The sequence below is a fragment of the Tateyamaria omphalii genome (genome assembly GCF_014651375.1).
Taxonomy (GTDB): Bacteria; Pseudomonadota; Alphaproteobacteria; order Rhodobacterales; family Rhodobacteraceae; genus Tateyamaria; species Tateyamaria omphalii.
Window position 1 is genome coordinate 401,548 of sequence record NZ_BMWT01000001.1, and the last position, 112,914, is coordinate 514,461.

The following is a 112,914-nucleotide window of genomic DNA, read 5'->3' on the forward strand; positions in this document are numbered from 1 at the left end:
ACTCAGCTTTCCGCGTTTGTAACGATCGCCAAATGCTGTGCCTGGTTCAATCGTAAGCTGGTACAAAGACACGTGATCCAACCCCAGGGCTAAAGCTGTCCATAACTCTGATTTCCACTGGGTTAGAGACTGATTTTGGCGCCCGTACATCAGGTCAAGGCTAACTCGATCAAAGGTCGAGCGAGCGATATCAAATGCGGCCAGTCCCTCGGCCGCTGTGTGTAAACGCCCCAATGCAAGCAAATCAGGATCATTCAGCGCCTGGATGCCCATGGATACTCGGTTGATACCGGCAGATCGAAACGCAGTGAACTTGTGTGCCTCAACCGATGTCGGATTCGCTTCGAGCGTGACCTCAACATCATTCGCCATTGGCCACGTTTTTGCGATGGCATCAATGACGGCTTCGATGGTTTTCGGCGCCATCAGGCTGGGTGTGCCCCCACCAAAAAAAACTGACCGTAAAACGCGACCTTTGGTCAGGGTGCCGACACGTTCAACCTCGGATACGAGGGCATTGCGCCAGGCATCGTGATCCACGGATTGAGTTACATGGCTGTTGAAATCGCAATACGGGCACTTGGCCGCACAAAACGGCCAATGAACGTACAGGCCAAAGCCACCCGCTTCCCAATCCTCAGCCAAAGCAGCCTACGATCAACTTCTTGAAGCTGTCCGCCCGATGACTGATGGCATTCTTTTCGTCCGAAGGCATCTCGGCAAAGGTGCGATCATATCCGATGGGCTGGAACATCGGGTCGTACCCATGGCCAAGTTGACCACGCACCGGCCAAACCAGCGTACCTTCAACCGTCCCGGCAAACACTTCCTCGTGCCCATCCGGCCATGCCAGAACAAGGGTAGAGCAGAACCGCGCCGTCCACGGTTGTGCGGCCCCGCGCTCCATCAGCTCGGAATGGGTACGTGTCATGGCCATCATAAAATCACGGCCATTTGGCGTTTCTGCCCAATCTGCCGTGTAGACGCCTGGCGCGCCATCAAGACCATCAACCTGAATGCCGGAATCATCGGCAAGCGCAGGCAAACCAGTCGCCTGTACAGCTGCAACCGTCTTGATCCGCGCATTGCCAACGAACGTGGTTTCCGTTTCCTCGGGTTCAGGAAGCTTCATTTCTGCCGCACCAACAACTGTCACCCCGAAAGGTTGGAACAGCTGTTCCATCTCTTCCAGCTTACCCGCGTTGTGAGTCGCAACCAGAATGCGGTCACCTTCAAACCGTCGAGTCATGCGGTTGCGCTTTGTTGCATGGCCACCAATTCACTGACGCCTTTGTCGGCAAGATCCATCAGCGCATTCATCTGATCGCGGCTAAAGGTGGCGCCCTCAGCACTCATTTGGACTTCGATCAGTTGCTTGTCACCGGTCATGATAAAGTTACCGTCGACGCCCGCTTCGCTGTCTTCCGGGTAATCAAGGTCAAGCACAGGTTGACCAGCATAGATACCGCAGCTGACGGCTGCGACGGGGGATACCAGTGGATCGGTTACCACATCTCCGGCCTTCATCAACTTGTTCACGGCCAAACGCAGCGCCACCCAGCCACCTGTAATGGAGGCGCATCGTGTGCCCCCATCAGCTTGCAGCACGTCACAATCCACGGTGATCTGGCGTTCGCCCAATGCCACGCGATCCACGCCTGCCCGAAGGGATCTGCCGATAAGCCTTTGAATTTCTACGGTTCGGCCACCTTGTTTGCCCGAGGCTGCTTCCCGGCGCATCCGCGTGTTGGTCGCGCGCGGCAGCATGCCGTACTCCGCAGTAACCCAGCCAAGACCGGATCCCTTGATGAACGGAGGAACGCGATCCTCGATTGTCGCAGTGCACAGTACATGCGTGTCGCCCACCTTGATCAGGGCCGACCCTTCGGCGTGTTTTGTAAAGCCAGTTTCGATGGAAACGGACCGCATTTCGCTCAGTTCTCGACCGGAGGGGCGCATGTGATTTCCTTATTTCGTGTGTGAAAGGGGGATAGCCTTGGGTCGTGCCCACTGGCAACCCCGATTGACCTTTGAAACCTGCGCCCTTTAATACCAATCGATGACGGATACACAGAAACTTCTGGACGAAATGAACGATCGCTCGCGCGAAGTGTTTCGTCGCGTGGTCGAAGGATACTTGGATTCCGGTGATCCGGTGGGATCGCGTACTCTTACGCGTGACTTCAGTGAAAAGGTCAGTGCGGCGACCATCCGCAATGTGATGCAAGACCTCGAATTCATGGGTCTGCTAAACAGTCCCCACATCAGCGCCGGTCGGATCCCCACACAGCTGGGTTTGCGCATGTTTGTCGATGGGTTGTTGGAGGTTGGAGTCCCCGACGACTCCGACAAGGAAAAGATTGACGCCACGCTTGGTTCGAACGAGCGTGATGTCAGCGGTTTGCTGGATCGCGTCGGCTCTGCTTTGTCCGGCGTCACCCATGGTGCATCACTGGTTCTGACCCCAAAACACGAAGCGGAAATCAAGCATCTGGATTTCGTGCCATTGGGTCCCGAACAGGCGTTGGTTGTGCTTGTGTTCGCGGATGGGCACGTTGAGAACCGCTTGTTTCAGCCACCGCCCGGACAAACGCCATCTTCGATGCGCGAGGCGGCCAATTTCCTGAATGCAATGATCGAAGGTCGAACGCTGAGTGAAGTGAAGACGATCGTTCAAAACGAGATCAAGGATCGCAGGCAAGAAATCGATGCGCTGTCGCGTGCCCTGGTCGAAAGTGGATGGGCAACCTGGGAGGGGGAGGGTGATACACCGGAACGCTTGATCGTTCGCGGTCGATCTAACCTCCTCGACGAATCGACACAAGCCGAGGACTTGGAGCGTATCCGAACGTTGTTTGACGACCTTGAACGCAAACGGGACATCGCTGAATTTCTGGACTTGACCCAAGACGGCGACGGTGTGCGCATTTTTATTGGCTCAGAGAACAAACTTTTCTCACTTTCGGGTTCCTCTTTGGTGGTTTCCCCATATATGAACGCGGATCGAAAGATTATCGGAGCGGTTGGGGTCATCGGACCCACGCGGCTGAATTATGGCCGGATCGTTCCGATTGTGGATTACACAGCCCAGCTGGTCGGGCGGATGCTGACCGACCGCAATGAAAGGTGAAACATGGCTGAGCCCAAGAACGACGATTTTCTTGACGACATCGATATCGCCGCTGAAGAAGAATATGCCGAAGAGATGGCCGAAATTGATGATGAAGCGCTTGAGCTTGATCAGTTGCGTGCCGAACGGGATGAACTGAAAGATCGGTTCATGCGTGCGCTGGCAGATGCCGAAAATGCGCGCAAACGCTCGGATAAGGATCGGCGCGAGGCCGAGAACTATGGCGGATCGAAACTGGCGCGCGACATGCTGCCCGTCTACGACAACATGAAGCGTGCGCTGGAATCGGCAACCGAAGAGCAGCGTGAAGTGTCTGCGGCGCTGTTGGAAGGCGTAGAGTTGACGATGCGCGAGCTGCTCAATGTGTTCAAGAAGCACGGAATCGAGCGGATTTCGCCCGAGGTTGGCGACACTTTTGATCCTCAGCATCACCAAGCCATGTTCGAAGCACCCGTGCCCGGCACTAAAGCGGGTGAGATCATCCAGGTTTCGGCCGAAGGGTTCATGCTGCATGACCGTCTACTGCGTCCGGCCCAAGTCGGTGTGTCTTCCACGCCCGCAAGCTGACGTTCTAACTCTCTGATAAATGGAAAAGACGCGGTCAGGATTTGGCCGCGTCTTTCAATTTGTAGATGATGTCGAGCGCTTCCCGCGGAGTCAGCTCGTCTGGATGAACACCCTCAAGCATGTCTAACGCGGGCGAATTCACCGTTTTCGCAGGCTGTGGTGCTGGCGTTGCAGAAAACAGAGGTAAATCGTCGATCAGCGTTTTCTGGGTTGCACCACCCTCTCGCTCACCACTTTCCAATGCATCCAGAACGACGCGCGCACGGGCAATCACTGCTGCCGGCAATCCGGCGAGTTGGGCGACCTGAACACCGTAGGATCGATCAGCCGCGCCACGCTTCACTTCGTGCAGGAAAATGACCTCGCCATCCCATTCCTTGACCGAAACAGTCGCGTTTTCAACGCCGTTGAGTTTCCCGGCGAGTGCCGTCATCTCATGATAGTGCGTGGCAAACAGCGCCCGCGACTTGTTCACATCGTGCAGGTGTTCAAGTGTCGCCCAAGCAATCGACAAGCCATCATACGTGGCCGTTCCGCGCCCAATCTCGTCGAGAATAACAAGTGCACGATCATCCGCTTGGTTCAGAATGGCCGCCGTCTCCACCATCTCGACCATGAAGGTTGACCGCCCTCGCGCCAGATCGTCAGATGCGCCTACACGGCTGAAAATCTGACTGACCAGACCGATATGCGCGGATCGAGCAGGGACAAAACTGCCCATCTGGGCAAGGATAGCGATAAGTGCATTCTGCCGGAGGAATGTCGATTTACCCGACATGTTTGGTCCGGTCAGAAGCCAAACAGCGGCACCATCCTCGGCATTCAATTCGCAGTCGTTGGCGATGAAAGGTGACCCACCTTGCTGTGACAGGGCATGTTCGACAACAGGGTGACGTCCTCCATCAATCTCGAATGCCCGCGAGCTATCAAGATTTGGCTTGCACCAGTTTTTTGATGTGGCGAGATCGGCAAGCGCCGTTGCCAAATCGATTTCGGCCAAGGCGCGAGCCGTTTGGCTGATTTGCGCCGCCTGATCCAGAACAAGCGATTTCAGACCTTCGTAGAGACGTTTTTCGATCTCGAGCGCGCGACCGCCGGCGTTCAGGACGCGGGTTTCCAAGTCAGAAAGCTCCACTGTCGTGAAGCGCACTTGATTTGCTGTTGTTTGGCGGTGGATGAACGTCTCGTTGAGTGGGGGAGACATCATCTTGTCCGCATGGGTCGCCGTAACCTCGATGAAGTATCCAAGCACATTGTTGTGCTTGATCTTCAGCGATTGGACGCCGCATTGCGCGGCATAGTCCTGCTGCATTTTTGCGATGACAGACCGTCCTTCATCGCGCAGCTGCCGCGCCTCGTCCAACTCTTCATCGCAGCCGGTTGCGATGAAACCGCCATCGCGGGGGAGGAGCGGTGGATCAGCTACAAGATCGTTTTCCAAGCGACCAATCAGATCTTCATGGCCTGCCAAATCCTTGAATGCACTTGCCAGAAGTGGTGGCAAATCATCGGGTTGTGTATCGAACAAGGTTTGTGCCTGTCCCAAGCCGTTTCGTAGGGCGGCCAGATCACGTGGGCCCCCTCGATCCAAAGACAGCCGCGAGAGCGCGCGATCCATATCCGGTACCCGCTTCAACGAATCCTTGGTTGCTTGGGTGAAACCGCTGTTTTCAACGCTGAATGCTACCGAATCCAGGCGGTCCGAAATTGTCTCCAACACGCGGGAAGGAGAGGCAAGACGTCTTTCCAGCAAGCGCGCGCCAGCCGAGGTGACAGTTTGATCAATGACGGACAGCAATGACCCACTGCGCCCACCGGACAAGGCAGACGTCAGTTCAAGATTGCGACGGGTCGCGGCATCGATCTGCACAGTTCGCGCCTGAACTTCTTGCCGTGGCGGGCGGAGCAGCGGCAACTTACCCTTCTGCGTGATCTCAAGATATTCGACCAACGCGCCCATTGCGCCGACTTCGGCCCGTGCGAAGGTTCCAAACGCATCCAGTGTCTGTACATTGAACAGTCCACCCAAGCGATCCGCTCCGGCTGAGCTGTCAAAGGCTGCACCGCCGAGTGTTGTGACGGAAATGCCGAAGTCCTCGACCAAAGGACGCAATTCGGCTTCCTTCGCATCGGTGACAATCAGTTCAGAAGGGGCTAGACGCGCTAATTCAGGCCCCAACAGGGTTAAATCGAGCGACATGACGGAAAATGCGCCCGTCGAAATATCGACCCAAGCCAGAGCGCCTTGACCTCGCACATCCGCGAAGGCCGCCAAGAAGTTGTGTCGTCGTGCCTCAAGCAACGTATCTTCGGTCAGTGTTCCAGGTGTCACCAGCCGCACGACATCACGTTTCACAACAGACTTGGACCCGCGCTTTTTGGCTTCAGCGGGACTCTCCATTTGTTCGCAGACGGCAACGCGGAACCCCTTGCGGATCAACGTCAGTAGATACCCTTCGGCGGAGTGCACCGGCACGCCGCACATCGGGATGTCTGCACCATCATGCTTGCCACGTTTGGTCAGCGCGATGTCCAACGCCTCGGCCGCTGCGACGGCGTCGTCAAAGAACATCTCGTAAAAATCGCCCATCCGATAAAACAAGAGCGCACCGGGATGCGCTGCCTTGATCTCGAGATATTGCGCCATCATCGGCGTGACTGACATGACATCCCCCTGTTCGTCGCGTGACATTACAAACGGTGTGACCCGAGGAAAAGCCAAAGTCGATTGAGGCGCGCCATCCGGCAGGTTAAGACGCCATGGTGCCACGGGAGGACAGCCGCACATGAGCAAGACAAAGGTCACGCCGGAAGACGCATTGGCGTTCCACATGGAACCCACACCCGGCAAATTCGAGATCCAGGCCACCGTGCCCATGACGACCCAAAGGGATCTGAGCCTTGCTTACAGCCCAGGCGTTGCAGTGCCGTGCGAGGCCATCGCTGAAAATCCGGAGACAGCTTACGACTATACGAACAAGGGCAACCTTGTTGCGGTGATTTCGAACGGCACCGCCGTGTTGGGCCTGGGCAATCTGGGTGCGCTGGGTTCGAAACCGGTGATGGAAGGGAAAGCGGTTCTGTTCAAGCGCTTTGCCGATGTGAATTCCATCGATATCGAACTGGACACAGAAGACCCCGATGCCTTCTGCCAGGCGGTCAAACTGATGGGCCCAACCTTCGGCGGCATCAACCTCGAAGACATCAAGGCGCCGGAATGCTTCATCATCGAACAGCGCCTGAAGGAAGAGATGGATATCCCGGTCTTCCACGATGATCAGCATGGCACAGCGGTGATCTGTGCGGCCGGGTTGATCAATGCACTCCATATCTCGGGTAAGAAGATCGAGGATGTGAAGATTGTTCTGAACGGGGCAGGTGCTGCCGGGATTGCCTGCATTGAGCTGCTGAAATCCATGGGCGCGCGGCACGAGAACTGCATCGTTTGCGACACCAAGGGCGTCATCTACCAAGGTCGGACCGAGGGGATGAACCAATGGAAGTCAGCCCACGCAGTTAAAACTGAGTTGCGCACGCTGGAAAGCGCCATGAATGGCGCAGATGTGTTTCTGGGTGTGTCCGTCAAAGGGGCGGTGACTCCGGCGATGGTTGAAAGCATGGCGGATAATCCGGTCATCTTTGCCATGGCCAATCCCGATCCCGAGATCACGCCGGAAGAGGCGCACGAAGTGCGCATGGATGCCATTGTCGCCACTGGGCGCAGTGACTATCCGAACCAGGTGAACAACGTGCTTGGCTTCCCGTACTTGTTCCGCGGTGCCTTGGACATTAACGCCCGTGCCATCAATGACGAGATGAAGATTGCCTGCGCACATGCTCTGGCCGCTTTGGCGCGGGAGGATGTACCGGACGAAGTTGCGCTTGCGTATGGCAAATCGTTGTCGTTCGGGCGTGACTACATCATCCCGACCCCTTTCGACCCGCGCTTAATCCACCGCATTCCACCTGCTGTTGCCAAAGCTGGGATGGATACAGGTGCGGCTCGCCGTCCGATCATCGACATGGAAGCCTATGAGCTCAGTCTTAAGTCGCGGATGGATCCGACGGCCAGTATTCTGACGGGTATCAACGCTCGGGCGCGTGCGGCACAAGCACGCATGATCTTTGCCGAAGGCGACGATCCAAGGGTGTTGCGCGCTGCGGTCATGTATCAGCGCAATGGATTTGGCAAAGCGCTTGTCGTTGGGCGACAGGATGACGTGAAAGAAAAGCTCGAGAAGGCGGGTCTTGGGGACGCTGTGCGCGAACTGGAAGTGGTGAACGCGGCCAACATCTCCCATCTCGATGCATACAAGTCCCACCTTTATGACCGCTTGAATCGACGTGGGTTTGATCGCCAGGATATTCACCGGCTTGCGGCCCGAGATCGTCACGTGTTTGCAGCCCTGATGCTTGCGCACGGGCATGGGGATGGGATCGTGACCGGTGCGACACGTAAATCTGCGCACGTTCTTGACCGGATCGGTCATGTCTTTGACGTGCACCCAAAGAGCAAAACGGCAGGCATCACGGCGCTCGTCCATAAAGGCCGCATCGTGTTCATTGCGGATACGCTTGTGCACGAATGGCCGGACGAAGAGGATCTGGCCGACATCGCAGAGCAGGCAGCCGTGGTCGCCCGCAACATGGGGCTGGAACCACGTGTTGCTTTCGTCAGCTTCTCGACCTTTGGGTACCCGGTGTCGGAGCGCGCCGAAAAGATGCACAAGGCACCGGTAGTGCTTGATCAGCGCGGTGTGGATTTCGAGTATGAAGGCGAGATGACCGTTGATGTTGCCCTAAATACGCAGGCGCAAGCGGCTTACCCGTTCTCGCGTTTGACCGGACCGGCCAACATTCTTGTCGTTCCGGCGCGCCACTCGGCCAGCATCTCGGTCAAGCTGATGCAGGAAATGGGTGGTGCGACCGTGATTGGCCCGATCCTTGCCGGGGTGGGTGGATCCATCCAGATCTGTTCGTCGGTATCCACGGCCAATGATATTCTGAACATGGCCGTGCTGGCTGCGTGCAAGGTGGGCTGATGGCGGTCTGGAATCTTGGCTCGATCAACATCGACAACGTCTATCGCGTGCCGCACCTGCCCGCACCCGGAGAGACATTGGGTGCGAGTGATTACAGTCAAGGCCTAGGTGGCAAGGGCGCCAACATGTCTGTTGCCATTGCCCGTGCTGCGGCGCGGGTTGCACATATCGGTGCGGTTGGTGTGGATGGGAAATGGGCTGTTGAACGTCTGCTGGAATACGGCGTCGACACGCGCCGGATCGAGGTGCTGAACGATACTTCAACCGGTCATGCAAATATTGCCGTTGCTGACGATGGTGAAAACCAGATCGTGCTGTTTGCAGGCTCTAACAAGGCGATGACAGATGAAGTGATCGGCGGTGCGCTGGCCGAAGCTTCACCCGGCGATATGTTCCTGACCCAGAACGAAACCAATGGCCAGCGCGTTGGGGCAGAGATGGCAAAGCGGTTGGGGTTGAAGGTCGTGTACGCCGCTGCGCCATTTGATGCGCTGGCCGTGCAACAGGTGCTCTCCTTTGTTGATCTGCTTGTGTTGAACGAGGTTGAAGCCGAACAGCTTGAGGCGAACCTGGACAAGCCTCTCACTGCGCTGGGCGTGGACGATATCGTTGTTACTCTGGGCGCGGATGGGTGCAGATGGCTGAATGCGGAAGGTGAAGAAACGCACGTCCCGGCCATTCCTGTGGACCCGATCGACACCACCGGGGCCGGGGACACGTTTACAGGTTACCTGGTGGCTGGTCTGGATCGCGGTATGCCGATCCGGCAAGCACTTGATCTTGCCACGCGGGCGGGCGCCCTCATGGTGACGCGCCTTGGCACCGCCGATGTCATCCCCGATCTGAAAGAGATCGAGGATGCAAAACTCGGTTAGCTTCCAGCGAATGGGGCGGCGTCACCCCACAGCTGCTTGACCTGTGCATCACGGCCGCATGCTTCGCGATAGGCTTTGTAGGCATTTGCCTTGGACTTTGGCCCAAAGCGCGTGAGGATCAGCCCCGACTGTTTGTAGTAGTCCTGATGATAGCCATCTGCCGGGTAGAATTCAGCTGAACCCAAGATCGGCGTTACGATTGTTTGGCCTAGCTCGGCCTGTGCTTCGGCTTTGGCGGCCTCGGCCGCTGCTGTTTGGCCGGGTGTTGCAAAGATGGCGGTCCGATACGTGTCGCCGCGGTCGCAGAACTGCCCACCCGCATCCGTAGGATCAACCGAGCGGAAGAACAGATCGTATAGTGTCGCCGCGGACACTTTGGCTGGGTCATAGGTGATTTGCACTGCTTCGTAGTGGCCGGTGCCACCTTTGACGACCTGTTTGTAGGACGGGTTGGCGACAGTACCGCCGGCAAAACCTGATACGGCTTCCGTGACACCGTTGACCTTCTCAAAATCGGCTTCAACGCACCAGAAACAGCCGCCAGCCACGGTGATCGTTTCCAATTGTTGAGCGTGGCCGCCTTTTGATTGTGCAAGCAACCCGAGCGCAATCATCAGACTAAGAGATACAGTTTTGAACGTGCGAAGCGTTGTCATGGCATGTCTCCTCTTTGGGGATAGACTTACCTCACTGCTTAATACTCTCAACTCACAGGACAGAGAGGTCGCGCAAGCGTGAGGTTGTTTACCAAAAGGTCAAACCGACCTAGCCTTGCGGAATGACGATACGCATTGCCATGTGGTCCGGTCCACGCAACCTGTCGACTGCCATGATGTACAGCTTCGCCGCACGCGGTGATTGCCGGGTGGTGGATGAACCGTTTTATGCCGCATATCTGGATCAGAACGGAGTTGATCACCCGATGCGTGACGCGGTGCTTGCATCACAGGACCGCTGTCCCGCTCAGGTTACAAAAAGGCTGATTTCGCCTGTGTTAGAGCCTGTATTTTATCAAAAGCATATGACTCATCACATGATGTCGGATTGGAATGATGCGTGGATGACAGCCGTTCAACATGTGTTTCTGATCCGCCACCCCGCGCGCGTGGTGGCCAGTTATGCGCGCAAACGCGAGGCACCCGTTCTTGATGATCTGGGGTTCGCTCAGCAGAGCCGAATTTTTGATCAGGTCGGCGGCGGAGTAGTTGTGGATTCAAGCGACATTCGCGCCAATCCAAGCGATATGTTGCCGAAGCTTTGTAACAAGATCGGTGTGCCCTGGACCGAAAACATGCTGTCCTGGCCTGCCGGGGGTCACTCGGCGGACGGCATTTGGGCCGCGCATTGGTACAATGCCGTGCATGCCTCAACCGGATTTGATGGTCCGGAGGGGCCTTTGCCGGTGTTGGACGGTGCCTATGCTGATTTGGTAAACGCGGCGATGCCCCATTACGAGGCGCTCGCCGCGCACAAGATCACTTGAGCCGACGCTCACGTGCGGCCAACAATTTCAGACGCAAGGCGTTCAGTTGGATGAAGCCTGCAGCGTCCTTCTGGTCATATGCGCCTGCATCGTCTTCGAAGGTCACGTGCGCCTCTGAATAGAGCGAGTGATCTGACCACCGTCCAACGGTACGCGCCAGACCTTTATAAAGCTTCAGGCGAACGGTGCCCGTTACATGTTCCTGGCTCTTGTCGATCAGGGCTTGCAGCATTTCACGCTCGGGCGAGAACCAGAAGCCGTTATAGATCAACTCGGCATAGCGTGGCATCAGCTCATCCTTGAGGTGCGCGGCACCCCGATCCAATGTGATCTGTTCGATCCCGCGATGCGCTTCCAGCAGGATTGTGCCGCCGGGTGTCTCGTAAATTCCGCGCGACTTCATGCCCACGAAGCGGCCTTCAACCAGGTCCAGACGACCGATGCCGTGCTTGCCACCCAACTCGTTTAGTTTGGTCAGCACAGTGGCCGGAGACATCATTTCCCCATTGACAGAGACTGCATCGCCCTTCTCGAAGCCTACTTCGATGTATTCGGGCGTGTCCGGCGCATCTTCGGGGTTCACGGTGCGCTGATAGACATAGTCGGGCGCATTCTCTGCCGGATCTTCCAGCACTTTGCCTTCGGACGAGGTGTGCAACAGGTTGGCATCTACGCTGAACGGCGCCTCGCCGCGCTTGTCCTTGGCGATGGGTATCTGGTTCTTTTCGGCGAAGTCGATCAGCTTGGTGCGGCTGGACAGATCCCATTCACGCCACGGGGCAATGACCTTGATGTCGGGGTTCAGGGCATAGGCGGCCAGTTCGAAGCGAACCTGATCATTGCCCTTGCCGGTCGCGCCGTGTGCAACGGCGTCGGCACCTTCGGCAGCAGCAATTTCGACCAGCCGTTTCGAAATCAGCGGACGCGCTATGGATGTGCCCAAAAGGTATAGCCCTTCGTACAGCGCGTTCGCACGGAACATTGGGAAAACGAAGTCGCGCACGAACTCTTCTCGGACATCTTCGATGTAGATGGCCGAAGCACCCATCATTTCTGCCTTAGCGCGGGCAGGTTCCAGTTCCTCGCCCTGACCCAGATCGGCGGTGAAGGTCACAACTTCACAGCCGTATTCGGTCTGCAACCATTTCAGGATGATCGAAGTATCAAGGCCGCCGGAATAGGCCAGCACAACTTTCTTGGGTGCGCTCATCGTCTGTCTTCCCTTGCAAGAGTTGCGTGCCGATAGCTGTTTTGCGGCACAGGGGCAAGATTGACCCGTCCTGTCCACGCCGCTACGTCAGTGAGATTGCGGCAAAGGGGTTAAGACATGAGCTTTCAGGACGATGCACGCGCCAGTGCCGCCGCGATGCGTGCGGTTTTTCCGGCGACGCCCCTGTTGCGGAACGAAGTGCTGTCTGGACGCTTCGGGGCAGATGTTTGGCTGAAGCGCGAAGATCTAAGTCCGGTCCGGTCTTACAAATTGCGTGGCGCATTCAATGCGATGCGAAAGGTGATGCGGGACGACGCCGTCTTTGTCTGTGCAAGCGCCGGCAATCACGCGCAGGGTGTCGCCTTCATGTGCAAGCATTTCGGGGTGCGGGGCGTCATCTTCATGCCTGTTACAACACCCCAGCAGAAAATCATGAAAACTCAGATGTTTGGCGGTGATCATGTCGAAGTGCGCCTGACCGGTGACTACTTTGATGACACACTTGCCTCGGCTCAGGCGTTTTGCCTCAAGGCAGGCGCGCATTTTTTGTCACCCTTCGACGATGAGGACGTCATTGAAGGGCAGGCATCCGTAGCGGTTGAGATTGAGGAACAGCTGGGTCGCGTGCCAGATCACATGATATTGCCCGTAGGAGGCGGCGGATTGTCCGCCGGTACGCGCAGTTTCTTTGAAGATCGCGTTGCTTACACTTTTGTTGAACCTTCTGGTGCGCCATCCTTGGCCAAGGCGCTCGCCATCGGTCATCCGGTCGATGTCTCACCGATAAACAATTTTGTGGACGGGGCAGCAGTTGCGACCATCGGTGTACGTACTTTCGAACGTTTAAAATCTGTGGAAGCTGCAGATGTCATTGATATTCCGGAAGATCGAATTTGCACGACGATTATCGACATGCTGAATGTCGAAGGGATCGTTTTGGAACCGGCCGGAGCTTTGGCTATCGAAGCGCTGGGCGATGTTGCAGACAATATTTCTGGCAAGACCGTGGTTTGCGTGACCTCAGGTGGAAACTTCGACTTTGAGCGCTTGCCCGAAGTAAAGGAACGTGCGCAGCGATACTCGGGCGTCAAGAAGTACTTCATTCTCCGAATGCCGCAGCGTCCCGGTGCGCTGAAAGACTTCTTGAACATATTGGGTCCGGATGACGACATTGCCCGGTTTGAGTATCTCAAGAAATCCGCTCGAAACTTCGGGTCCGTACTGATCGGTATAGAAACAAGACGACCGGAGAATTTTGATCGCTTCTTGGCCGAGCTTGATGCCGGCGGCTTTACCTATACCGACATTACAAATGACGAAACATTAGCTCAATTTGTGATCTAGGCGGTTGGGGGTGATGCCAATCCGTCAGTAAAGGCTGTTTTCGACGCGTCGAAGCTGTCCACGATGGCCGAAACATCCACTTCTGCCGCTTTCCCCCTGGCCGACATTGCCTCACCTTTGTGGCACAAAATCGAAAAGTCAGTGAATCCGAGATTCAATGCGCTGCCTTTGAGCGCGTGCAGGTCATCTTCGAGCCGGGATAAATCGGGCCCGGCGCGCAGACCGTCGATGATTTCGGTCACTTCTTCAATAAAAAGCGGTACAACTTCTTCGAAATCGTCTTCCCCGATTTCAGCACGTAAGGTGGTAACACGGTCCCAATCAATCATGGCTGCCTCCAAGATTAGCCCACGCTTTTGATCATGCAGACCCTTAAGGAAAGGTGACCGTTAAAGGTTTAGGCAATCAGCCGTAGCGCTTCATGGGGTGTTAAGCGGCTCTGATTATCAAGCGGTTATGCAGTTGGAAGAAGCAGCAGATGACCGTTGAGCTGATCCAGCAGGAGGTGCCTCCTGCACCTGAAGATACCGATGCGCCGCGACGGGTGTTGATCGTTGATGACAGCCGTTTGCAACGCAAGATTCTGTCCAGTTCGGTCAAGCGTTGGGGATTCGAAGTTCACGAAGCCGGGTCCGCCGAAGAAGCGATTGAGATTTGTAAGCATACACTGCCCGATCTAGTGCTAAGCGACTGGATGATGCCGGGCATGAATGGGCTGGAATTCTGCGACGCTTTCCGAAGGTTGAGCCAAGACAGATATGGCTACTTCATCCTGTTGACGTCGAAGAGTGAAAAGGCCGAGATCGCAATGGGTCTTGAGGCGGGGGCCGATGACTTTGTCACCAAACCGGTCGATGCAAACGAATTGCGCGCACGCATCGCTGCAGGCGAGCGCATTCTGCATATGCAGCGCGAACTGACCGAAAAAAACCGTCTAATCACCGATACTTTGGACGAGCTGCAGCGTGTGTACGATTCGCTCGACAGCGATTTGCAGGAAGCCAAAAAGCTCCAACAGTCTCTTGTGCGCGAGCGGCACAAGTCATTTGAAACGGGCGACTTGAGCCTGATGTTGCGTTCCAGCGGTCACGTTGGAGGTGATCTGGTAGGGTTCTTCCCCGCACAGGCGGGGCATCTAGGCCTGTTCTCGATAGATGTATCGGGGCATGGTATCAGTTCGGCTTTGATGACCGCCCGGCTCGCAGGTTACTTGTCTGCGGCAGCGCCCGACCAGAATGTAGCGTTGCAGCGGTGTGATGATGGAACATATGAATTCCTGCCCCCGGAAAATGTCATTGAAACGCTAAACGATCTTGTCCTGGATGAGATGGAGACTGAGCATTATTTCACTCTATTACTGGCGGATGTGGATTTGAGCACCGGGCATGTTCGTATGGCACAGGCAGGACATCCACATCCTGCGATCCAACGACGAGACGGTTCCATTGAACAAGACGGCCCAGGTGGATTTCCTGTTGGATTGATGTCGGGAATTTCGTTCACACAATTTGAAGCCAAATTGTTTCCGGGCGACCGCATCCTTCTGTTGTCCGACGGCGTTACGGAGTGTCCGAACCAAAAAGGTGACATGCTGCAAGAATCGGGCTTGGAGGATATGTTGCAAGATCTATCGGACGTAACAGGCCCTGCATTCTTTGAAGCATTGCTTTGGCGGCTAACGGATTTTGCTGGCGAGGCAACGTTCCCGGACGACGTATCCGGAATACTCTTTGAGTATCGTGGCGCAGATCAGCTGAAGTAACGCTTAAGGAACATGCGATCCCCATCGTTGTATACCGCATCGATGGCGGTTTCGGGAGTCATCCAAGCAACCGTGTGATCGGGCTCAACAGGTTCATTTAAGCGTATCACGGGGCGTGCGACGAACACGTGGCAGACTTTTTCAGCCCACAGATCGTACTCGGGCATGAAGGTGAATCGTCGAAATGCGCCCAGCCTGCGAGGTGACGTAATCCGCCACCCGGTTTCCTCATAAACTTCGCGATGCAGGGCCTGTATAGCGCTTTCGCCCGGATCGATGCCGCCACCCGGCAACTGGAATTCTCGTTCTGGGGTGTTCTGCAAAGTCAACAAAAGCGATGCGCCGCGCGGCAGGACGGCATAGGCGCCGGGTCTGATCGTGTACCTGTGCTTCGGGTCGGGCTGCTGGCCAAATCGTCGGATCATGCGCCCCCCTTTCAGTTTTTGCTCGCTGCCTTATATAGTCGCGATATGCCAATGACTGGCGCCAAAGGAAACCCCAATGACACTCGGTTCGCAACTCGCGTGGGACGATACCGTCCTGCCATTCCAACTTGATGCTTCCGACATTCGCGGACGCGTTGCGCGTCTGGACGGAGTGTTGGATGGCATCCTGAAACAACACGATTACCCTGCACAGGTCGAAGCGCTGGTCGCAGAGATGGCTTTGCTGACCGCATTGATCGGCCAGACGATCAAGCTGCGTTGGAAGCTGTCGCTGCAAGTCCAGTCCAAAGGACCGGTTCGCATGATCGCGACCGACTATTATGGGCCCGAGAAAGAAGGCGACATTGCCCGAATCCGTGCCTATGCCAGCTTTGATCGTGACCGTCTGACCGATGGTGCGCCATTTGATCAGGTGGGTGAGGGATACTTTGCGATCATGATCGATCAAGGGACCGGAATGACGCCCTATCAGGGCATTACGCCTCTGGATGGTGCTTCGCTTGCCGCCTGTGCCGAAACGTATTTTGCCCAATCCGAACAGTTGCCAACGCGCTTCCAGTTGAGCTTTGGCAAGTCGACGGAACCGGGTGCGCCTGAACACTGGCGCGCGGGCGGCGTCATGCTGCAGCACATGCCCAAGGCTTCGCCCTTTGCCGCGACGACCGAGGGAAATGGTGATGTACTGCGATCTGATGATCTGCTGGAGGGTGACGAGTCTGAGAACTGGAATCGTGTAAATATCCTTTTGGACACGGTCGAAGAGATGGAGTTGATTGGCCCGCAATTGGCGCCGAACGATCTTCTTCTGCGCCTATTCCACGAGGAAACGCTACGTGTCTTTGACACGCAGCCTGTCCGGTTTGGATGCACTTGCTCTGAGGATCGCGTGCGCCAAAGCCTGTCCATCTACTCGGCCCGAGATATCGAGAAGATGACCACCGATGACGGTCGCGTCACTGCAGACTGCCAATTCTGTGGCGCGCACTACGATCTGGACCCGACCACAGTGGGATTCGAAGCGGAAACCCAGGGCGGTGCCTGATCTTCTAGATCAAACACGTGCGGCGCTTGAGCACTCAGGCGCCGCATCTTCGGATTTCGATCTGAACAAGGGTATCGCATTGCCGCCCGGTCGAAAGTTGCGCCCTGCGGCTGTTCTGGCCCCGATCATTGAAGGGCAAAACGGATACGAGTTGATCCTGACCAAACGGTCTTCGGCCTTGAAACATCATCCGGGGCAGATCGCCTTTCCGGGGGGCAAACGTGACGAAGGTGATCGGGACCTGATTGAAACCGCACTTCGGGAAGCGCGTGAAGAGATTGGGTTGCTGGATCGCAACGTGGATGTGCTTGGAACCTTTGCCCCGCACGAGACGGTGACATCGTTCAACGTGACCCCGGTCGTTGCCCTTGTGAAGGACGAATTCGAGGTCAGACCGGAAGCGGGTGAAGTGTCCGAGGTGTTTCGCGTTCCTCTGGCCCATGTGCTTACGCCTGAAAATTATGTTGTGGAAGCCCGCCATTGGCGCGGTCAAAAGCGCATGTACTACACAGTCCCTTACGGCCCCTATTACATCTGGGGCGCAACCGCGCGTATATTGCGGGCATGGACGGACCTTCTGCCATACAGCTAGACCCAGAAACGGGGTTCCTGAACGACCCGGCGGCACAAGCGCTTTGTGTTGCATTGGAGAACGGTGGCCACCGCGCCTATTTCGTTGGTGGCTGTGTGCGCAATGCGGTGATGGGCGTTCCGATCTCGGACATCGATATCGCAACGGATGCCGTGCCGGATCAGGTTATGGGCCTGTCCAAAGGAGCCGGGTTTCGCGCCGTTCCCACGGGCATCGACCATGGCACAATCACGGTCGTGGTCCAGGATCAGCCATTCGAAGTGACAACTTTTCGACGCGATGTGGAGACAGACGGGCGCCGGGCCGTTATCGCATTCTCGACCGACCTGACAGAAGATGCGCGCCGACGCGATTTTACCATGAATGCGCTATACGCAGATCGCCATGGTCAGATTTCTGACCCGGTGTGTGGTTTGCAGGACGCCTATGATGGGCGTGTTCGGTTCATTGAGAATGCAGCACAGCGCATTCGCGAAGATTATTTGCGCACGCTTCGCTTTTTTCGCTTCAGCGCGCAATACGCCCCCGCAGATGCTGCCTGGGATGCTGACGCGCTGTCAGGCATCGCCGATAACCTGGAGGGCCTCGAGAGCTTGTCGGCTGAACGGGTTGGATCCGAGATGCTGAAACTGCTGGGTGCGCCTGATCCTGCTCCGGCCTTGTCGGTCATGCGGCAAACAGGTGTTCTGGCGCGAATTCTACCGGGGTCTGATCCCACTTTTGTGGGCCCCTTGGTTCATCTGGAGCAGCTGGTGAAAGCCCCGATTGATCCCATTGCACGCCTCGTGGCTTTGGGTGGTTCAGAAGTGCAAGAGCGCCTGCGTTTATCCCGGCGTAATCAACGTCATCTCGATTCGATCCGCGCATTGTCCACCATGACAGGCAGCGCAAAAGTGGTGGGCCATATCGGTGGTTTGGACGCGGGTCGGGGCGCGTTTCTGCTTCGGTCCGCCTATGGAAACGCCTCTGTTACGCCTGCGCAAATCGATGATATTGCAACTGGCGCGGGTACTGTTTTTCCGATTTCCGCCAGTGATTTACCGCATCTCAGCGGTCCTGCGCTGGGCGCTGAACTTAAAGCGTTGAAACGGGTCTGGCTCGATTCTGACTTATCAAAATCAAAACATGACCTGTTGCACCCGTGACAATTCACAGACCGGACGCTATGTCATGTAAGAACCTGATGGAGTGCAAGATGGTACTAGGAACCTGGAACGACGCCTGATCGTCGCTGACTGTCCTTCGTGACGCGCCGGGCCATCGCCCGTGTCACATGCCTATTGCACTAAAATTCTGCGGAACCCGTCATGTTCAAGTTCTTTGAATCGCTCGTCGATCCTTATCTTCCCTACGCTGAAAACGACACGCCGCCGACCAAACTGTGGCCGTTTCTGCGCGAGTATCTGAGGCCATTCCGGGCGGTGATCGCCATCACCTTTGTCTTCAGCACGGTGGTGGCATTCGGGGAAATCCTGCTGATCTGGTATGTGGCACGTATCGTGGACCTGCTCGCACAGGGTACGCCAGAGATGATCATTCCGGAATATGGCCTTGAGTTCACACTTGTCGCCCTGTGGGTTCTCGTGCTGCGCACTGTCATGGGTTTTGTCGATGTGGCGTTGCTGCACAACACGCTTTTGCCCAACCTTGGCACGCTTATCCGTTGGCGGTCACACAGGCACGTGCTGCGCCAGTCGGTCGGCTGGTTTGAGGATGATTTTGCTGGACGCATCGCCAACCGTATCATGCAAACGCCACCTGCGACGGGCGAGGCGATGTTCCAGGTGCTTGATGCCGGGTCATTCTTTGCGGTGTCGGTCATTGGTGCCGTCATCTTGTTGATGAGCTTCGATCTGTGGCTGGCACTGCCGTTGATCTTCTGGATTGTGGGGTATCTGCTTTTACTACGCTGGGTCATCCGCCGTGCAGGCCCCGCAGCCAAGGCCAGTTCGGATGCGCGCAGCGCAATCACCGGTCGGGTTGTCGACAGCTACTCCAACATCCACTCGGTCAAAATGTTCGCCCATCATGATCGCGAGGTCGACTATGCCAAAGACGCTATCGAGAACGCGCGCCAAACGTTCATGAAAGAGATGCGCATTGTCGTGAAAATGGATGTGTGTCTGACCGTCCTGAACGCCGCCATGATCGTGTCCATGGGCGGGCTTGCGATCTGGCTGTGGATTGGTGGATTCACGACCGAGGGGATGGTGGCCGCCGCTCTGACAATTGCGCTGCGGCTCAACAACATGACTTATTGGATCATGTGGGCCATGACATCGCTGGTACAGAACCTTGGTATCATTTCTGAGGGGATGGAAACGATTGCTCAGCCCGTTACCCTTGTGGACGCGCCAAACGCTAAATCGCTGGAGTTGACCCGGGGCGAGATTGCCTTGCACGGTTTGACGCACCACTACGGGCGCGGCAGCGGTGGGTTGCAAGCGGTCTCGACTGTTATTCACCCCGGTGAAAAAGTTGGACTGGTTGGACGATCTGGTGCAGGCAAGTCGACTCTCGTCAAGTTGCTTTTGCGTTTCTACGATGCCGAAGATGGGCATATCACCATCGACGGGCAGGACATCGCCAAGGTGACCCAGGACAGCCTGCGCCTGAACATCGGTATGGTGCAGCAGGACAGTTCGCTTTTGCACCGCTCGGTGCGTGACAACATCCTCTACGGCCGCCCCGACGCGACGGAGGAGGAGATGCTGGAAGCCGCCCGTCAGGCTCAGGCGCACGAATTCATTCTTGATCTTGCCGACCCGGAGGGTCGCACGGGATATGATGCGCAAGTCGGCGAGCGGGGTGTGAAGCTGTCGGGTGGTCAGCGTCAGCGCATCACCTTGGCCCGCATCATCCTCAAGAATGCACCGATCCTAGTGTTGGACGAGGCGACAAGTGCGCTTGATAGCGAGGTTGAGGCAGCCATTCAGGACACCCTCTACCAGATGATGGAAGATAAAACGGTGATCGCGATTGCGCACCGTCTGTCCACCATTGCCGAAATGGATCGCATCCTGGTTCTTGATAATGGTGAAATCGTAGAAGACGGATCACATGACGCGCTTTTGGCTCAGGGTGGCCTATATGCAGATCTCTGGGCACGCCAATCCGGCGGGTTCCTGGCGACCGAGGCAGCAGAGTGAAGATTTCCAATTGGATAGACTCTTTTCGAAGAGCAGAAGGACCACCGCCACAGACGTTGTGGCCCTTCCTGCGCTGGTGCATATCTGGCGCTTGGCCAGCGCTTTGGCTCGCCGCATTCTGTTCAGCAGCCGCAGGCGCGCTGGAGGCGGGCACGGCGTTGATTCTGGGTATGGTGATCGACGCGACGGTTCAGTTAGGCCCTGATGGCTTCTTTTCTGTCTCCAACATCGGTCTTTTGGCAGGTGCATTGGCATTTTTTCTGGTTGCGCGTCCGATCCTGTTCGGGCTCAGCGCGGCCACGAACGCAATCATTGTTCAGCCGAATGTAAACCCGCTCGTTCTGTCGCGTTTGCACCGTTGGACATTGGGTCAGTCCGTCACATTTTTTGATGACGATTTTGCCGGGCGCATTGCGCAAAAGCAGATGCAGGCCGCGCGCGCGGTGACGGATATCGTATCTGAATTCATTAACGTGGTGGCCTTTGCGCTCGCGTCACTGCTGGGGTCCATCCTTTTGCTGCTTGCCATCGACTGGCGGGTTGCGATTGGCTTCGCCATTTGGCTCGTTGCGTATTTCTCGCTCATCCGATGGTATTTGCCGCGAATTCGAAAGCGGTCGGCTGCCCGCGCGTCAGCGCGGGCCATGGTGTCCGGTCAGGTCGTGGACACGATTACCAACATAAAAACAGTCAAGCTGTTCGCCCACGATGATCACGAGGATCAGGCAGCGCTGGGCGCCATGGGGCGGTTCCGCAAAACCTCTGTCGATTTCGGTATATTGTCTGCAGGGTTTCGCTTTGCCTTGATGACTCTCGCGGGTCTGTTGCCCGTCTTCCTGTTGGGCGGCACGATCCTGATGTGGCGACAAGGGATCGCGACACCCGGAGATATCGTTGCATCGGGCGCCATCGCGATCCGTATTGCGCAGATGACCGGATGGGTCAGTTTCACGCTCATGGCGATCTATTCTAACGTGGGCGAGGTCGAGGATGGGATGCGCACCCTGACGCCCCGTACCCGCGTGCAAGATGCGCCGGACGCTCAGCCACTTACTGACGTGCGGGGCGAAATCCGCTTTGATCATCTTGGTTTTTCCTACGGACGGAAAACGGGCGGGATCACTGATATCAACATGCATATTGCCGCCGGTGAAAAGGTCGGAATTGTAGGTGCATCAGGTGCAGGCAAATCCACACTCGTGTCGCTTCTTTTGCGTCTCTACGACGGAGAAGAAGGCAAAGTGCTGATCGATGAGAACGACATCAGCGACGTGACCCAGGACAGCCTGAGGCACAATATCGGCATGGTCACGCAGGAAACGGCCATGTTCAATCGATCCGCGCGTGACAACATTCTGTATGGTCGCCCTGACGCGTCCGAAGATGACATGATCGCCGCCGCCAAGAAGGCAGAGGCGCACGACTTCATCCTTGATTTGCAGGACCACAAGGGACGCACTGGGTATGATGCTCATCTTGGTGAGCGTGGTGTGAAGCTCTCGGGCGGTCAGCGCCAGCGCATCGCCTTGGCTCGGGCCATCCTGAAAGATGCGCCGATCCTGGTGCTGGACGAAGCGACCAGTGCGCTTGACAGCGAGGTTGAGGCGTCGATACAGGCGGCCCTGTCCCGTGTGATGGAAGGCAAGACTGTGCTGGCCATTGCCCACCGTCTGTCAACCTTGACCGAGATGGATCGGATTATCGTCATGGATCAAGGCCGCATCGTTGAAGAAGGACCGCATGACACGCTGCTTGCGAAAGGTGGGCTATATGCCCGTTATTGGCAGCGTCAGTCGGGCGGTTTTATCAGCACGCGTGCTGCGGAATAGGGCTTTTGCAAAGCAACGACACGATTTAGGCCACCGCACATGAAAACGGTAACAATTGAACGACTTGGCCAGCAGGGCGATGGTATCGCGTCAGGCCCGATCTTTGTCCCCCTCGCTCTGCCGGGTGAGGTGGTGACGGGAACATTGGATGGGGCACAGCTGGCCGAGCCTCGGATCGAGACACCATCGCCGGACCGCGTGTCACCGCCCTGCCCTCATTTCCGATCCTGTGGCGGCTGTCAGATGCAGCATGCAAGTGATGGGCTCGTGGCGGATTGGAAGCGTGACATCGTTGTTTCTGCATTGAAAAAACACGGATTAGAGACTGATGTTCGACAAACCGTAACATCCGCTGACCGATCGCGACGCCGTGCAGTCTTTGCGGCGCGTCGGACAAAAAAAGGGGCCATGGCCGGTTTCCATGCTCGTAAATCTGACGCCATCATTCCGGTCCCAAACTGCAGTCTTGTAACGCCCGCGCTCTTGGCTGGGCTGAAGCTGTCTGAAGATTTGGCCGTCGCTGGAGCCAGTCGAAAAGCGGCGCTGGCCGTGACTGTCACCGACAGTCTGGAAGGTTTGGACGCGGCTGTTTCAGGGGGCAAGCCGCTGGATGGCCCACTGCGAAGCGCATTGGCTGCACTTTGTGAACAGTATCGTCTGGCTCGACTGACTTGGGACGACGAATTGATCGGTATGCGCGTCCCCCCTGCGCAAAGGGTGGGAAAAGCGCAGGTTGTTCCGCCGGCGGGCGCATTCCTTCAGGCCACCGAACACGGACAAAGAATACTGACGGATTTGGTTAAAGAAATTGTTGGGCCCGCCAAATCAGTTGCAGACCTTTTTGCCGGATGCGGTACCTTCGCATTGCCCCTCGCAGAAAATGCCGAGGTGCATGCAGTCGAAGGATCGACTGATATGATTGCAGCCCTTGATGCAGGTTGGCGGCAGGCACGAGGGCTCAAGCGGGTCACAACCGAAGCTCGCGACCTGTTTCGCCGTCCTCTTTTACCGGATGAGCTTGCCCGCTGCGATGCAGTTGTGATTGACCCGCCTCGGGCTGGGGCCGTCGCGCAGATCGCTGAGCTGGCGGCCGCGCAAGTGCCCGTGATCGCGCATGTTTCCTGCAACCCTCAGACTTTTGCGCGTGATGCCGAAACTTTGTGCAACGCTGGATATGTGCTGGATCGGGTGCAACCGGTGGACCAGTTCCGCTGGTCTGCCCATGTGGAACTTGTCGGTGCCTTCCGTTTGGCCCATATCGCCGCGTGAAGGAGAGCACAATGGACCGCACCGCCCTCGCTCGTTGGCTGGAAAGCCCGCGTGTTACGAACACCATCATCGCGATCATCATCCTGAACGCCATAACGCTTGGGCTTGAGACATCAGAGACAGCGATGTCGGTCGCGGGCGGATTGATTGTGACCATCGACAAGGCATGTCTGAGCATTTTCACAGCTGAAATCATTGCCAAACTGATTGCGTATCGCGGCCGCTTTTTCCGCAATGGATGGAACGTATTTGATTTCGTCATTGTTGGGATCGCACTGGTGCCAAATGCAGGCGGCCTGTCTGTTTTGCGGGCGCTGCGCATCTTGCGGGTGTTGCGTGTGATTTCGGTCGCGCCCAGCCTGCGGCGTGTGGTCGAAGGGTTTGTGACCGCCCTGCCCGGCATGGGCAGCGTGTTTTTGTTGATGGCGTTGATCTTCTATATCGGCGCAGTCATGGCTACCAAGCTGTTCGCCAGCAGTTTTCCGGATTGGTTTGGTGATCTGGGCCTGAGTGCCTATTCGCTGTTTCAGATCATGACGCTTGAATCATGGTCGATGGGCATCGTCCGTCCGGTGATGGAGGTTTATCCGTATGCCTGGATGTTCTTTGTGCCTTTTATCATGGTTACGACCTTTGCCGTGGTGAACCTGTTGGTGGGTCTGATCGTCAATTCGATGCAGGATGCCCATGCCGAGGAAAGCAATGCGGCGACGGATAGTTATCGGGACGAAGTGCTGAAGCGTCTGGATGCAATTGAAGCCCAGTTGAAAGACAAATGATCACAGTCTGGTGATCTATACGGGCAAAAACCGTCTAGGCGAGCTGGCGCAAACCGTGGTATTTTCACTGCAAACAAAAAACATTCCATTGGGACAGGACTATCATGAAGCGCAGACATCTAATGATGGGTGGGGCCGCAGCTATGTCGCTGGGCGCCTGTTCTTCTCCAAGCAAATTTCGAACATATAGCGGCCCGGACGTCACCTATATCGTGGTGAATAAAGAAGCGCGGCGCATGTACCTTTTGCACGATGACAAAGTCCTGAAGGACTACGTCATAGACCTTGGATTTGCGCCAATCGGCGACAAGTTCTTTGAAGGGGATGGGCGCACGCCCGAAGGCACCTACCTTATTGACCGGCGAAACCCGAACAGTCAGTTCCATCTTTCACTGGGTATTTCGTATCCCAACGAGCGCGACCGCGCAGAAGCCGCGGCACTTGGAAAACCGCCGGGTGGTGACATCTTCATTCACGGCGAATCCAGCCCCTTCAAGCGGCGGCGTAGCGACTGGACATGGGGCTGCATTGCGGTTCCCAACCGCGAGATGGAAGATGTTTACGCCATGGTCCGCAATGGCACGCCAATCCAGATCAACCCCTAGCGGAACTTAGCTCGCAGGTGTTGTGATGATCACAGCACCCTCGTCCGTTTCGCCGATGGCAGTCTCTTCAGGATCAGGTGGCACAAGACGCGAAGCAGACGGGTTCGCCGCCGGGATCAGGGGTGTGTTGGACGGGTTGCCCATCACCATGGTCCACCAGATCTTGCCATTTCTCTCCTGGAACCAGGCGAATCCCATGTCCCGTGCCTGTGGGGACAGGATCGTGCGGCGCGTATCGGGCTGCTCCATCCATGCGGCCAGGGTCTCAAGCTCGGTCTCATAGGTTTCCGAGATGTTTTCGCCGACAAGGCTTCCAGTGTAGCCGACGCGCTGCAGGCGATCGATCGGGGATGAACCATCGGACCCGAAGTGCCACGGACGGTTCTGCAAAGACATATCCCGCGAGTGCGTCGCAGCAGCAGCATTCAATTGAGGATCAAGCTCAACGGCTGCTGCGCCCTGTGCGCTGCGCAATGCGTTGACTGAGTCCAGCATACGGAACTGGAGTTTCGCCGTATCGCCGCTGCGGATACGGTAGAGTTTGGGTGCTGAACGCCCATCATCATCCAGTGTTGGTGCACTTGGCGTTGTACAAGCCGCAAGAGAAAGAAGAGCGACCAGAAGGACCGAGAGAATTCGCATTGTTCCTGCACATCATCTTTGTTGTTTTTAACTCGATAGCGGCTTGAACGTTGCATTACAAACCCACATCGGCGTGATGCTGCGTGATGACATCTGTTTGATTTGCGACTGCGACTTTCAGGCAATATTCTTCCGCCGATTGGCAGGATTACACCACCGGAGAGGCATTCAATGTCCAAGAATTCGTTTAATACACCAAGTCGGCGCGCTTTTTTGGCTGGCTCGGCCGCACTGATCGGCGCGCCTGCGTTGGCCCAGGATATTCCCGCTGGCCAAGCATCGCGCGATCCGAGTCTGTCTGCACGGCGAAACATCTCCAGCTTCCGTTCCCTGGACTGGCGGCCTTACTTCGACAACTTGCGCAATGGTGCGATTCTTGTCGATATCGATAGCCGCGCAGTGCACTACTGGAACGAAGAGCAGACAGTCTACAAGCTCTACCCTTCCAGCGTACCACTGACCGAAGACCTGACCCGTCGCGGCCGTACCCGTGTGATCCTCAAGGATCCCAAGCCGGATTGGCGTCCAACGCCGTCCATGAAAAAACGGAACCCCGAGTGGCCAGACTATATTGGACCGGGTCCTCAAAATCCGTTGGGCACACGTTCATTGCACCTAAGCTGGACGTACTACAGAATCCACGGCACTCATGATACGCGCAAGATTGGTCGCAAATCGTCGAACGGCTGTATCGGTTTGTACAACGAACATATCGAAGAGTTGTACGAAATGGCGAATGTCGGAACGCAAGTGTTGCTAATTTGACGACATTGGAGCGGATCGGCGGCTAAGTCCCTGAAACATGGTTTGCAATCGCCCTGTATTGCTGTTTACAGAGACTCACGAGGTAAGTCTTGGGTGCGTTCCAACGATAATTGTTGGTGCGCGTAACTGGAGGTTAATATGAAAAAACTCGTTCTCGCTGCTGCTTTGACTGCTGCTGCTTCGACCGCATTCGCCGGCGCTCCTGCTGAGCCGATCATCGAAGCACCCGTAATCGTTGAAGAGACGCAAAGCTCCTCAGGCGGGATCATCCTGCCCCTGCTTCTGCTGATCGTCGTAGCGGCTGCTGTTTCCGACTAATTGCCGGACTAACATCATTAAAAAGGCGGCTCGTTCTGAGCCGCCTTTTTTTGTTTGAAGGGAAGCGGACTTAGTCCAGCCAACCTCGCAAGTTTTCCCGGATAACCGTGCTGAGTGCATCAATATGCGCATCATCATCATTTAGACACGGAATATAGGTAAACTCCTCGCCGCCTGCTTCTTCGAAGCTTTCCTTGATCTCTTCATTGATCTCTTCAAGCGTTTCAATGCAATCGGCCGAGAATGCAGGCGCGCATACTGCTATGTTTTTCTTGCCTGTCTCGGCAAGCCGCGCCACCTCTTCGACCGTGTACGGCTTCAGCCACTCTTCCGGACCGAATTTAGACTGGAACGTGGTCGTGATCTCAGTGTCTTGCCAACCCAGCCGCTCTTTCAGCAGACGGGTCGTTTTCTGGCACTGACAGTGATACGGGTCGCCTTCCATCAAATACCGCAGCGGCACCCCATGGTAGCTGCAAACCAGAATGTCCGGGCGCGTATCCAACTCGCCATAAACCCGTTCGATGGACTGGGCCAATGCCTCAATATACTTCGGATGCTCGAAATATGGCTCAACCGTTCGCGTCGTCGGTTGCCACTTTTCCTCCATCAGCGCGCGAAAGAATTGGTCGTTCGCCGTTGCAGACGTTGCACCGGCGTAATGGGGGTACAAAGGGAAGAACAAGATCTTTTGACACCCGGCTTCAACCATCTCACGTACCTTCGATTTGGTTGATGGGTTGCCGTAGCGCATACAAAAATCAACCATAACCTGGTCGCCATATTGCGCGTGCATGGCATCTTTGATCTTGGACGTCTGATCCTTGGTGATGGTCATCAGAGGGCTTTCGCCTGCCTCTTCGTTCCAGATCGACTTGTACGCCGCGCCGGATGAAAACGGGCGTTTGGTCAATATGATCAGCTGCAAAAGCGGCTGCCAAATCCATGGGCTGTAGTCGATGACACGCTTGTCTGACAGGAACTCGCCGAGGTAGCGGCGCATTGACCAGTAGTCGTAGTTGTCCGGTGTCCCAAGGTTGGCAAGCAGGATACCCACGCGGGCGGGGGGAATGGCCGGATGGTCGTCCGCCGCGTGTGTCGGGCGGGTCGCGGTCTTGCTGGTGTCGAGCATCTGGGTCACATCCTAGTCTGCAATGCGCCTCAGATAAACGGTTTTGCCTACAGGTCAATCTGGCAGCGACGTTTCGTCCGTCCGAAGTGCGTCTGCCAGTCGCGCCTGTGCCGATCCAGGACGTAGCGGCTTTTGCTGGCTATCATCGGGCGCCCAGCCAGTCAGAACAATCAATTCGAAGCTTGCCATGATCCCGCCATCTGCCCCTGGAAAGGCGGTTTCATAAATACCTGCAGCGCGTTTCAGAATACCTGCTCGGGTGGAAGACCGTGACCGCGCGGTCAGTGCGTTGGCCTCGCCAATGGCACGCAGGTCATGCATCAAGTGCCACATCGACCGATACTCGGCTCGCAGCGGGACGGTATCTGCAACGGGCAAAGCCAATCCCGCGCGCTGCAGCAGTGCGCCAAGGTCCCGCACTTCGGCCATCGGCGCGACCCGCGGCGACAACCCACCAGTTTCTGCGATCTCGGCCTCGGCAAGACATGTGCGCAACTCATGCAGTGTCTGACCGCCCAAAGCCACGGCCAAAAACAGTCCGTCCGGACGCAGTGCGCGCCGGCACTGAATCAGTTGTCCCACCGGGTCGTTTGCCCAATGCAGACCAAGGCTATGGATCAACAAATCGTGTTCACCCTGTGAGAAGGGAAGAATATCGGACTCCCCCACAACCCGCGCGTTTGCCAGGCGTCCCTGCCACAAATCCGGAAATGCAGCCACGATCCCAGCAGATGAAAAGGATTTGTTAACCATCGCAACTCGATCCTCGACCTCGTCCCGTGCTGCTTCCTGCAAGAACAAGGCTGAGGTGTCTGCACGGGCGCGGTTGCGGATCAACGCCCGTAAGTCGGTCAATGGGGTCGGTTGCGTCATGGCGGGATAGGTAGGACAGGAATGGGGCTTTTACAAACGACGCTGACGGCAATCTATCCTCCGCGCTGTCTGGGGTGCGGAGACATGGTCGACAGCGACTTTGGCCTGTGCGGCGCGTGCTGGGGAAAAACCACATTTGTCGGTGGCACAATGTGCGACTCCTGTAGTGCACCTTTACCCGGTTCGAAGCAGGATGAAGTGGTGTATTGCGACGATTGCTTGCGAGCGCCAAAGCCTTGGAAACATGGGCGCGCCGCCCTGATCTATACCGGCATGGGCCGTAAGCTCGTCTTGCAACTCAAGCACGGAGACCGCCAGGAAATTGCCAAATCTGCTGCCGGATGGATGCGTCCGTCCGTGGTTGAAGTGGCCCCCGAAAACGCATTGATCGCTCCGGTGCCGCTTCATTGGATGCGGTTGGTCAAAAGGCGCTACAATCAGTCTGCCCTCATTGCCGCGCACTTGTCTTCGATGACTGGGCTTGAGCACTGTCCGGATTTGTTAGAACGCCAGCGCCGCACGCCATCCCTTGATGGCAAGACCAAGGGAGAACGGGCGGACATCCTGAACGGCGCAATCTGGGTCTCTGCCCGTCGCCGGCATCGCATCCTAAACCGGCCCGTCATTCTGGTTGATGATGTGATGACAACCGGTGCAACATTGGCCTCTTGCACTGAAGCTTGCCGTGCGGCAGGTGCAACCGAGGTGTGCGTCGCTGTACTGGCACGAGTTGCAAAAGATGCCTAAATACGCCGCAACTCGAAATATGGGCCAAAAGGACCTGCGCCATGAAAGCTGTTGAAATCTATACATCGCCCCTGTGCGGATTCTGCCACGCCGCGAAGCGTCTGCTAAAGGAAAAGGGTGTCGCATTCTCGGAAATCAACGTGCTCGCACAACCCAAGCGCAAGACTGAAATGATTCAGCGGGCTAATGGCGGACGGACCGTGCCGCAGATCTTTATCGGCGATACCCATGTCGGTGGCTGTGACGATCTTTATGCGCTTGAGCGTGAGGGCAAGCTTGACCCGTTGCTCGCTGCATAAATGAAAACGGCGCTGCTGCAGCTGAATGTATCTGACGATCCGGTGGCGAACCTGCCCCGGACTGTTCAGATGGTGCAGCAGGCTGTTGATATGGGTGCAGAGTTCATCCTGACGCCAGAGGTCACGAACTGCGTCAGCACAAGCCGCACGCATCAGCATGATGTTCTGCACCATCAGGATGACGACCCGACCCTTGGTGCCCTACGTGATCTGGCCAAGCAAAACGGTGTACACATTCTAATCGGATCGCTCGGGCTTAAGAGTGGTACGGAAGACAAACGGTTGTTAAACCGTTCTTTCCTGATTTGTCCCCGCGGGGACATAATCGCGCACTACGACAAAATTCATATGTTCGATGTCGCGATCAACAACACAGAGACGTTCCAAGAGTCGGCGGGATACCAACCTGGCACCCGCGCTGTATTGGCCAAAGCGGACTTTGGCGCGGTGGGAATGGCCATTTGCTACGATATGCGCTTTCCCAGATTGGCGGATGCTCTGGTTACGGCGGGGGCACACATTCTGACCTTTCCGGCGGCTTTCTCACCCGTCACTGGTGCGGCCCATTGGCACAGCTTGTTGCGGGCGCGCGCGATCGAAGGCGGGGCTTGGGTGATCGCACCCGCCCAAACAGGCACGCATTCCAGCGCCCTGAACAAAACACGCGACACCTACGGGCATAGCTTGGTGGTCGATCCATGGGGTGAGGTCATACTTGACGCAGGGACCGCCCCCGGCGTTTATGTCTTCGATCTGGACTTGGAAAAGGTGGCCGAGGCCCGCCGCCGTATCCCTTCACGGGAAAACGCGCGTTCGTTCGAGGGCCCCTGATGGCGCATGAGCACGGAAAAACAAGCACTGGCCATTTCGCTGTTCAGCGAGGTGTTGGCGGCAGACCAGATGGTCCGCAACCGCCTGAGCCGCGTGTTGCCCAAGGGGATGGAGATTTCCCACTTTTCCGTACTGAACCACCTGGCCTGGCACGAGGGTGAACGCAGCCCCGCGCAACTGGCCGAGACGTTCAACGTCACGCGCGGTGCGATGACAAACACGCTCAGCCGTCTGGAGTGGGCGGGCTATGTTCATATTCGCCCAGATTGGGACGACGCGCGACGCAAGATGATCGCCATCAGCCCTGCGGGGCGGCGTGCCCGCGATCAGGCGCTGAGCGCAATCGCCCCCATGGTGGGCGACGTGATTGATCAGTTGGGTGAGGACGGCGTGCGCGCCACGCTGCCCATTCTGCGTCAGTTGCGCGAACAGTTGGCCAAGAAACCTAAGCCGGATTAAGGCTGGCCGTAACGTAGTTCACGCTCAGATCGGTATCCGACAATTTCCATCCCCAGGTCAGCGGATTGAAGATGAACCCCTTGCGATCCACAGGGTCGAGGCCCGCGTTCCGCATCAGATCAAACAGTTCGTCGGGGGTAATGAACTTGTTCCACTCATGTGTACCCTTGGGCAGCCAGCGCATAACATGCTCAGCCCCGATGATTGCCATCAGATAGGATTTTGGATTCCGGTTGATGGTCGAGCAGATATGCAGCCCGCCTGGCTTCAAAAGCTGGCGGCACGCGGTCAGATAGCTGAGGGGGTCGGCCACGTGCTCGACCACTTCCATATTCAGAACGACGTCGAACTGTTCACCGGCAGCGGCCATATCCTCGGCTGTGGTGTGGCGATAGTCGATGGTCAAATCCGATTGCTCGGCATGCACCTGTGCCACCGGGATGTTGCGTTCCGCGGCGTCGGCCCCAACAACTTCCGCGCCCAGCCGCGCCATAGGTTCTGACAGCAAACCACCACCACAACCGATATCAAGGATTCGCAAACCTTCGAACGGCTGTGATGATGTCAGATCTCGATCAAACTCTGCTGCGATCTGGGTCGTGATGTAGTCCAACCTGCACGGATTCAGCATGTGCAGCGGCTTGAATTTCCCGTTCGGATCCCACCATTCCGCTGCCATCGCCTCGAATTTTGCGATTTCTGACGGGTCAACGGTGGTTTGATGCGTTTGCATTTGCGTCTCCGTATGCTCATGTGGCTCTCAAGCCCTATGTAGGTCAGTAATGGACAAACACAGCGATCAAAAGCGCGCGGTACAATATCTGTATCCGCCTATGGACCCCTACGACCAACGGATGTTCGAAGTTGGGCAGGGACACCGGATTTATGTCGAGCAATGCGGCAATCCAGATGGTGTGCCCGTCGTCGTTCTGCATGGCGGCCCCGGTGGCGGGTGCAGCCCGGCGATGCGGAGATATTTTGACCCCGAGCACTACCGCGTCATTCTGTTCGATCAACGTGGCTGCGGCCGGTCCCGTCCGCATGCCTCTGTCATGAACAACACGACATGGCATCTCGTCGATGACATCGAAATGATTCGCAAAACGCTGGATATTGACGCCTGGATTGTCTTTGGCGGCAGTTGGGGTGCGACACTCGCCCTGATCTATGCTGAGGCGCACCCGTCACGTGTCCGCAACCTGGTTTTGCGGGGCGTCTTCCTGATGACCCAGGCCGAGCTGGATTGGTTCTATGGAGGCGGGGCAGGCAAGTTCTGGCCGGAGGTGTGGGCGCGGTTCGAAGGTTTAATCCCTGAAGACGAGCGGGGCGATCTGATCGGCGCTTACAACAGGCGCCTGTTTTCGGGGGATGTTGCGTTGGAAACGCGTTTTGCCCGTGCATGGTCTGCATGGGAGAATGCGTTGGCGTCGATCCATTCTTCCGGATCTGGGGGTGAAGCGCCGGGGGACTATGCACGCGCTTTTGCTAGACTTGAGAATCACTATTTCACCAATGCCGGGTTTCTGGACTTTGACGGTCAGATTCTCGCCCATGCGGGGCGGATCAAGCATATTCCGGGCACCATCGTGCAAGGCCGATACGACATGATCTGTCCGCCCGACAGTGCGTATGCGTTGGCGCAGGCATGGCCGATGGGCGAGTTGAAAATGATCCGAAATGCGGGTCATGCCTTGTCTGAACCGGGGATTTCGGCTGAACTGGTGCGCACTATGGACAGGATTGCAGGAAAATGACCCGGATCGACCGCCGCGCGCTTTTTGCTTCCGGTGCTGCCGCCGCTTTGCTGACGGCGACCGGCGCGTCGGCGCTGCCGCAACGGGGTGGGCGTTTGCGGGCGGCTTTGTCGCCTGAATTGTTTGATCAGGCGGTTGCGGCGACGGTCTTTGATAATCTGACAGAGATCGCGGCGGATGGCACATTGCGGGGCGAGTTGGCGACAGAATGGTCGTCTGATGCAGAGGCACGCGTGTGGCAGTTCGGTCTGCGGGAGGGTGTAACATTCCACGATGGCAGCGCGTTTGATGCGTCGGCTATATCAGGATTGATCTGGGAGTCTGAGGTATTGGACCCGCTGACCCTTCAGATCACTTTGGACACGCCCAACCCCAGCTTGCCCTATCTGTTGGCGCAACCGGGGTTCGAGGTGCGCGGTGCCACGGGAACCGGAATGTACCAAGTCCAGAAGCTCGATGACAGCCGTCACTTCATTGGCACCCGCGTGCAAAACCACTGGAAGCAGAACGCAGGTTGGTTCGACAGCGTGGAGTTCGTTCAATTCAGTGCGGACAGTGTACGAGGTGAGGCGCTGCGTGATGGGTTGGTGGATGTGGCCGACGTCATCTTCTTGGATGACTATGCCGACCCGCGCGATTTTCAGACGCTGCCCAACGCTCACTCCCCAACGCATATCGCAAGCCGCTCGGTCACCGTGCCCGTAACAGTCGGAAAATCCTGGCCACTGGACAACCTGCGCATGGCGGAACGATGGTGGATGGCCTGAGCTAAACCGCATGGGGCTTGCAGACTCACCCCCTCATGCGTATATGCCTTTCAACAGCGGCGCGCTGGGGTCCAAACCCAACGCTCCACCGGGAAACATCGACGGGCCGCGCGCCCGTTTTTTTGTGCTTGGACACTATGACCAACGACCTGATCGCCAAAGCAGCCATCGATCGCAGATTGGCCGAGATCATCACTCCGGTGATCGAGGATCTGGGCTATGAGCTGGTGCGCATTCGGCTGATGAGCGGCAAGGAGACGACGCTGCAGATTATGGCGGACAAGCCCGATGGCGGGATCGAGGTCGACGATTGCGGTGCGATCTCTACCGCAGTCAGCGCGACGTTGGATGTCGAGGATCCTATATTGGATGCCTATACACTCGAAGTGTCGTCGCCTGGCATTGACCGTCCGCTGACGCGCCTCAAGGACTTCGACATGTTCGAGGGCTACGAGGCGAAGCTTGAAACCGATGAACTGATTGACGGCCGCCGCCGCTTCAAGGGCGTGCTGGCAGGTGTCGAGGATGATGAGGTGCTGATCAACGTTCCCGGCGGTGGGAACGGCGAAGAGATCACCATCGGCCTCAAGTTCGAGTGGTTGAGTGATGCCAAGCTGGTCCTGACCGACGAGCTGATCAAGGAAATGCTGCGCCAACGCAAAGCCGCGGGCGTGTTGAACGAAGACAATTTTGACGAGATTCAGACCGAAGGGTCAGAGGAGGACCGCTGATGGCCATTACATCTGCAAACCAGCTTGAGCTTCTGCAAACCGCAGAAGCCGTTGCGCGCGAAAAGATGATCGACCCCGGTCTGGTGGTCGAGGCGATGGAAGAATCCCTCGCCCGTGCGGCCAAGTCCCGCTATGGGGCCGAGATGGACATTCGTGTGTCTATCGACCGCAAGACCGGTAAGGCGACCTTTACCCGCGTCCGCACAGTGGTCGAAGAGGAAGAGCTGGAAAACTATCAGGCCGAGTTCACGGTTGAGCAGGCCAAGCAGTACATGGAGAACCCGGCAGTTGGTGACACCTTTGTCGAGGAAGTCCCCCCGGTTGAGATGGGCCGCATTGCTGCTCAGTCCGCCAAGCAGGTGATTCTGCAAAAGGTCCGCGAAGCCGAGCGTGACCGTCAGTACGAAGAGTTCAAGGATCGTGCAGGCACCATCATCAATGCGCTAGTCAAGCGTGAAGAATACGGCAATGTCATCGTCGATGTGGGTGCAGGCGAAGCGATCCTGCGCCGCAACGAAAAGATTGGGCGCGAATCGTATCGCCCGAATGATCGTATTCGCTGCTACATCAAGGATGTGCGCCGCGAGCAACGCGGGCCACAGATTTTCCTGAGCCGCACGGCGCCCGAGTTCATGGCCGAGTTGTTCAAGATGGAAGTGCCAGAGATTTATGACGGCATCATAGAGATCAAAGCCGTTGCACGCGACCCGGGTTCGCGGGCGAAGATCGCCGTGATTTCCTATGACGGTTCTATCGACCCTGTCGGTGCTTGTGTCGGTATGCGCGGCTCTCGCGTTCAGGCGGTTGTGAACGAGCTACAGGGCGAAAAGATCGACATCATTCCGTGGAATGAAGATCAGCCGACTTTCCTTGTGAACGCATTGCAGCCCGCAGAAGTCAGCAAAGTGGTTCTGGACGAGGAAGCCGGCAAGATCGAAGTGGTCGTGCCCGAAGAACAACTGTCTTTGGCCATCGGTCGCCGTGGTCAGAACGTGCGTCTGGCATCTCAGCTGACCAACCTCGATATCGATATCATGACCGAAGCCGAAGAATCGGCGCGTCGTCAGGCCGAATTCGAGCAGCGGACCAAGCTGTTCATGGACACGCTGGATCTGGACGAATTCTTTGCTCAGCTTCTTGTGTCCGAGGGGTTCACCAACCTCGAAGAAGTGGCTTACGTCGAACTGGACGAACTGCTGGTCATCGACGGCGTGGACGAAAGCACGGCGGAAGAACTGCAAGCGCGTGCGCGTGACGTTCTGGAAGCGCAAGCCAAGGCTGCGCTGGACAATGCACGGTCGATGGGCGCCGAGGATAGCCTTATTGAATTCGATGGGCTCACACCCCAAATGGTAGAGGCGCTGGCCAAGGACGACGTCAAAACCCTCGAAGATTTTGCGACTTGCGCGGACTGGGAACTGGCCGGTGGCTGGACAACCGTCGATGGCGAACGTCATAAGGACGATGGTGTTCTGGAGCCTTTCGACGTGTCTCTGGAAGAGGCGCAGCAGTTGGTTATGACGGCACGTATCCTGCTGGGTTGGGTTGATCCCGCCGAATTGGAAGCTGAAGAAGCAGCAGACGAAGACGGCGAAGAAGCAACCGAGGAGGCCGAGGCCTGATCTCAGGCCTCGGGTGGGCCTGATGAGTCGCGGTGGCGCCTCAAAGGATCGGTCGGATGGGCCGGATCGCAAGTGCATTGCCACGGGCGAGGTGCAACCCAAGCATGGGTTGATCCGCTTTGTCGTGGGTCCGGATGCGCAAATCGTGCCGGACATTGCGGGCAAACTGCCCGGGCGTGGTATTTATGTCGCTGCGGACCGGGTGGCTTTGGACCAGGCCGTGAAGAAGAAGTTGTTTGCACGGGGGGCCAAGCAATCCGTGCAGGTGCAAGACGATCTGGTTGATGAGGTTGAACGCCAATTGGCGCGGCGCGTGGTGGACCTGATTGCCTTGTCTCGCAAGGGTGGGCGGGCCGTTGCGGGCTACGAGAAGGTCAAGAACATGCTCCAGATGGAAGAGGCGCAGGTTCTGATTCAAGCAGTCGATGGTTCGGGTAGGGGTAAGTCCAAGCTGAGTACGCCGCATTTTGGGACGTATATCGGCTGTCTGACGGCAGATGAGTTGGGTTTGGCCTTTGGCCGCCAAACTGTGATACATGGGGCGCTCGCCTCTGGTGGACTCACAAAACGTGTTGTAGAGGAAGCCAACCGTTTACGCGGCGTGCGCGAATATGACGGCGGCAAGGGCCGCCGGGAAGGATAGACGAGCTTTATGAGCGATACTGACGGGAAAAAGACTTTGGGTCTGCGCAGCGGCGCGCGTCCGGGCAATGTGAAACAGAGTTTCAGCCACGGGCGGACCAAGAATGTCGTCGTCGAAACCAAACGCAAGCGCGTTGTGGTGCCCAAGCCGGGTGCTGCCAAACCTGCTGGCGCTGGTGGTGGTTCTGCTGGTGATCCAAGCCGTCGCCCGGCGGGTATTTCTGATGCCGAGATGGAGCGTCGCCTGAAGGCCGTGCAAGCTGCCAAGGCACGTGAGGTCGAAGAAGCCGCGAAACGCGAAGCCGAGGAAAAGGCGCGTGAGGCCGAACGCGAGCGTCGCCGTGCCGAAGCCGAAGCCAAAGAGCAGGCTGAGCGTGAACGCGAACAGGCCCTGAAAGTCAAAGAAGAAGAAGAGAAGCGCAAGGCAGCCGAAGCTGCCGCTGCCGCTCAGGCCGCTGCTGCTGCCCCGGCCGAGGCGCCGAAGCCGGCACAGCGTCAGGCGCAACCTGCGTCCACTCCGCGGAAGACGGATCGTGATCGTGAACAACGTCCCAACAACCGGGGCCGTGGCGACGATGGCGGACGCCGGTCGGGCAAGCTGACTCTCAACCAGGCCCTGTCGGGTGATGGTGGTCGCCAGCGGTCCATGGCTGCCATGAAGCGCAAGCAGGAGCGTGCACGGCAAAAGGCCATGGGCGGTTCAGTCGAGCGTGAAAAGGTTGTGCGCGAAGTGCAGCTTCCCGAAGCCATCGTAGTGTCCGAGCTGGCCAACCGTATGGCCGAACGCGTTGGCGATGTTGTGAAATCACTGATGCAGATGGGCATGATGGTTACGCAGAACCAGACCATCGACGCGGACACTGCAGAGCTTATCATCGAAGAGTTCGGTCACAAGGTGCAGCGGGTTTCCGATGCCGATGTGGAAGACGTGATCAAAGAGGTTGAAGACAAGGACGAGGACCTGCAGGGCCGCCCGCCGGTCATCACCATTATGGGCCACGTTGACCATGGTAAAACATCGCTTCTGGATGCCATCCGCGACGCCAAGGTTGTGGCTGGCGAAGCTGGCGGCATCACGCAGCATATTGGTGCCTATCAGGTAAAAACCGATGGCGGTGCAGTGCTGTCCTTCCTCGACACACCGGGCCACGCGGCGTTTACGTCGATGCGGTCGCGCGGTGCTCAGGTAACGGATATTGTTGTTCTGGTTGTCGCAGCAGATGACGCTGTGATGCCGCAGACAGTTGAGGCCATCAATCACGCCAAAGCCGCCGAAGTCCCGATGATCGTAGCGATCAACAAGTGTGATAAGCCCGAGGCGAACCCGGACAAGGTGCGCACCGATTTGCTGCAACACGAGGTCATCGTCGAAAAGATGTCTGGTGAAGTGCAGGACGTCGAAGTGTCGGCGATCACCGGAAAAGGCCTGGACGAACTGTTGGAAGCCATCGCGCTGCAAGCCGAGATTCTGGAACTGAAGGCTAACCCTGATCGTGCTGCCCAAGGTGCAGTGATCGAGGCGCAGCTTGATGTGGGTCGCGGCCCGGTCGCGACCGTTCTGGTTCAGACCGGGACGCTGCGCCAGGGCGATATCTTTGTTGTGGGTGAGCAGTACGGTAAAGTCCGTGCGCTGATCAACGACAAGGGCGATCGCGTAAAAGAAGCTGGCCCGTCGGTTCCAGTCGAGGTTCTGGGCCTGAACGGCACACCCGAAGCGGGTGACGTGCTGAACGTGACAGAGACCGAAGCGCAGGCGCGTGAAATTGCCGAGTACCGCGAGAAAGCGGCCAAGGACAAACGTGCAGCGGCTGGTGCGGCGACAACCCTTGAACAGCTGATGGCGAATGCCAAAGCCGACGAGAATGTCAGCGAGTTGCCAATTCTGGTCAAAGCCGACGTGCAGGGGTCTGCCGAAGCCATCGTTCAAGCGATGGAGAAGATCGGGAACGACGAAGTGCGCGTTCGTGTGCTGCACTCTGGCGTTGGTGCGATCACCGAAACCGACGTTGGTCTTGCCGAAGCGTCCGGTGCGCCGATCATGGGCTTCAACGTGCGTGCAAACGCATCAGCCCGAAACACGGCAAACCAGAAGGGTGTCGAGATTCGCTACTACTCGGTCATTTATGACCTTGTGGATGATGTGAAAGCCGCCGCTTCGGGCCTCCTGAGCGCAGAGATCCGCGAAAACTTCATCGGCTATGCCGAAATCAAGGAAGTCTTCAAAGTATCTGGCGTTGGCAAAGTTGCCGGCTGTCTGGTGACCGAAGGCGTGGCACGTCGATCCGCTGGCGTACGTTTGCTGCGGGACAACGTGGTTATCCACGAAGGTACCCTAAAAACCCTCAAACGCTTCAAGGATGAAGTGGCGGAGGTTCAGTCGGGTCAAGAATGCGGTATGGCGTTCGAAAACTACGACGATATTCGTCCGCAAGATGTGATCGAAATCTTCGAACGTGAAGAGATTACGCGGACGCTGGACTAAACAAACCGCATATACAAATAGAAAAGGGGACGGTGCGAAACACCGTCCCCTTTTTTTCAGATTGTCGCGTTAGGCAGCTTGCGCAACAGGAGTTCCCGAGTAGTGAGCTCCGTCGACTTTGACAGTCACACGTCCATCCGGAAGGGTTCTGACGTAGATCCCCTGGATAAGAATGGCGCTGCCCATGGCAATTGTGCGTAGCATGACTTTCCTCCCCAAAAAGAAAGTTATGACTCAACTATAGATGTGAAGGTTAATATGTCATCAACAATATGACAAAAACGTCTCTTTTTTCGACATTTTTGGAACACTGTTCCCGGACGTTACAGCCAGTCCCTTAGAATTGGGATCAACGGCAGGTCGGCTGCGGGCATTGGATAGTCCCGCAAATCCTTTGGTCGAACCCACTTCAAAGATTGATTTTCCCGGGATTGCGGCGCGCCGTTCCACTTCCTACAGGCAAAGAGTGGCATCAGGAGGTGAAAGTCGTCGTAACTGTGGCTCGCGAAAGTAAGGGGTGCCAGACAAGATTGCCAGGTGTCAATTCCCAGCTCTTCCTGGAGTTCGCGGATTAAGGCAACCTCGGGAGTTTCCCCCGGCTCGACCTTTCCTCCCGGAAACTCCCATAGTCCAGCCATCGACTTTCCTTCCGGACGCTGAGCAATCAATACGCGGCCGTCAACGTCGATCAACGCAACAGCAGAAACGAGAACAGTTTTCACGATCGGTAGTCCGCGTTTATGTCAATGTATCCGTGGGTCAAGTCGCAGGTCCAAACCGTGGCGTTTCCGGATCCCATACCACAATCGACGCGGATGTAGATGCAATCACCCTTCATATGGGCGGCGGCGTCTTCCTCGCGGTAGGTCTCGCTGACCCAGCCGTTTTCTGCGACCAAGGTGTCCCCGAACCAGATCGATAGTGAATCGCGGTCCGCAGCTGCGCCGGATTTGCCAACGGCCATGACGACCCTGCCCCAGTTGGGGTCTTCACCGGCGATGGCCGTTTTGACGAGCGGAGAATTGGCGATGGACAAGCCATGCGTTTTGGCCGCGTCCGCGTCGGTGCAACCAGTTACTTCGATTTCGATGAACTTTGTCGCTCCTTCGCCATCGCGGACAACTTGGTGCGCCAAGTCTAACATGACGGTGTGCAGTGCGTTCGCAAAACCGGCATCATCAGACACGTCCACACCGCTGGCGCCTGTTGCAGCAACCAGCAGGCTGTCTGAGGTCGAGGTATCGCTGTCCACGGTAATACAGTTGAAGGTACCGTCAGACGTCTGTCTGACCAGGTCTTGCAGTTCTGCTTGTCCAATTTTGGCGTCAGTAAAGATGTACACCAGCATCGTTGCCATATCCGGAGCAATCATTCCGCTGCCCTTGGCGATGCCTGCTATCTTTATGGGGTTCCCATCAACGACCACGGACTGCGTTGCGCCCTTTGGGTAGGTGTCCGTTGTCATGATGGCCGCAGCGGCATCCGCGATTGCGTCCGGCGACTGGTTGGACACCAAGTCCGCTAAATGTGCGGTGATCTTGTCGTGGGGCAGTGGCTCACCAATAACGCCGGTGGATGCTGTAAAAATCCGGTTCTCCGGCAAACCGGTCGCGCTCGCGGTGGCATCCACGAGGGCGGCCACCGCGTCTGTGCCGTTTCGACCAGTAAAGGCGTTGGCATTTCCGGCATTTACCAGAATGGCGGCGCCCGCATCACCCGGAAGTCCCAGCTTTGCCTGGCAATCCAAAACCGGTGCCGCACGCGTGGACGACTTGGTGAACACGCCTGCAATGCTCGTACCTGGCGCACAAATGGCGAGCATAACGTCCAAACGCCCCGCATATCGTACGCCCGCTGCCGCAGATGCAAAGGTGACGCCTTCAATGTCAGGCAGATCGGGGAACTGGTCGGGCGCGAGGGGTGACCGCGGCAGTGAGCCAGCCATTGACTATTCCACCAAGGTCAAATCGGATAGAATTGATGGATCAACCTCTGCCGCGCCGGACTGGTCAATCTGTGCACCCGAAATCAATTCGGCGACGTAAGTTTCAACAGCGGCGCCGCGAACCTCCTCGGTCAATTCATCGCGCACGTCATCAAGCTTTGGGGCGTCAGCTTTGCGGGTTTCGTTCAGAATAATCACATGCCAGCCGAATTGGGTTTGCACCGGGTCGGAAACTTCACCCACTTCAAGGGCAATGACCGCGGATTCGAAGCTGGGCACCATCGCGCCGCTTCCAAACCAACCAAGCTGTCCGCCGTTCGGGCCTGAGGGGCCAGTTGATTTTTCACGTGCTGTCGCTGCGAAATCCGCGCCGCCGTCGATCTCGGCCTTGATCGCCTTTGCCTCTTCTTCGGTTTCCACCAAGATGTGTGACGCGTTGTATTCTTCCTGAGGAGTAACGTCTTCATATTTGGCGTCGTAAGCTGCCTTGATCGCCTCATCCGTCAGCTTCTCTTGGAACAGGGTTTCCAACTCTTCGCCTGCAGTCAGGGACCGTGTTTCATTCTCGATCTGCAGACCGGTGCGTTTCGGCAATTCGCCATCAAATGCTTGCGACAGCAGGGTCTGGTTGATCAGCTGTTCCAGGATGCCGTTGAACAGCACATCGTTGGGCAATTGCTGGAATTGTTGCGGCAGAGATGCACGTGCCACGATCATGTGACCGACCGTGATGTCGGTGCCATTTACCGTCGCGACAACCGTGTCAGCATCCTGTGCGGCAGCTGGTAACGCCAAGGCGGCGACCAGACCAAGCGCTGGCAGGGAAAAGAAACGTTTTTTCATGGAACAGTCCTTGGGCTTCTGCGCCCCACCCGAGGCGCGCATTGACACGGTTTCGCGTGACCCTTACATCGCCCTATGGACGCGGCCCGGGCCGGTTTTCGCCCACCGTATTTATGGGCTTGGCGCGCGTCCGGCAAGCAATTGCTGCACAACATGAATTGATCGGCTGGAGAACGCATGCTCGGTTTCGGAACTCTCACCAGGAAGGTGTTTGGCACACCCAATGATCGCAAGGTCAAGGGCGCGCGTCCGCTGGTCGAAAAGATCAATGCGCTTGAGCCAGAATTTGAAGCGCTGAGTGATGAAGGGCTGAAGGACAAGACGCAAGCTTTGGCAGAGCGTGCGATGGGCGGAGAAAGCCTGGATGACCTTCTGCCCGAAGCCTTTGCCAACTGCCGCGAAGCGGCCAAGCGGACCCTGGGTTTGCGTGCCTATGACACTCAGCTTCTGGGCGCGATCTTTCTGCATCAGGGCAACATTGCTGAGCAGAAGACAGGTGAAGGCAAAACCCTGACCGCGACCTTTGCGACATATCTGAACGCTCTGACCGGCAAGGGTGTCCACGTTGTAACCGTGAACGATTACCTTGTGCAGCGTGATGCGGAATGGATGGGCAAGGTGTTTTCCGCTCTTGGTCTGACCACTGGTGTTGCCATTGCCGGTATGGACGAGGATGCCAAGCGCGAAGCGTATGCGTGCGACGTAACCTACGCCACGAATAATGAGCTTGGGTTCGACTATCTGCGCGACAACATGAAGCCCACGATCGAGGATATGGTCCAGCGCGGCCACAACTACGCCATCGTGGACGAAGTCGACAGCATCCTGATCGACGAGGCGCGGACACCACTGATTATCTCGGGCCCGTTGCAAGACCGGTCCGAGATGTATGTCACCATCGACAGCATCATTCCCCTGATCGAGGAAGATCACTTTACCCTCGATGAGAAGCAGAAGAACGTCACCTTCACGGACGAAGGCAACGAGTTTCTGGAAGAACAGTTGCGCGTGCGTGATCTGATCGAACCCGAGGCGTCGCTCTATGATCCGGAAAGCACGTCTATCGTCCACCACGTCAATCAGGGTTTGCGTGCGCACAAGCTGTTTCAGAAAGACAAGGATTACATCGTTCGCAATGGCGATGTCGTTCTGATCGACGAATTTACCGGTCGCATGATGGCTGGCCGCCGTTTGTCCGACGGTTTGCACCAGGCCATCGAGGCCAAGGAAGGCGTGCAAATCCAACCCGAGAACCAGACGCTGGCGTCGGTAACCTTCCAAAACTATTTCCGCCTCTACAACAAACTGGCGGGTATGACAGGTACTGCGGCGACAGAGGCCGAGGAGTTTGCCACGATCTACGGCCTTGGTGTGGTCGAAGTCCCGACGAACAAACCCATTGCGCGTGTTGACGAAGATGATCAGGTCTTCCGGACGGGGCAGGAAAAGTACAATGCCATGATCGACGAGATCAAGGCAGCCCATGAAAAGGGGCAGCCGGTTCTGGTCGGTACCACATCCATCGACAAGTCCGAGATGTTTTCGGAAGCGCTCAAGGCTCAGAATATTGAACACAACGTTCTGAACGCGCGCCAGCACGAGCAAGAGGCGCAGATTATTGCTGACGCAGGCAAGTTGGGTGCTGTGACCATAGCGACGAACATGGCTGGCCGTGGCACCGACATTCAGCTGGGCGGCAATGTCGAAATGAAAGTGCTTGAAGCGATAACCGCTGGCCCGCAAGCCGATCCGGAAGAAGTACGCAAACGGATTGAGGCCGAGCACGAAGACGAAAAGCAGAAGGTGCTTGCTGCTGGTGGTTTGTTCGTTCTGGCATCCGAACGCCATGAAAGCCGCCGCATCGATAACCAGCTGCGCGGACGTTCGGGGCGGCAGGGTGATCCGGGCCGCACATCCTTCTACCTGAGCCTTGAAGATGACCTGATGCGTATCTTTGGCTCTGACCGTTTGGACAAGGTTCTCAAGACTCTCGGCCTGGAAGAGGGCGAGGCCATTGTGCATCCATGGGTGAACAAGTCTCTTGAACGCGCGCAGGCCAAGGTCGAGGGTCGCAACTTCGATATCCGCAAGCAGTTGCTCAAGTTCGATGACGTGATGAATGACCAGCGCAAGGTGATCTTCACCCAGCGCCGCGAGATCATGGAAGCCAAAGACCTGTCCGAAATCACGTCAGATATGCGGGACGAGGTCATTGATGACCTGATTGACCAGTACATGCCCGCCAAAAGCTATGCTGATCAATGGGACACAGAAGGCCTGTACGCTGCAGTGATCGAAAACCTGAGTATCGACGTACCTGTCATGGCTTGGTGCGAAGAAGAGGGTGTCGATGACGAGCAAATTCGTGAACGTTTGATCGAGGCCAGCGACAAGTTGATGGCCGAGAAAGCCGAAGCGTTTGGCGAAGAAAACATGCGCAGCATCGAAAAGCAGTTGGTTCTGCAGGCCATCGATGGAAAGTGGCGCGAGCACCTTCTGACGCTTGAACACCTGCGGTCGGTGGTTGGGTTCCGAGGTTACGCACAACGAGACCCGCTGAATGAGTACAAGAACGAGTCGTTCCAGCTGTTCGAATCGATGCTTGAAAGCTTGCGTACGGAGGTCACGAACAAACTTTCACGCATTCGGCCGCTGACGGATGAAGAGCGTGAACAGATGTTGGCTCAGATGGCCGCTCAACAGCAGCCAGTTCAAAGTCCCGCCGAAACCAACGCACCGCCCGCACCCACGGCTGAGGCGGTCGCAAACGGGTTTGATGAAAACGACCAAAGCACGTGGGGAAATCCGGGTCGTAACGAACTCTGTCCATGCGGTTCTGGAAAGAAGTTTAAACACTGCCACGGCGCGCTGGTCTGATCGCACCGCCGCATTCCTGCCCCAAAGAGTCCTAAGGTTGGCCACAACCAGGCCGTGTTGCTGTGCGAAATCGTTCCTTAACCAATCCGTGGGAAGGGAATGGGACAATGGGACGTATGAAAGAGATCGCGACCGCAGTCGCGACACTAGCAATTGCCGTAGGCATCGGGTTCGTCATGCAAAGTGGCGAGACAGCGCGCGAGCGATATGGTGTGGCTGCGCGCTCAATGACATTCTCCGTAAAGGATGAGATAGACGAACAACTGAGTGCGAGCGCCAGTGCGAATGTTCTACTTGAGGTTCAAGAGATTGAACTGACGTCTGCCAGCAACGCCTCGATTATACCTTTGCCGCGCATGGACAGTGATGTGCAGCGCGTTTCGGTTCCAGCTGCAGCGCAATTGCCACAAGTTCCTGAAGATTCTGATGCTCTTCCGCTGGCAGATGTGTGCGAAGTCACAGCAAATGCCGAAGTTGCACCCGCCGCGATGGTTAATCTGACTTTGTCTGCACCTTGTGCAGTCAATGAGCGTCTGACTGTCCATCACAACGGAATGATGTTTACGGAAACCACCAACTCTGTCGGCGAATTGTCCGTAACGGTCCCTGCATTGATCGAACACGCGGTTTTCATACTCGCTTTGACAAACGGAAGCGGGGCTGTCGCGCAAGCAATTGTGCCTGAGCTCGGACAATACGAGCGCACGGCTTTGCAGTGGCGGGGGCGCGCCGGCTTTGAGCTTCATGCACGTGAGTTTGGCGCCGACTACGGACAGGTTGGCCACGTGTGGTCCGGTGTCGATCAGAATGCTGATGGCATGACGGACGGCAGGAATGGATACATGATACGTTTGGGCGACAGTCAGGTGTTGGAACCTCTGATTGCCGAAGTATACACGTTCCCATCTGGAGTATCGGCAAGGTCCGGCACAATTGATCTGACTGTAGAGGCCGAAGTGACCGCCGCAAACTGTGGACTGGATGTTGAGGCTCAATCGCTGGAGATGATGGCTGGCGGCAAGATGAAGACGCAGGATTTGACCCTATCTGTGCCCGGTTGTGACGCAGTTGGAAACTTTCTGGTGTTGAACAATTTGGTTTCAGACATGAAAGTCGCCAGCAACTGACCGCAGCGACATAGGCTTACCATGGCTTTGTTACGTGCGGCGATTTTCGCCGCACTTTCTTTTTGGGGAACCGTGCTTCTTGCACAGGACGTCACGCTCACTTCGCCCGACGGGCAAGTGGAACTCAGCGGGACGCTTCTGGGGTTTGATGGCGAGTTCTATCGTATTGAAACTGTCTATGGCGAACTGACCGTAGATGGGTCCGGTGTGCTGTGCGATGGGCCCGCCTGCCCTAATCTGCAAGACTTTGTTGCCGAAATCAGCGTGTCCGGGTCTTCCACCATGGGTGCTGTTCTGATGCCCGCCTTGATCGAAGGCTTCGCGCTGCGCAACAATTACGAGGCCGAGCGGGAAGAGATCGACGCGCGCAACTTCGTTTATGAGTTGGCAGATACCGAAACCGGAAAGCCCGTTGCACGCTTCTTTTTCCACGTGTCCACCACAGATGAGGGTTTTGCAGACCTGCTTGCCAATGATGCGGACATTGTTATGGCTTTGCGTGAAATTCGACCCGACGAGCGCCAGCTTGCCCGTGATGCCGGGATGGGTGACATGACGCAGGCCAACCGCAGTCGCGTTCTCGCACTTGATGCCATGGTGCCGATCGTTGCCCCATCCAACCCTGTTGACCGTGTCTCTCCCCAGGATTTGGCCGCCGTCTTTGCCGGTACAATCACGAACTGGGCGGACCTCGGCGGGGCGAATGCCCCCATTTCGTTGCACTTGCCGGACGCCCGGACCGGGCTGGGTCAATCGGTCGAGGACGATGTGATGGGCCCCGCACGCTCCAATTTTGCGGATGTGATCACGCGCCATGACCGCGGGTTGGATGTTGTGAATGCTGTTTTGGCTGACCCATTTGCAATTGGCATCGCCAGCTATGCCGATACCGGCAATGCACGTGCACTTACGCTGACGGGATCTTGCGGGTTTTCTCTGTCGGCGGGTCGGGAGACCATCAAAACCGAAGATTACCCACTTACCGCACCGATGTTTCTGTATTTGCCTGCAAGGCGCTTGCCAAAGATCGGACGAGAGTTTCTAACCTTTACGCGCGGTCCATCCGCTCAGGTGGTCATTCGTCGCGCCGGGTTCGTCGATCAGGCACCGGAAGAGGTTTCGATCAACGATCAGGGATATCGCTTTGCCAACGCCGTGACGTCCGCCGGACCGGAGATATCGCTCGAGGAGCTACAGCGCATGACTCGGACGTTCTACGGCATGGCCCGCCTCACGACTTCTTTCCGATTCGAGGCTGGATCGGTGCGTTTGGATGCGCAGTCGCGATCAAATGTGCAGCAACTGGCGCGGGCGATGGAGCAGGGCAAGTACGATGCGCGGCAGGTTTTGTTGGTCGGGTTCAGCGATGGAGACGGTCCTGCCTCTGCAAATCGGGATATTGCCCTGCGCCGTGCGGATGCAGTGCGGCGCGCTGTCGTTGCGGCCGCTGAGACGGCAAACTTTGACCGTATCGAATTGGTTGTAGATGCGTTTGGAGAGGCGCTTCCGATGGCATGCGACGACAGCGCTTGGGGCCGCAAGGCAAACCGGCGGGTCGAGGTGTGGGTGCGCTAGAGGTAGCCTTCGGACTTGAAGCTTAGTTCACGGCTTTTGCCGACGATCAGATGGTCATGCAATGTAATCCCGAGGGCAGAACAGGCCATTTCCATCTTTGTCGTCATGTCAATGTCTGACTGGCTGGGAGTCGGGTCACCAGATGGGTGGTTGTGCACCAGAATCAAGGCGGATGCATTCAACTCCAACGCCCGTTTTGCCACTTCGCGCGGATAGACCGGAACATGATCGACAGTACCCTTTGCCTGTTCTTCGTCCGCGATCAGCACGTTCTTGCGGTCAAGATAGAGAACGCGAAATTGCTCCGTCCCCCTGTGCGCCATTGTCGTGTGACAGTAATCTAGCAAGGCGTCCCAACTGGTGATCACGTGCGTGTTCATCACCTTGGCGCGCGCCATGCGCTGGGCGGCTGCCTCCACGATTTTCAGCTCACATATGACGGCATCGCCAACGCCCTTAAATGCGCGCAACCGTTCAACCGGGGCGGTGATGACACGATTGAAATCCCCGAATTCGGCCATCAGCGCATGTGCGAGCGGTTTGATATCTTGTCTGGGGATGGCGCGAAACAGAACCAGCTCAAGCATCTCGTAGTCAGGTAGAGCGGTGGCGCCGCCATCCATAAAGCGCGTGCGCAGCCGTTTGCGATGGTCCGCCATGTAGGATGGCGTACGTCCCTTGGGAAGCGGGGCAGGTGTGGCCTCGTCGAGATCAAAGGGCAGTGGTTGTTCTGCGAAATGTGACATGCCTGTAGAGTGCCGCAGTTTAGGTTAGCGAAAGATTAACCAAGGTTCGGAAGTTGATTGAGAAGCGTTGATGGCGGATTGAAATCCGCCTTACGAGCGCTCACGTAACGCGGATCTTGATCCGCTTTACTGGACTACCTTCTGAGTGCTGGAGGGTAAGTCTTGTAAGGCGGAGTTAACTCCGCCTTACCTGTGATCCTAGCCCTTCATTGAGTCCCAAAAGGATTTAACCGACGAAAAGAAACTGGACGATTCCGGGTTGTTCTCTTCCGAGAGTTCCTCGAATTCGCGCAGCAGTTCTTTTTGCCGTGCCGTCAGGTTGACCGGGGTTTCCACGGCCAATTCGATGAACATGTCGCCGGCACCGCCGCCCCGGAGGGCGGGCATACCCTTGTTGCGCAGGCGCATCTGCCGACCTGACTGTGAACCAGCGGGGATTTGCACGCGGCCACGGCCACCGTCGATGGTTGGGACCTCAATGGACCCACCTAATGCCGCTGTTCCCATGCTCACCGGGACGCGGCAGAACAAATTTGTTCCATCCCGCTCAAAGAGCTTGTGATCAGCCACGTCGATAAAGATGTAGAGATCACCCGACGGACCGCCACGCATCCCGGCTTCACCTTCGCCGGCCAAACGGATGCGCGTTCCGGTTTCCACACCGGCAGGGATGTTAACCGAAAGCGCACGGTCCTTTTCGACACGGCCAGCGCCCGAGCAGACCTTGCATGGGTCCTTGATGATCTGGCCAAGACCAGAGCAGGTTGGACAGGTACGCTCGACAGTGAAGAAGCCCTGCTGGGCGCGGACTTTGCCCATGCCCGAGCAAGTTGGGCACGTTGTGGGTTCGGATCCGCCCTCGGCCCCAGTTCCGTTACAGGCATCGCAAGACACCGATGTGGGGACGTTGATCGTCTTTTGCATGCCTGCGTAGGCATCTTCGAGAGACACCCGCAGATTGTAGCGCAAATCAGAGCCACGCGATGCACGTTGCCGTCCACCGCCGCCCCGTTGGCCGCCCATGAAATCGCCGAACAGGTCATCGAACACGTCGGAGAAGGCCGAGCCGAAATCGCCCTGGCCGCCGCCAAAGCCACCACCGGGACGTCCACCGCCGCCGCCCATTCCACCTTCGAACGCCGCATGACCGAACCGGTCATAGGCGGCCTTCTTGTCGGCATCCTTTAGAACGTCATAGGCCTCGTTTGCTTCCTTGAACTGTGCTTCGGCGTTTGGATTGTCCGAATTTCGGTCAGGGTGCAGTTCCTTGGCTTTCTTGCGATAGCCTTTCTTGATCTCGTCGGCGGATGCGCCTTTCGAGACTCCAAGCACGTCGTAATAGTCACGTTTTGCCATGGATTATGTCCTTTGCTGGAACGTCTGAGGCCGGCCCTTTGTGGCCGGCCTCGTGATTGGTTCCTCTGAGGCCCAAAATCAGGCGCGTTTGTCGTCGTCGAGATCTTCGAATTCGGCGTCGACGATGTCATCATCATCCGCACGGGGCTCATCAGCCGCCTGGGGCTCATCGTCGCCGTCTTCTTGCGCCGCCTTGTAGATCGCTTCACCCAGCTTCATGGCTGATTCGGTCACGTTCTGAATACCCGATTTGATCTTGTCGGCGTTTTCGGTTTCGATCTCGTCCTTCAGCGCGGCAATCGCCAGTTCGATCGCTTCGACCGTGGTGGGGTCGACCTTGTCCGAATGTTCTTCCAACGACTTTTCGGTCGAATGGATGAGGCTTTCGGCCTGGTTTTTCGCCTCGATCAGCTCGCGACGTTCCTTGTCCGCCTCGGCATTGTCCTCGGCGTCCTTGACCATCTGTTCGATGTCCTCGTCCGACAAACCGCCGGAGGCCTGGATCGTGATCTGCTGCTCCTTGCCGGTGCCTTTGTCTTTGGCGCCTACCGACACGATGCCGTTGGCGTCGATGTCAAAGGTCACCTCGATCTGAGGCATGCCGCGCGGTGCAGGCGGGATGTTTTCCAGATTGAAGGCCCCGAGGATCTTGTTGTCGGAGGCCATCTCGCGCTCACCCTGGAAAACCCGGATGGTCACGGCGTTCTGGTTGTCCTCGGCAGTCGAGAAGATTTGCGATTTTTTCGTCGGGATTGTCGTATTGCGGTCGATCAGGCGGGTGAACACACCACCCAGCGTCTCGATACCCAGCGACAGCGGGGTCACGTCCAGCAGAACAACGTCCTTCACGTCACCTTGCAGAACACCGGCCTGGATGGCGGCGCCCATGGCAACCACTTCGTCTGGGTTCACGCCCTTGTGGGGCTCTTTGCCGAAGAACTTAGTGACCTCTTCGATCACCTTCGGCATGCGGGTCATACCACCGACCAGAACAACCTCGTCGATGTCCGAAGCCGACAGGCCCGCGTCTTTCAACGCGGCTTGGCAGGGCTTCATTGATGCCTTGATCAGGTCACCCACCAGGCTTTCCAGCTTGGCGCGCGTCAGTTTCATGACCATGTGCAGCGGCTGACCGTTCGACCCCATCGAGATGAAGGGTTGGTTTATTTCGGTCTGGCTGGAGGAGGACAGTTCGATTTTGGCCTTCTCGGCCGCTTCCTTCAGGCGCTGCAGCGCCATCTTGTCGGCAGTCAGGTCGACCGAATGCTCTTTCTTGAACTCGTCCGCGAGATAGTTGACGATCCGCATGTCAAAGTCTTCACCACCCAGGAACGTGTCCCCGTTGGTGGATTTTACTTCGAACAGACCTTCGTCGATTTCCAGAATGGTCACGTCAAACGTACCACCGCCAAGGTCATAGACGGCGATGGTTTGGCTGTCTTCCTTGTCGAGGCCGTAGGCCAGCGCGGCGGCTGTCGGTTCGTTGATGATCCGCAGCACTTCAAGACCAGCAATCTTGCCCGCGTCCTTGGTCGCCTGACGCTGTGCGTCGTTGAAGTAGGCGGGAACGGTGATGACTGCTTGGGTCACGTCTTCGCCAAGATAGCTCTCGGCGGTTTCTTTCATCTTGCCCAGGATGAAGGCAGAGATCTGGCTGGGCGAGTATTTCTCACCACGTGCCTCGACCCATGCGTCGCCATTGCCGCCATCGATCACGGCGAAGGGCAGGTTTTTCTTGTCCTTGGCCAGATCCGCATCGTCGTTGCGGCGGCCAATCAGGCGCTTGACGCCAAAGATTGTGTTGTCGGGGTTGGTAACGGCTTGGCGCTTGGCGGGTTGGCCGACGAGCCGTTCGTTTTCAGTGAATGCGACGATGGACGGTGTTGTCCGCGCGCCTTCTGCGTTTTCGATCACCCGGGGTTGGCTGCCGTCCATGATGGCGATGCAGCTGTTTGTGGTCCCAAGGTCAATACCGATGACTTTAGCCATGTTTTCGATCCCTCATATCAGTTCAAGGCGATGACACGAGGCGGCGACCCGTTTCGGCATCGACGCCACGCATAGGATTGCGCACGAATTCGTGCGCGCTGCGGCGTATATAAGGAGGGTGAATAGACGCTGCAACCGTTCTAACGAGCCTGAAAAGGGCAAAATTACACATAACTGAAGGGGATTGGGCCATGCGCGTCTCTGTCCGCGGATTTGACATCTACAAGACGTATTTGAATGCGACGCAGCAAGCCGAGTTGGTTTCAGCGGTGCGGCAGGTGGCAGAGACGGCGCCCATGTTCTCGCCCGAGACACCATACGGCAAGCCGATGTCAGTGCGAATGACTTCGGCTGGCGCCGTGGGATGGTATGCGGATCGGTCGGGGTATCGCTACGCCACCAAGCACCCGAGTGGTGTTGACTGGCCACCAATTCCTGGTGCGGTTCTAGATGTGTGGCATGCGGTGACTGGATTGGAGCGTGCGCCAGATTGCTGCCTGATCAACTACTACGGTGAAGATGCGCGCATGGGTATGCATCAGGATAAGGACGAGGCTGACTTCAGCTGGCCAGTTCTCTCGGTGTCGCTAGGGGATGCCGGGCTGTTCCGGATCGGAAATACATCACGTGGGGGACGTACAGAGTCGCTTTGGCTGGAAAGCGGCGATGTCGTTGTGATGGGTGGCGACGCCCGCCTGACTTATCATGGAGTTGACCGGATCAGGTTTGGATCTTCAACACTGTTGCCCAAGGGCGGACGCATCAATCTGACATGTCGTGTCGTTTCTTGATCCAGTGCCTGATGTCTTTGTGGGCCAAAGGATACGACCTATCGCCTTGCGCTCCAGCTGAGCGAGGCATGGCGTCGGGTGTAGAATTCTCCCATCAACCCGAGCATGACCAGTATGACGCCAACCCACCACGCATACTCCCAACTGGAATACCTTGGATTGTAATTGATGAACGTAAAGCCCCGCGATTGGTCGATGGTGTGGAACAACGGGTTCCAGTCGAACATGGCAAGCATGAACCCTGGCAGCGTATTGGCAAGGAACATTTTTCCCGACGCAATCATGTTTGCGCGTTGGTAAATCTGCGAGAAGATAGAGACGAAAGTGGGAAACCAGGGTTTGAGCGCAAGCAAAACCAGCCCCAACGCACACCCCGTGAACCAAGCTAACAGCAACATACCGAAGGCGGCAAAAGGCTGTTCAATCTCTACCGGAGTGAAGGCCACGTGGTAGATGAAGAGGATCATGAACAGCGATAGAACCTGCACATAGAGGGCGCCCAGCGCCGCCGAAACTATGGACACAATCGTGTTCATCGGTGCGTGTTGCATCATGGGGCTGGCGGGCCCTTCGGCTCCCGTGACTGCGCCCAATGATTTAACATGCGTCATATACAGGAAGATCCCAGTCATAATGTAGAGCAGAAAGTCGCCGCGGATGGCGGCCCCACGCAAACCCAGCACCGAGAACATGACATAGAACGCCATGACGAAGATCACCGCTTGAAGCATGTTCATCGCGATGGCCAAAAAGGCGTTGTTATGGGTCTTGCGCACACTGCGCACGATCGAGTGATAGATCACCTCGAACATGGCTAGTGCGCTGCCCAGGCCTGACTGCGGTTTGCGCGTCGACTGAAACATGAGCGGATTTTGCCTCGTATGCTGCGATGATCGCAGGGAATTCTTGCCGTTCTGTTACCGCAGCATCATAAGGGCCGCGCAGGCAGTTTTCAACAAAAGCCAAGCCAAGGAGCTATTTGATGACGTACGAAGAATTGGTCCCAGTGATCCGCAAGCTCGCTTTGGAAGCGGGCGACAAGATTATGGAGATTTATGGCGCTGAAGACTTTGACGTGAAAGTCAAATCGGATGACAGCCCGGTGACCGAAGCGGACGAAGCCGCGGATGCATTGATTTCGGAGGGCCTTCGAGCGGCGTTTCCCGATGTAATGCTGGTGACCGAAGAGCAGGCGGCCACCCACGATACCACTGGTAAGACATTCCTGATTGTCGATCCGCTCGACGGCACCAAGGAGTTTGTACATCGCCGTGGAGACTTCACTGTGAATATCGCTCTTGTCGAGGATGGTGTGCCAACGCGAGGCGTTGTTTATGCTCCGGCCAAGGGTCGCATGTTCTACACTCAGGCGGACGGGACAACCGTGGAAGAAACCGGTGCACTGGACAAAGACACCGTTGGCGCGGTTACCCCTCTGTCTGTCGCCAATAGCGACAACAGCGGCTTGATGGTGGTTGCATCGAAGTCGCACCGCGATCAGGCGACGGATGACTACATCAACAAATACGCGGTCAAAGACATGAAAAGCGCAGGTTCGTCTCTGAAATTCTGCCTCGTGGCAACCGGAGAAGCCGACATCTATCCCCGCGTCGGCCGTACGATGGAATGGGATACCGCGGCTGGTCATGCTGTGCTGGCCGGTGCCGGTGGCAAGGTTGTTCGTTTCGACGATCATAGCCCGCTGGTCTATGGCAAGGAAGGGTATGCCAATCCGTTCTTTATCGCCTACGCACCTGCCGTTGATTTGAAGTCAGCCTGATGTCGGTCCTGATCGTCATCCCAGCGCGCTATGCATCAACAAGGTATCCGGGCAAACCGCTGGTCCCCTTGATGGGTGCAACCGGGGAGTCGCAAACCTTGATCGAACGCAGTTGGCGGGCAGCACTGTCCGTGGAAGGCGTCGACCGGGTGGTTGTGGCAACCGATGACGATCGGATCAAAGACGTGTCAGAAGCATTCGGAGCCGACGTCGTGATGACCTCGGACACTTGTGGCAATGGTACAGAACGGTGTGCCGAAGCACATCATGCGCTGGGCGCGGGATACGAGATCGTCGTCAACTTGCAGGGGGATGCACCACTGACCCCCGCATGGTTCATTGAAGGCTTGGTTGACGGGTTGCGTGCCGCATCTGATGCCGAGATTGCGACGCCTGTATTGCGTTGCGACGGAGCCACTCTGCGTGGCTTTCTCGAAGATCGAAAGGCGGGTCGCGTTGGCGGCACGACTGCAGTTTTTGGTGTGGCCGGACAGGCGATGTACTTTTCAAAAGAGGTCATTCCCTACACAAACGACACCTATGCCGACGATAGTGAGACACCTGTATTTCATCATGTTGGTGTCTATGCTTACCGGCCAGATGCTCTTGCAGCCTATCCGACTTGGCCTGTAGGTCCGTTGGAGACCTTGGAAGGATTGGAGCAGTTGCGGTTTCTTGAAAACGGTCGTCAGGTGCTGTGCGTTGAAGTGGATGCGCGCAGTCGTCAATTCTGGGAGCTGAACAACCCTGCGGATGTGCCCCGGATCGAAGCGATGATGGCAGAAATGGGAGTGGCATGACGCACCCGACGGTCAGTGTTGTGGTGGTGAGCCGCGACCGGCCGATCGCGCTGAGCCGGTGTCTGACCGGGTTGTCTCAGCTGCAATACTCGAAGTTCGAGATCGTGGTTGTTGCGGATCCTGCCGGGTGTCGCGCCGTGCAGGCGGGACCATTCACAGATCAGGTCAAGTTGGTGGAGTTTGACCGGCCAAACATCTCTGAAGCGCGTAACTTGGGAATAAGCCATGCGGCTGGTGATATTGTTGCGTTTATTGACGATGATGCCGTGCCTGAGCCGAGCTGGCTTCATTACCTCATTGCGCCGACGGATCGCCCAAATGTTGCAGCGGTTGGAGGCTTTGTGCGTGGTCGCAATGGTATTTCATGGCAGTGGAAGGCGCGCACCGTAGACACGAGAGGTGAGGCCAAGCCTCTGAGCGTTAGCCACAACCGGGCAACCTTGTTGAAGCCCAAAGGACGACGCGCAACCAAGACAGAGGGCACCAACATGGCGGTGCGCCGTGACGTTCTGGTTGCGCTTGAGGGGTTTGACCCCGGCTTTGCTTTCTACCTGGATGAAACTGATTTGAACTTGCGGTTGGCCCATGCCGGACACGCAACGGCCATCGTGCCGATGGCCGAAGTGCACCATGGGTTCGCAGCGAGCCCGCGGCGGCGACATGATCGTGTTCCGCGTGATTTGTTTGATATCGGATCAAGCTGGGCCGTCTTTCAACGGAAATATGTGCCAGAATCTCAGCGCAGGGACCACTGGCGTGCGATTCGCAACACCGAGCGCCGGAGGGTCATGTCTCACATGGTTGCGGGGCGTCTTTTGCCCGGTGATGTGCGCCAACTGCTGTCACGCCTCGATCAGGGGTACGGTCAGGGGTTGATGCGTCAACGTGGGGGATCTCATGTTTCGCGCAGCCCTATCTCCGCTTTCAAGCCATTTCCATCATGTAGCCGGGCTTCTGTTGTTTTGGCTGGGCGCAGCTGGCAGCGTCAACGTTTGCGCGCAGAAGCAGCGAAGCGGGTCGAGCAGGGTGAAATTGTTTCGCTTTTTTTGCTATCACCTACTACCTTGCGGCATCGTTTGCAGTTCCACTCGGATGGATTCTGGGAACAAAGCGGCGGTTTGTTCGGCAAATCGACCCGCAGTGCGCCGGTCTTTCGCATGTTTAGCTTCGGCGAACGTGTCGCAGCCGAGACGCGCCGCATCGGCAGACAGCGGCTGATCAGTTCGCCAATTTTGGCGCGTCTGGGCAACACTTAGCCGGTGCTGACCGGGATTAGGGAATTGGACATTCCCTAAACGCAGTTTAGTAGTAGTCACATTGATAAGACGAGTTTTGTAAGCAGAGGGTAACTATGCGCAAGAAGGTGACCAAGGCGATTTTTCCTGTTGCGGGTTTAGGGACGCGGTTCCTCCCGGCAACGAAATCTGTTCCAAAAGAAATCATGACGCTCGTTGACCGTCCATTGATCCAGTACGCGATTGATGAAGCGCGATCTGCGGGGATCAAGGAATTCATTTTTGTCACCTCGCGCGGAAAAGGGGCACTGGAAGATTACTTTGACCATGCGCCAACGCTCGAACAGGAGTTGCGCAAAAAGGGCAAGGACAAGCTTCTTGAAACCCTCAAGGACACCAACATGGAAAGCGGGGCAATTGCTTACATCCGCCAGCACAAGGCGCTTGGTCTTGGACACGCTGTGTGGTGCGCACGCCGCTTGATCGCGAATGAACCCTTTGCTGTGATCTTGCCGGATGACGTGATTGCCGCGGACACACCCTGTCTGCAACAGATGGTCGAAGCCTACAATGAAACCGGTGGCAACATCGTCGCTGCCATGGAGGTTCCGCCAGAGCGTGCGTCCTCCTACGGTGTTCTCGATATCAAGAACGATATGGGCCAGTTGGTGGAAGCCAAAGGCATGGTGGAAAAGCCCCCAGCGGGCGAAGCGCCTTCAAACCTTGCCGTGATCGGACGGTACATCCTGACCACCAAGGTTCTTCGGTCGCTCAACCAGATGAAGTCAGGCGCCGGTGGTGAAATCCAACTGACGGATGCCATTGCCAATGAAATCGGCGGTGAAGATGGCGTCTATGGTTTCCGTTTCCGCGGCCAACGCTTTGATTGTGGATCGAAATCTGGCTTCCTGCAGGCGACCGTTGCCTTTGGCCTGGCACGGGATGAATTGCGGGATGATCTACTTGGGTATATTCGTGATGTTGTCCAAATGGACAAAGCTGCCGAGTAACTCAGGACTTTGATGTGAAACATGTTCTTGTGACGGGGGGCGCGGGATACATCGGTTCCCACGCCTGCAAAGCGTTACGCGCCGCTGGATACGTACCCGTCACATTCGACAACCTGGAAACGGGTTGGCGTGATGCCGTCAAGTTCGGCCCGTTTGTCCAAGGCGACTTGCTGGATCGCGCTGCGCTTGATGCGGCTTTTGCCCGCTACAATCCCGTCGCGGTAATGCATTTTGCAGCTCTCAGTCAGGTTGGCGAAAGTATGCAGGATCCGGGCCGGTATTGGCGCAACAATGTTCTGGGCTCTCTGACATTGGTTGAGGCGGCGGTGGCAGCCGGTTGTCTTGATTTCGTCTTCTCGTCCACATGCGCCACTTATGGCGATCAAGACAACGTTGTCCTTGATGAAGACAGCGCACAACATCCCATCAACGCCTACGGCGCATCCAAGCGCGCGATCGAGGATATCCTGCGCGATTTTGAGGCGGCTCATGGTCTGCGGCATGTGATATTTCGCTATTTCAACGTGGCGGGTGCCGATCCAGATGGAGAAGTAGGTGAATTTCACCAACCCGAAACGCATCTGGTCCCATTGATGCTGGATGCCATTGCTGGAAAGCGGGATGCGTTGACGGTGTATGGCACTGATTATGATACGCCAGATGGTACTTGCATCCGTGACTACGTCCACGTCTGTGATCTCGTGGATGCCCATGTATTGGGGCTGAATTGGCTGGAAAATGGCAAAGGCAGCCGCGTGTTCAACTTGGGTACCGGCAGTGGGTTCTCTGTTCGAGAGGTCATTGACCACTCCCGTGCCGTGACAAATCGAGCCGTACCCTATGTCGACGGTGAGCGTCGCCCGGGCGATTGCACCAAGCTGGTGTCAGGCTCGACCCGAGCAGAAACTGAATTGGGGTGGACTCCAACCCGGTCCACGCTGGAAACGATGATCACCGATGCCTGGAGATGGCACCAAACTGGCCACTACGACACATAACCGACCAAATGCGCGCCTGCTGGACCTGACCCGCCTCATGCGTCGGGCAGGGCGCGTTTTGACCGGGGTGGACAGGGTTGAACTGGCTTACCTGCGTACGCTTCAGGACGCACCTGAACCTCTTTATGGGCTGATCAGATCAAGGCTTGGCTACATCCTGCTTGACCCGAATGGCGTTGCCTCGTTGACCCGTATTTTGTCTGGTCCCAATGGTGCGCCGCCTGATCAACAAAACAGAGCAGCATGGAAGCTGGCCCGGCGCAATGCGATCGGACGGGTGCCTCCATTCGGGTTGCCGCGTATGCTGAATAAGTGTCTACCGCAGGGGACATCGTATCTGAATACAGGGCATTCCAACCTGACGGAACGCGTGTTGCGCACTCTGAAATCAGCCGAGATTCCCATCGCTGTTTTTGTGCATGACGTCATTCCAATTGAGTTTCCGCAGTACCAACGCGAAGGTTCTGTCGCGCCGTTTTCTGCCATGATCAACCGGGTCGGAGCGTATGCGGATCTGGTGATCTACAATTCCGAGGATACCAGAAAACGGACGGAGGCATTGTTTCGAGCCCGTACGCCCACACCGATTGTTGCTCATTTGGGAACAGACCACGTGGCTGCTCGACCCGACGAGTTGCCAGATGGCTTGCTGCCGTCCCACCCGTATTTTGTCGTTGTGGGAACAATCGAACCTCGCAAGAACCACGCGTTCCTCTTGGATCTGTGGGAGGCTTTGGGTGAAGACGCCCCGACGCTCGTTATTGCTGGTAGCCGCGGGTGGCGGAACGAAGAGGTGTTTGCGCGGCTTGACGCGCTCCCGCCAGATGGAAAAATCCGCGAAGTGGCCGATCTGAGTGATGGTGCCCTTGCCGCGGTTATGGACGGGTCGGCGGGTGTTTTGTTGCCAACCCATGCGGAAGGGTTTGGTATGCCAGCGGTCGAAGCGGCCGCACGGGGCGTTCCGGTTGTCGTGAACACACTTGAAGTCTTTGGGGAACTGCTTGGAGACATTCCCATTTACGCAAGCGTTTCAGATCGTTATCTGTGGATCAGTACAATTAACACACTGGCCGAGGCCGGACCGCGCACGCCAAAACATCCGCAGTTTGAACCACCCAGTTGGGATGCTCATTTCAAGACTGTGTTAAGGTTGACCTGATAGGCGCGAGTGAGACCGAAACGTCGGTTGGCAAAGGACGGGGCAATTTGGGCGCTTGGCAGTCATATCGGCTGAGACTTCAGCGAAAGCGATGGCGTATCCGTGCATTCCGGAAACGCCGTGAGCTTTCCCGCGTTGCCAATCGCACCTCGCAAATCCGGCCAAACGATCTATTGTGTTTCTCTACCCTGCGCAACGAAGCGATCCGCCTTCCGTTCTTTCTGGATTACTATCGCGAGATGGGGATCAACCATTTCCTGATCGTGGACAATGACAGCACGGATGGGTCCCTGGACTATCTTGTCCAGCAGCCTGACGTGTCGGTCTGGTCAACAAAGGCCGGCTACAAGCGGGCACGTTTTGGCGTTGATTGGCTCAATTGGCTACAGATGAAGTACGGCCACGACCATTGGACGCTGGTGGTCGATCCGGACGAGTTCCTTGTGTACCCATTCTGCGATACGCGACCCTTGCGTGCTTTGACGGATTGGCTTGATGCGTCTTCGATCAAGTCGTTTTCCGCCATGTTGCTGGATATGTATCCAAAGGGGCGGCTGGATGAACAACCATACACAGCCGGTCAGAACCCGATAGATATTGCCAGCTGGTTCGACAGTGGAAACTACACGATCACCAAGAACGAGAAACTTGGGAACCTTTGGATTCAAGGCGGTCCACGTGCCCGAGTGTTTTTTCCTGATGAACCTGAACGGGCACCTGCACTGAACAAAATTCCATTGGTTAGATGGGATCGGCGATATGCCTATGCCAGCTCGACCCACATGCTTTTGCCGCGTGGTCTGAACCAGGTCTATGATGAATGGGGCGGAGAAAAGGCCTCGGGCGTACTGCTACACGCCAAGTTTCTTGATACGTTCACGGCCAAAGCGTCGGAAGAGCTTGCCCGCAAGCAGCACTACGCAGCGTCGGTTGAATACAAGGCCTACGCTGCAACACTGCGCGATGACCCGGATCTTTGGTGCAAGTGGTCCGAAAAATACATCAATTGGCGTCAACTGGAAATTTTGGGGCTTATGTCCAAAGGAAACTGGGCATGACCGTCGGGATCGTCATGCTCGTGCACACGGCGCTTGATCGCGCGGAACAGGCCGCGCGTTTCTGGGCAATGGGAGGATGTCCGGTCGTTATCCACGTCGACGTCAACGTTCCCAAAAAAACTTACTCCGCGTTTGTAAATGCTTTGTCCGACGTTCCAACCATCAAGTTTTCCAAACGCTTCCGGTGTGAGTGGGGCACGTGGAGCCTGGTGGCCGCGAGCCAAGCCGCGTCCGAGCTGATGTTGAACGAGTTTGCAGATGTGCGGCACGTTTATCTGGCTTCCGGCGCCTGCCTGCCTTTGCGCCCGGTCGAGGAACTGGTGGACTACCTCGCAGCCCGCCCGCACACGGACTTCATAGAGAGTGCAACGACAGCAGATGTGCCCTGGACGGTTGGCGGCCTTGACCAGGAAAGGTTCACCTTGCGCTTTCCTTTTTCATGGAGACGCCAACGCGTTCTGTTCGACAAATACGTTGAACTTCAACGCAAACTGGGGATGAGGCGGAAAATCCCCGATGGTTTGATCCCACATATGGGAAGCCAATGGTGGTGCCTGACCCGCCAGACGCTGTCCGCCATTCTTCAGGGACCAGATCGCAAGGAATATGACACTTACTTCAAACAAGTGTGGATCCCTGACGAAAGCTACTACCAAACGCTCGCCCGCCAATACTCGATTGAAATTGAAAGCCGATCATTGACGCTGTCCAAGTTCGATTTTCAAGGCAAGCCGCACATTTTCTATGATGATCACCTGCAACTCTTGCGGCGGTCTGATTGTTTTGTTGCTCGCAAAATTTGGCCGCACGCCAATCGGTTGTATGACACATTCCTTACGGATTCAGCCGGTACAATGAAACGCACGGAGCCCAATCCTGGCAAGATTGACCGGATCTTTGCAAAGGCGGTTGAGCGACGGACACGCGGGCGGCCTGGCTTGTACATGCAAAGCCGATTTCCCAATGAAGACTGGGAAAACGGCGTGACTGCTGCGCCGTACTCGATGTTCCAAGGGTTTACAGAAATCTTCGAGAATTTCGAACCATGGCTGGCCAAGGCCACAGGTGCGCGCGTTCATGGACACCTCTTTCACCCTGATCGCGTTGAGTTTGCCGAAGGTCAGGCGACACTCAATGGCGCGCTGAGCAACAGTGCAGAAACCCGTGACTACAACCCCAATTCGTTCTTGGCCAATCTGATTTGGAACACCCGAGGTGAGCGGCAATGCTTCCAGTTCGGACCGCTCGACAACCAAAAGATCAATTGGCGCGTGGCCAAAGACCCGAATGCGCAGATATCCGTTATTTCGGGTGCCTGGTCTGTCCCTCTTTTCCGTTCGAACATGAATTTCATGGATATTCGAAAGGAAGCGGCAAGGCTGCAGAAAATCGAAAGTGACCATCTGAATATCCTGAGATCACCTTACGCCAAAGCCCGCATTCGCATCTGGACCATGGCTGAATTTGTGGAAGCGCCGATGGAGCCACTGCAAGGTATTCTGGACGAGATTGGTCTGACCCATACCCGCCGCTTGTCGGAAGTGCCCAAGTTGACAAATCTAGATGGCTTTGGCCAATTTCTTCAAAACCTCAAAAATCAGGGAATGCACCCTTATCTCATGGGTGATTTTCCCGTTGCGCTGGGTCCAAAACCTATGCCGGACCTTGCGCGCAAACCTTATTTGGTACGCTGATCTGATATGGCCAAATTCGATTACTTTGTCGTGCTCGCAGAGATGCGCACAGGTTCGAATTTTCTGGAAACCAATTTGAACGCTTTCGATGGGTTGTCGTGTCACGGAGAGGCATTCAATCCATTTTTTATTGGGTATCCGAACAGTGACAAGATTTTGGGCATCACTCAGGACACGCGGGATGCGGACCCCAAAACGTTGTTGCGCGCGTTCAAGCAGACTGCGGACCTCAGCGGCTTTCGATACTTCCATGATCATGACATCCGTATCTTTGAAAAAGTTATGGACGACCCGAAATGCGCCAAAATCGTGCTCACCCGAAACCCGGTCGACAGCTACGTGTCTTGGAAGATCGCGCAGGCAACCGGGCAATGGAAGCTGACGGATGCAAAGGTCCGAAAGGACGGCAAAGCGACGTTCGTTGCGGATGAATTTGTGCGCTACCTCACCGCTTTGCAGGAATTCCAGGTGACCGTGCTGAACCGGATGCAGTCATCTGGCCAGACCGCATTTTACATTGCTTACGAGGATTTGCAGAACCTCGATGTTATGAACGGACTGGCAAAATGGCTTGGTGTCACCAGCCACCTGGATGCATTGGACAAGAGCCTAAAGGTGCAAAATCCTGCTGCGTTGTCAGAAAAGGTGAGCAATTTTCGCCAAATGACCGAGGCGTTGTCTGGTCTGGACCCGTTCAATTTGACACGAACGCCAAACTTCGAACCGAGGCGCGGGGCGGCTGTTCCCACTTACGTTGCCAGTCAGTCGCAGCCTCTCTTGTATCTGCCCATCCGGGGCTGGCCAAATGACCCTGTGCAGGGGTGGTTGCAAGCGCTCGACAAGGTTGAAGGGGTCAAGCCTGAGTCGAAGCTGTCCCAGAATGGATTGCGTGACTGGATGCGCGCTAATCCAGGGCATCGCAGTTTTTCAGTCTTGCGCCACCCTCTTGCGCGTGCGCATGCGGTGTTCTGTCACCGTGTCTTGAACACAGGGCAAGGCGGCTATGGTGGCATCCAAACGACGTTGGTCAAGCGATACAGTTTGTCGTTGCCTGATGATCCTGCTGACCCGTCTTACGACAAGGCGGTGCACCGGGATACCTTCGCGGCCTTTCTCCGGTTTCTGAAGGCCAATTTAAATGGGCAAACGGCCGTGCGCGTGGATCGGGATTGGGCGAGCCAGTCGAAGGTGATCGAAGGTTTTGCCGAGTTTGCCTTACCGCACCGTCTGATGCGCGCTGAGACGCTGGAACATGAACTTGCCGATCTTGGAGCTTCCGTTGGATTAACAGGTGCTCCGGCGCTTGATCGGCAAACGGATGATACGCCCCACGCTTTGGTGGATGTCTACGATACGGAAATAGAGGATTTGGCGCGCGCAGCCTATGCGCGCGACTACCTGATGTTTGGTTTCAAGGATTGGGAGCCGAGTTAAGCCGCTTGCGCTGGCTTCGCTTCGTTCAAAATCGCAAACAACGTGCTCGCGTCAGGGTTGGCGCGCAACTTGTTGCAAATCGCGGTGTCGCGCAGCGTACGCGACACCAAGGCCAGCGCCTTGAGATGTTCCACACCGGCTTCCTCTGGCGCAAACAAGGCAAAAGCAATATCAACCGGTTGGCGATCGACAGCATCAAATTCGATAGGTTTGTCGAGCAGGATAAACGCACCCATCACATCCGAAATTCCGTCCAAACGCGCATGGGGCAGGGCAACTCCGTGACCGACGCCCGTTGGGCCCAAGGCCTCTCGGGCGATCAAAGATTCAACCACAACCACGGGATTCAGCTCATAGGCTGATTGCACAAGATCGCCGATCTCGTGAAAAAGCCGTTTCTTTGACGAGGCGGAGGTCACGACCTTAACCGCCTCGGGTTTCAAAAGAGTCCCAAAGTTCATTCTGCTCTCTCGTCGGTGCGCCGTAGCACCGACCCCTTACGGGTCGATCCAGCCGATGTTCCCGTCTTCGCGACGGTAGACCACGTTCAGCCCGTCTTTTCCTTCGTTTCGGAACACCAATACTGGGGCGCCCGCCAATTCCATTTGCATGACCGCTTCACCAACCGAAAGCGATGGAATCTTGGTTTCCATCTCGGCCACGATCATGGGTTGCAGCGACTCGGGTTCTGAGTCGCCCGCTCCTTCATCAGACGCGAGGATATAAGAGGCCGCGCCGGAGAGTTCAACAGGCTGCGCACGTTCCTTGTGATGGTCCTTGAGACGACGTTTATAGCGCCTCAACTGCTTTTCCATTTTTTCGGAACAACCATCAAAAGCTGCATATATTTCAGTGGCATGAGCCTTGGCTTGGGCTGTCAGACCCGTAGAGAGGTGTACCGTCGCTTCACATACGAATTCATGTGCTGACTTGGAAAACACAACTTGGGCATTGGTCGGACGCTCGGCATATTTCTGTACAACCGCGCCCAAATCGTCCCGCACGTGGGTTTGCAGCGCCTCGCCGATATCGATTTGTTTGCCACTGATTTGATACTGCATTCTTGCTCCTTCTGATGTGTCCGCAAAGCAACTTTTGGGGCGCCAAGTCGTTGGCGACATTGTGCTTTTAGAATTGCGGAAAAGGCATGCCGTAACCCTGATCTATGTCAAAACCCATAGGCGGGGCGACAACAATACAGATCCTGGTCAGCGCAAAAGCCATACCGTCATTGCACGCCAAAAGTGCAGTCCGAGTCAATGAAAAGCGGACATGCAAGTGTGCCATCGCTCAGCTGATACGGAAGTTTTCGCCAAGATACACGCGACGTACATTTTCGTTCTGCACCACCTCTTGCGGCGTACCCGACATAAGCACCTGCCCGTCATGCAGGATGTAGGCCCGGTCAACGATTTCGAGCGTTTCACGCACGTTGTGGTCCGTTATCAGAACCCCGATGCCCCGCTTTTTGAGGTCCGAAACGAGGTGCCGAATATCTCCGACCGAGATTGGGTCAACTCCGGCGAAAGGTTCATCAAGCAGCAGATACTTGGGATTTGCGGCCAAAGACCGCGCAATTTCGACCCTCCGCCGTTCGCCACCTGACAATGCCAGCGCGGGTGCGCGACGCATGTGTTCGATGGAAAACTCGCTCAACAACTCTTCGAGCCGCTCGCGTCGCTTGTGGCGGTCAGGTTCCGTTATGTCGAGAATGGCAAGTATGTTGTCCTGAACGCTCAACCCGCGAAAGATGCTCATCTCTTGCGGCAGATACCCAATACCCATCTGAGCGCGGCGGTACATGGGCAGGCTGGTTACGTCGGTTCCGTCCAACGTGACTGTTCCGCCCTCCGGCGTGACCAAACCGGCCACGGCGTAGAAAGTCGTGGTCTTGCCGGAACCATTTGGGCCAAGCAACGCAGCGACCTCTCCGCGATTCAGTTCCATTGAGAAATCGCGAATGACAAGTTTCTTCCGGTAGGATTTGCGCAAATGCGATATGCGCAGACCAGACGATCCGTCAGCCACTTTCAGATCGGGTTTTGCCATCAGTTGTTGCCAGTCTGCAGGATCGTTTTGACGCTGCCCTGCATGCGGGCCGTACCATCATCCAGATTGACGGTCATGCGATCAGATGAAATTGCACTTTGCCCTTGTGTCAGCAACACGTCGCCGGTCATGACGATCAGACCTGTGTCGATACTGTAATCGGCGCGCTGCGACTCGGCCGCATCTGGACCGGACACCAGCGTAACGCCTCCTGTCGCTTCCATCCGTTCGATACCTGCCTGATCCTCGCGATAGATCACCAATACGCGGGGGGCTGACAGGCGAATTTCACCCTGACCAATCACAACGTTGCCGGTAAAGACGGCTGCGCCGGTGGCCTGATCAACATTCAGTTCGTCAGCACTCACTTCCACTGGGGCTGATGTATCCTGCCGAATGGCGCCGAACGCGACCTGAGTTCCTTGGGCATAAAGCGGTGTAGTCAGGCCGACAATTATCAGGCAGGCTATGACACGAAAAATAGTCACGGATATATCACTCTTCCAATTCTTCCGGGCGGTATACCAACTTTACGCCCTTTGTGAAAACCAAATGGGCGTTTTCGCCATCGTCCGTTTTTTCAAGCCTCATCTGTCCCGCTTCCAGCGTTCCGGAAAGGCCGGTCCCGGTGACAGGCCCGGGTGATCTCATGGTCATGTTTTCGAAATCGGTTAAAAGTTCTTCCGAATTCAGCTTGTAGCCCGTCGACGTTGTGATCACGACATTTCCTGCCAACGACGATGCCCCGCGCGCAAGGTCGAACTCACCCGTGTCGGAAAACAGGACAACACGCGTTCCCGAAGACAGGTCGATATGTGCCGCCAAGTCGGTTGCCGCATTGTTCTGGTCGTCGGCAGTGGCCATTGTCCCGGCCGATACGGAGATACGGTCGCCGCTTGACGATGTCCCGGAATAGAACGGGGCAGTCACCTGCTGCCCGCGCAAACGCTCTTGAATTTCCGTGTCCGCGAAGGGAACAGAGACAACAGGATCAATGTTCCGTGACAACAGGAACAGAGTCGACAGCAAGCCAAGCGCTGTCAGTGGTAACAGCACCTTGAGCCAAGCGACGAGTTTTGAATAGCCGTCCATGCCATGTCCTTAACCCAGCCCCACGCGCAAACAGTCATGGATATGCAGAATCCCCTGCGGTTTGCCAGGGGCATTCGCGTCCTCGGCAAACACGCATGTGATCTTGCGCGCATTCATCACTGCTACAGCCTCTTCAGCGAGGGCGGCAACGTCGATCGTTGTGGGGGAGGTGGTCATCACATCGGCTGCTGTCAAGGACAACAGCCCGTCCATGTGCCGCCGCAGGTCGCCGTCAGTGATGATACCCGCCAACGTTCCGTCACTTGCGGTTACACCCACGACCCCGAGGCTCTTCTGGCTGATTTCAATCAAGGCATCTGTCATCGGAGTATCTTTGCCGACCAGCGGCATCGCCGCACCGGTATGCATCAGGTCGATCACGCGGCTCAGCTTGGCCCCCAACTTGCCGCCGGGGTGGAACTCGCGGAAGTGCTCTTCCGTAAATTCCCGATGCTCCATCAATGCCACGGCAAGCGCGTCGCCCATTGCAAGGGTCAACGTGGTCGAGGTTGTTGGAACGACGCCAGTGCCGCATGCCTCGCCGAGATCGGGCAATTGGAGGACCGCGTCGCAGGCGCGACCCAAAGCGCTCTTGGGCGCTTTGGTGATTCCGATCAGCGGGATTTCGAAGCGGCGTGAAAAGGCGATCATGTTCGCCAGTTCCGGCGCTTCGCCCGAATTGGAAATGGCAAGCACCACGTCTGATCGCGTGACCATGCCCAAATCGCCGTGGCTTGCTTCAGCCGGGTGCACGAATTGCGCTGGTGTGCCTGTGCTGGCAAGCGTCGCTGCAATCTTGCGTGCGATGTGGCCCGACTTGCCGATCCCCGTGACAATGACTCGACCGTTGGCATTCAAGAGCAGGTCAATCGCGGCCCGAAAGCTGGCATCGAGCCGGTCTGCCATAACGGTCAGCGCTTCGGCTTCGGTACGGATGACGCGTTTGGCAGTGTCGATAAAAGGGGTCTCGCTTGTCATGAGTGCGCAAAGATGTCCGTGTCAGGCCAGCCCGCAAGGTCCAGGCGCGCGCGCATCGGCAGGAAATCGAAACAGGCCTGAGCCATCTCCATCCGACCTTCCCGTTCCAGACGTTCGTTCAGTGTGTCGCGCAGCTTGTGCAGGTACAAAACATCGGATGCGGCGTATTCCAGCTGAGCGTCGGTCAGCGTGTCCGCACCCCAGTCGCTGGACTGCTGCTGTTTCGAGATGTCGATACCAAGCATCTCCTGCAAAAGGTTCTTCAACCCATGCCGATCAGTATAGGTGCGGATCAGGCGGCTCGCGATCTTTGTGCAATAGACCGGGGCCGTGACGGTGCCAAAGGCATTCAGCATGGCGGCAATATCGAAACGGCCAAAGTGGAAAAGCTTCAGCACCTTCGGATCTTCCAATAGGCGGCACAAGTTCGGTGCCTCCGTCTGACCCAGTTTGATCTGCACGATATGCGCGTTGCCGTCGCCACCCGACAATTGCACGACGCACAGCCGGTCGCGGTGCGGGTTCAGGCCCATGGTTTCACAGTCGATGGCGACAACCGGCCCAAGATCCAGGTCGTCGGGCAGGTCGGAAATATGCAGGTGGTTTGTCATGCGCCCGCTATAACGCGCGTTACGCCGTTGGGAAAGCGCGGTTTAACCTGCCTTGATTGCATCCAGGTCAGGCCTCGGGAAACGCATAAGCAGGTGTGACACCAGTGCGCGGCAGTCATGCCCACGCCAGTCCGATGAATGTGCCGCGCGCGGCAGGTCGGGATGCTTCAACGTCAGTCGCCGCCATGCATGTACGATCAAAACCCTGAGGGCCGCCGTTTGCAAAGCGCTCAACTCGTCCTCAAGCTCTTTCTTGATGTCGGTCAGTACGGCGTGAAGCGATTTGTACGCGTCGCGCATCGCCTCGGTTTCGATTTGCGCTCCCAACCATGTCGGCAAGGATTGCGGCGCCAGTTGCATGGCATCCGCGGGAATGTTGGCTGAAGGGCCGCACAGAAATACGCGGGGTGCGACCTGTGCGAATTGGGTCGGATCAAGCTCGATGGGGGCACCCGTCAGGATCATGACAGCCTCGGCGTCTAGCGGCTGACCATAGATGCGCCCCCGGGCGGCATCGCTGTCACTCTGCCCTTTCTGCGTCAGGCTGTGCAGGCTGGTCCGGCCCAGCTTCTCTGACCCAACCCATCCATCGCTCCGCAATCTGTGCAACGCGACGCGCGATGCTTCCGGCTTGATCCCGATCTCACCCATGATGGCGGACAGTGTGGGGCCTTCAAGCGGTCGATCCGGGGCCAGATCGCCAAAAACAGTCACTAACAAGGACCAAACGCGCATCGGTCCCAGATCGCTCAGGCTGCTTATGGCTTGGGAATAGGTGTCAGTAGGCATTCATCGTCAACAGTTCGTATTCGGCCACCGCCTCGTCATCCTGGTTGGTCAGGGTCACGTGCCAGCGCACTTCTCCGTATTCGTCGTTGCGCGGCGTCTTGGCCTTAACCGTCAGCCGCACCTTGATGCTGTCGCCCGCCTCGACGGGTTTCTTGAAACGCAGATTGTCCAGACCGGTATTGGCCAGAACCGGCCCGGGATCAGGCTGCACAAACAACCCGGCAGCAAAGCTAAGCAGCAGATAACCATGCGCCACCCGACCGGGGAAGAATGGATTCGCTTTGGCCGCTTCGTCGTCCATATGGGCATAGAACGTGTCGCCGGTGAAATGGGCGAAGGTCTCGATATCATCCAACTTCACCTCACGCGACGGACTGTTGAAGGTGTCACCCAGTGCAAGTTCGCCAAAGGGCCGCGTGAAAGGATGTGGCTTGTCAGAAGTCTCGATTGCACCCGGCACCCAGCGCTGCCCGATGGCCGTCAGGATGTCTGGGCTGCCCTGCACTGCCGTCCGCTGCATGTAGTGTTTGACGGCACGGATACCGCCCAGCTCTTCGCCACCGCCTGCGCGTCCCGGACCGCCATGCACCATATGTGGCAGCGGCGCGCCATGTCCCGTCGCCTCGGACATGCTGTCACGGTTGTTGAAATAGAGCCGCCCGTGGAACGCAGCCGAGGCCATCGTGATCTCGCGCGCAACATCTTGATCATGGGTGATGACTGACGCCACCAGCGATCCCTTGCCGCGGTTCAACAACTCGGCGGCATGGGCAACATCTCGATACGGCATGACCGTCGACACAGGGCCAAAGGCTTCCACGTCATGCACGGCCCGTGCCGCGTCGGGATCTGTGCAGTGAAACAGCATAGGTGGCAGGAATGCACCGCGGCTGTCCGCCATTGCGAAGGCCTCGGGATCGCCAAACACATGTTCGGCCTCTGCCCCGATCTCGATCGCCTTCTCCAGCACGTCGATCTTCTGCGCGCCCGAGACAAGCGCGCCCATTTTCGTGGCCTCATCCCGGGGATCGCCAACGGTCACCTTGCCCAGCCGTTCAGCAATTGCATCAATCACGGCCTGCACATGGGTGTCCGGCACCATGATCCGGCGGATGGCTGTGCATTTCTGCCCTGCCTTTGCCGTCATCTCGCGCTGCACTTCCTTTACGAACAGATCGAATTCAGGCGTCCCGGGACCCGCATCCGGACCAAGGATCGATGCATTCAAACTGTCCTGCTCAGCCGTGAACCGGACCGCGTTATCCAAAAGGTTGGCGTTACTGCGCAGTATGCGCGCCGTATCGGCGGACCCGGTGAAGGTCACCACATCCTGGCAATCCAGATGATCCAAAAGATCGCCAATACCGCCCGAAACGAGTTGCAGTGCCCCGTCAGGCAGCAAGCCACTGTCCATCATCAAACGCACGCACGCTTCGGTCACATAGGACGTTGCTGTCGCGGGTTTCACAATGGCGGGCACACCTGCCAGCAGAGTCGGTGCGACCTTTTCGAGCATCCCCCAAACGGGGAAGTTGAACGCATTGATGTGCACCGCTACCCCTTGCAGCGGCGTGCACATATGCTGCCCATGAAACTGACCCGACCGGCCCAACTGCTCTGGCGCGCCATCTAGATACACTTGCGCATCCGGCATCTCGCGCCGCCCTTTCGAGGCAAAGACCAGCATCGTGCCAATGCCACCATCCACGTCAATCAGGTGATCGGCTTGGGTGGCGCCTGTGTCAAAGCTCAGATCATACAGCACCTGACGATGTTCGCGCAGATGCAGGGCCAATGCCTTGAGCATTCGTGCACGGTCATGAAACGTCATTGCGCGCAGCGCCGGACCGCCGACGTCCCGCGCATAGGCGCGCATGCCCTGCACGTCCAAACCGTCATTCCCGGCCTCGGCAATCACGTCCCCCGTGATCGCGCTGGAGATTGACCGGGCGCCGGACCCGGGCGGCACCCACGCACCGGCGGCGAAAGAATGAACCTGGCGCATGATGCCCTCCTAGTGTTGATCGTAGTCGATGCTCAGCGTGTCGCTGATCGGATAGCATTGGCAGGTCAGGACAAACCCTGCCTCGACCTCATAATCCTCAAGCGCGTGATTGCTTAGCATCTCGTATTCGCCTTCGGTCACCTTGGCCTTACAGGTCGAACAGACGCCTGCCTTGCAGGCAAAGGGCGCATCCAGAGAATTTGCCAAAGCAGTCTCTAATACGGATGAATCCTTGGGCATTTCCATCTGATGGGTGGTTCCGTCCAGCGTGATCTTCACGCTGGTTTCTGCAGCACCTTCGGCCCGTGCGCTCACCGCCTGTTTTGCAAGGCGCCCCTGCTGCCCTGCGCCAAACAATTCAAACTTGATCTGCTCCTTGGACAACCCGTGCGCCTCAAGCGCCTCGGAAATCGCCAACATCATCGGTTCAGGCCCGCAGATGAACGCGGTATCGACAGCATCCACATTGATCCAAGATCTGAACAGCGCTGCACATTTCTCCTGGTCCACACGGCCGGAAAACAGGTCGATATCCTGCCCGGTTTCCAGCACGTGGATCAGGGTGAAGCGACCCATGTAGTGGTTCTTGAGGTCTTCCAGCTGTTCACGGAACATGATCGTGTGCACGGCCCGGTTGGCATAAATCAAGGTGAAGGTGCTGTCAGGTTCGCGCGCAAGCACAGTTTTCAGGATCGACAGAACGGGCGTGATGCCAGACCCTCCTGCAAAGCCAAGATATGATTTGACCTTGTTAGGCTCTATCTCTGTATGGAAGTTGCCCATGGGTGGCATCGCATATAGCGTATCCCCGACCCGCAACTCCGTGTTGGCATAGGTGGAAAAGGCCCCACCGTCCACGCGTTTGACGCCCACTTGCAAATGGCCCTCATCCAGCCCGGCACAGATCGAATAGTTCCGGCGCAGCTCGGTCCCGTCAAAATCCTGTTTGAAAGTGAGATATTGGCCGGGGATGAACCGGAATACCTCTGGATCTTTGGGTTCAAGGGTCAGAACCACCGCGTCGCGGATGGTGTGGTGGATCTCGGTCACGGTCAGGGGGTGAAATTGCGCCATGGTCATAGGTCAGAAGTGTCGAAACAGCTTGGCGGACAAACGCCACGTGCCGTCCGCGAGTTGGATGATCTGGAAATGGTTGTCAAAGGACATGCCAAGCAAGTTCCGCTCGGTGATCGAGGCTGTGGCAATCCGGTCATCGACCTGCAGTGCTACAATCTCAGCGCTGTAGTCGGCGCCAACCTCATTGGCTTCAAGCGCACCATAAAAGGGTTCTGGTCCGCCCTGCAGAAGGTCCGGCCCCATCCAACCGGTCATCACAGCCGCGTCGTGGAATATGGACTTCAAGAGGTCCACGTCACGGGTTGCTGTTCCCTTGATGTAGGACTCAACGACAGCTTCGGGTGACGATGTTGCGTCTGTCATGGCGATAGGTCCTTCAGATGCACTTGAAATAATCGAAAGGTTCCAGGCAGTTGGTGCAGCGCCATTGCGCCTTGCAAGGGGTCGATCCGAACTGGCTGATCTTTTCCACATGCGTGGATTGGCAGTGCGGGCATCTTTCGGGCCCACCTGCCGGTTGCGGCGGTGCGATCCCGTAGCTTTCCAGCTTGGCCTTACCCGCATCGCTCATCCAATCGGTGGTCCAAGGCGGCGCAATTTGTCTTTTTAGAGACAGGTTTTCGATCCCGTTGACGCGCAGTGCAGCCTCAATCTCGATATTGATGATGCTGGTCGCAGGGCAGCCGGAATAGGTGGGCGTCACCGTCACTTCCAGCGTGTCACCCTGCCATTGCACATCGCGGATGATCCCCAGATCGATAAGTGAGATGACAGGGATTTCTGGGTCCGGCACGGCGGCAAGCCACGTCCAAACGTCCTGCACCGAAGGACGGGTCGTTACCATGTCGCGTCCGGGTAGCTGCGGGGCAGCACCTGCATGGTGGCCAGCATGTGCCCCAGATGTTCGGTATGCCGCGCGCCCGTTTTCCCGCCAAGATGGGCAAAGTCGCTTTCGGGTCTGGTCAATGTCGCCTCGGCCAGCACATCCCCCACATACGCATCAAAGGCGGGGCGTAGCGCCGCCATATCAATCAGATCGTCATCGTCGGTGGTGAACATTTCGCCCACATAGGGCCAAAGCCGATCAAGGGCGGACTGCATCCGCGCGTGGCTTTCCTCTGTTCCGTCGCCCAAGGCAATGACCGTGTCGCTGGACCGCTCGCGGTGATAGGTCACCTCCTTCACGGATTTCTGCGCAATCGCGCTGATCTCTGCATGATCGTGTTTGGCCAGCGCGGTCAGCGCTTCCAGATGCCAGCTATCAAACAGGAACTGCCGCATCATCGTCATGCCGAAATCCCGGTTTGGCTGTTCGACCAGCAGCAGGTTGCGGAAGTCCCATGCGTCGCGGTGATAGGCCAGCGTGTCGGCGGTCCGCCCTTTACCTTCACGCTCGGCAGCAAGACCCAACCACAGTTGTGTTTGCCCAATCAGGTCCAATGCGGTGTTGGCGAGCGCAATGTCTTCTTCCAGCGCAGGTGAGTGCCCACACCATTCCGACACCCGCTGGCCCAGAACCAACGTGTTGTCCCCCATGCGTATCAAGCCAATGACGCTCACATCGCCCCCACATCGTCTGGAATGTCGAAAAAGGTCGGGTGGCGATACACCTTGTCGTCTGCGGGATCGTAGAGCGATTCCTTGTCATCGGGGGAGGAGGCGGTGATGTCAGCCGCAGGCACCACCCAGATGCTCACACCTTCCTTGCGGCGGGTATAGACATCCCTTGCATTCTGGATCGCGTGCGCAGCATCGGTGGCATGCAGTGAGCCTACATGCCGATGGGACAGTCCGTGCTGCCCGCGGATGAACACTTCCCAAAGGGGCCATTCCTTGGTCATTGGTCACCTCCATTCTCTTGCAAGGTTGATGGTGGACATATGGGTTCCGGAACCAGAGGAATTCCGGTCGCCTCGGCAAAGGGTCGTAGCAAACACAGCTTCTCATTGATTTCAGCGCGTTCGGCATCTGTTGCAATCAGGGCCAAGATAACTGTCCAGAACACTCGGTACGTCAGGGCCAGAAAAGCGGCCAATTCCAGAACTGTTGTCGCTAGAAATAGTGGTAATCCGACAAACCAAGCAAACAGGCGAAACAGCCTCTTGTCGCTACTATTTGGCCGGCTAACGAAGCAGTACCAAATTGAGCGCAAGATATTGAAGAACAAAAGCAAAAAGAACGCGACAAAGATTGCAAAGGCCGAGACCTGAACGTTGCCCTCTAAGCTAGAGTAAGGCGTTTCATAGGGCGTACTGTCGGCCAGTGACCTAATGAAGACGTCCGTACTTGGGTAAATTGCGATGAATGCGAGGGTGAGGCAAAACAACGCGCGAACGTGAAAGCCAACGAAATCAGAAAAAGCCTTGGCGTTTCCAAATGAAAAGGACGCCCACGATGCAATGTCCTGCCAATGCGTCGTCGACTTTGCGTCGTCCATTTCGGCTGGAGGCGAAGATGTCATTCCGCCGCCACCTTCGCTGCCTGCTTCTTGGCCGCATGTGCGAGCCGCGCCTCGCGCACCCAAGCGCTGTCATCCCACGCCTTCTGCCGCGCTTCGATCCGTTCGACCGAACAGGGGCCGTTGCCCTTCAGCACGTCAAAGAACTCGGACCAATCCGGCTCGGCAAAATCATAGCCGCCCTTTTCCTCGTTCCAGGCCAGCGTCTCGTCCGGGATCGTCAGCCCCAGGTACTCGGCCTGCGGTACCGTCTGATCCACGAATTTCTGGCGCAGCTCGTCGTTGGAATTCATCTTGATCTTCCAGGCCATCGACTGCTCGGAATGCACGCTTTCCTTGTCCGACGGGCCGAACATCATCAGGGATGGATACCAGAACCGATTGAGCGCATCCTGTGCCATGCGCTTTTGCGCCTCGGTCCCGTTCGCCATCTTCATCATGATGTCGAAGCCTTGACGCTGATGAAAAGACTCCTCCTTGCAGATGCGCACCATAGACCGCGCATAAGGCCCGTAAGATGTCCGCTGCAATGGCACCTGGTTCATGATTGCCGCGCCATCGACCAGCCAGCCCACAGCCCCCATATCTGCCCATGTTAGGGTCGGATACGCGAAGATGGACGAGTATTTCATCCGCCCGTCGAGCAGCATCTCGGTCAGCTCATCTCGGCTCACACCCAGCGTCTCGGCGGCGCAATACAGGTACAGGCCATGCCCCGCCTCATCCTGCACCTTGGCAAGCAGGATCGCCTTGCGCTCCAGTGTCGGCGCGCGGGTGATCCAGTTGCCCTCGGGCAGTTGGCCCACGATCTCTGAGTGTGCGTGCTGGCCGATCTGCCGGATCAGGGTCTTGCGGTAGCCAGCAGGCATCCAGTCCTTCGGCTCGATCTTTTCACCTGCATCAATGCGGGCCTGAAAGGTGGCCAGCTTTTCTGGATCGTCCTGCGTCGCTTCGGATTTGATCATCTGTGCATACATCGTCTCAAGCCCTTTCCAGAACCATGGCCACACCTTGCCCTACGCCCACACACATGGTGCACAGGGCATAGCGGCCACCGGTCCGTTTCAATTGATAGGCGGCGGTCATCACCAGCCGCGCGCCCGACATGCCGAGTGGGTGACCGATGGCAATGGCACCCCCTTGCGCGTTCACACGGGGGTCGTCATCTGCCACGCCAAGGCTGCGCAACGTCGCGAGACCTTGCGAGGCAAACGCCTCGTTCAACTCGATCACATCCATCTGGTCGATGGTGAGTCCCGTGCGCTTCAACACTTTCTCGGACGCGGGCACCGGCCCAATGCCCATCACGCGCGGCTCAACGCCGGCAGCACACATCCCGACAATGCGTGCCATGGGCGCCAATCCCTGCGCCTCAGCCGCCTCGGTAGAGGCAATCAGCATCGCCGCCGCGCCGTCATTCACGCCGGACGCATTGCCCGCTGTTACACTCAGATCAGGCCCATTGATCCCGCGCAACCCCGCCAGCTTCTCGACCGACGTGCCGGGGCGCGGATGCTCGTCCGTGTCCACAACAACGGGATCGCCCTTGCGCTGTGGGATCGTCACCACCGAAATCTCTTCAACAAAAACGCCCGCCTCATGCGCCGCAGCCCATCGGGCCTGCGACCGCGCGGCAAAGGCATCCTGTGCCTCGCGTTCCACCTGCCAATCGGCAGCCACATTGTCGGCAGTCTGCGGCATGGAATCGATCCCATACTCGGCCTTCATCTTCGGGTTCACGAACCGCCAGCCGATGGTTGTGTCGTACACCTGATTGGCACGTGAAAACGCGGCTTCGGCCTTGGGCATGACAAAGGGCGCGCGGCTCATGCTCTCGATCCCGCCGGCGATGACCAAGTCCATGTCACCCGCCTTGATGCCACGGGCGGCGATACCCACCGCATCCATGCCAGAGGCGCACAAACGGTTCACCGTGATGCCCGGTACATCGACGGGCAGGCCAGCCAGCAGCCCTGCCATGTGGGCCACATTGCGATTGTCCTCGCCCGCCTGATTGGCACAGCCCATGACGACATCATCGACCGCAGCCCAATCCATATCGGGGTTGCGCGCCATCAGCGCAGCAATAGGAGCCGCCGCCAAATCATCGGCGCGGACGCCAGACAAGGCACCGCCATACCGCCCAATGGGCGTGCGCTGCGCGTCACAAATCCATGCGTCCATGAAAGTCCTCCTACTTGGAAAATAGAGCGTGCGGTGATTCCGATCAATGATAAATGTTACACCTATGTGTGTGGTTGATGAAATTCCGTAACGCTTTTCACAGCCTCTGGACCATTTCGCATGTGCGCTGTTCTATGCAGGCATCGACCTCAACCACATCGGACCACTCCATGGATCGCGCCGCCATCGTTCACGACAACTTCCACCGGCGGCTCAAGGCCAATGACTTGCCAACGGGCAGTGACGTTGGCGACATGGATGCGGAAACGCTTCTGGCCCTTTACAGCGCGCAATGCCTGTCGCGCCAACTCGACCGCACCAGCCGTGCCATGCAGAAGGCAGGGCAGGGGTATTACACCATCGGTTCCAGCGGGCACGAAGGGATGGCGGGTGTCGCACATGCGCTGCGCCCGACTGACATGGCGTTCCTGCACTACCGCGATGCAGCGTTTCAGATTGCGCGCGCAGGTCAGGTGCCGGATCAGAACCCCGCATGGGACATCCTGCTCAGCTTTGCGGCCTCTGCCGAAGATCCGATATCCGGCGGTCGTCACAAGGTGCTCGGCTCCAAGGCGCTAAACATTCCGCCCCAGACCTCGACCATTGCCAGCCATTTACCCAAGGCGGTGGGGGCTGCCTATTCCATCGGTCTTGCCAAACGGCAGCGTCCGGAGCACGCGTGTCTGCCCGACGACAGTATCGTCATGTGCTCATTCGGAGATGCCTCGGCCAACCACTCCACGGCGCAGGGGGCGATCAACACGGCGTGTTGGACAAGTTTCCAGAACGCGCCTCTCCCGTTGCTGTTCGTGTGCGAGGACAACGGCATCGGCATCTCGACATCCACACCGTCCGGTTGGATCGCCGCTAATTTTTCGGCCAAGCCGGGCCTCAGGTATTTCTCTTGTGACGGTTTGAACGTCGCTGAAACGACACGGACTGCTGCGGAGGCCGCCGCCTTTGTCCGCCGCCAAAAACGACCTGCGTTCCTACATATACGTACCGTCCGACTATACGGGCACGCCGGTTCCGACGTCGAAGCCACCTATCGTGCCAAGGTCGATATCGAAGCTGACGAGGGAAACGACCCGCTCCTCCACACCGCGCGCCTTCTCCGCGATAGCGGGACCGCCACGCCAGAGGAGGCACTCGCGCTTTACGACCAGATCGGGGCCGAGTGCGAGGGCCTCGCCGCAAAAGCCACCAAGCGTGCGCGTCTGCAAACCGCCGCAGACGTCGGCGCCAGCCTGATCCCCCCAGTCCGCAAATGCGAGACCACAAACGGACCGTCTGTCGAACAACGCGCTCAGGTCTTCGGCACCGATCTGCGCAGCAGCGCAGAACCGCAGGTGATGAGCAAACTCATCAGCTGGGCGCTCACCGACTTGATGCTCGAACATCCCGAAGTCGTCATGGCGGGTGAGGACATTGGGAAAAAGGGCGGCGTCTATGGCGCCACGCAAAAGCTGCAAGCCCGCTTTGGCCCGCACCGGGTCATCGACACCCTGCTTGATGAACAATCCATCCTCGGCCTCGCCATTGGCATGGCGCACAACGGATTTGTTCCGATCCCCGAAATCCAGTTCCTTGCTTACCTCCACAACGCCGAAGATCAGCTACGGGGCGAAGCCGCCACGCTGCCGTTCTTCTCGAACGGCCAATACGCCAACCCGATGGTGCTGCGGATCGCCGGGCTCGGCTACCAGCGCGGGTTCGGCGGGCATTTCCACAATGACAACTCCCTCGCTGTCCTGCGCGACATTCCGGGTGTGATCATCGCCTGCCCGTCCCGCGGTGACGATGCGGCCAAGATGCTGCGCGAAGCTGTCCGCCTTGCGCGCGAAGAACAGCGTGTCGTGGTCTTCATTGAACCGATCGCGCTCTACCCAATGCGCGACCTGCACGCCGAGGGCGATAAGGGCTGGATGTCCGTCTATCCAGCTCCTGACGAGCGGATCGCGCTGGGCGACGTTGGGGTCAGCGGCACCGGCACCGACCTTGCCATCGTCACATACGGAAATGGGCGATACCTGTCCGAACAGGCGGCGCAAACCCTTCAAGCCGAAGGCATAAACGTCCGCGTTATCGACATGCGCTGGCTTGCGCCGGTGCCAGAGGCCGCGCTGATCGAACAGGCGCAAACCTGCGCCGCCACGCTCATCGTCGACGAATGCCGCCGCACCGGCAGCCAATCCGAGGCGCTCATGGCCCTGTTCACCGAGGCGGGGATATCAAACATCGCCCGCATTACCGCCGAAGACTGCTTCATCGCCACCGGCCCCTCTTATGCCGCCACACTCCCTTCGACGGATGGCATCGTGGCCGCTGCCAGGGCCCTGGTCGCCAAGTCCTGAGATTCCGGTTTCACGAAATTCACCCCAACCCTTGATCGCCCCTTTCCCTCCGGTCCACAGTCGCGCCAACAGGGAGAGAGGACAGTACCCATGACGCATCAGGCAGCGTTCTATCGCGGCGACAAACACTTCACGGTCGAACCGGTGGAGACCCGGGCCCCCGGCCCCGGTCAGGTGCAGATCGATGTCGCCTATTGTGGGATTTGCGGCACGGACCTGCACATCTATCTCGGCCATATGGACGGGCGCGTCGGCTTTGAACGCACCATCGGGCACGAGATGTCCGGCGTTGTCTCTGCTGTCGGGGAAGGCGTCAACGGGTTTGAACCCGGCCAACCTATCGTCGTGCGCCCGCTCGACCACTGCGGCAACTGTCCCGCCTGTGACGCAGGCCACCAGCACATCTGTCACAACCTCAAATTCATCGGCATCGACAGTGATGGTGCGTTCCAGCAGAAATGGAACGTCCCAGCCCACACCGTCCACGCCCTCCCCTCTGACCTCAATCTCGCCCACGCCGCCCTGATCGAACCGCTGGCCGTGGCTGTCCACGACGTGGATCGCGGCAAAGTTCAGCCCGGCGAAGACGTGCTTGTCATCGGCGGCGGCCCCATCGGCATGCTGGTCGCCATGGCCGCGCGCGATGCCGGTGCCAACGTCACGGTGGCCGAGATCAACGACAACCGCCTCGCCTTCGCGCAAAAGATCGGGTTCACCACAATGGACCCGAAAACCACCGACGTCGCCAAAGCCATGCATGAGGCGACGGGCGGCAAGGGGGCTGACGTGGTGTTCGAAGTGTCCGGCAGCCAACCCGGCGTCGACCTGATGACCGCCGCTGCTGCCACACGCGGGCGTATCGTCATGGTCGCGATCCACGCCACCAAACCGCAGATCGACATGTTCCAGTTCTTCTGGCGCGAGCTGGACCTGATCGGCGCCCGCGTCTACCGGCCCGAAGATTACGACAAGGCGATGGACCTGCTTGCCAAGGGTGTCGTCGATTGTGACGCCTTCATCACCGACGTCCAGGGGCTTGATGACATCGAAGGGGCGTTCAAAACGCTCACTGAAAACCCCAACGCCATGAAATCCATGATCCGTGTGACGGAGGGTCTCTAAAATGTCTGTTCTCAACACCTTCGACCTGACCGGCAAAACCGCCCTTGTCACCGGTGCAAAACGCGGCATCGGGCGCGGCATGGCCGAGGCGCTGGCCGAAGCGGGCGCAGACATCATCGGCGTAAGCGCGACGCTCGCACCCGGCTCTGAGGTGCAACAAGCTGTCGAGGCACTAGGGCAAAAATTCACACCATACGCTTGCGACTTCTCGGATCGCGCAGCGGTCAAGGCCTTCGCCGCCCAAGTGCTGACAGACCACCCGCAAATCGACATCCTGATCAACAACGCGGGCACTATCCTGCGCACCCCCGCCGCCGAGCACCCCGACGACATGTGGGATACGGTGATCGAGGTGAACCTCAACGCCCAGTTCATCCTCACCCGCGAGGTGGGCAAAACCATGGTCGAACGCGGGTCGGGCAAGATCATCTTCACGGCCTCCCTGCTTACCTTCCAGGGCGGGATCACGGTGCCGGGCTATGCCGCGTCCAAGGGTGGGATTGGCCAACTTACTATGGCCTTTGCCAACGAATGGGCCAGCAAAGGCGTGAATGTGAATGCCATCGCCCCCGGCTATATCGACACCGACAACACGGAAGCGCTGCGCAACGACCCCGTGCGCTCCAAATCCATACTGGAGCGTATCCCGGCGGGCCGCTGGGGCAAGCCGGAGGACTTCAAAGGCCCAGCCGTCTTCCTCGCCTCGGACGCGTCAGCCTATATGCACGGCCACTTGATGCTGGTCGATGGCGGCTGGATGGGGCGCTAGTCTTCAATGGGATTGGGACCGGTATAGGTCCAGCGATAGCCCGGCGGGGTCGGTCCCTTGTTCCGGCCGCCCTGCTGTTTCTGCTCCCACGCGTGCGACAGAATGCCAACCGAACGCGATAGGCAAAACAGCCCCCGAGCCAAGGGGGCCGGAAAGCCCAACTCTGCAAAAATAACAGCCGTTGCACCGTCGATATTCATGGGCAACGGCTTGCCTTTTTCTGCGGCAAGCGCCGCCTCAATGCTGCGCGCCACCGCAGCATACTTGCCGGATACGGTTCCGTATTCTCGAGCCTCGTCAACCAGCGCCAAAAGCCTTGGTGCGCGTGGATCGACCGGCTTGTGAAATCGGTGCCCGAAGCCCGGAACAAATGGCCCATGCTCCGCACGCCAAGCATCCAGAACCTCTGCCAGCGGTGCATCGCTGGCATCAATACGACCGTACAACTCTACCGCCTGTTCACCCGCGCCACCATGCACATCGTCCAACATGTTCACGGCCGATGCCATCGCCCCGTTCAACGACAAGCCACAGGTCATGGCCATCCGTGCAGCAGCAATCGACGGGGCTTGCGGTCCGTGATCCACGGCGGCGACCAAGGCCGCTTCGAACAGTTTCGCCTGCGCCTCGGACGGCATGTCGCCGCGGGTCATGAGCCAGATCACTTGCGGAAAGCTCACCGCGCCAATCAAATCCTCAATCGGATGTCCTCGCAGCCGGATTTGACCGGGCGCCATGTCGATGATCTCGGTAGACCACCAATCTGATACGTCACTCATATCGCCCTCTTCTCGGTCAGCTCCGCAACGTCCTTTTCGCTCAGACCCAGCGAACGCCAGACTTCGGGCGCATGTTCACCAAGTTGTGGCGGTGGCGTGGGCACCGTCAGCGGTGCGCCATCCAACTTGACCCCGGTATTCACCACTTCGATGTCCCGCCCCACACCGGGCACGTTCGCATAGCGCGACATCAACCCACGGTCTGCAATCTGTGGGTGAGACAAAACTTCTGGCACCGTCATTACAGCACCGGCTGGCACACCTATGGTGTTCAACACACGCGCAAGGTCACGCGCGGACCAATCCGCCAATGCCATCTCGATCTCTGTCCTTAGGACCGAACGGTTCTTTTTTCGATCTTCACGCGTGGCGTAGTCCGGCCGGTCACGCAGCGCTTGAAGTCCAAGAAAATCTGTCAGCAACACCCACTGCTCATCCTTGTTTGTAGCGATGTTGATCAGCCCGTCCCCGGTTTCGAACGTACCCGACGGGGCAGAGGTCGGGTTTTCGTTCCCGTTTGCGCGCGGCTCCACCCCTGCAATCACATGGTTGGACACAACCCACCCCATTGTGGCCAGCACACTCTCCAGCATTGAACAATCAATAAACGCCCCGCGGGGGCGGGCATTGAGGGCGGCGGCCACGGCAAAGGCCGCTGTTATCCCGCCCACGGTATCTGCCACGGGATACCCCACGCGCAGCGGTGCGCTGTTGTCATCGCCTGTGATCGACATGACGCCGGATACACCTTGCACGATCTGGTCATAGGCGGGGCGATCGACCCAAGGGCCATCCTGGCCAAACCCGGAAATCGCGCAATAGATCAGGTCTGGCTTGTGCTCTTTCAACACCTCATGACCCAACCCTAGTCGATCCATGACACCGGGACGAAAGTTCTCGACCAGCACGTCAGCGGTTTCAACGAGCTTTAGGAACAGCGCTTTGCCGTCCGCATGTTTGAAGTTCACGGTGACCGATTTCTTGCCTGCGTTCTGCGCAAGAAAAGAGACACCCATTCCTTTCGCATTCAGCTCGGGATCAGCCCCCAGTTGCCGGGCAAGGTCCCCGCGATCGGGGGCCTCGACCTTGATCACTTCGGCGCCCATATGGGCCAGTTGGTGACAGCAGAACGGTCCCGCCAGGACGTTGGTCAGGTCAAGGACCCGGACCCCGTCCAGCGGTTTAGTCACCGTCAGCGATCCCTGCTGCCCGTGCCCGCGCACGCCGCGCCCGGTAGCTGGGCAGGATGACCAGAAGTGCGGCGATGACGAGCAGACCGAGCGTCATGGGGCGCTCCCAGATGAAGCTGATGCCGTCATAAAGCTGCATGGACCGGCTGAAGTTGTCTTCAAGCATCCCGCCTAGGATGAAGCCGATCAGCAGCGGTGCCAGCGGGTAGTCGGCAAAACGCAGGATCGTGGCGCAGATGCCGAAGCCGACGAGCAGTAGCAATTCGGTGGCGTTGTTCTGCCCGATATAAGCCCCCATCAGTGTGAAGAAGAGGATGAACGGGATCAGGAAGTTGCGCGGCACCGCAAGGATTTTCGCGATGTAAGGGATGAGCGGCAGGTTCAGGATCAGCAGAACCAGGTTGCCGATATACATCGAGATGATGACGGCCCAGAAAATCTGCGGATCGTCGACCATCAGCCGTGGACCGGGTGTCACGTTCAGCGCGATAAGCGCACCCAGCAGGATGGCCGTGGTGCCGGAGCCGGGGATGCCGAGGGTTAGGAGCGGCACGAACGAGCCGGTACAGGCGGCATTGTTCGCGGTCTCGGGTGCGGCGAGGCCCTTGATGGAGCCTTTGCCGAACTGTTCCTTTTCCTTCTCGGGCGCGATGTTTCGCTCGACTGCGTAGCCAAGGAAGGACGCGATGGTCGCGCCCGCGCCGGGGAGGACACCGATGAAGAACCCCTGCAGGGATTGGCGGCCAACGACCGGCGCGATGGATTTTGCCTCGTCCCTTGTGATGCGCAGATCTTTGATGTCTCCGGACTGACCGGTCTTGGACCGGCTGGGGTCCATCACGAGATACAGCGCTTCGGGCAGGGCAAACATCGCCATGGCGAGGGTGATGAAGGCAAAGCCTGATTGCAGGTCCATCAAGCCCATCGTGAAGCGTGGCATGTTGAAGAGCGCACCTTCGCCCACCGTTGCCATGATGAGGCCCAGCAGGGTCATCATGATGGCCTTCGCCACCTGACCCGTACCTGCGAAGGCAGCGATGGCCGAGAGGCCCACGACCATGAGCGCGAAGTATTCGGCGGAGTGGAACAGGAGGGCGACTGACGACAGCATCGGCGCAAAGATCATCAGCAGGATCGCCCCGATGGACCCGCCGCAGAAGGACGCGATGGCGGCGATGGTGAGCGCTTTGCCCGCCTTGCCGTCTCGGGCCATCGGGTAGCCGTCAAAGCTGGTAGCGACCGTGCCTGCGACCCCCGGCGCGTTCAGCAGGATGGAGGAGGTCGAGCCGCCGAAGATGGCGCCATAGTAGACACCTGCAAGCAGGATCAGTGCAGCGGAAGGGTCGCCAAGCGAGATGGCGACCGGAATCATGATGGCGATTATCGACATAGGGCCAAGGCCCGGCAACATGCCGATGAATGTGCCGATCAGGCAGCCGCCGATGACCATGAGGAGGTTCTGGATTGAGAAGGCCGTTTGCAGGCCGATCAAGATACCTTCGAGCATGTCCTTACACCCCCATGAATGCAGGCAGCGGGCGCAGGAAGATGCCGAGCACCACCTGCACCAGATACCAGACGACGCCGGTGGCGATGCCCGCGACGACGATCATTGTTACCCAGCGGCGTTCGCCGAGGATGACAGAGCCCATGACGAGGAAGCCGACGGTAGCGATGATGAATCCGGCGGGGCGCAGCATCAGGGCGTAGGCGACCATGAGGCCGAGGAGCAGACCGGCTTGGCCGAGTTTGAATTCGCGAAGCTGGCGGTAGACGATGACCGAAGGGTTTTCCTCGCGTGGTTTGTTGCTTTTCTCAAGCCCCAGCACGATGATAAGGCCAACGAGAATGCCCATCACGCTCAGCACCTTGGGGAAGGTCGAGGGCCAGATGGGATTGCGGCGCATGAAGGGGGCGAGGCTGCCATCCATGGTGAACCATGCGGCGTAGCCATAGGCTGCGAAAATGCCCAATAGGATCAGTCCGATCCAGCGATCCAGTGCCATGATATCCCCCCGATTGATCTGTCCCCGCGGGGACACCCATGATTTCATTGAGAAAAAGGGTTAATTTTACTTAATTTTAACGGTTTGGCCCCCGTTCAGGGCAGATACGGGGCTGGGAAAGCCCCGCATCCAAAGCGATCAGATCAGAGGAAGCCGAGCTTCTTCATCAGGTCACCGATGACCTGTTCCTGACCTTCGAGGAAGGCTTTGAACTCGTCCCCGTTGTTGTGGATGTTGACCCAACCGTTGCGCGCGCGCACTTCTTCCCATTCGGGGGTTTCATACATCTTGGTCAGCGCGTCCTGATAGGCCGCTACCTTGTCTTCGGGCAGGCCGGGTGCGCCGAAGAAACCACGCCAGTTCACGAACTCGGTGTCGATCCCTTGCTCTTTCATGGTCATGGCATCGGGGGCCGCGTCCACACGCTCGGGGGCTGTTACGCCGATGATCTTCACTTCGCCTGCGTTGGCCAGATCAACCGCTTCGGAGAAGCCGGTGGACAGTGCCGCGATTTCACCGGACAGAAGTGCTGCCATGGCCTTGCCGCCCGCATCGTAGGGAATGTATTTCACGCCCAGCGCATCTTTGCCCGCGGCTTCCATCACCATGGCTGCAACCAAGTGATCCATGCCACCGGGAACCGAGCCACCGCCGATGGCCGTGCCATTCGGGTCGGCATCATAGGCGGCCAGCAGCTCCTCCATCGAGTTGATGGGGCTGTCTTTGCCCACAACCATGGCCGCGTAGTCACCAATGGTGCCTGCAACCAGCGTCAGGTCGCGGAAGTTGTGTGGGAACACGCCTGTCAACGAACGGATCACGATGGGGGTCGAGTTGACCATCAGCGTGCCGTGGTTGCTTTCCGCGTTTTCGATCAGGTAGCCGATGGCTTTACCGCCGCCGCCGCCCGACATGTTTTCGAACGATGCTGTGCCCACAAGGCCCGCACCCGTCAGCGCCTCACCGGTGCCACGTGCAGTGCCATCCCAACCACCACCGGCGCCGCCGGGGATCAGGAAGTGGATGCTGTCGACGACCTGGTGGCCGTCAGCAAATGCTGCGCCGCTCAGGCCAAATGCCATAGCTGCGCCAAGCAGGGCCCTGCGGCCCATCTGGAACGTTTTCATGATGTCCTCCCATTTGACTTCACGCGTTTTCACGCGAATGCTGCCCTGAAAACATGCGAACCTGACATAAACCTGTCATGGCGCCGCAGTTCTGGGCGGATTGGATGAAATACCTGCTGATTGAGGACAATGCAGAACTGGCCGGGGCACTTTGTACCCGGATGCGTCTGGATGGGCACGTTATTGACCACGCCGCGACGCTGTCCGACGGATCCGACTTTTTGCGTGTCGGAGAGTACGATTTGATCCTGTTGGACATCATGCTGCCCGATGGGGACGGCCGTGCCTTTCTTGAACGTCATCGGGCGCAAGAGGATGATACGCCTGTTATTGTCCTGACGGCACGCTCCGAAGTGTCGGACCGGGTGAGTATGCTGGACCTTGGCGCGGATGATTACCTGACCAAGCCTTTTGATCACGCCGAGTTGCAGGCCCGCTGTCGCGCGGTCTTGCGCCGTCGCACCGGGTCGGCCCAGACGGTCATTCGACGGGGCGATGCAGCCCTTGATCCGGTGGCGTCTGTCTTGACGATTGGCGGGCATGACGTGACCCTTCGCAATCGCGAACTGCGGCTGTTGGAGCTTTTCATGAACGCACCCGGCCAGATTTTTTCCAAGGACAAGCTGGTGGATCGGTTGTTTTCCTATGATGGGACGGTGACCGAGAACGCGATCGAGGTTTATGTGGGTCGGTTGCGCAAGCATCTTGAGCCGTCGAGCCTGACCATTTCGACCCATCGTGGTCTGGGATACCGGTTGGATGAGGGGTAGCGCGACATCTCTGCGTCGGCGGCTGACATGGACGCTGATTGGTGGCGCCGCGCTGTTGGCGGTGCTGTTTTTCCTGGTTGTTCGCACCTATGCCCAGCAGATCGCGCAGCAGGGGCAGGACCGCATACTTGAGGCGTCTTTGACGTCTTTAATGGATGCCGCGGTGGTGCGCGACGGGCAGATCGAAGTGGACGTCCCTTATGCTGCCTTTGCCATGTTGGATACGGCGGCTGATGATCGCGTGTTTTACGCCGTGCATCAGGGGGATGCGCTGCTGACCGGGTATGACGGTTTGGCTGAGGGTCCGTTTGATCCGTCCGTTGGATTGGATTTCCAGACGCAGGCGTTTGGCGGTGCAGAGGTGCGACTTGCGACGTTGACCCGTGCTTTGCCTGCCGGACCTGCGCCTGTGTTGTTGACTGTCAGCGTGGCCCAGACCCGGGACAGTCTGGCGGGAACGCTTTGGGCGATTTCGGTGAATGCAGCGCTGTTTGGTGGCGCATTCTTTGTCTTGGCGGCGGGTATGGCGCTGTGGACATCCCGATCAACTGTGAGACCGCTCAGCCAGATGGCCGAGGCTGTCGCGCGACGAGGTCCGCGCGATTTGCGGCCCGTGGTGCGTCCGGTGCCGACCGAGTTGTCGCCCTTGGTCACATCGTTGAATTCGCTGATGACCCGGTTGAGTGCGTCGCTGACCCAGTCCGAGACGTTCATTGCCGAGGCCGCGCATCGCGTGCGGACGCCTTTGGCGACTGTGCGCACCCATGCCGAGGCGACGTTGATGCGGGTGGACAAGGACGAGAACCGCGCCGCCTTGCGGTCCATGATCCGCGCGATTGACGAGAGCAGCCGGGCGGCGGGGCAGCTGTTGGATCACGCCATGGTCACTTTTCGCGGGGACCAGTTGGAGCGGAGGCAGATTGATCTGGTCGGCATCTGTCGGGAGCTGGTGGACCGGCTGACCCCCGTGGCCGAGATGAAAGATCTGGAGTTGGTGCTGCTGGCCGACGGTCCGGTAGAGGTGCAGGGCGATCCAATTCTGATTCAGAACGCTGTGCGCAATCTGATTGACAATGCGCTGAAGTATTCTCCGCCCGAGGGGACAGTGCGGATCGAGGTGCGGCGCGATCCGGTTGCCATTGTCGTGTGTGACGAAGGCGGTGGGTTTCCCGCCGAACAGATGACAGAGCTGTCGCAGCGCTTTCAGCGCGGGGCCAATGCAGGCGACACCGTGGGGTCCGGTTTGGGTCTGACAATCGCGCAGGATGTGGCCGAGGCCCATGGCGGGCGGCTGGAATTGGCGAACTTGGATGGGGGTGGGGCATGCGCAACTTTGTATCTGTGATCCTGTGCCTTTGGGCGAGTGCGCTCGCTGCGGCAGAGCTGGAAGACCGCCAGATGTTCCATGGCGAGGACGGTGTGACCCTGCGCGTGTTGTCGAGCACGGACACGGATATTTTCGCGCCCATTGTCGAGGGGTTTATTACCCGCAATCCGTCCGTTTCTGTCGACTACGCAGTTGCCGGTTCAGCGGACATCCTGACCTTGATTGCGGAGTGCGGTGATTGCTTTGATGTGGTGATTTCAAGCGCCATGGATCTGCAGTTGAAGCTGGCGAATGACGGGCTTGCCCGTCGCTTGCCAGGCTTGGCGCAGCAGGGCGGATCGCAATGGCGGCAGAGTGTTTTTGGCTTCACGCTGGAGCCTGCGACCGTTGTTCTGAACCGTGCGGCGTTCGAGGGGCGTCCTCTGCCCACGACCCGGCAGGAGTTGATCGAAGCGTTGCGTGCGGACCCTGAACATTTTCGGGGCAGGCTGGGCACCTACGATGTGCGTCTGTCCGGTCTCGGCTACCTGTTCGCCACGCAGGATGCACGCGCTTCCGAGACGTTTTGGCGGCTTATGGAGGTGTTCGGAAACCTGGATGCGCAGCTTTATTGCTGTTCGGGCGACATGATCGACGATCTGGCCTCAGGCGAGTTGTTCGTGGCCTACAACGTATTGGGCAGCTACGCCCAAACCCGGCCCGAGACGCTGGACAAGGTCACGATCATCACGCCCGAAGATTTTGCCACGACGATGATGCGCACCGCACTGGTGCTGGACAGCACGGATGTGGGCGGTGCGGCTGAGGCGATGGTGTCTTACCTGACGTCCGGTGCTTGGTCGGCGCAGGATCGGCCCGGTTTTCCGTTGCCCTCGATCGGGGATGAGGATGCGCAGGTGTTGAACGTCGTCAGCCTTGATCCTGGCTTGCTGGTTTATCTGGATCGGTTGAAACGAGAGCTGTTTCTTGAGGCGTGGTCATCGGCGCTGTTGCGCTGAGGCTTGTTGGTTACAAAATCAACAGTTACCGATGCGACGACTTTGGCAACGGACACCCGCATGACCGCTCCTTTGACCCTTTACAGTTATTGGCGTTCGACGACGTCCTACCGCGTGCGGGCAGCGCTGAACCTCAAGGGTGTGCCGTTTGAAACGGTACCTGTCGACCTGTTGGCGGGCGCGCAGAAGGATGCGGACTATGCCGAGATGAACCCCGGCAAGGGCGTGCCGATGCTGGTGCTGGAAGATGGGTCTGTGCTGACCCAATCGCTCGCCATTCTGGACTATATAGAGGCGCGTTGGCCTGAGCCTGCTTTGCTGCCCGCCGATCCGCTCGCGCGGGCAAGGGTGCAGGCCGCGGCCTATACGATGGCCGTTGATGTGCATCCGGTGAACAACCTGCGCGTCGTGACCCATCTTGGCGATGCCTACGGGGCGGACACGGACGGCGTGATGGATTGGATGCGGCATTGGATGATCGAAGGCTTTACCGCCTTTGAGGCACTGGTACAGGACGACACACCTTTTGCCTTTGGTCACGCACCTGACCTTGCCGATCTTTGCCTTGTGGCGCAGGTTTACAACGCGCATCGATGGGGTGTCGACCTGACCCCGTTTCCGAAAGTACAGCGGATCGAGGCGGCCTGTCTGAACGTGCCGGCCATTGCCGCTGCCCATCCTGACCAACAACCCGACGCTTCCTGAAAGGACCCGACACATGGCCAAAGCCTTCGCCTCGCAAGGTGACATGACCGAAAAGACCATCACCTTTGACGAGATCGGGGAGGGCCTTTGGGCCTTTACCGCCGAGGGGGATCCGAATTCCGGCGTGATCATCGGCGATGACAGCGTGATGATTGTCGAGGCGCAGGCAACCCCGCGGCTGGCCGAGAAGGTGATCGAGAAGGTGCGCACGGTGACGGACAAGCCGATCACCCATCTGGTGCTGACCCATTACCACGCGGTGCGCGTTCTGGGGGCGTCGGCCTATGGCACGGACCAGATCATCATGTCCGACACGGCGCGCGGAATGGTGGCCGAGCGCGGGCAGGAGGATTGGGACAGTGAGTTCCAGCGTTTTCCGCGTCTGTTCGAAGGGCACGAGAGCATCCCGGGGCTGACGTGGCCCACAACGACGTTTTCGGATTCGATGACGGTCTACCTCGGGTCGCGCCGGGTGGACATCAAGCATCTGGGGCGCGCCCATACGGCGGGGGATGCCGTCATTCACGTGCCCGATCAGAACGTGATGTTTACGGGTGACATCGTTGAGTATCACTCCGCCTGCTATTGCGGGGATGGGTACTTCGGCGACTGGGGCGGGACTCTGGATGCGATCAAGGCCTATGACGTCGATGCCATTGCGCCTGGGCGCGGGGATGCGCTTGTTGGGTCCGAGATGGTGAACAAGGCCATTGAGAGCACGCGGGATTTTGTGGACAGCACCTACCGCCCTGCAGCACGGGTCGCTGCGCGCGGCGGGTCGTTGAAAGAGGCGTGGGATGCGGTGCGCGCCGAATGCGATCCGAAGTTCAGCGATTATGCCATCTACGAACACTGCCTGCCCTTCAACGTCGCCCGCGCCCATGACGAGGCCCGTGGCATCGCACATCCACGCATCTGGACGGACAAGCGGGACATCGAGATGTGGGAGGCACTGCAGGGGTGAGTTTGGAGGCTATCGGTCGCTTTGTTGTTTATCTTGCTTTTGCGCACGCCTTTGTCGCGTTTGATTGGGCTTTTTATTGGCAGATTAAGCTCATAGGGACGCTACTTTACAACACAGCAAGCCTGATCCGTGCTGGCCAAAGCTCACTCGAAGCAAGGAGTCGCGCTTTGAGCAGTCTTTTTAACGACGAGCGTTATACCGAACTTCGAAGGAACTGGGGGCGCGCAGTACTGTGGGTCATTTTTGCCTTCGTTCTTGTTTTCGCTTTGGTCGGCTGGATTGCACCAAGTGGTATCAACTGAAGGTAACTTAAAGAAATGGTCGATGTTCGCTACGACATAGCCTTCCAACTTTACCCATACGCCCCCGTCGCTGCGCAAACGATGCCCGCGCAGCGTCATCCGGTGGTCATTGTTGGCGGTGGGCCCATTGGAATGGCCTTGGCGTTGGACCTTGGGCGCAAGGGTACGCAGGTGCTGGTGTTGGATGACCATGACGGTGTGGGTCAGGGCAGCCGCGCGATTTGTTTTGCCAAGCGCACGCTTGAGATTGCCAATCGGCTGGGCGCGGGGCAGCGCATGATCGACAAGGGTGTTGTCTGGAACGTGGGCAAAGTCTTTCACGGCGACGACCGCGTGTTTCAGTTCAACTTGCAGCCTGAGGATGGGCATCGGTGCCCGGCCTTCATCAACCTGCAGCAGCCCTACTTCGAGAAGTTTCTGGTCGATGAGATCCGTGTGGCGCAGGACGAAGGCGCGCCGATTGAGATACGGGGACGCAATGCCGTTACAGCCCTGGATCAGCGGGACGATCATGTGCTGCTGGATGTGGACACCCCCGATGGCCCCTATCAGATTGAGGCCGAGTGGCTGATTGCCTGTGATGGCGCACGGTCGCCGGTGCGGGACATGATGGGGTTGAACTTTGACGGGCGGGTGTTTGAGGACAATTTTCTGATTGCCGACGTCAAGATGACCGCCGATTTCCCGACCGAGCGGTGGTTCTGGTTTGAGCCGCCCTTCAAGGATGCGGGGCAGTCTGCGCTGTTGCACAAGCAGCCCGATGACATCTGGCGCATCGACTTTCAGCTTGGTTGGGACATCGACCGCGAGAAGGAGTTGCGCGAGGAAAATGTGCGTGCGCGCGTCGATGCGATGCTGGGCGAAGGGGCGGAGTATGAGTTGGAGTGGACTTCGATATACACCTTCCAATGCCGCCGGATGCAGGAGTTTCGGCATGATCGCGTGATCTTTGCAGGGGACAGTGCGCATCAGGTGTCGCCCTTTGGCGCGCGCGGGGCAAATAGTGGTGTTCAGGATGCAGACAATCTGGCGTGGAAGCTGGATTTCGTGATCCGGGGTCTCGCGCCCGAGGCGCTACTGGACAGTTATTCCGAGGAGCGGGTGCATGGGGCGGATGAGAACATTTTGAACTCCACCCGTGCGACCGATTTCCTGACGCCCAAGAGCGAGATCAGCAAGGTGTTCCGCAATGCAGTGCTGGAACTGGCGCAGGATCATGCGTTTGCCCGACCCTTGGTCAATTCGGGGCGGTTGTCGGTGCCGTGTGTGTATGACGGGTTGTCATTGAATGGGCCGGATATGCTGGATGGGCCGGAGCGGACTCGCGTCGGGGCGCCTGCGGTGGATGCGAAGCTGGGGCAGACCTATCTGCTGGATCGGTTGCCGGGTGGGTTTACGCTGCTGTCTATTGATGCACCTGCGCCGGAAATTGACGAGGTGGACGGCGTGCCGTTGACCCATCTGGGTTTGACCGCCCGGGGCAATCCGTTTCTGAAAGAGCGTTATCTGGGTGAGACTGAGGGTGCGGTGTACCTGATCCGCCCGGATCAGCACGTTGTGTCCCGTTGGCCAGAGGCGTCTGCCGAAGACGTTGCAAGTGCTATGCGGATCGCATTGGGAAAGGGGGTGTGATGGAACTGAACCTTGAGCCGAACATCGCGGACCCGGATGGGTTCTATGACGAGCTGCTGGCGGTGCATCAGGGGCTGAGCAAAGAGGACAGCGATGCGCTGAACGCGCGGCTGATCCTGATCCTTGCCAATCACGTTGGGGATCGGGACGTGTTGACCGCCGCGTTACAGGCGGCGCAGCGCTAGCTGGTTTCGACGCAGTGGCGGCGGAAGGCGCGTTTGAGCATGTCGAGCTCTTCGCGCAGAAGCGCCACCTCGCCCCGGATATCGTCGCCCAGTGCCTCACCCGCGATCAGGGTGAAGTGGCCCAGCTTTTCGTCGTCCGTCGCATCGGTGATGACAAAGACCTGAACGCCGTCGGCGATTGCCTCGGCCGGGATCGGCACCTGTAACAACCATTGCCCGCCATCGCCCTGTTCGGTGACTTGCACGTCAGGGACGTCACTGTTCAGGTGGATCACCTTGATCTGGGGCACGCCAGTGCCATTCTGCTGGATCAATCCCTGCCAGATCCCATAACGCATCTTGGTCGGGGTGAGGGTCAGAGTGCTCATCGCTTCCCTTTCATCACAAGGCGGCGCGGGGTCGGCGCGAGAATGTGAGATCACGCAGGGTGATCTGGTTCATTTCCGGACCTTCAAAAATCAGATCGATCCAGGCCCGTTCGACCCGCTTTTCGTTCAGCTTGGAATAGGCAAGGTCAAATTCGACCGTGACGTCCTCTTGGTTCAGAGGCAGTTCGCGCACGATCTGTTCGGTGTTGGGGCCATGGCGCACATTGAGGCGGGCAAAGATTTCGAGCGGCTTTTCCATCTCGACAATGGTGTTCATGCCCAGAAGGTGGTTCTTGGTCAGCCCTTTGACTGCTGCGTCAGGCAGATCGACCACGAGGGACAGGAACGAGCCGTCAAACTTGAAGACATCTAGGCGGACCCCGTAGGGGGCCAGGTCCTCTTCCCGCAGATTGCGGAGTTGTCGAAGGGTCAGTTCGCTGACAGCGCAATCGTGGAACAGGGTCACTTCGTTGCCCAGCATGGACTTCGTCTGTACCGAAGACATGCCCGGGCTGGGCAGCGAGCCGCGCCACAGTTCGGGGCGCCAGGCCCAGTCAGCATTGTGCGGGCGCGGGAAGCTTGTCGATCCTATGGCGGGCAGGGCCAGCCGTTCATCAGCGCGGTGGATCAGCCGGTCAAGATGGGTGCGCAATAGGCGGGCGGCTGAGCGCAGTCCGCGCAATTCTGACATGTGGGCATCATTGGCATTGCGCGCCGCGCGCGCCCAGCGCCGCACCGTGTGTCGGTGCGATACCCTGTCGAGGAATGAGATGCGGTTGCCTGCCATATGCCCCTGCGCCGGTTCTCTTGCCGGTAGTTTATCTATGCCAAAGGTTTCACTCAAATAAACCCGAGACAAACCCCCTACCTGCCGGTTTCGGAGTTTGCGTTGCAGAATTGTCCTGCAATGCAACAGCGGCGACGATGGATTGTTCCTGCGTTTGCTCGACCGTTTGGATTAACAGATTGGGTGCAACACTGCCCAAATCCGTGTTACTGGCCTTTTGATACAGCGCAAGGCCAATCACCTGATCCCCGATCCTGGCGGCGCCGCGCCAATAGGTGTCGCGCATGCCCGGGCTGGGTGGTTTGCCCTTGACCTGAACAAGGGCAAGCGGCGCATCATCAATGCGCTCAAGCACCGTTTCTGACGCACTTTCAAAGTCTGACGTGCTGACTTGGGTCACGCCGGTCGCTGTGACCGTGGTCGCCGTGATGATGGCGAGCGGGGCGTTTGTTGTGAGCCTGCCGCCCAACGTGTCGCACCTCGCCATGAGCGCAAAGTTTTGCCGCAAGCTGCGCTTGTCCACACAGAATCCGGAAGGCGGCACGAGAGATATTGTGCCGCCCGCCAACTTGGCGTTGTTCAGAGCCAGGTTTTCGCCGGTCGCGCCCCCAAGGTTGAGCCCTGCGAAATCTTCGCAAGCCGCAAGTCCAAAAAGCAGCGCGCCGAGCAGGAGACCCTTAGAGGTCCCAGTATTCATGCCGTTCCGCCTTGGCGCCCGGATGCGTGACTGCGCCCTTGTATGTCTCACCCACCAGCTGCGCGTACTTCCACAGGGCGCCCGAAGCATAGATGGTTTCACGCGCGCCAGCCCATGCCGCCTTGCGTTCTGCCAGCTCTTCATCTGTCAGGTCGACATTGATTGTCCCTTCGATCGCGTTGATGGTGATCACGTCACCGTCCTTGAGCAATGCGATGGGGCCACCATGGGCCGCTTCGGGACCGACGTGGCCGATGCAGAAACCGCGTGTCGCGCCCGAGAACCGGCCATCGGTGATCAGCGCCACCTTCTTGCCCATGCCCTGACCGGACAGAGCAGCCGTGGTTGCCAACATTTCACGCATGCCTGGGCCGCCAGAGGGCCCTTCGTTGCGGATCACGAATACGTCGCCTTCTTCGTAGGTGCGGTTCTGAACGGATTCAAACGCGTCTTGCTCGCATTCGAACACGCGCGCCGGACCAGTGAAGATTTGGTGCTGCGCTTCCATGCCCGCGACCTTCACGATAGCGCCCTCGGGGGCCACATTGCCTTTCAGACCCACAACGCCACCCGTTTTTGTGATCGGGTTTTCGATGGGGTAGATGACGCGTCCGTCGGCTTCGAGGCTGATCTTGTCCAGCTCTTCGCCAATGGAATTGCCGGTGGCGGTCATGCAATCCTCGTGGATCAGGCCCGCCTTGCGTAGTTCCTTCATGACGACATAGATACCGCCCGCTTCGTACAGATCCTTTGCCACGAACTGACCACCGGGTTTGAGGTCAACGAAGTAGGGCGTGTCGCGGAAGATTTCGCACACGTCATCAAGATAGAAGTCGATACCCGCTTCGTGCGCCATGGCAGGCAGGTGCAGACCGGCGTTTGTCGAGCCACCCGTGCACGCCACGACGCGAGCTGCGTTTTCGAATGCCTCACGGGTGCAGATGTCGCGTGCGCGGATGTTCTTTTCGATGAGGTTCATGACCGCAGCACCGGATGCTTCGGCATATTGGTCACGGCTCTCGTAAGGTGCGGGGGCACCAGCAGAGTTGGGCAGGGCCAGGCCAATGGCTTCGGACACACAGGCCATGGTGTTGGCGGTGAACTGACCACCACAGGCCCCGGCGGACGGGCAGGCGACGCGTTCAAGCACATCCAGCTCTGCCTCGGTCATGGTGCCGTTTTGCTGATGGCCGACCGCTTCGAACATGTCCTGCACTGTGAGGTCACGGTTTGCATATTCCTCGGGTACTTTGGCCCCGACAGGCGCGCGACCCGGAAGGATCGAACCGCCATAGAGAAAGACAGATGGTACGTTGAGACGGATCATCGCCATCATCATGCCGGGCAGGGACTTGTCGCAGCCAGCAAGGCCGACAAGCGCGTCATAGCAGTGGCCGCGCATGGTCAGTTCGACGGTGTCTGCGATGGCTTCGCGGCTCGCCAGTGACGAACGCATCCCTTCGTGCCCCATGGCGATGCCGTCGGTGACAGTGATGGTGGTGAATTCTCGGGGCGTGCCGCTGGCCGATTTCACACCCATCTTCACCGACTGTGCCTGGCGGTTCAGGGCGATGTTGCAGGGGGCGGCTTCGTTCCAGCAGGTCGCTACGCCGACGAGCGGTTGGTGAATTTCCTGCTCAGTCATGCCCATGGCGTAGTAATAGGACCGGTGTGGCGCCCGCGCGGGCCCTTCGGTCACGTGCCGGCTGGGTAGCTTGGACTTATCGAACTTGCCTTTAAGCATCTGGCGTCTCCCCTGAAAGCGTCCGCACTGCAATAGCCATTGCCCTGCGCTGCTGCAAGCGCCCGCGGTTGTAATAAAGCGTTGCGGGCACTAGTTGTTTCCAACGCGTGGCGCCCGGCTGTATTGGCAGCCAATTGGATCGTGGGCGCTGCCGATTGGGATAGACAATGGATTCCAGTATCTTTGCTTTTATCTGGAAGCACTCGAGACGCGATCAGTTGATGCTGCTTGCGCTGACCGTCGTGACCTTCCCGTTTCTATACGCCACGCTGGAATTGCCCAAGCGTATCATCAACGATGCCATCGGGGCGACGGATAGCATCATCAACGTCTTCGGTTATGAGCTGAGCCAGATTCAGTTTCTGTTGGCCCTGTGCTTTGGCTATCTGGTGGCCGTGCTGGCGCATGGTTTGCTCAAGATGCGGCTGAACACGATGAAGGGTGTGACAGCTGAGCGTCTGCTACGCCGCTTCCGGTTCCAGTTGATCAGTCGCATGCTGCGGTTCCCCCGCAGTTACTTCCGCTCCACCAGCCAGGGTGAGCTGGTGAGTATGGTCACGTCCGAGGCTGAGCCGATGGGTGGCTTAATGGGTGACATGGTGGCCCAGCCCGTGTTCCAGGCAGGCCAGATGCTGATCATCGTGGTGTTCCTGTTCCTGCAATCAGTTTGGTTCGGGCTGGCCGGTATCGCGCTGATCCCGCTGCAGGCGTGGATCATCCCCATGCTGCAGCGTCGGATCAACCTGCTGAACAAGGACCGGATCAAGCAGGTCCGTGCCTTTTCGGCCGAGATTGGCGAGAGTGCGGCGGGTATTTCGGATCTGCGCACCAATGGCGGTCTTCGCTATCGGCAGGCGCAGTTCACCGACCGGCTGGGCCGGATTTTCGAGTTGCGGTTCAAGATCTACCAGCAGAAGTTCTTCATGAAGTTTCTCAACAACTTCATCACGCAACTGACGCCCTTCTTCTTCTATTCGGTGGGGGGCTACCTTGCCATCCGGGGTGACATCACGGTGGGTGCTTTGGTGGCTGCAATTGCGGCGTACAAAGACCTGTCCAGCCCATGGAAAGAGTTGCTGACCTACTACAACCAGACGCAGGACATGTCCTTGCGTTGGGAGATTGTGACCGATCGCTTTGCCCCGCGCGACATGATCGACGAGGCGCTGTTCGAGGGTGAGCCAGAGGTCATTCCGCATCTGCAGGGTGATATCGTTCTGGACAACGTGACCATCCGCAACACAGAGAACACGCCCGTTCTGGAGCGGATCGATCTGACAATCCCCAAGGGTGCGCGGGTTGCGATCCAAGTTAAGAACCAGACCGAGCGAACGGCGCTGGCTGAGTTGCTGACGCGAGAGGTTTTGCCGACGCGCGGGGCGATCACCATCGCAGGGCACGACCTGTCAGAACTGCATCAGGAAGTGGTGTCTGCGCGTATCGGTTATGCCCAATCACGCCCATATCTGTTTGACGGTACGTTGGGCAGCAACCTGTTGATGCCGCTGATGACCCGCCCGAACACCGTGCCTTGGGACCAGGGGCGCAAGGACCGGTACGCGACCGAAGCGCTGCGGTCCGGCAACAGCCTGGACCGCGTGGACACGGATTGGGTGGATCCAAGCCTAGCTGGTCTGGGCACCGAGGATGAAGTGCGGGCGTGGTGGTTCGAGTTGGTCGAGGCCATGGGCATCGACGAGTTCATGTTCCGCCGTATGCTGGTCAGTCACATCGATCCGCAGCAACACCCGGAACTGGCTAAAGCCATCGTGGACTTGCGTCCGGCCGTTGAGGACTGCCTGCGTGAAAAGGGTGTTCTGGATGCGGTACATCGCTTTGATCCAGATGAATTCAACCCGGCGGTGCCCTTGGGGGGGAACTTGTTGTTTGCGTCCCCCTCGCGCGAGATTTCCCAACAGGGGCTTGCCCGGGATCATCGGTTCATCAACCTTGTCTTCGAGCACGGGCTGGCGGAACAGGGCATTGCCATCTCGCAGACCTTGATCGAGACGCTGCACCAGACCTTTGGTCGCGACGGCACGAGTCATCCGCTGTTTACCGCGCTCAACATCGAAGAAGAGATGTACGAGCAGCTTGTGGACATTTCCCAACGCCGTCGGGAACGGGGCGATGTGGCGCTGACCGATGACGAATTTTCATTGCTGCTGACGGTGCCGTTTGCCTTTACGGCAGAACAGATTGGTCCCGCCTTTCCCGAAAGCTTCAAGAACGAGATCGTGCAGATCCGTAGGACAAGCGGTGCCGCCTTGCGGGCGCAGACCGAGGAAATCTTTATTCCCATTGCGCCGGATACATACCTGCCGCGCCTGACCTTGTTGGAGAACGCTTTGTACGGTCGGATGTCTATGGTCGCCGGCACCAAGGGTGAGGTGATCGAAGACTTGGTGGCCGAACTGATCAACGACAATGGGTTGCGCCGACAGGTGGCCGAAACCGTTTTTGATATTCCTACCGGACTTGGTGGGGCGAATTTGCCCACGATCTTCCACGAACGCGCAGCCTTTTCCCGCGCAGGGATCAAGCGCCCAGATGTGCTGGTTCTGGATCGCGCCCTGGCGAGTCACAGCGCTGATCAAAGGCGCGAGACCCGCGCCGCGCTGCGCAAGCTGTTGCCGGATGCAACGCTGATCTTCCTCGAAGAGAGTTTCAATAATCCCGACGCCTATGACCTGTTTGTCGAGATCAAGGATGGGCGTGTGGACGGTGTTCAGGCCCATGACGAAGATGACGAAGAAACCGATGATCTGAGCCGCAAGCTACGCGTCATCGCACGGGCAGAGCTGTTTTCTGGTGTGGAAAGCCGGAACCAGCGCCTGTTGGCCTTTGCGGCGCAATGGTACACGGCCGAGCCGGGGCAGCGCATATTCTCGATGGAGGAAAAGCCGGACGCGGCGTATCTGTGCGTCAAGGGCAGCGCTGTGCTGAGCTATGACAGCGATAACGGTGAAGACCGTCAAGTGTCGATCATCGAACCCGGCCGTTTGATTGGTGATCTTGCCATCATCCTGAACGAGCCTCGCCAGCTGCACTTGACCGCTTTGACTGAAGTGACATTCCTGCGTATCGGCGCAGCCGAATTCCGCGCGGTGCTGGAGGAGGATTCTACGGTTCTGATGAGCCTTTTGCACACGGTTGCCGGCCATTTGACCGGTGCGGCCGAGTTGTTGCGCCAAGCCAACGTGCAGATTCCGCAAGATGAGGGGCCGCCACCTCCGCCGTTGGACGCGTGATGGGTGTTCTGAGTTTCGACTACCGACCGCATGACATGTTCGTTGCACCGGCACGAGAGCGGGCACAGATTTGGCGTCTGGTTTTGGGTTTTGTGCTTGTCGCGGGCTTTTTCCTTGTGCTCAGCCAGTTGGTGTTTGGCACCATTCTCGGGTTGCTTGAGCCGGCGGCTGCCCGCGCGCTTTTGCAGGATGCGCAAACGGGTCAGACCGCCGGTGGTATGCTGCTTTTGCTCTTCCAGCTTGGCCTGCTGGCCGTTGCCGCCGCCATGGTTGTGATCATGGTGCATAATCGGCGTCCCTCGACTCTGATCGGGCCGATTGGTCTGGCCGTGCGGCAGTTCGGGGCGGTTTTGTTCATGATGTTCCTGCTGACCGTCGCGCTGTTGGTCCTGCCGCCCTATGACGCGGGTGAGCCGCTTGCTCTGAACATGCCTGTTGGCCGCTGGTTGATCCTTTTGCCCTTCGCCCTTGTCGCAGTGCTGGTCCAGATCGGCGCAGAGGAGATTGTGTTTCGCGGCTATCTTCAGCAGCAGCTGGCGGCGCGGTTCAGATCGCCCCTGGTCTGGATGCTTGCCCCTGCCGTTCTGTTCGGAGCGGGTCACTACCTTCCGGAAAGTGCTGGCAGCAACGCGTTCACCATTGCGCTTTGGGCAACGATGTTCGGCCTGCTTATGGCCGACCTGACCGCTAGGTCCGGTACGTTGGGCCCGGCCATGGCAGTCCACTTTTCCAACAATGTTTCTGCCATGGTTCTGACCGCAACCCCGGACGAGATGTCGGGCCTTGCCTTGTACGTTCTGCCCTTTGGCATGGGGGACGAAGCAGCGATGGCGGCGTGGCTGCCTGTCGACTTCGGGTTCATGCTGGTCAGTTGGTTGGCGGCCCGCCTCGCAATCCGCGCCTGATTGCATTTGCTGGCCCACCGGATTATCTGAAATGCGGAACGGCAGCAGGAAGCCCATATGAACTGGATCACCAATTACGTCCGGCCCCGGATCAACTCGATCTTTTCGCGGCGCGAAACCCCGGACAATCTGTGGACCAAGTGTGATGAGTGCGGCACCATGCTTTTTCACCGCGAGCTGTCGGACAATCTGAACGTCTGCACCAATTGCGGCCACCACATGGCAATCACGCCGCGGGATCGGTTCACAGCGCTGTTTGACGGAGGCGTCTTTGCCGAAATTGAAGTCCCTGCGCCGCTCGCTGATCCGCTGAATTTCCGTGATCAGAAGAAGTACCCTGATCGGATGAAGACCGCCCAGAAGTCCACGGGCGAAAACGAGGCGATGTTGGTCGCTGCAGGTGAAATGGGCCGCACGCCCATCGTTGCCTGTGCGCAAGACTTTTCGTTCATGGGCGGGTCCATGGGCATGTATGTGGGCAACGCGATCATTGCTGCCGCTGAAGAAGCAGTGAAACTGAAACGCCCGCTGATCCTGTTTTCGGCCGCCGGTGGCGCGCGGATGCAGGAAGGCATCCTGAGCCTGATGCAGATGCCGCGCACGACCGTTGCCGTACAGATGCTGAAAGAGGCGGGCCTGCCTTACATCGTTGTCTTGACCCATCCCACGACCGGCGGTGTGACGGCCTCGTATGCCATGCTGGGCGACGTGCATATTGCCGAACCCAACGCCCTGATCTGTTTTGCCGGGCCGCGCGTGATCGAACAGACGATCCGCGAAAAGCTGCCCGAAGGGTTCCAGCGGGCTGAGTATCTGCTGGATCACGGGATGCTCGACCGGGTGACCAAGCGGACCGAGATGCGGGAAGAGTTGATCACCATCACGCGGATGCTGATGGGCCAACCGCCAGCCATCAAGGGTGATCTGCCAGCCCCTGAACCCGATGCTGAACCGGCACCCGAAGAACCTGTTGCAGAAGACGCCGCCAAGGAATGACCAAAGGTTCTGACGCCATCCTTGCACGGATGATGGCGCTGCACCCCAAGGTGATCGACCTGACGCTGGACCGCGTGTGGCGACTGCTTGAGGCGCTGGGCAATCCGCAGAATGATCTGCCACCCGTCATTCATATCGCGGGGACCAATGGCAAGGGATCGACCCAGGCCATGATCCGCGCGGGGCTTGAGGCTATGGGTCATCGGGTGCACGCCTACACATCCCCCCATCTTGCGCGCTTTCACGAGCGGATACGGCTTGCCGGGGCGTTGATCTCGGAACCCGATCTGACCGCCTATCTGGATGAATGCTATGCCGCCAATGGTGGCGAGGACATCACCTATTTCGAGATCACGACCTGTGCGGCCATCCTTGCCTTTGCCCGCACCCCGGCGAACTATACGCTGCTTGAGGTTGGCCTGGGTGGGCGGTTGGACGCAACCAATGTCATTGATGCCCCCGCACTGACGATCATCACGCCCGTGTCCATGGATCACGAAGCGTTTCTTGGCGACACATTGGCCAAGATTGCGGGCGAAAAGGCTGGGATCATCAAGCGCGGGGTGCCCTGCATCGTTGGTCCGCAGGACGAAGATGGGCTGGATGTGATCGAGGCGCAAGCCGCGCGGTTGGGGGCGCCTGTGCAAGCGTATGGGCAGCATTGGCATGCAGCGCCCGAGCGCGATGGCATGATTTATCAGGACGAGGTGGGCCTTTTGGACCTGCCGCGCCCCGTTTTGCCAGGCGATCACCAGATACAGAATGCGGGCATGGCCCTTGCCGCATTGCGCCAGCTTGGCTGTGATGAAGCCGCATGCCACGCTGCAGTAACGCAGGCACATTGGCCTGCTCGGATGCAGCGGTTGCGCTCGGGACCTTTGGCCGAACAAGCGGCACAAGCGGGGGCAGAGCTGTGGCTGGATGGCGGGCACAATCCTGCGGCTGGGGCGGCGCTGGCCAGCGTGTTGCGGAGCCTTCCGAAGCGCCCCACGCATATGATTTGCGGTATGCTGAACACCAAGGATGCGCGCGGTTACATCTCACCCCTCGCGGCTGAAGTGGACAGCCTGACAGCTCTTTCCATTCCGGGTGAGGCCAATACGTTATCTGCGGCGGATACAGCCAAAGCGGCGCGCGGGGTGGGCATGGTGGCGCACGAAGCGGAAGATGTGGGCGCGGCTTTGGAGGCGATCCTTGCCCGCGATCCAAATGCGCGCGTTCTGATCTGCGGGTCGCTTTACCTGGCTGGCGCGGTTTTGCGCGAAAACGGGTGACAATGCTCAACCCCTGAGCAGTGGAACATCCAGAAAATCACAGGATATTGACCAAATGACGTCGTTTTGGCTATATCTAGTGTAGTTTTTGGCCCCAACACGGATCAACCGTGACGGGTCTGCTTTTGGGGAAGCAGTATGTTCAGGCGTGATGATGCGACAGAATTGGCGTCGCGGGCGGCTATAGAGCCGGAGGAATACTCCTCATCCAACATCAAGATGCTGGTGATTGCGGCAACCTTTTTGGTCGTGACGATTGTGTTGATCCTGATGCAACCAGGCGGGCCCACGGTCGAAGACCAATCCTTTGCCGAGACTGCAATTGGAGGCGTTGAGGCCGAGGCCGAGGTTGCGCGTGCGGATACATCCATGTTGGAGCCGCAACCCCTGTCCGCCTCAAAGGCCGTCAGCAGGCTGCTGCGTCAGCCAATCCGACTGACTGATACCGATGCGCGCCATACGGACCTGCGTAGCCTGACGGGGATCGTACTGATCGGTTTTGGTCACACGCCTGCCCAAGATGACCGTTTGCAGGCATTGCTGGTGCAGGCTCTGACCGAGGGGCAATCAAATGCTTACATCGATGCGCTCTTGAACACAGCAGCGGCACGCGGTGAGTTCACGTTGCCGCGCCAGCTGACCACGGCTGCCGGGCGTCTGGATACGGAAACTCTTTTGGCGGCATTGATCAGTCAATCGCAGGGCTAGGCAGCCCAATCTACGCTTTGCATCTCGCGCAGGCGCGACGCCGTCCGTTCAAATTCAAACGTACCTTCGCCTTCCAGATACAACATCTCGGGCGTGTCCGCGGCCGAGCAAATCAACCGCACGCGCGCCTCGTATAGTGCGTCGATCAGGGTGACGAACCGCTTGGCTTCGTTGAAATTGCTGCGCCCCAGGCAAGGGATGTCATCTATCATCAGCGCTTTGCAAGCTTCGGCGATGGCAAGGTAATCGGCGGGACCCAGTGGTTTTGAACACAGGTCGAAAAAGCTGCTGCGCCCGATCCCGTTGCGGAACAGCGGTACGGTCACAGTGCGCCCGTTGACCGTCAAATCAAGCGGGTCAGCCGCGCCGCCGGACAGGTCAGCCCAGATGTCATCCATCTCTGCCCGTGCCGTGGCACCTAAGGGCGTGAAGTAAACCGGGCTGCCAGACAGCCGGTCCTGGCGGTAGTCGGTGGGCGAGGCGAGTTCCCAGACAAGCATCTTGTCCTTGAGCAGGTCGATGAAGGGTACAAAAAGCTGACGGTTTAGCCCGTCTTTGTATAAATCATCGGGCACGCGATTTGATGTGGTGACCACCACAACCCCTGCCTTGAACAGCGCCTCGAACAGACGTCCGACGATCATGGCGTCGGTGATGTCCGTGATCTGCATTTCATCAAAAGCGAGAAGGCGAACCGATGCTGCAACGTCTGCGGCAACGGGGGCAATCGCATCGTCCACACCACGTTTTCGTGCTGCGTGCATCGCGGCATGGATTTCCTGCATGAAGGCGTGGAAGTGCACGCGCCGTGCAGGCACATCGAGCCGCGCGGCAAAGAAATCCATCAACATGGATTTTCCACGTCCCACGCCGCCCCACAGGTACAGCCCCTTGGGGGGCTCCGGTGCCTTGCGGAACAGCCCCTTCTTGACGGGTGCTGCAAGGGCGGCGCGGATGCGCTCGAACTCGGGCAGAACAGCGAGTTGTGCAGCGTCGGCCTGTAGCTCGCCTTTGTCTACAAGCGCCTGATATTCAGTCAGCAAATCAGTCATTTCCCTGTGGTAGCGCGCAGGTTCGTCCATGGGAAGCATCGTCAGTTCAGGATTGGTTAAGTGAGGCACAGAAATCCTGATTTGACCTGCGCGGTCATCTCCATACAGTCGCGTTGATTGTTTGAAGGAAACGTCATGACGGCCACCCGCCAATCCATCTTCACCCCGGTTTTGATCGTGGGCTGTGTCATCATCATGGTCAGCTTTGCTGTGCGGGCGTCCTTTGGTGTCTTCCAGATCCCGATTGCCGAAGAATTTGGTTGGCTGCGGACCGAGTTTTCGTTGGCTATCGCGATCCAGAACCTTGCATGGGGCATCGGGCAGCCGATCTTTGGCGCGATTGCCGAGAAGATCGGGGACCGCAAGGCGATCATTATGGGTGCGCTGACCTACGCGGCAGGGATGGTTTTGTCGGCTTGGTCGACCACGCCAATTGAGCACCAGCTGTATGCCTGGCTCGTGGGCTTTGGTGTCGCGGGGACCGGCTTTGGCGTGATTCTGGCCGTCGTGGGCCGCGCATCAAGTGATGAGAACCGGTCTATGAGCCTGGCCATTGCAACGGCGGCCGGGTCTGCCGGTCAGGTGTTTGGCGCGCCTTTGGCCGAATGGATGCTGACGGTGATGACGTGGCAGAGCGTGTTCCTGATCTTTGCCGCCGCCATTGTTGCCTTGATCCTCTGCCTGCCGCTGATGCGGGCCCCCGCCATGGCGTCGAAAGCTGAACTTGAAGAGAGCATGGGAGAAATACTGGTCAAGGCGTTCAAGGATCCGTCCTATACCTTGATTTTTCTCGGGTTCTTTTCCTGCGGCTATCAGTTGGCGTTCGTCACTGCCCATTTCCCCGCCTTCGTCACCGAAGTGTGCGGGCCGATTGTGCCCGGCAGCATGCTGCACAATCTGGGCATCACAACGACATCAGCATTGGGGGCGTGGGCCATTTCGCTGATTGGCCTCGCCAATATCGCCGGCACGTTGGCTGCGGGCTGGGCGGGCAAGCGGTTTTCAAAGAAGTACCTTTTGGCGGGTATCTACACCGCCCGCACGCTGGTGGCCGCGCTGTTCATCATCTTCCCAATGACACCGATGACCGTGATCGTGTTTTCCATAACGATGGGTTCCCTCTGGCTGGCGACTGTGCCTCTGACCAGCGGGCTCGTCGCGCATATCTACGGGTTGCGGTACATGGGCACGCTCTATGGCATCGTGTTTTTCAGTCACCAGTTGGGGTCGTTCCTGGGGGTCTGGCTGGGCGGCCGGATGTACGACCTCTACGGTTCTTATGAACAAGTGTGGTGGATTGGTGTTGCCGTTGGGGCGTTCAGTGCGATCGTGCACCTGCCGATCCGCGAACGGCCTTTGGCGCAGACGGCTGCCACCTAACCGCGCGACGACCGGATTGCGTCCAATACCGCGTCGGTATGCGTGTGCGGCAATGCGTGACCTGCGCCATGTATCACAGCTTGCTTTGTCGCCGGGTTCCATGCCGCGAGTGTATTCTTGCTGGTCAGGGGGATCACATCGTCCTGATCGCCCCAGACGGCGAGAACCGGAACGCTAGCCGCTGCGATGGCGCGGTGTTGGTCTTCACATGGAGTTCTCAGCAACCCGCGCAAGCTGGATAGGACGGCGGGAAAGTAGCCACGGCGCCCGGTTTCTTTTTCTTGCAGGTCATAGATACCCTCGACCGACGTGGGCACATGTGCTTCGGACGCGATCCCGCGGCGAACTTCCCACGGGTAGGCGGCCAGAAACAGCCAATCTCCGATAAATGGCAGGTCACGGGCAACCGCGATCTTGCGACCTGCGAGTTCGAACATCCCTGCGGGAGCCAAGAGGATCAGTTGTTTCACCCGTTCAGGATGGCGTGCAGCGAAATGGGCCGCGATTGCACCGCCCATCGAATAGCCAAGGACCGTCAGATGATTGCCCACATTCTCATGTGCCAAGAGGTCGGTTAGCTGTTGATCAAAGAAATCGGCATCCTGCCTTCCGCCCGCGCGGTCCGAATATCCGCGACCATAGAGGTCATAGACCAGCACCCGGAACCCCATGAGCGCCAGCCCTTTGGCCATGCCGTACCAGACAAAGGATGGTGTGGTCAGGCCGTGAATGCACACGGCGACGGGGCCACGTTCAGGCCCCAGCCATTCGAAATGCGTGGTGCCTTGCGACAGCAGTGCAAACTGACCCGGGGCCTTGGCCCGCACCGCATCGGTCATGCCCGAGCGGGTGAGTTCGGTGGTGATCGGGATTGCCAGCAGGCCAAGCAGCACCAGCGTGACCCACATCATTTTGCCGTCCACCGATTCAGGATGTAGCGGCTGGTCATCAGGTCCAAATGCGCGCCGCCCCCGTTCTTGAATAGGGTGATATCATCGGGCGCGCGTTGGAACGCATCCAGATCATAGTAATCAGCCAATAGGTGGTCGCGGGTGATTGCGCCTGCCTCAAGAGGGATTTTCACCTCGCCTATATGGCCGATGGTGGTGTCGAAACTGTCAACAAAAACGCGGGACGTCAGGAGAGCCTTGTCATCCACTTCACGCATGTCTGGCCGATAGGCGCCGATCAGGTCGATGTGTTGTCCGGGCTGCAGCCACTCGCCACGTATCAGCGGTTCGGTCGACATGGTGGCGCTTGTGATGATGTCGGCGCTGCGGACGGCCTGTTCCAGATCATTGGCCACGGTCAGCATTGGGCGTTCTGTTGCCATGGCCAATGCATTGGCGCGGGTACGGTTCCAGACTTGAAAATGTGCCTCCGGGAAAGCGGCCGAGTACGCATCATGCAGCGACTGCCCCACCGTTCCTGCCCCGACGATCAGGATGTTTTTGCTGTCAGGGCGTGCCAACCTGCGCGCCGCCAGCAGGCTGTCGCCCGCCGTCTTCCACTTGGTCACCAGATGAAAGTCGATGATGGCCTGTAGTGTCCCGTCACCATCGGAGTACAGGTTCACACCGCCATTGATCATCGGTGCGCCGCGACCGGGATTGCCCGGAAACACGGTGGCGGTTTTGACTGCCATGCCCATCCCGTCGATCCAAGCTGCCCGGCTCAGCAATGTGTCCGGATCGCGATAGAGGAACGTGTCGCCAATCTCGGCCTTGGGAAGCGTGTGTCCTTCGGCCAGCGCGTCGGTCAGGCCGATCCAGTCCAACAGGGCCTCGCCTTCGGCAAAGGGGATGAATGGAACGGATGTCACGCCGCCTCGCTTTCGGTCAGTAGCCCCTCTGAGACAAGGCGTTTGGCCCAGCCTTCGGGCCCATTAAAATGGTGGGTTCGCCACCCGCGCGCTTGTGCGGCGTTGATGTTGTCGGCGCGATCATCCGTGAAAATCAGGCTGTCCCCGCTCAATCCGCTGGTCTGCTCCAGCATCTCGTAGATGGTCGGGTCGGGCTTGATGACCTGCATGTGGCCCGAGATGAAATCGCGGTCGAAGTCGTTCAGAAAATCGTAGCGGGTGGCGGCAAAGTCGTAGCTTCCAATCCCGAAATTCGTCAGGGAGAAGACGGGGATGCTTTTGGTCTGTAGCGCCTTCATCAAACGGACCGAATGGTCGATGGCGGGCGATGCCATCTCGATCCAGCGGTCATGCCACATGCGAATCTCGTCCCGCCATTCTGGGTAGTCTTCGGCTGCAGAGTAGATGGTTTCCTTGAACGGGTGGCCCATGTCCACCTTGTCGTTCATGCCGTGCAGGTCGACCTGCTCAAACATCGCGCGGCGGCGTTCTTCTCCGATCACGCTGTCATAGAAGCGCTCGGGTTGCCATTCGATCAGCACGTTGCCGATATCAAATACGACGGCTTTGATTGTCATCTTTTTGCTGCTCTCAATTCTCGCTCCAACGCGTCCAGAAAACGCGATCTGTCGGCCTTGGTAAAGCCCTTGCCACCGCCCTGCCGGAACGGGTCTGCTGCGCGCAAGTCCGCCATCAGGTCCCGGGTGGCCAGCACATTGCCGATATTGGCCTGTGTCAGGGCCTCGCCATTGTGTTTCAGAACCCGTGCACCGGATTCTACGCACTTGGCGGCGAGGGGGATGTCTCCGGTGATCACCACGTCACCCGCGCCCGCCCGGTCGGCGATCCACATGTCGGCGACATCGGGGCCTTCGGGCACGATAACAGTCTCTACCAAGGGGTTTTGCGACGGACGCAGGCCACCGTTTGAAACGATTTTCATGGGCACTTTATGCCTTGTGGCGACCCGCTCCGCCTCGGCTTTGACGGGGCAGGCGTCTGCATCGATGTAGAGCGTTGTCATGCCCAGAGGTGTTCTGCGTGGAAGGCGACGTGATCTTCCATGAAGGTAGAGACGAAGAAGTACGAGTGGTCGTATCCCGGTTGCAGCCGGAACTGGATCTGCTGGCGTTTCGCAGCGGCGGCTTCGGCCAATGCTTCGGGTTTCAGCAGGTCCATGAACTGGTCGTTGGTGCCTGTATCGATCAGCATGGGCCCATCAAAACCGCGATCACGCATGCACATGGTTGCGTCGTGTGGCGACCACAGTTCTTCATCAGTCCCCAGATAGGCCGTCAGCTGCTTGCGTCCCCAATCGCTGGCCGTGGGGTTGGTGATGGGCGAAAAGGCGGAGACCGACCGGAACTGTCCCCGCGGGGACATCGCCATGGTCAGTGCGCCATGCCCGCCCATGGAGTGCCCGGTGATCGATTGGCGGTCCATGTCGAGGGCGAAGTTGTCGCCAAGAAGTGCGGGCAGCTCTTCCATCACGTAGTCCCACATGCGGTAGTGTGGCGCCCACGGCTTTTCGGTCGCGTTCACGTAGAAGCCCGCGCCTTTGCCCAGATCGTATCCATCATCGTCAGCTACGTCATCGCCGCGTGGGGAGGTGTCGGGAAAGCAGAGAGCAATACCGTGCTCGGCCGCCCAAGCCTGTGCGCCCGCCTTTGTCATGGCATTCTCGTGTGTGCAGGTCAGGCCCGACAGGTACCACAGCAGCGGCACAGGCCCTTCCTTGGCCTCTTCCGGCAGGAACAGGCCAAAAGTCATTTCGCATGAACAGGCGGTCGAGGCGTGGGTATAGACCCCTTGGGTGCCGCCAAAGCAGGCGTTTTCGGATTTGGTTTCCATGGGCGTGATCCTTTCGTTGTTCTATCGCTATCCGGCGTCGGGCCGTGCGGCAAGTTTCGGGAGCCTCCGGCGGGAGTTTATTCGGCAAGATGAAGATGGATCAGCTGATCCAGGCAATAACTGCCGTTAAAGTTGCGACGCTGAGTGTGGTTGAGACAAGGATTGCTGCCGAGACGCGTTGTGGAGCAACGCCGTAGTGCTGGGCGAGCATGTAAATGTTGCCTGCGACTGGCATGGCGGCGCAGGCGATGATCATCGCTGCGCCAAAAGGTTCAACGCCGAACAGGAAGATTGCGGAAAACGCGACAAATGCGGGGTGCAGCACCAGCTTGCAGAAGCTGAGCCAGCCCGCGATCTGGATGCGTTCCGCTGATTTCGAAGCAAGGGAGGCCCCGATGGCAAAGAGGGCGCCCGGTGTGGCGGCGCCGCCGAGGATGCTGAGAAAATCATTCATTGGATCAGGGATCGGAATCTGCAGGCCGGACCACGTCAGGCCAAGTGCCATGGCGACGATCATCGGGTTTTTGACCAGTCCGATGCCAATGGTCTTGAAGATCGCGCGAGACATGCGCCCGTCCCGTCCCACGGTGATCAGAATGACGATCAGGCTGGAAAACACTATCAGGTCTGTGGCCAGCACTAGCATGACCGGGCCAATGGCTTGCGGGCCAAAGAGAAGCGCCAGCATTGGCAGGCCGAGAAAGCCTGCGTTTCCGATCACTGCGCACTGTGCTTCGACTGCATTGGTTTGGACGTCGAGGCCCCGCAGGAAGCCGACCAACGTCGCAATGCCGTACACGAACGCTGTGCCCCAGAGATATGCGGCAACCAAACGTCCGTCCCACACCTGCGCCAGTTCCAGGTTGGCTGCAAAGCGGAAGATCATGGCTGATAGCGCGAAGTAGAACACGAACTTGGTCAGGTAGGCGGTTGCCTCTTCCGTGAAGAAACGCGTGCGTCCAGCCCAGTATCCAAGGCCGATCAGGGCGAAAAAGGGCAGGGTCTTCAACAGGATCGGCAGCATGGGTCAGCAATAGCGCGTGTCGTATCGGCTATCCACTGCCGATCAGCACACCCGCTGCAAAAACAAGGGCGCCGCCCACAACCACCTGTAGTGTTGCGCGCCAGAACGGCGTGTCCATATACTTGTTCTGAATCCATGCGATGGCCCACAGTTCGACAAACACCACAAGGATTGCGGTGATAGTGGCCGTCCAGAAATCGGGGATCAGGTAGGGCAGCGCGTGCCCAAGACCGCCGACCGTTGTCATGATGCCGGATGCAAAGCCGCGTTTGATCGGTGAACCGCGTCCCGAAAGCTCGCCGTCATCGGATGCCGCCTCGGTAAATCCCATCGAGATGCCTGCGCCCACGGATGCGGCTAGCCCCACAAGGAATGTGGTCCAAGTGTCCTGAGTCGCAAAGGCCACTGCGAAGATTGGTGCGAGGGTCGAGACGGAGCCATCCATCAGACCGGCAAGGCCCGGCTGCACATAGGTCAGTATGAACTGGCGCCGTTCCTTGTCGTCCTCTTGCGTCCGGGTGTCGGGATCAAGATGGGCGGCCTCCAGTGTTTCAGCCTTCGCTTCGTGGCCAGCCTCGGCCGCCGCAAGGTCGCCCAGCAGTTTCCGTGTTGCCGCGTGGGATGATCGGGCAGCCGCCGCAGTGTAGAAGCGTTCAGCGTCGCGCTCCATTGCTTCGGCCTCTGAGCGGATGCGCGCAAGGCTCAGGTTTTCAACCAGCCAGACAGGTTTGCGCGCGTAGTAGCCGGACACGTGTTCGCGCCTGATCAAAGGGATTGTTTCGCCGAACCGGTCGCGGTGCAGGTCGATGAGGCGCTTGCGGTGGTCGTCTTCTTCCAGTGCCATGCCTTCGAAGATGGCGGCGCTTGCGGGGTAGTCTTTGCGAAGTCGTTCAGCATAGCCACGGTATATGCGTGCGTCATCTTCCTCGGAGGAAATGGCGAGGGCCAGTACCTCTTGTTCTGACAAGTCGCTGAAGCGTTTGCGTTGAGTGGTGAAACGCACGGGGGCCACCTGATTTTTAGAATCATTCCAAAGAATGAATGCATAAACCATGAGTGATGCAATCCCGCCTGTCGCTTTTTTATAGAAACTGAACGGAACAGTTTATATTGTGCGGTGGCTTTCATGTAGGAATCTTGATGAACGACGCATCCCCCATTGTCCGCAAGGGCCGGAAGTTCGACCAAGTGCTTGACGGTGCGCGCGATGTTTTCATGGTGGATGGGTTCGAAGGTGCCAGTGTGGACGATATCGCGCGTGCGGCCGGTGTCAGCAAGGCGACCTTGTATAGCTATTTTCCGGACAAGCGGCTGCTGTTCATGGAAGTGGCCAACATGGAATGCGCACGACAAAGCCAGTCCGCTATTGATTGCATCGACATGACTGCGGCCCCCCGAGACGTGCTGTGCCAGGCTGGCAAGCATTTTTTGCGGTTCATCACGTCGAAGTTCGGGCAGCAGGTTTTCCGTATATGCGTTGCAGAGTCGGATCGTTTTCCCGAGATCGGGCGCGCGTTTTACAAGTCCGGCCCGGAGCGTATGCGATCCGAAATGGGTGAGTACTTCCGTACTGCTGTGGAGCGTGGAGACCTTGATATCGAAGATTTTACGTTGGCTGCTGATCAATTCGGTGAATTGTGCAAGGCCGATATCTGGCCGCGGCTGATGTTTGGGGTGATCGATTCCGTGTCGGACGCTGACATTGATCGTGTTGTGGACAACGCGGTAGAAACCTTTCTGGCCCGTTACGGCACCTGACCCCCAAATCTGATTGCTCGACTCCGATAGGCGACTCAGCGTATTTAAGAGTGGGAACAAAAAGAGAACAAGGGATCGTGTCCACCCGCCGCATACTGTCCATCTGGTTCCCCTGTCTGGGTGCCGAGCGTCTGATCCGTCGCCAGCCCATGCTGGGGGACCGGCCCGTGGCTGTGGTCG

At 57.9% G+C, this 112,914-nt stretch carries 112 protein-coding genes and 2 pseudogenes (2 of these 114 cut by a window edge); 60 read left to right on the forward strand and 54 right to left on the reverse strand.

Features of this window, described 5'->3' with window-relative positions; genetic code table 11:
- The 3 genes in view from hemW to rph are tightly spaced (each overlapping or abutting the next) and all read right to left on the reverse strand, a layout consistent with a single transcriptional unit that may run on beyond the window.
- Positions 1 to 645, reverse strand: partial view of a radical SAM family heme chaperone HemW gene (gene hemW, locus IE087_RS01905; protein ID WP_189367228.1) — the 5' portion only. 501 nt of this gene lie to the left of the window's left edge; the window shows 645 of its 1,146 coding nt (coding positions 1-645); its start codon is at positions 643 to 645; the stop codon falls past the left edge of the window.
- Complete coding sequence (rdgB, locus tag IE087_RS01910) at positions 638 to 1,249, reverse strand: RdgB/HAM1 family non-canonical purine NTP pyrophosphatase (RefSeq protein ID WP_189367229.1); 612 nt, start codon at positions 1,247 to 1,249, stop codon at positions 638 to 640. Before rdgB ends, hemW begins: the two co-directional genes overlap by 8 nt.
- Positions 1,246 to 1,959 (reverse strand): ribonuclease PH, encoded by a 714-nt coding sequence (rph, locus tag IE087_RS01915; protein WP_189367230.1) that lies wholly within the window; start codon positions 1,957 to 1,959, stop codon positions 1,246 to 1,248. Before rph ends, rdgB begins: the two co-directional genes overlap by 4 nt.
- Positions 1,960 to 2,059: 100 nt before the next feature.
- Between rph and hrcA the strand changes: the two genes are divergently transcribed.
- Both hrcA and IE087_RS01925 read left to right on the forward strand, forming a co-directional pair.
- Positions 2,060 to 3,130 carry a heat-inducible transcriptional repressor HrcA gene (gene hrcA / locus IE087_RS01920; RefSeq protein WP_189367231.1) on the forward strand — a complete coding sequence of 357 codons (1,071 nt, stop codon included), beginning with the start codon at positions 2,060 to 2,062 and terminating at the stop codon, positions 3,128 to 3,130.
- Positions 3,131 to 3,133: 3 nt separating this feature from the next.
- Positions 3,134 to 3,697, forward strand: coding sequence for a nucleotide exchange factor GrpE (locus tag IE087_RS01925; protein ID WP_189367232.1), 564 nt, complete (start codon positions 3,134 to 3,136; stop codon positions 3,695 to 3,697).
- A 34-nt stretch (positions 3,698 to 3,731) separates the two neighbouring features.
- On the opposite strand, the gene mutS is transcribed toward IE087_RS01925, so the two are convergent.
- The gene (mutS, locus tag IE087_RS01930) at positions 3,732 to 6,362 is read right to left on the reverse strand and encodes a DNA mismatch repair protein MutS (RefSeq protein ID WP_189368306.1); all 2,631 of its coding nucleotides are present in this window, start codon (positions 6,360 to 6,362) and stop codon (positions 3,732 to 3,734) included.
- A gap of 121 nt (positions 6,363 to 6,483) precedes the next feature.
- Between mutS and IE087_RS01935 the strand changes: the two genes are divergently transcribed.
- Together IE087_RS01935 and IE087_RS01940 are read left to right on the forward strand one after the other, a co-directional pair.
- Positions 6,484 to 8,739 carry an NADP-dependent malic enzyme gene (locus tag IE087_RS01935; RefSeq protein ID WP_189367233.1) on the forward strand — a complete coding sequence of 752 codons (2,256 nt, stop codon included), beginning with the start codon at positions 6,484 to 6,486 and terminating at the stop codon, positions 8,737 to 8,739.
- Positions 8,739 to 9,614, forward strand: a complete 876-nt coding sequence (locus IE087_RS01940; protein ID WP_189367234.1) for a ribokinase — start codon at positions 8,739 to 8,741, stop codon at positions 9,612 to 9,614. The genes IE087_RS01935 and IE087_RS01940 overlap by 1 nt, the downstream gene beginning before the upstream one ends.
- Here IE087_RS01940 and msrA read toward each other — a convergent pair.
- Positions 9,611 to 10,270 (reverse strand): peptide-methionine (S)-S-oxide reductase MsrA, encoded by a 660-nt coding sequence (gene msrA, locus IE087_RS01945; RefSeq protein ID WP_189367235.1) that lies wholly within the window; start codon positions 10,268 to 10,270, stop codon positions 9,611 to 9,613. The genes IE087_RS01940 and msrA overlap by 4 nt on opposite strands.
- Positions 10,271 to 10,398: 128 nt before the next feature.
- Here msrA and IE087_RS01950 point away from each other — a divergent pair, with 128 nt between their 5' ends.
- Complete coding sequence (locus IE087_RS01950; protein ID WP_444545917.1) at positions 10,399 to 11,097, forward strand: sulfotransferase-like domain-containing protein; 699 nt, start codon at positions 10,399 to 10,401, stop codon at positions 11,095 to 11,097.
- On the opposite strand, the gene IE087_RS01955 is transcribed toward IE087_RS01950, so the two are convergent.
- Positions 11,090 to 12,307 (reverse strand): argininosuccinate synthase, encoded by a 1,218-nt coding sequence (locus IE087_RS01955; protein WP_189367236.1) that lies wholly within the window; start codon positions 12,305 to 12,307, stop codon positions 11,090 to 11,092. The two genes, IE087_RS01950 and IE087_RS01955, sit on opposite strands and share 8 nt — an antisense overlap.
- Positions 12,308 to 12,424: 117 nt before the next feature.
- Between IE087_RS01955 and ilvA the strand changes: the two genes are divergently transcribed.
- On the forward strand, positions 12,425 to 13,651 hold the full coding sequence (ilvA, locus tag IE087_RS01960) for a threonine ammonia-lyase IlvA (protein ID WP_189367237.1): 1,227 nt from the start codon (positions 12,425 to 12,427) through the stop codon (positions 13,649 to 13,651).
- On the opposite strand, the gene IE087_RS01965 is transcribed toward ilvA, so the two are convergent.
- On the reverse strand, positions 13,648 to 13,980 hold the full coding sequence (locus tag IE087_RS01965; protein ID WP_189367238.1) for an Hpt domain-containing protein: 333 nt from the start codon (positions 13,978 to 13,980) through the stop codon (positions 13,648 to 13,650). The genes ilvA and IE087_RS01965 overlap by 4 nt on opposite strands.
- A 149-nt stretch (positions 13,981 to 14,129) precedes the next feature.
- Here IE087_RS01965 and IE087_RS01970 point away from each other — a divergent pair, with 149 nt between their 5' ends.
- Positions 14,130 to 15,413 (forward strand): PP2C family protein-serine/threonine phosphatase, encoded by a 1,284-nt coding sequence (locus tag IE087_RS01970; protein WP_189367239.1) that lies wholly within the window; start codon positions 14,130 to 14,132, stop codon positions 15,411 to 15,413.
- On the opposite strand, the gene IE087_RS01975 is transcribed toward IE087_RS01970, so the two are convergent.
- Positions 15,401 to 15,838 carry an NUDIX hydrolase gene (locus IE087_RS01975; protein ID WP_189367240.1) on the reverse strand — a complete coding sequence of 146 codons (438 nt, stop codon included), beginning with the start codon at positions 15,836 to 15,838 and terminating at the stop codon, positions 15,401 to 15,403. The genes IE087_RS01970 and IE087_RS01975 overlap by 13 nt on opposite strands.
- Positions 15,839 to 15,914: 76 nt before the next feature.
- Between IE087_RS01975 and hslO the strand changes: the two genes are divergently transcribed.
- From hslO to IE087_RS02015, 8 genes are all read left to right on the forward strand, one after another.
- The gene (gene hslO, locus IE087_RS01980; RefSeq protein WP_189367241.1) at positions 15,915 to 16,901 is read left to right on the forward strand and encodes an Hsp33 family molecular chaperone HslO; all 987 of its coding nucleotides are present in this window, start codon (positions 15,915 to 15,917) and stop codon (positions 16,899 to 16,901) included.
- Complete coding sequence (locus IE087_RS01985) at positions 16,894 to 17,493, forward strand: CoA pyrophosphatase (protein WP_229801229.1); 600 nt, start codon at positions 16,894 to 16,896, stop codon at positions 17,491 to 17,493. Before hslO ends, IE087_RS01985 begins: the two co-directional genes overlap by 8 nt.
- On the forward strand, positions 17,466 to 18,638 hold the full coding sequence (locus IE087_RS01990) for a CCA tRNA nucleotidyltransferase (RefSeq protein WP_189367243.1): 1,173 nt from the start codon (positions 17,466 to 17,468) through the stop codon (positions 18,636 to 18,638). The genes IE087_RS01985 and IE087_RS01990 overlap by 28 nt, the downstream gene beginning before the upstream one ends.
- Before the next feature lie 162 nt (positions 18,639 to 18,800).
- On the forward strand, positions 18,801 to 20,642 hold the full coding sequence (locus IE087_RS01995; RefSeq protein ID WP_189367244.1) for an ABC transporter ATP-binding protein: 1,842 nt from the start codon (positions 18,801 to 18,803) through the stop codon (positions 20,640 to 20,642).
- A complete protein-coding gene (locus IE087_RS02000; RefSeq protein WP_189367245.1) occupies positions 20,639 to 22,471 on the forward strand; it encodes an ABC transporter ATP-binding protein in 1,833 nt (610 codons plus the stop codon). The genes IE087_RS01995 and IE087_RS02000 overlap by 4 nt, the downstream gene beginning before the upstream one ends.
- A gap of 39 nt (positions 22,472 to 22,510) precedes the next feature.
- A complete protein-coding gene (locus IE087_RS02005) occupies positions 22,511 to 23,740 on the forward strand; it encodes a class I SAM-dependent RNA methyltransferase (RefSeq protein ID WP_189367246.1) in 1,230 nt (409 codons plus the stop codon).
- A gap of 11 nt (positions 23,741 to 23,751) precedes the next feature.
- Positions 23,752 to 24,519, forward strand: a complete 768-nt coding sequence (locus IE087_RS02010) for an ion transporter (protein WP_189367247.1) — start codon at positions 23,752 to 23,754, stop codon at positions 24,517 to 24,519.
- A 104-nt stretch (positions 24,520 to 24,623) separates the two neighbouring features.
- A complete protein-coding gene (locus IE087_RS02015; RefSeq protein ID WP_189367248.1) occupies positions 24,624 to 25,124 on the forward strand; it encodes a L,D-transpeptidase family protein in 501 nt (166 codons plus the stop codon).
- Positions 25,125 to 25,259: 135 nt separating this feature from the next.
- Here IE087_RS02015 and dalA read toward each other — a convergent pair.
- A pseudogene (dalA, locus tag IE087_RS02020) lies at positions 25,260 to 25,766 on the reverse strand (divisome-associated lipoprotein DalA); the annotation flags it as partial.
- A gap of 171 nt (positions 25,767 to 25,937) precedes the next feature.
- Here dalA and IE087_RS02025 point away from each other — a divergent pair.
- Positions 25,938 to 26,531 carry a L,D-transpeptidase gene (locus IE087_RS02025; RefSeq protein WP_189367250.1) on the forward strand — a complete coding sequence of 198 codons (594 nt, stop codon included), beginning with the start codon at positions 25,938 to 25,940 and terminating at the stop codon, positions 26,529 to 26,531.
- A 138-nt stretch (positions 26,532 to 26,669) separates the two neighbouring features.
- A complete protein-coding gene (locus IE087_RS02030) occupies positions 26,670 to 26,849 on the forward strand; it encodes a hypothetical protein (RefSeq protein ID WP_189367251.1) in 180 nt (59 codons plus the stop codon).
- A gap of 70 nt (positions 26,850 to 26,919) precedes the next feature.
- On the opposite strand, the gene hemH is transcribed toward IE087_RS02030, so the two are convergent.
- Together hemH and IE087_RS02040 are read right to left on the reverse strand one after the other, a co-directional pair.
- Positions 26,920 to 27,981, reverse strand: coding sequence for a ferrochelatase (hemH, locus tag IE087_RS02035; RefSeq protein WP_189367252.1), 1,062 nt, complete (start codon positions 27,979 to 27,981; stop codon positions 26,920 to 26,922).
- A gap of 54 nt (positions 27,982 to 28,035) precedes the next feature.
- Entirely contained in the window at positions 28,036 to 28,854 is an 819-nt protein-coding gene (locus tag IE087_RS02040) for a methyltransferase domain-containing protein (protein ID WP_189367253.1), read from the reverse strand.
- A gap of 21 nt (positions 28,855 to 28,875) precedes the next feature.
- Here IE087_RS02040 and IE087_RS23705 point away from each other — a divergent pair.
- The 5 genes and pseudogenes from IE087_RS23705 to IE087_RS02060 all read left to right on the forward strand — a co-directional run.
- A pseudogene (locus IE087_RS23705) lies at positions 28,876 to 29,064 on the forward strand (double zinc ribbon domain-containing protein); the annotation flags it as partial.
- Positions 29,065 to 29,127: 63 nt separating this feature from the next.
- The gene (locus tag IE087_RS02045) at positions 29,128 to 29,601 is read left to right on the forward strand and encodes a ComF family protein (RefSeq protein WP_308425431.1); all 474 of its coding nucleotides are present in this window, start codon (positions 29,128 to 29,130) and stop codon (positions 29,599 to 29,601) included.
- Positions 29,602 to 29,642: 41 nt separating this feature from the next.
- The gene (grxC, locus tag IE087_RS02050) at positions 29,643 to 29,900 is read left to right on the forward strand and encodes a glutaredoxin 3 (RefSeq protein WP_189367254.1); all 258 of its coding nucleotides are present in this window, start codon (positions 29,643 to 29,645) and stop codon (positions 29,898 to 29,900) included.
- Complete coding sequence (locus IE087_RS02055; protein ID WP_189367255.1) at positions 29,901 to 30,731, forward strand: carbon-nitrogen hydrolase family protein; 831 nt, start codon at positions 29,901 to 29,903, stop codon at positions 30,729 to 30,731.
- A gap of 6 nt (positions 30,732 to 30,737) precedes the next feature.
- On the forward strand, positions 30,738 to 31,190 hold the full coding sequence (locus IE087_RS02060; RefSeq protein WP_189367256.1) for a MarR family winged helix-turn-helix transcriptional regulator: 453 nt from the start codon (positions 30,738 to 30,740) through the stop codon (positions 31,188 to 31,190).
- Here the strand turns inward: IE087_RS02060 and ubiG are convergent.
- On the reverse strand, positions 31,177 to 31,923 hold the full coding sequence (gene ubiG, locus IE087_RS02065; protein ID WP_189367257.1) for a bifunctional 2-polyprenyl-6-hydroxyphenol methylase/3-demethylubiquinol 3-O-methyltransferase UbiG: 747 nt from the start codon (positions 31,921 to 31,923) through the stop codon (positions 31,177 to 31,179). The genes IE087_RS02060 and ubiG overlap by 14 nt on opposite strands.
- Before the next feature lie 49 nt (positions 31,924 to 31,972).
- Between ubiG and pip the strand changes: the two genes are divergently transcribed.
- The 6 genes from pip (at position 31,973) to infB (ending at position 39,188) form a co-directional block, all read left to right on the forward strand.
- Complete coding sequence (gene pip, locus IE087_RS02070; RefSeq protein WP_189367258.1) at positions 31,973 to 32,944, forward strand: prolyl aminopeptidase; 972 nt, start codon at positions 31,973 to 31,975, stop codon at positions 32,942 to 32,944.
- Positions 32,941 to 33,711, forward strand: a complete 771-nt coding sequence (locus IE087_RS02075; protein ID WP_189367259.1) for an ABC transporter substrate-binding protein — start codon at positions 32,941 to 32,943, stop codon at positions 33,709 to 33,711. Before pip ends, IE087_RS02075 begins: the two co-directional genes overlap by 4 nt.
- A 137-nt stretch (positions 33,712 to 33,848) precedes the next feature.
- The gene (gene rimP / locus IE087_RS02080) at positions 33,849 to 34,442 is read left to right on the forward strand and encodes a ribosome maturation factor RimP (protein ID WP_189367260.1); all 594 of its coding nucleotides are present in this window, start codon (positions 33,849 to 33,851) and stop codon (positions 34,440 to 34,442) included.
- Positions 34,442 to 36,064 carry a transcription termination factor NusA gene (gene nusA / locus IE087_RS02085; protein ID WP_189367261.1) on the forward strand — a complete coding sequence of 541 codons (1,623 nt, stop codon included), beginning with the start codon at positions 34,442 to 34,444 and terminating at the stop codon, positions 36,062 to 36,064. The genes rimP and nusA overlap by 1 nt, the downstream gene beginning before the upstream one ends.
- Positions 36,065 to 36,086: 22 nt before the next feature.
- Positions 36,087 to 36,707: an RNA-binding protein gene (locus tag IE087_RS02090; protein WP_189367262.1), complete on the forward strand. Its 621-nt coding sequence runs from the start codon at positions 36,087 to 36,089 to the stop codon at positions 36,705 to 36,707.
- A 9-nt stretch (positions 36,708 to 36,716) separates the two neighbouring features.
- The gene (gene infB / locus IE087_RS02095; RefSeq protein ID WP_189367263.1) at positions 36,717 to 39,188 is read left to right on the forward strand and encodes a translation initiation factor IF-2; all 2,472 of its coding nucleotides are present in this window, start codon (positions 36,717 to 36,719) and stop codon (positions 39,186 to 39,188) included.
- Between the two features lie 69 nt (positions 39,189 to 39,257).
- Here infB and IE087_RS23655 read toward each other — a convergent pair whose 3' ends face one another.
- The 4 genes from IE087_RS23655 to IE087_RS02110 form a co-directional block, all read right to left on the reverse strand.
- Positions 39,258 to 39,392 (reverse strand): hypothetical protein, encoded by a 135-nt coding sequence (locus IE087_RS23655; protein WP_268244629.1) that lies wholly within the window; start codon positions 39,390 to 39,392, stop codon positions 39,258 to 39,260.
- Between the two features lie 119 nt (positions 39,393 to 39,511).
- Entirely contained in the window at positions 39,512 to 39,910 is a 399-nt protein-coding gene (gene mutT, locus IE087_RS02100; RefSeq protein WP_189367264.1) for an 8-oxo-dGTP diphosphatase MutT, read from the reverse strand.
- A complete protein-coding gene (gene argJ / locus IE087_RS02105; protein ID WP_189367266.1) occupies positions 39,907 to 41,133 on the reverse strand; it encodes a bifunctional glutamate N-acetyltransferase/amino-acid acetyltransferase ArgJ in 1,227 nt (408 codons plus the stop codon). The genes mutT and argJ overlap by 4 nt, the downstream gene beginning before the upstream one ends.
- A 3-nt stretch (positions 41,134 to 41,136) precedes the next feature.
- Positions 41,137 to 41,976 carry a peptidylprolyl isomerase gene (locus IE087_RS02110; protein WP_189367267.1) on the reverse strand — a complete coding sequence of 280 codons (840 nt, stop codon included), beginning with the start codon at positions 41,974 to 41,976 and terminating at the stop codon, positions 41,137 to 41,139.
- Between the two features lie 177 nt (positions 41,977 to 42,153).
- Here IE087_RS02110 and secA point away from each other — a divergent pair, with 177 nt between their 5' ends.
- From secA to IE087_RS02125, 3 genes are all read left to right on the forward strand, one after another.
- Complete coding sequence (gene secA, locus IE087_RS02115) at positions 42,154 to 44,853, forward strand: preprotein translocase subunit SecA (protein ID WP_189367268.1); 2,700 nt, start codon at positions 42,154 to 42,156, stop codon at positions 44,851 to 44,853.
- A 107-nt stretch (positions 44,854 to 44,960) separates the two neighbouring features.
- Positions 44,961 to 45,980, forward strand: a complete 1,020-nt coding sequence (locus IE087_RS02120) for a hypothetical protein (RefSeq protein WP_189367269.1) — start codon at positions 44,961 to 44,963, stop codon at positions 45,978 to 45,980.
- Positions 45,981 to 46,001: 21 nt separating this feature from the next.
- Positions 46,002 to 47,555: a substrate-binding domain-containing protein gene (locus tag IE087_RS02125; RefSeq protein ID WP_189367270.1), complete on the forward strand. Its 1,554-nt coding sequence runs from the start codon at positions 46,002 to 46,004 to the stop codon at positions 47,553 to 47,555.
- On the opposite strand, the gene radC is transcribed toward IE087_RS02125, so the two are convergent.
- The 3 genes from radC to dnaK form a co-directional block, all read right to left on the reverse strand.
- Positions 47,552 to 48,301 (reverse strand): RadC family protein, encoded by a 750-nt coding sequence (gene radC, locus IE087_RS02130; protein ID WP_189367271.1) that lies wholly within the window; start codon positions 48,299 to 48,301, stop codon positions 47,552 to 47,554. The two genes, IE087_RS02125 and radC, sit on opposite strands and share 4 nt — an antisense overlap.
- A gap of 198 nt (positions 48,302 to 48,499) precedes the next feature.
- On the reverse strand, positions 48,500 to 49,657 hold the full coding sequence (dnaJ, locus tag IE087_RS02135; RefSeq protein WP_189367272.1) for a molecular chaperone DnaJ: 1,158 nt from the start codon (positions 49,655 to 49,657) through the stop codon (positions 48,500 to 48,502).
- 78 nt (positions 49,658 to 49,735) lie between these two features.
- A complete protein-coding gene (gene dnaK / locus IE087_RS02140) occupies positions 49,736 to 51,646 on the reverse strand; it encodes a molecular chaperone DnaK (protein WP_189367273.1) in 1,911 nt (636 codons plus the stop codon).
- 191 nt (positions 51,647 to 51,837) lie between these two features.
- On the opposite strand from dnaK, the gene IE087_RS02145 reads away from it, so the two are divergent.
- The gene (locus IE087_RS02145; protein ID WP_189367274.1) at positions 51,838 to 52,437 is read left to right on the forward strand and encodes an alpha-ketoglutarate-dependent dioxygenase AlkB family protein; all 600 of its coding nucleotides are present in this window, start codon (positions 51,838 to 51,840) and stop codon (positions 52,435 to 52,437) included.
- Between the two features lie 38 nt (positions 52,438 to 52,475).
- Here the strand turns inward: IE087_RS02145 and IE087_RS02150 are convergent, their stop codons facing one another.
- A complete protein-coding gene (locus IE087_RS02150; RefSeq protein WP_189367275.1) occupies positions 52,476 to 53,300 on the reverse strand; it encodes an ABC transporter permease in 825 nt (274 codons plus the stop codon).
- 119 nt (positions 53,301 to 53,419) lie between these two features.
- Between IE087_RS02150 and cysQ the strand changes: the two genes are divergently transcribed.
- The 9 genes from cysQ (at position 53,420) to IE087_RS02195 (ending at position 63,605) form a co-directional block, all read left to right on the forward strand.
- A complete protein-coding gene (gene cysQ, locus IE087_RS02155) occupies positions 53,420 to 54,217 on the forward strand; it encodes a 3'(2'),5'-bisphosphate nucleotidase CysQ (RefSeq protein WP_189367277.1) in 798 nt (265 codons plus the stop codon).
- Entirely contained in the window at positions 54,217 to 55,017 is an 801-nt protein-coding gene (locus tag IE087_RS02160) for a 3-deoxy-manno-octulosonate cytidylyltransferase (protein WP_189367278.1), read from the forward strand. Before cysQ ends, IE087_RS02160 begins: the two co-directional genes overlap by 1 nt.
- Entirely contained in the window at positions 55,014 to 56,273 is a 1,260-nt protein-coding gene (locus tag IE087_RS02165; RefSeq protein WP_189367280.1) for a glycosyltransferase family 2 protein, read from the forward strand. Before IE087_RS02160 ends, IE087_RS02165 begins: the two co-directional genes overlap by 4 nt.
- A 95-nt stretch (positions 56,274 to 56,368) precedes the next feature.
- Positions 56,369 to 57,262: a UTP--glucose-1-phosphate uridylyltransferase GalU gene (gene galU / locus IE087_RS02170; protein ID WP_189367282.1), complete on the forward strand. Its 894-nt coding sequence runs from the start codon at positions 56,369 to 56,371 to the stop codon at positions 57,260 to 57,262.
- 14 nt (positions 57,263 to 57,276) lie between these two features.
- Positions 57,277 to 58,260, forward strand: coding sequence for a UDP-glucose 4-epimerase GalE (galE, locus tag IE087_RS02175; protein WP_189367284.1), 984 nt, complete (start codon positions 57,277 to 57,279; stop codon positions 58,258 to 58,260).
- Positions 58,220 to 59,419 (forward strand): glycosyltransferase family 4 protein, encoded by a 1,200-nt coding sequence (locus IE087_RS02180; protein WP_189367286.1) that lies wholly within the window; start codon positions 58,220 to 58,222, stop codon positions 59,417 to 59,419. The genes galE and IE087_RS02180 overlap by 41 nt, the downstream gene beginning before the upstream one ends.
- A 47-nt stretch (positions 59,420 to 59,466) precedes the next feature.
- A complete protein-coding gene (locus tag IE087_RS02185) occupies positions 59,467 to 60,477 on the forward strand; it encodes a glycosyltransferase family 2 protein (RefSeq protein WP_189367288.1) in 1,011 nt (336 codons plus the stop codon).
- Positions 60,474 to 62,171 carry a DUF5927 domain-containing protein gene (locus IE087_RS02190; protein WP_189367290.1) on the forward strand — a complete coding sequence of 566 codons (1,698 nt, stop codon included), beginning with the start codon at positions 60,474 to 60,476 and terminating at the stop codon, positions 62,169 to 62,171. The genes IE087_RS02185 and IE087_RS02190 overlap by 4 nt, the downstream gene beginning before the upstream one ends.
- Positions 62,172 to 62,177: 6 nt before the next feature.
- Positions 62,178 to 63,605, forward strand: a complete 1,428-nt coding sequence (locus tag IE087_RS02195; RefSeq protein ID WP_189367291.1) for a sulfotransferase family 2 domain-containing protein — start codon at positions 62,178 to 62,180, stop codon at positions 63,603 to 63,605.
- Here IE087_RS02195 and IE087_RS02200 read toward each other — a convergent pair.
- The 17 genes from IE087_RS02200 to pcaF all read right to left on the reverse strand — a co-directional run bounded on the left by IE087_RS02200 (position 63,602) and on the right by pcaF (position 76,848).
- A complete protein-coding gene (locus tag IE087_RS02200) occupies positions 63,602 to 64,066 on the reverse strand; it encodes a PTS sugar transporter subunit IIA (protein WP_189367293.1) in 465 nt (154 codons plus the stop codon). The genes IE087_RS02195 and IE087_RS02200 overlap by 4 nt on opposite strands.
- A 36-nt stretch (positions 64,067 to 64,102) precedes the next feature.
- Positions 64,103 to 64,666: a ribosome hibernation-promoting factor, HPF/YfiA family gene (gene hpf, locus IE087_RS02205; RefSeq protein ID WP_189367294.1), complete on the reverse strand. Its 564-nt coding sequence runs from the start codon at positions 64,664 to 64,666 to the stop codon at positions 64,103 to 64,105.
- 229 nt (positions 64,667 to 64,895) lie between these two features.
- Complete coding sequence (gene lptB, locus IE087_RS02210) at positions 64,896 to 65,654, reverse strand: LPS export ABC transporter ATP-binding protein (protein ID WP_189367296.1); 759 nt, start codon at positions 65,652 to 65,654, stop codon at positions 64,896 to 64,898.
- A complete protein-coding gene (gene lptA / locus IE087_RS02215; protein ID WP_229801231.1) occupies positions 65,654 to 66,142 on the reverse strand; it encodes a lipopolysaccharide transport periplasmic protein LptA in 489 nt (162 codons plus the stop codon). Before lptA ends, lptB begins: the two co-directional genes overlap by 1 nt.
- Positions 66,143 to 66,149: 7 nt before the next feature.
- On the reverse strand, positions 66,150 to 66,746 hold the full coding sequence (locus IE087_RS02220) for a hypothetical protein (protein WP_189367298.1): 597 nt from the start codon (positions 66,744 to 66,746) through the stop codon (positions 66,150 to 66,152).
- A 9-nt stretch (positions 66,747 to 66,755) separates the two neighbouring features.
- Positions 66,756 to 67,724 (reverse strand): KpsF/GutQ family sugar-phosphate isomerase, encoded by a 969-nt coding sequence (locus IE087_RS02225; RefSeq protein WP_189367299.1) that lies wholly within the window; start codon positions 67,722 to 67,724, stop codon positions 66,756 to 66,758.
- Positions 67,721 to 68,335, reverse strand: a complete 615-nt coding sequence (locus IE087_RS02230; protein ID WP_189367301.1) for a ribonuclease D — start codon at positions 68,333 to 68,335, stop codon at positions 67,721 to 67,723. The genes IE087_RS02225 and IE087_RS02230 overlap by 4 nt, the downstream gene beginning before the upstream one ends.
- A 42-nt stretch (positions 68,336 to 68,377) precedes the next feature.
- Positions 68,378 to 69,124 carry a PaaX family transcriptional regulator C-terminal domain-containing protein gene (locus IE087_RS02235; RefSeq protein WP_189367302.1) on the reverse strand — a complete coding sequence of 249 codons (747 nt, stop codon included), beginning with the start codon at positions 69,122 to 69,124 and terminating at the stop codon, positions 68,378 to 68,380.
- Positions 69,114 to 71,129, reverse strand: coding sequence for a phenylacetic acid degradation bifunctional protein PaaZ (gene paaZ / locus IE087_RS02240; RefSeq protein WP_189367304.1), 2,016 nt, complete (start codon positions 71,127 to 71,129; stop codon positions 69,114 to 69,116). Before paaZ ends, IE087_RS02235 begins: the two co-directional genes overlap by 11 nt.
- A gap of 9 nt (positions 71,130 to 71,138) precedes the next feature.
- Positions 71,139 to 72,203 carry a 2Fe-2S iron-sulfur cluster-binding protein gene (locus IE087_RS02245; RefSeq protein ID WP_189367306.1) on the reverse strand — a complete coding sequence of 355 codons (1,065 nt, stop codon included), beginning with the start codon at positions 72,201 to 72,203 and terminating at the stop codon, positions 71,139 to 71,141.
- Between the two features lie 9 nt (positions 72,204 to 72,212).
- Positions 72,213 to 72,569: a nuclear transport factor 2 family protein gene (locus IE087_RS02250; RefSeq protein WP_189367308.1), complete on the reverse strand. Its 357-nt coding sequence runs from the start codon at positions 72,567 to 72,569 to the stop codon at positions 72,213 to 72,215.
- A gap of 13 nt (positions 72,570 to 72,582) precedes the next feature.
- Positions 72,583 to 73,050 (reverse strand): 1,2-phenylacetyl-CoA epoxidase subunit PaaD, encoded by a 468-nt coding sequence (paaD, locus tag IE087_RS02255; protein WP_189367310.1) that lies wholly within the window; start codon positions 73,048 to 73,050, stop codon positions 72,583 to 72,585.
- Positions 73,044 to 73,742, reverse strand: coding sequence for a 1,2-phenylacetyl-CoA epoxidase subunit PaaC (paaC, locus tag IE087_RS02260; protein ID WP_189368310.1), 699 nt, complete (start codon positions 73,740 to 73,742; stop codon positions 73,044 to 73,046). The genes paaD and paaC overlap by 7 nt, the downstream gene beginning before the upstream one ends.
- 20 nt (positions 73,743 to 73,762) lie before the next feature.
- Entirely contained in the window at positions 73,763 to 74,047 is a 285-nt protein-coding gene (gene paaB, locus IE087_RS02265; protein WP_189367312.1) for a 1,2-phenylacetyl-CoA epoxidase subunit PaaB, read from the reverse strand.
- Positions 74,044 to 74,643 (reverse strand): hypothetical protein, encoded by a 600-nt coding sequence (locus tag IE087_RS02270; RefSeq protein WP_189367314.1) that lies wholly within the window; start codon positions 74,641 to 74,643, stop codon positions 74,044 to 74,046. Before IE087_RS02270 ends, paaB begins: the two co-directional genes overlap by 4 nt.
- A 20-nt stretch (positions 74,644 to 74,663) precedes the next feature.
- Positions 74,664 to 75,641 (reverse strand): 1,2-phenylacetyl-CoA epoxidase subunit PaaA, encoded by a 978-nt coding sequence (gene paaA / locus IE087_RS02275; protein ID WP_189367316.1) that lies wholly within the window; start codon positions 75,639 to 75,641, stop codon positions 74,664 to 74,666.
- A gap of 4 nt (positions 75,642 to 75,645) precedes the next feature.
- Positions 75,646 to 76,848, reverse strand: a complete 1,203-nt coding sequence (gene pcaF / locus IE087_RS02280) for a 3-oxoadipyl-CoA thiolase (RefSeq protein ID WP_189367318.1) — start codon at positions 76,846 to 76,848, stop codon at positions 75,646 to 75,648.
- A 170-nt stretch (positions 76,849 to 77,018) separates the two neighbouring features.
- Here pcaF and IE087_RS02285 point away from each other — a divergent pair, with 170 nt between their 5' ends.
- The 3 genes from IE087_RS02285 (at position 77,019) to IE087_RS02295 (ending at position 81,093) form a co-directional block, all read left to right on the forward strand.
- Positions 77,019 to 79,202 carry a dehydrogenase E1 component subunit alpha/beta gene (locus tag IE087_RS02285; protein ID WP_189368311.1) on the forward strand — a complete coding sequence of 728 codons (2,184 nt, stop codon included), beginning with the start codon at positions 77,019 to 77,021 and terminating at the stop codon, positions 79,200 to 79,202.
- 90 nt (positions 79,203 to 79,292) lie between these two features.
- Entirely contained in the window at positions 79,293 to 80,324 is a 1,032-nt protein-coding gene (locus IE087_RS02290) for a zinc-dependent alcohol dehydrogenase (RefSeq protein ID WP_189367320.1), read from the forward strand.
- Position 80,325: 1 nt separating this feature from the next.
- Positions 80,326 to 81,093, forward strand: coding sequence for an SDR family NAD(P)-dependent oxidoreductase (locus IE087_RS02295; protein ID WP_189367322.1), 768 nt, complete (start codon positions 80,326 to 80,328; stop codon positions 81,091 to 81,093).
- Here IE087_RS02295 and IE087_RS02300 read toward each other — a convergent pair.
- The 5 genes from IE087_RS02300 to IE087_RS02320 all read right to left on the reverse strand — a co-directional run bounded on the left by IE087_RS02300 (position 81,090) and on the right by IE087_RS02320 (position 86,195).
- On the reverse strand, positions 81,090 to 81,872 hold the full coding sequence (locus tag IE087_RS02300) for a citryl-CoA lyase (protein WP_189367323.1): 783 nt from the start codon (positions 81,870 to 81,872) through the stop codon (positions 81,090 to 81,092). The two genes, IE087_RS02295 and IE087_RS02300, sit on opposite strands and share 4 nt — an antisense overlap.
- Positions 81,869 to 83,062 carry a CaiB/BaiF CoA transferase family protein gene (locus IE087_RS02305; RefSeq protein WP_189367324.1) on the reverse strand — a complete coding sequence of 398 codons (1,194 nt, stop codon included), beginning with the start codon at positions 83,060 to 83,062 and terminating at the stop codon, positions 81,869 to 81,871. The genes IE087_RS02300 and IE087_RS02305 overlap by 4 nt, the downstream gene beginning before the upstream one ends.
- Complete coding sequence (locus tag IE087_RS02310) at positions 83,055 to 84,569, reverse strand: tripartite tricarboxylate transporter permease (RefSeq protein WP_189367325.1); 1,515 nt, start codon at positions 84,567 to 84,569, stop codon at positions 83,055 to 83,057. The genes IE087_RS02305 and IE087_RS02310 overlap by 8 nt, the downstream gene beginning before the upstream one ends.
- 4 nt (positions 84,570 to 84,573) lie before the next feature.
- Positions 84,574 to 85,068: a tripartite tricarboxylate transporter TctB family protein gene (locus tag IE087_RS02315; protein WP_189367326.1), complete on the reverse strand. Its 495-nt coding sequence runs from the start codon at positions 85,066 to 85,068 to the stop codon at positions 84,574 to 84,576.
- Between the two features lie 143 nt (positions 85,069 to 85,211).
- Positions 85,212 to 86,195: a Bug family tripartite tricarboxylate transporter substrate binding protein gene (locus IE087_RS02320; RefSeq protein WP_189367327.1), complete on the reverse strand. Its 984-nt coding sequence runs from the start codon at positions 86,193 to 86,195 to the stop codon at positions 85,212 to 85,214.
- A 104-nt stretch (positions 86,196 to 86,299) separates the two neighbouring features.
- Here IE087_RS02320 and IE087_RS02325 point away from each other — a divergent pair, with 104 nt between their 5' ends.
- Genes IE087_RS02325 through IE087_RS02360 form a run of 8 tightly spaced genes read left to right on the forward strand, consistent with a single transcriptional unit; the run spans position 86,300 to position 93,078 of the window.
- The gene (locus IE087_RS02325) at positions 86,300 to 86,965 is read left to right on the forward strand and encodes a response regulator transcription factor (protein ID WP_189368312.1); all 666 of its coding nucleotides are present in this window, start codon (positions 86,300 to 86,302) and stop codon (positions 86,963 to 86,965) included.
- Complete coding sequence (locus IE087_RS02330; protein ID WP_189367329.1) at positions 86,955 to 88,310, forward strand: sensor histidine kinase; 1,356 nt, start codon at positions 86,955 to 86,957, stop codon at positions 88,308 to 88,310. Before IE087_RS02325 ends, IE087_RS02330 begins: the two co-directional genes overlap by 11 nt.
- Positions 88,289 to 89,290, forward strand: a complete 1,002-nt coding sequence (locus IE087_RS02335; RefSeq protein ID WP_189367331.1) for an ABC transporter substrate-binding protein — start codon at positions 88,289 to 88,291, stop codon at positions 89,288 to 89,290. The genes IE087_RS02330 and IE087_RS02335 overlap by 22 nt, the downstream gene beginning before the upstream one ends.
- A 60-nt stretch (positions 89,291 to 89,350) precedes the next feature.
- Positions 89,351 to 89,995: a maleylacetoacetate isomerase gene (gene maiA, locus IE087_RS02340; RefSeq protein WP_189367332.1), complete on the forward strand. Its 645-nt coding sequence runs from the start codon at positions 89,351 to 89,353 to the stop codon at positions 89,993 to 89,995.
- A gap of 13 nt (positions 89,996 to 90,008) precedes the next feature.
- Entirely contained in the window at positions 90,009 to 90,959 is a 951-nt protein-coding gene (locus IE087_RS02345) for an MBL fold metallo-hydrolase (RefSeq protein WP_189367334.1), read from the forward strand.
- A complete protein-coding gene (locus IE087_RS02350; RefSeq protein ID WP_189367336.1) occupies positions 90,956 to 91,261 on the forward strand; it encodes a hypothetical protein in 306 nt (101 codons plus the stop codon). The genes IE087_RS02345 and IE087_RS02350 overlap by 4 nt, the downstream gene beginning before the upstream one ends.
- 15 nt (positions 91,262 to 91,276) lie before the next feature.
- Positions 91,277 to 92,893, forward strand: coding sequence for an FAD-dependent oxidoreductase (locus IE087_RS02355; protein ID WP_189367338.1), 1,617 nt, complete (start codon positions 91,277 to 91,279; stop codon positions 92,891 to 92,893).
- Positions 92,893 to 93,078, forward strand: coding sequence for a DUF2783 domain-containing protein (locus tag IE087_RS02360; RefSeq protein WP_189367340.1), 186 nt, complete (start codon positions 92,893 to 92,895; stop codon positions 93,076 to 93,078). Before IE087_RS02355 ends, IE087_RS02360 begins: the two co-directional genes overlap by 1 nt.
- Here the strand turns inward: IE087_RS02360 and IE087_RS02365 are convergent.
- From IE087_RS02365 to ilvD, 4 genes are read right to left on the reverse strand one after another with little or no spacing between them, the layout of a single operon-like run.
- The gene (locus IE087_RS02365; protein WP_189367342.1) at positions 93,075 to 93,446 is read right to left on the reverse strand and encodes a hypothetical protein; all 372 of its coding nucleotides are present in this window, start codon (positions 93,444 to 93,446) and stop codon (positions 93,075 to 93,077) included. The genes IE087_RS02360 and IE087_RS02365 overlap by 4 nt on opposite strands.
- A 13-nt stretch (positions 93,447 to 93,459) precedes the next feature.
- The gene (locus IE087_RS02370; RefSeq protein WP_189367343.1) at positions 93,460 to 94,233 is read right to left on the reverse strand and encodes a DUF6478 family protein; all 774 of its coding nucleotides are present in this window, start codon (positions 94,231 to 94,233) and stop codon (positions 93,460 to 93,462) included.
- A gap of 49 nt (positions 94,234 to 94,282) precedes the next feature.
- Positions 94,283 to 94,930, reverse strand: coding sequence for a hypothetical protein (locus tag IE087_RS02375; RefSeq protein ID WP_189367345.1), 648 nt, complete (start codon positions 94,928 to 94,930; stop codon positions 94,283 to 94,285).
- Positions 94,911 to 96,674 carry a dihydroxy-acid dehydratase gene (gene ilvD / locus IE087_RS02380; RefSeq protein WP_189367346.1) on the reverse strand — a complete coding sequence of 588 codons (1,764 nt, stop codon included), beginning with the start codon at positions 96,672 to 96,674 and terminating at the stop codon, positions 94,911 to 94,913. Before ilvD ends, IE087_RS02375 begins: the two co-directional genes overlap by 20 nt.
- A gap of 167 nt (positions 96,675 to 96,841) precedes the next feature.
- On the opposite strand from ilvD, the gene IE087_RS02385 reads away from it, so the two are divergent.
- From IE087_RS02385 to IE087_RS02405, 5 genes are all read left to right on the forward strand, one after another.
- Positions 96,842 to 99,925 (forward strand): ABC transporter transmembrane domain-containing protein, encoded by a 3,084-nt coding sequence (locus tag IE087_RS02385; RefSeq protein WP_189367348.1) that lies wholly within the window; start codon positions 96,842 to 96,844, stop codon positions 99,923 to 99,925.
- On the forward strand, positions 99,925 to 100,830 hold the full coding sequence (locus tag IE087_RS02390) for a CPBP family intramembrane glutamic endopeptidase (RefSeq protein ID WP_189367350.1): 906 nt from the start codon (positions 99,925 to 99,927) through the stop codon (positions 100,828 to 100,830). The genes IE087_RS02385 and IE087_RS02390 overlap by 1 nt, the downstream gene beginning before the upstream one ends.
- Positions 100,831 to 100,887: 57 nt before the next feature.
- Positions 100,888 to 101,826 carry an acetyl-CoA carboxylase, carboxyltransferase subunit beta gene (gene accD, locus IE087_RS02395; protein WP_189367352.1) on the forward strand — a complete coding sequence of 313 codons (939 nt, stop codon included), beginning with the start codon at positions 100,888 to 100,890 and terminating at the stop codon, positions 101,824 to 101,826.
- Positions 101,823 to 103,100, forward strand: coding sequence for a bifunctional folylpolyglutamate synthase/dihydrofolate synthase (locus IE087_RS02400; protein ID WP_189367354.1), 1,278 nt, complete (start codon positions 101,823 to 101,825; stop codon positions 103,098 to 103,100). The genes accD and IE087_RS02400 overlap by 4 nt, the downstream gene beginning before the upstream one ends.
- A gap of 138 nt (positions 103,101 to 103,238) precedes the next feature.
- Positions 103,239 to 103,808 (forward strand): hypothetical protein, encoded by a 570-nt coding sequence (locus IE087_RS02405; RefSeq protein ID WP_189367355.1) that lies wholly within the window; start codon positions 103,239 to 103,241, stop codon positions 103,806 to 103,808.
- On the opposite strand, the gene zapE is transcribed toward IE087_RS02405, so the two are convergent.
- Positions 103,805 to 104,860, reverse strand: a complete 1,056-nt coding sequence (zapE, locus tag IE087_RS02410) for a cell division protein ZapE (RefSeq protein WP_189367357.1) — start codon at positions 104,858 to 104,860, stop codon at positions 103,805 to 103,807. The two genes, IE087_RS02405 and zapE, sit on opposite strands and share 4 nt — an antisense overlap.
- A gap of 135 nt (positions 104,861 to 104,995) precedes the next feature.
- Here zapE and IE087_RS02415 point away from each other — a divergent pair, with 135 nt between their 5' ends.
- Positions 104,996 to 106,240, forward strand: a complete 1,245-nt coding sequence (locus IE087_RS02415) for an MFS transporter (protein WP_189367359.1) — start codon at positions 104,996 to 104,998, stop codon at positions 106,238 to 106,240.
- Here the strand turns inward: IE087_RS02415 and IE087_RS02420 are convergent.
- The 7 genes from IE087_RS02420 to mbfA form a co-directional block, all read right to left on the reverse strand.
- Positions 106,237 to 107,151: an alpha/beta fold hydrolase gene (locus IE087_RS02420; RefSeq protein ID WP_189367360.1), complete on the reverse strand. Its 915-nt coding sequence runs from the start codon at positions 107,149 to 107,151 to the stop codon at positions 106,237 to 106,239. The two genes, IE087_RS02415 and IE087_RS02420, sit on opposite strands and share 4 nt — an antisense overlap.
- Positions 107,148 to 108,062 (reverse strand): ornithine cyclodeaminase family protein, encoded by a 915-nt coding sequence (locus tag IE087_RS02425; RefSeq protein WP_189367362.1) that lies wholly within the window; start codon positions 108,060 to 108,062, stop codon positions 107,148 to 107,150. Before IE087_RS02425 ends, IE087_RS02420 begins: the two co-directional genes overlap by 4 nt.
- Positions 108,059 to 108,679 carry an HAD family hydrolase gene (locus tag IE087_RS02430; RefSeq protein ID WP_189367364.1) on the reverse strand — a complete coding sequence of 207 codons (621 nt, stop codon included), beginning with the start codon at positions 108,677 to 108,679 and terminating at the stop codon, positions 108,059 to 108,061. The genes IE087_RS02425 and IE087_RS02430 overlap by 4 nt, the downstream gene beginning before the upstream one ends.
- Positions 108,676 to 109,125 (reverse strand): YaiI/YqxD family protein, encoded by a 450-nt coding sequence (locus IE087_RS02435; protein WP_189367366.1) that lies wholly within the window; start codon positions 109,123 to 109,125, stop codon positions 108,676 to 108,678. The genes IE087_RS02430 and IE087_RS02435 overlap by 4 nt, the downstream gene beginning before the upstream one ends.
- Positions 109,122 to 109,952 (reverse strand): S-formylglutathione hydrolase, encoded by an 831-nt coding sequence (gene fghA / locus IE087_RS02440; protein ID WP_189367367.1) that lies wholly within the window; start codon positions 109,950 to 109,952, stop codon positions 109,122 to 109,124. Before fghA ends, IE087_RS02435 begins: the two co-directional genes overlap by 4 nt.
- 100 nt (positions 109,953 to 110,052) lie before the next feature.
- A complete protein-coding gene (locus tag IE087_RS02445) occupies positions 110,053 to 110,976 on the reverse strand; it encodes an AEC family transporter (RefSeq protein ID WP_189367369.1) in 924 nt (307 codons plus the stop codon).
- 28 nt (positions 110,977 to 111,004) lie between these two features.
- Positions 111,005 to 111,979: an iron exporter MbfA gene (gene mbfA, locus IE087_RS02450; RefSeq protein WP_189367370.1), complete on the reverse strand. Its 975-nt coding sequence runs from the start codon at positions 111,977 to 111,979 to the stop codon at positions 111,005 to 111,007.
- Between the two features lie 137 nt (positions 111,980 to 112,116).
- Between mbfA and IE087_RS02455 the strand changes: the two genes are divergently transcribed.
- A complete protein-coding gene (locus IE087_RS02455) occupies positions 112,117 to 112,734 on the forward strand; it encodes a TetR/AcrR family transcriptional regulator (protein WP_189367372.1) in 618 nt (205 codons plus the stop codon).
- A gap of 77 nt (positions 112,735 to 112,811) precedes the next feature.
- Positions 112,812 to 112,914, forward strand: the start of a protein-coding gene (locus IE087_RS02460) for a Y-family DNA polymerase (RefSeq protein ID WP_189367373.1). The gene runs 1,556 nt beyond the window's last position; only the first 103 of its 1,659 coding nucleotides appear in the window; its start codon is at positions 112,812 to 112,814; its stop codon lies off the right edge, out of view.

Bases quoted from the DNA above. Each gene is read 5' to 3' on its own strand.
- rdgB (WP_189367229.1), bottom strand. From the start codon at position 1,249: ATGACTCGACGGTTTGAAGGTGACCGCATTCTGGTTGCGACTCACAAC.
- rph (WP_189367230.1), bottom strand. From the start codon at position 1,959: ATGCGCCCCTCCGGTCGAGAACTGAGCGAAATGCGGTCCGTTTCCATC.
- hrcA (WP_189367231.1), top strand. From the start codon at position 2,060: ATGACGGATACACAGAAACTTCTGGACGAAATGAACGATCGCTCGCGC.
- IE087_RS01925 (WP_189367232.1), top strand. From the start codon at position 3,134: ATGGCTGAGCCCAAGAACGACGATTTTCTTGACGACATCGATATCGCC.
- mutS (WP_189368306.1), bottom strand. From the start codon at position 6,362: ATGTCAGTCACGCCGATGATGGCGCAATATCTCGAGATCAAGGCAGCG.
- IE087_RS01935 (WP_189367233.1), top strand. From the start codon at position 6,484: ATGAGCAAGACAAAGGTCACGCCGGAAGACGCATTGGCGTTCCACATG.
- IE087_RS01940 (WP_189367234.1), top strand. From the start codon at position 8,739: ATGGCGGTCTGGAATCTTGGCTCGATCAACATCGACAACGTCTATCGC.
- msrA (WP_189367235.1), bottom strand. From the start codon at position 10,270: ATGACAACGCTTCGCACGTTCAAAACTGTATCTCTTAGTCTGATGATT.
- IE087_RS01955 (WP_189367236.1), bottom strand. From the start codon at position 12,307: ATGAGCGCACCCAAGAAAGTTGTGCTGGCCTATTCCGGCGGCCTTGAT.
- ilvA (WP_189367237.1), top strand. From the start codon at position 12,425: ATGAGCTTTCAGGACGATGCACGCGCCAGTGCCGCCGCGATGCGTGCG.
- IE087_RS01965 (WP_189367238.1), bottom strand. From the start codon at position 13,980: ATGATTGATTGGGACCGTGTTACCACCTTACGTGCTGAAATCGGGGAA.
- IE087_RS01970 (WP_189367239.1), top strand. From the start codon at position 14,130: ATGACCGTTGAGCTGATCCAGCAGGAGGTGCCTCCTGCACCTGAAGAT.
- IE087_RS01975 (WP_189367240.1), bottom strand. From the start codon at position 15,838: ATGATCCGACGATTTGGCCAGCAGCCCGACCCGAAGCACAGGTACACG.
- hslO (WP_189367241.1), top strand. From the start codon at position 15,915: ATGACACTCGGTTCGCAACTCGCGTGGGACGATACCGTCCTGCCATTC.
- IE087_RS01990 (WP_189367243.1), top strand. From the start codon at position 17,466: ATGGACGGACCTTCTGCCATACAGCTAGACCCAGAAACGGGGTTCCTG.
- IE087_RS01995 (WP_189367244.1), top strand. From the start codon at position 18,801: ATGTTCAAGTTCTTTGAATCGCTCGTCGATCCTTATCTTCCCTACGCT.
- IE087_RS02005 (WP_189367246.1), top strand. From the start codon at position 22,511: ATGAAAACGGTAACAATTGAACGACTTGGCCAGCAGGGCGATGGTATC.
- IE087_RS02010 (WP_189367247.1), top strand. From the start codon at position 23,752: ATGGACCGCACCGCCCTCGCTCGTTGGCTGGAAAGCCCGCGTGTTACG.
- IE087_RS02015 (WP_189367248.1), top strand. From the start codon at position 24,624: ATGAAGCGCAGACATCTAATGATGGGTGGGGCCGCAGCTATGTCGCTG.
- IE087_RS02025 (WP_189367250.1), top strand. From the start codon at position 25,938: ATGTCCAAGAATTCGTTTAATACACCAAGTCGGCGCGCTTTTTTGGCT.
- IE087_RS02030 (WP_189367251.1), top strand. From the start codon at position 26,670: ATGAAAAAACTCGTTCTCGCTGCTGCTTTGACTGCTGCTGCTTCGACC.
- hemH (WP_189367252.1), bottom strand. From the start codon at position 27,981: ATGCTCGACACCAGCAAGACCGCGACCCGCCCGACACACGCGGCGGAC.
- IE087_RS02040 (WP_189367253.1), bottom strand. From the start codon at position 28,854: ATGACGCAACCGACCCCATTGACCGACTTACGGGCGTTGATCCGCAAC.
- IE087_RS02045 (WP_308425431.1), top strand. From the start codon at position 29,128: ATGGGCCGTAAGCTCGTCTTGCAACTCAAGCACGGAGACCGCCAGGAA.
- grxC (WP_189367254.1), top strand. From the start codon at position 29,643: ATGAAAGCTGTTGAAATCTATACATCGCCCCTGTGCGGATTCTGCCAC.
- IE087_RS02055 (WP_189367255.1), top strand. From the start codon at position 29,901: ATGAAAACGGCGCTGCTGCAGCTGAATGTATCTGACGATCCGGTGGCG.
- IE087_RS02060 (WP_189367256.1), top strand. From the start codon at position 30,738: ATGAGCACGGAAAAACAAGCACTGGCCATTTCGCTGTTCAGCGAGGTG.
- ubiG (WP_189367257.1), bottom strand. From the start codon at position 31,923: ATGCAAACGCATCAAACCACCGTTGACCCGTCAGAAATCGCAAAATTC.
- pip (WP_189367258.1), top strand. From the start codon at position 31,973: ATGGACAAACACAGCGATCAAAAGCGCGCGGTACAATATCTGTATCCG.
- IE087_RS02075 (WP_189367259.1), top strand. From the start codon at position 32,941: ATGACCCGGATCGACCGCCGCGCGCTTTTTGCTTCCGGTGCTGCCGCC.
- rimP (WP_189367260.1), top strand. From the start codon at position 33,849: ATGACCAACGACCTGATCGCCAAAGCAGCCATCGATCGCAGATTGGCC.
- nusA (WP_189367261.1), top strand. From the start codon at position 34,442: ATGGCCATTACATCTGCAAACCAGCTTGAGCTTCTGCAAACCGCAGAA.
- IE087_RS02090 (WP_189367262.1), top strand. From the start codon at position 36,087: ATGAGTCGCGGTGGCGCCTCAAAGGATCGGTCGGATGGGCCGGATCGC.
- infB (WP_189367263.1), top strand. From the start codon at position 36,717: ATGAGCGATACTGACGGGAAAAAGACTTTGGGTCTGCGCAGCGGCGCG.
- IE087_RS23655 (WP_268244629.1), bottom strand. From the start codon at position 39,392: ATGCTACGCACAATTGCCATGGGCAGCGCCATTCTTATCCAGGGGATC.
- argJ (WP_189367266.1), bottom strand. From the start codon at position 41,133: ATGGCTGGCTCACTGCCGCGGTCACCCCTCGCGCCCGACCAGTTCCCC.
- IE087_RS02110 (WP_189367267.1), bottom strand. From the start codon at position 41,976: ATGAAAAAACGTTTCTTTTCCCTGCCAGCGCTTGGTCTGGTCGCCGCC.
- secA (WP_189367268.1), top strand. From the start codon at position 42,154: ATGCTCGGTTTCGGAACTCTCACCAGGAAGGTGTTTGGCACACCCAAT.
- IE087_RS02120 (WP_189367269.1), top strand. From the start codon at position 44,961: ATGGGACGTATGAAAGAGATCGCGACCGCAGTCGCGACACTAGCAATT.
- IE087_RS02125 (WP_189367270.1), top strand. From the start codon at position 46,002: ATGGCTTTGTTACGTGCGGCGATTTTCGCCGCACTTTCTTTTTGGGGA.
- radC (WP_189367271.1), bottom strand. From the start codon at position 48,301: ATGTCACATTTCGCAGAACAACCACTGCCCTTTGATCTCGACGAGGCC.
- dnaJ (WP_189367272.1), bottom strand. From the start codon at position 49,657: ATGGCAAAACGTGACTATTACGACGTGCTTGGAGTCTCGAAAGGCGCA.
- dnaK (WP_189367273.1), bottom strand. From the start codon at position 51,646: ATGGCTAAAGTCATCGGTATTGACCTTGGGACCACAAACAGCTGCATC.
- IE087_RS02145 (WP_189367274.1), top strand. From the start codon at position 51,838: ATGCGCGTCTCTGTCCGCGGATTTGACATCTACAAGACGTATTTGAAT.
- IE087_RS02150 (WP_189367275.1), bottom strand. From the start codon at position 53,300: ATGTTTCAGTCGACGCGCAAACCGCAGTCAGGCCTGGGCAGCGCACTA.
- cysQ (WP_189367277.1), top strand. From the start codon at position 53,420: ATGACGTACGAAGAATTGGTCCCAGTGATCCGCAAGCTCGCTTTGGAA.
- IE087_RS02160 (WP_189367278.1), top strand. From the start codon at position 54,217: ATGTCGGTCCTGATCGTCATCCCAGCGCGCTATGCATCAACAAGGTAT.
- IE087_RS02165 (WP_189367280.1), top strand. From the start codon at position 55,014: ATGACGCACCCGACGGTCAGTGTTGTGGTGGTGAGCCGCGACCGGCCG.
- galU (WP_189367282.1), top strand. From the start codon at position 56,369: ATGCGCAAGAAGGTGACCAAGGCGATTTTTCCTGTTGCGGGTTTAGGG.
- IE087_RS02180 (WP_189367286.1), top strand. From the start codon at position 58,220: ATGCCTGGAGATGGCACCAAACTGGCCACTACGACACATAACCGACCA.
- IE087_RS02190 (WP_189367290.1), top strand. From the start codon at position 60,474: ATGACCGTCGGGATCGTCATGCTCGTGCACACGGCGCTTGATCGCGCG.
- IE087_RS02195 (WP_189367291.1), top strand. From the start codon at position 62,178: ATGGCCAAATTCGATTACTTTGTCGTGCTCGCAGAGATGCGCACAGGT.
- IE087_RS02200 (WP_189367293.1), bottom strand. From the start codon at position 64,066: ATGAACTTTGGGACTCTTTTGAAACCCGAGGCGGTTAAGGTCGTGACC.
- hpf (WP_189367294.1), bottom strand. From the start codon at position 64,666: ATGCAGTATCAAATCAGTGGCAAACAAATCGATATCGGCGAGGCGCTG.
- lptB (WP_189367296.1), bottom strand. From the start codon at position 65,654: ATGGCAAAACCCGATCTGAAAGTGGCTGACGGATCGTCTGGTCTGCGC.
- IE087_RS02220 (WP_189367298.1), bottom strand. From the start codon at position 66,746: ATGGACGGCTATTCAAAACTCGTCGCTTGGCTCAAGGTGCTGTTACCA.
- IE087_RS02225 (WP_189367299.1), bottom strand. From the start codon at position 67,724: ATGACAAGCGAGACCCCTTTTATCGACACTGCCAAACGCGTCATCCGT.
- IE087_RS02230 (WP_189367301.1), bottom strand. From the start codon at position 68,335: ATGACAAACCACCTGCATATTTCCGACCTGCCCGACGACCTGGATCTT.
- IE087_RS02235 (WP_189367302.1), bottom strand. From the start codon at position 69,124: ATGCCTACTGACACCTATTCCCAAGCCATAAGCAGCCTGAGCGATCTG.
- paaZ (WP_189367304.1), bottom strand. From the start codon at position 71,129: ATGCGCCAGGTTCATTCTTTCGCCGCCGGTGCGTGGGTGCCGCCCGGG.
- IE087_RS02245 (WP_189367306.1), bottom strand. From the start codon at position 72,203: ATGGCGCAATTTCACCCCCTGACCGTGACCGAGATCCACCACACCATC.
- IE087_RS02250 (WP_189367308.1), bottom strand. From the start codon at position 72,569: ATGACAGACGCAACATCGTCACCCGAAGCTGTCGTTGAGTCCTACATC.
- paaD (WP_189367310.1), bottom strand. From the start codon at position 73,050: ATGGTAACGACCCGTCCTTCGGTGCAGGACGTTTGGACGTGGCTTGCC.
- paaC (WP_189368310.1), bottom strand. From the start codon at position 73,742: ATGGGGGACAACACGTTGGTTCTGGGCCAGCGGGTGTCGGAATGGTGT.
- paaB (WP_189367312.1), bottom strand. From the start codon at position 74,047: ATGACCAAGGAATGGCCCCTTTGGGAAGTGTTCATCCGCGGGCAGCAC.
- IE087_RS02270 (WP_189367314.1), bottom strand. From the start codon at position 74,643: ATGGACGACGCAAAGTCGACGACGCATTGGCAGGACATTGCATCGTGG.
- paaA (WP_189367316.1), bottom strand. From the start codon at position 75,641: ATGTATGCACAGATGATCAAATCCGAAGCGACGCAGGACGATCCAGAA.
- pcaF (WP_189367318.1), bottom strand. From the start codon at position 76,848: ATGGACGCATGGATTTGTGACGCGCAGCGCACGCCCATTGGGCGGTAT.
- IE087_RS02285 (WP_189368311.1), top strand. From the start codon at position 77,019: ATGGATCGCGCCGCCATCGTTCACGACAACTTCCACCGGCGGCTCAAG.
- IE087_RS02290 (WP_189367320.1), top strand. From the start codon at position 79,293: ATGACGCATCAGGCAGCGTTCTATCGCGGCGACAAACACTTCACGGTC.
- IE087_RS02295 (WP_189367322.1), top strand. From the start codon at position 80,326: ATGTCTGTTCTCAACACCTTCGACCTGACCGGCAAAACCGCCCTTGTC.
- IE087_RS02300 (WP_189367323.1), bottom strand. From the start codon at position 81,872: ATGAGTGACGTATCAGATTGGTGGTCTACCGAGATCATCGACATGGCG.
- IE087_RS02310 (WP_189367325.1), bottom strand. From the start codon at position 84,569: ATGCTCGAAGGTATCTTGATCGGCCTGCAAACGGCCTTCTCAATCCAG.
- IE087_RS02315 (WP_189367326.1), bottom strand. From the start codon at position 85,068: ATGGCACTGGATCGCTGGATCGGACTGATCCTATTGGGCATTTTCGCA.
- IE087_RS02320 (WP_189367327.1), bottom strand. From the start codon at position 86,195: ATGAAAACGTTCCAGATGGGCCGCAGGGCCCTGCTTGGCGCAGCTATG.
- IE087_RS02325 (WP_189368312.1), top strand. From the start codon at position 86,300: ATGAAATACCTGCTGATTGAGGACAATGCAGAACTGGCCGGGGCACTT.
- IE087_RS02330 (WP_189367329.1), top strand. From the start codon at position 86,955: ATGAGGGGTAGCGCGACATCTCTGCGTCGGCGGCTGACATGGACGCTG.
- IE087_RS02335 (WP_189367331.1), top strand. From the start codon at position 88,289: ATGCGCAACTTTGTATCTGTGATCCTGTGCCTTTGGGCGAGTGCGCTC.
- maiA (WP_189367332.1), top strand. From the start codon at position 89,351: ATGACCGCTCCTTTGACCCTTTACAGTTATTGGCGTTCGACGACGTCC.
- IE087_RS02345 (WP_189367334.1), top strand. From the start codon at position 90,009: ATGGCCAAAGCCTTCGCCTCGCAAGGTGACATGACCGAAAAGACCATC.
- IE087_RS02355 (WP_189367338.1), top strand. From the start codon at position 91,277: ATGGTCGATGTTCGCTACGACATAGCCTTCCAACTTTACCCATACGCC.
- IE087_RS02360 (WP_189367340.1), top strand. From the start codon at position 92,893: ATGGAACTGAACCTTGAGCCGAACATCGCGGACCCGGATGGGTTCTAT.
- IE087_RS02365 (WP_189367342.1), bottom strand. From the start codon at position 93,446: ATGAGCACTCTGACCCTCACCCCGACCAAGATGCGTTATGGGATCTGG.
- IE087_RS02370 (WP_189367343.1), bottom strand. From the start codon at position 94,233: ATGGCAGGCAACCGCATCTCATTCCTCGACAGGGTATCGCACCGACAC.
- IE087_RS02375 (WP_189367345.1), bottom strand. From the start codon at position 94,930: ATGAATACTGGGACCTCTAAGGGTCTCCTGCTCGGCGCGCTGCTTTTT.
- ilvD (WP_189367346.1), bottom strand. From the start codon at position 96,674: ATGCTTAAAGGCAAGTTCGATAAGTCCAAGCTACCCAGCCGGCACGTG.
- IE087_RS02385 (WP_189367348.1), top strand. From the start codon at position 96,842: ATGGATTCCAGTATCTTTGCTTTTATCTGGAAGCACTCGAGACGCGAT.
- IE087_RS02390 (WP_189367350.1), top strand. From the start codon at position 99,925: ATGGGTGTTCTGAGTTTCGACTACCGACCGCATGACATGTTCGTTGCA.
- accD (WP_189367352.1), top strand. From the start codon at position 100,888: ATGAACTGGATCACCAATTACGTCCGGCCCCGGATCAACTCGATCTTT.
- IE087_RS02400 (WP_189367354.1), top strand. From the start codon at position 101,823: ATGACCAAAGGTTCTGACGCCATCCTTGCACGGATGATGGCGCTGCAC.
- IE087_RS02405 (WP_189367355.1), top strand. From the start codon at position 103,239: ATGTTCAGGCGTGATGATGCGACAGAATTGGCGTCGCGGGCGGCTATA.
- zapE (WP_189367357.1), bottom strand. From the start codon at position 104,860: ATGACTGATTTGCTGACTGAATATCAGGCGCTTGTAGACAAAGGCGAG.
- IE087_RS02415 (WP_189367359.1), top strand. From the start codon at position 104,996: ATGACGGCCACCCGCCAATCCATCTTCACCCCGGTTTTGATCGTGGGC.
- IE087_RS02420 (WP_189367360.1), bottom strand. From the start codon at position 107,151: ATGATGTGGGTCACGCTGGTGCTGCTTGGCCTGCTGGCAATCCCGATC.
- IE087_RS02430 (WP_189367364.1), bottom strand. From the start codon at position 108,679: ATGACAATCAAAGCCGTCGTATTTGATATCGGCAACGTGCTGATCGAA.
- IE087_RS02435 (WP_189367366.1), bottom strand. From the start codon at position 109,125: ATGACAACGCTCTACATCGATGCAGACGCCTGCCCCGTCAAAGCCGAG.
- fghA (WP_189367367.1), bottom strand. From the start codon at position 109,952: ATGGAAACCAAATCCGAAAACGCCTGCTTTGGCGGCACCCAAGGGGTC.
- IE087_RS02445 (WP_189367369.1), bottom strand. From the start codon at position 110,976: ATGCTGCCGATCCTGTTGAAGACCCTGCCCTTTTTCGCCCTGATCGGC.
- IE087_RS02455 (WP_189367372.1), top strand. From the start codon at position 112,117: ATGAACGACGCATCCCCCATTGTCCGCAAGGGCCGGAAGTTCGACCAA.